We start from the raw sequence: 115,343 nt of genomic DNA, 5'->3' as shown, positions 1-115,343 counted from the left end.
GTCACCCCGTAGACGCCGCCCTTCTTGGCCACGTCCTCGCCGAAGACCATCATCTCCGGGTGGACCGCCATGGCGTCGGCCAGCGTGCGGTTGATCGACTGGGAGAGCGTCATCGGCTTGTCGGCCTCGGGCAGGGACCCGGCGAACGCCTTCTCCCTGACCGCGGCCTCGGCGGCGACGGGGGCGATCTTGGCGATCATGTCGGGTCGCCTGGGCGCCAGCGGCCGCATGACCTCCTCGGCCGAGCCCAGCCGGGGCCGGCGGGTGGACTCCAGGGCCAGGCGCAGCACGTGCTCACGCGCCGACTCGTAGGAGCGCAGCAGCTCCTCCGGCGTGATCAGCCCGGCCGCCACGAGCATGCGGGCGGTGCCCACCAGCGGGTCGCGTTCCAGATCCGCGCGCAGCTCCCGCTGCGTGCGGTAGGCCGACTCGACGTCGGAGCCGGCGTGCCCCATCAGCCGGACGGTCGACAGGTGCAGGAACGCGGGGGAGCGGCGCGTGCGCACGTGCTCCACGGCCCGCACGGCCGCGGCGTAGGAGTCGGCGAGGTCGCAGCCGTCGGCGGAGAAGTACTCGATGCCCGGCCGCCGGGCAGCCGCCTCCACCCAGCCCCTGGGGGTGCGCACGCTGATGCCGATGCCGTTGTCCTCGCACACGAACAGGATCGGCATCGCCTGCCCCTGGTAGGTGGCGTAGGCGGCGGTGTTGAGACCGGTCAGCGCCGTCGCGTGGTTGACCGAGGCGTCGCCGAAGCTGCAGACCACGACCGCGTCGCGGGGCCAGGGCGACCTGAGGTCCAGCGCGCGGGCCCGCTCGATGGCGAAGGCCACGCCCACCGCGCGCGGCAGGTGGCTGGCGATCGTCGAGGTCTGCGGGATGACCGCCAGGTCGGGGTGGCCGAACACCTTGTGCCGGCCGCCCGCGATCGGCTCCTCGGTCGAGGCCGCCAGGCCCATCAGCACGTCGCGCAGCCCCTCGTCGGGCAGCCGCCCGGCCTGCTCCGAGCGCGTCAGGTAGAACGCGCCCGAACGGTAGTGCAGCAGCGCCGGATCGGTGGGCCGCAACGCGGCGGCGACGGCGGCGTTGCCCTCGTGGCCGGCCGAGCCGATCGTGTAGAAACCCTCGCCCTGCCCCCGCAGCCAGCGGGCCGCGATGTCGAGCAGCCGGCTGTCCGTCTGGCGCTGGAACAGCGTGCGGCACAAGTCGCCGGTCAGCGGCCCTCCTTCGCGAAGAGGACGGCCGGGATCACGGGCCGCGCCCGCCTCCAGCGTCGTGACCGCCTGGATGAAGTGAGTCTCAACTGTGTCGCGCGCCACAAGCCCGATTATGTCCTCCTGGAACCGCCCGCGTCTCCCCGTCGGCGCGGACATGTTCTGGACCGGTCCGATTAACCCAGTTCCATGGCAACTTGTCAGAATTCTGAACCTTTAGGGGGATTTTGGCGTCTACTGGGGTGTATTACGTGGCACCCTCACTGCCGCGTTGAACCACTGGGGTCTGCTGAAAGGAACCCGGAATGTTACAACGCACGCACGCGGCCGCCATCGCCATCGCGATGGGCGCCGCGACACTCGTCATGGCGCCGCCCGCGTCGGCGGCCCAGGCGCCGAGCATCTCGAAGGTGAGCGTGAGTCCCGCGTCGCCCGTCGTCTTCGACAAGCCCGTCACGGCGACGTTCACCTTCACCACCAAGGCCGCCGGCAAGGCCGAGCTCCAGCTCAAGGCCCCCGGCCAGATGAGCGTCGGCACCCCCGTCGAGCTCAAGCCGTCCCCCCACGGCCAGTGGACCAAGTGGACCGGCACCAGGACCTTCGACGCCAAGGACGCCGGCAGGTGGAACCTGCTCGCCATCGCCCACGGCGACGGTGAGAAGTCCGCCAACGGCACGTTCGAGGTCAGGAAGGCCCTCGACACCAAGGTCGCCGACTTCGACGCCGACCCCGACAGCGTCGTCCGGGGCGAGCGCCTGCGCCTGTCCGGCCGCCTCCTCGCCGAGGGCAGGGGCTATGACGGCCAGACCGTCACCCTGACCTTCCGCGAGAAGGGCACCGACGCCTACCGGCACGTCGCCAAGGTCGAGACCGGCCGCGGCGGCTGGTTCGGCGCCCGGGTGAAGGCCGAGGCCACCGGCTGGTGGCGGGCCGAGTTCGCCGGCAACGCCGCCGCCCGCGGCTCCGTCAGCGACACCGACCGGGTCGACGTCAGGCGCGGCGACCGCGACAGCCGGATCACCGGCTTCGACGCCCGCCCCGAGCCGATCGACAAGGGCGATCGGCTCCGCCTCTCCGGCACCCTGCAGGTCGACGGCGGGCACGCCCTGCCCGGCCAGCGGGTCGACATCCTCTTCAAGGCCACCGGCTCCAGCCGGTGGGAGCGCGTCACCGGTGACGTGACCGGCCGCGACGGCCGTTTCTGGGCGTCGGCCACCGCCCAGGAGTCGGGCTGGTGGCGCGCGGTGTACCGGGGCACCCGGGGCGTCGACGGCACCAGCAGCGGCTCCGACTGGGTGCGCGTCGTCACGCCCGCCCCGCCGGCCAAGGCCGACACCCGCGTCATCTCCTTCAACGCCTCACCGGAGCCCGTCAAGCGCGGCAAGTACCTGAGGTTCAAGGGCTGGCTGCAGGTGGACGACGAAGGCGCCTGGGAGGGGTACGAGGGCAAGGTCCAGCTCTGGTTCAAGGCCGCCGGGACGCGTACGTGGAAGTACGTGAAGACCACCTGGTCGAACGACGACGGCAAGCTGGGGACCAAGACCAAGGCGTCGAGGTCGGGCACCTGGAAGTTCGTCTTCCGCGGTGACGACGACACCAACGGCGACCACAGCCGCACGGACTACGTCCGCGTCAAGCGGTAACCACCCCGCACAGCACAGAGGCCCGGGACGGCGTCCCGGGCCTCTGTCACGCGTCAGGCCTGCGCGGGCACCTTGGCTCCCAGGCTGATGAGCATGGACTTGATGTCGCTCATCCCGGTCTTGAGATCGGCGACGTCGCTCTTGAGCCCGGCGATGTCACCCTCGACCTTCTCGAACCGCGCGTCGATCCGCTCGAACTGCGCGTCGATCTGCGCGAACCGTGTGTCGATCCGCTCGAACTGCGCGTCGATCTGCTCGAACCGTGTGTCGATCTGTTCGAACCGCGCGTCGATCCGGTCGAGGCGCTGCTCTATCTTCTCGAACCGGGCGTCCATCTGGTCGAGGCGCTGTTCGACCTTCTCGAACCGGGCGTCCATCTGGTCGAGGCGGTGCTCCACCTTCTCGAACCGGCCGTCCATCTGGACGAGCCGGTGCTCCACCTTCTCGAACCGGCCGTCGATCCGCTGGAAGCCGCGTGTCATCTCGGCACGCGTGTCGGTGATCCGGCCGTCCAGCATGGTGAAGCGCCGGTCGAGCCGGTCGGTGATGTTCCTCCCCACGGTGTCGACGCGGTCGTGCAGAGAGGTGAACCGTTCGGCGACGGTGATGCCAGGCATGCCACTCAGGCTATTCGTCTCGAGAGCCGCGACCCGAGTCTTCAGGTCGATGACTTCCGCTTCGAGGTCAAGCATTGGGCGTTCCTTTCAGGGGGGATGTACGCCTGCAGCAAGAGAAAACTACAGCACGTAGTCACCTCGTCGCACACCGAGTTCGAAAATGTGTGCCCCTGTCAGTCCGCCCGCTTGAACTGTGCGATCGCGACCCCCAGCAGCACCGCCCCGAGCGCCGCCACCAGGCCCGCCTCCAGGGCCACCGGCACCTCGAAGGAGCCCCACCGGACCCCCGGGTTGAGCACCGCCTCGGCCTGCGGCGCGACGTCCAGGTGGGCGAACACCGCCTGCCGCATCGGGTCCACGGCGTACGTCATCGGGTTCACCACGGTCAGGAGGTGCAGCCACGACGGCAGCCCGGCCAGCGGGAACATCGCCCCTGACAAGAACATCATCGGCATGATCGCCATCTGCATCAGCCCGAAGAACGTCTGCATGTTCCGCATCCGGGCGGCCAGCGTCACGCCGAAGGCGGTGATCGTGAAGGCGGCCAGGAACATCTCGGCCAGCAGCGTCAGCATCAGCGACGGCGCGTACGGCACGCCCACCAGTCCCGCCATGGCCAGGATGACGACGCCCTGCCCGGTGGCGACCAGCGCGCCGCCGAGGCACTTGCCCACCACGATGGCCCCGCGCGAGACCGGCGCGACCAGCATCTCGCGCAGGAATCCGAACTCGCGGTCCCACACGATCGAGCCGGCCGAGAACATGCCCGTCATGATCACCGTCATGGAGATCATCCCCGGGTACATGAAGGTCCGGAAGTCGACGCCGGGGATCGAGTTCTTCACGAGCGAGCCCAGCCCGGTCCCCATGACGAACAGCCAGAGCACCGGCTGCAGCAGCATGGAGGCCATGCGCGTGCGGTCGTTGACGAAGCGCAGCATCTCCCGGTGCAGCACCACCTTGACCGCCCGGAGGTCGTGCGCCGGGCCGCGCGCCGCCACCCGCACCCCGACCGGCCGCGGCCCAGGGGCCGCACCCATGGCCGCACCCGTGGCCGCTGCCGCGGTCGCCTCCGTGGTGGCCGCGCCCGTGCCGTCGGTCCGTTCCGCCATCGCTACCTCCTCGCCATCGTGCGCATCCACGCCATGCCGTCGCCGGACTCGGCGTCGCGGATCGTGGAACCGGTGTGGGCCATGAACACGTCGTCGAGCGAGGGCCGCGACACGCTCACCGAGGTGATCGGCATGCCCAGCTCGGCGAACAGCCGCGGCACGAACCGCTCGCCGGACGCCACGGCGAACGTCACCGCGCCCTCCCGCACCGCCGCCTCGATCCCGAACCTGTCCCGCAGCGCCTCGATCGCCGCGGTGTCGTCACCGGTGTGGATCTGCACGCGGTCCTCCCCGACGCCGGCCTTCAGCTCCTCCGGCGAGTCGATCACGACGATCTCGCCGTGGTCGATGATCGCGATCCGGTCGCAGTACTCGGCCTCGTCCATGTAGTGGGTCGTCATGAAGATCGTGATGTCCTCGGTGCGCCGCAGCTCGTTGATGTAGCCCCAGATGGCCGCGCGTGTCTGCGGGTCGAGGCCGACGGTCGGCTCGTCGAGGAAGAGCACCCTGGGGGAGTGCAGCAGGCCCCGGGCGATCTCCAGCCGCCGCTTCATGCCGCCGGAGAACGTCATGACCTTGGCGTCCTTGCGGTCCCAGAGCGCGACCATCTCCATCACCCACCTGATGCGCTCGCCCATCACGCTCCTGGGCACGCCATACAGCTCGGCGTGGAAGCGGAGGTTCTGCTCGGCGCTCAGGTAGCCGTCAAGCGTCGGGTCCTGGAACACCAGCCCGATGTTGCGGCGCACCTCGTCGCGCCGGGTCACCACGTCGTGGCCGGCGACCGTCGCGCTGCCACCGGTGGGCTCCACCAGCGTGCACAGCATCCCGATCGTCGTGGTCTTGCCGGCGCCGTTCGGGCCGAGGAAGCCGAACACCTCGCCCGGCGCCACCTCGAAGCTCACGCCCTTGACGGCATCGACCTTGCCGTAGGTCTTGGTCAGGTCGCGGACGGTTACCGCCGCCTGTTCACCCATTCAGTCCTCCGCCAGGATGTGGAAGAACGACCTGCGCGTCTCGCGCAGCAGTCGTTTGGCCTCGGCGACCTGCCGGTCGTTGGCCGTGTGGGTCAGCAGCACGAACGCCTCGCCGAGCTGGCCCCACAGCTGCCGCAACTCGTGCCGGTCCTCGGGGATGGTGCGGGCCACCTCGTCCCACGGGGCGGGGTCGCCGCGGTGCCGGGCGGCGTGCTCCCGGCCCTGTTCGGTGAGCCGGTACGTACGGCTGCCGCCCGACTCGTCACCCGTGACCAGACCCTCGTCCTCGAGCTGCTGGAGCGCGGGGTAGACCGAGCCGGGGCTGGGCCGCCACACGCCGCGGCTGCGGACGTCGACCTCCTGGATCATCCGGTAGCCGTTCGCGGGCCCCTCGGCGAGCAGGCTCAGCAGCGCGGACCGCACGTCGCCCCGCCGCACCCGGGGGGCCTGGCCCTCCGCTCCGGGAGGGGGCGCCGGGGGAGCGCCGTGGCCGTGGGGATCGTGCATCTCGTCGGCCTCCAACTATCGAGATAGTGTGACGATATATCTAGATAATGGAGGCAGCAAGGCCGGGCATCAGTGTTAGTGGACGTTAACCGGGGGGAAGCCGGGCGGTCCGGCGCCCGCCGTCAGCCGGAGGCGGCCGAGGCGGCGATCGCGGCCCGCGCCATGGCGTGCAGCAGCGGGCGCATCGCCTGCGGTGACAGCTCGCCCGCGCTGTGCGGCGTCGAGTTGAGCAGCCCGAACACCGCGTGCGTCGCCGCCCGCAGCCGGGGCGGCGGGCAGGCCGGATGCAGCTCGGCCAGCACGGTCACCCATTCCTCGACGTAGAGCCGCTGCAGCCGCCTGATCTGCCGCCGCTGCGGCTCCGGCACGTTGCCCAGCTCCCGGTCGTGCACGGTGATCAGCGCCGGCTGGTCCAGGGCGAAGGTGATCTGGACGTCGAGCAGCGCGTCCAACGCCTCCTCGGGGCCCGGCTGGGGGGTGACGACGGCCACGGCGGACTCGCGCAGCCGGGAGCTGACGTCGAGCAGCATCTCGGCCAGCAGCGCCTCCTTGCCGCTGAAGTGCCGGTAGAGCGCCGGCCCGGAGACGCCGACGGCGGCCCCGATGTCCTCGATCGAGACACCGTGGAAGCCGCGGGCGGCGAACAGCGTCGCGGCGGCGGCGAGGATCTCCCCGCGCCTGTTGCCGCGGTTGCGGGTAGGGGTCCGGGCAGTCGTCACGGTCTCACATGGTAGACGGTTACGTTAATGATGACTAACATCGTCCGCATGGTGAGAGGGGAGTCATGAGCGACTGGCCCGTGCTGAAGTCGTCCGCCGACCCCGGCGGCGAGACCTTCAAGCGCAACGCCGAGCACAACGAGCGCCTCGTCGCCGAGCTGCTCGACCGGCTCGCCGCGGCCGCCCTCGGCGGCCCCGAGCGGTCGCGCCGCCGCCACGTCGAGCGCGGCAAGCTGCTGCCGCGCGACCGGGTGGACGGCCTGCTCGACCCTGGCTCGCGCTTCCTGGAGCTGTCGCCGCTGGCCGCGAACGGCCTCTACGACGACCAGGCGCCCGCCGCCGGGATCATCACCGGGGTCGGCCGGGTCTCCGGGCGCGAGTGCGTGATCGTGGCCAACGACGCCACCGTCAAGGGCGGCACCTACTACCCGGTCACCGTCAAGAAGCACCTGCGCGCACAGGAGGTGGCGCTGCACAACCACCTGCCGTGCGTCTACCTCGTCGACTCCGGCGGCGCGTTCCTGCCCAGGCAGGACGAGGTGTTCCCGGACCGCGACCACTTCGGCCGCATCTTCTACAACCAGGCCACGATGAGCGCGGCCGGCATCCCGCAGATCGCCGCCGTCCTCGGCTCGTGCACGGCCGGCGGCGCGTACGTGCCCGCCATGAGCGACGAGGCCGTCATCGTGCGCGGCCAGGGCACCATCTTCCTCGGCGGTCCGCCGCTGGTGAAGGCCGCCACCGGCGAGGAGGTCACGGCCGAGGAGCTCGGCGGCGGCGACCTGCACGCCCGGGTCAGCGGCGTCACCGACCACCTGGCCGAGGACGACGCGCACGCGCTGGCCATCGTCCGCGACATCGTCTCCACCCTCGCGCCGCGCCCCCCGCGGCCGTGGGAGACGGCCGCGCCCGAGGAGCCGCGCCACGACCCGCGCGACCTCTACGGCATCGTCCCCGCCGACACCCGCCTGCCGTACGACGTGCGCGAGGTGATCGCCCGGCTCGTGGACGGCTCGCGGTTCCTGGAGTTCAAGGCCGAGTACGGTCCGACGCTCGTCACCGGCTTCGCCCACCTGCACGGCCACCCGGTCGGCGTCGTCGCCAACAACGGCATCCTGTTCAGTGAGTCGGCGATGAAGGGGGCCCACTTCATCGAGCTGTGCGACCAGCGGGGCATCCCGCTGGTGTTCCTGCAGAACATCAGCGGTTTCATGGTCGGCAAGGCGTACGAGGCGGGCGGCATCGCCAAGCACGGCGCCAAGATGGTCACGGCGGTCTCCTGCGCCAGGGTGCCCAAGTTCACCGTGGTCATCGGCGGGTCGTTCGGCGCGGGCAACTACGCCATGGCCGGGCGGGCGTACGCACCCCGGTTCCTGTGGATGTGGCCGAACGCCCGCATCTCGGTCATGGGCGGCGAGCAGGCGGCCAACGTGCTCACCACGGTCGGTGACGCGGACGCCGACGCGATCCGCGCCCAGTACGAGCGCCAGGGCAACCCCTACTACTCCACCGCCCGGCTCTGGGACGACGGCGTCATCGACCCCCTCGACACCCGCACCGTCCTCGGCCTGGCCCTCTCCGCGGCGGCCAACGCCCCGCTCCCGCCTGTCCGCTACGGCGTTTTCCGGATGTGACGCGATCATGGCTCCTTCGATGTTCGACACCGTGCTCGTCGCCAACCGGGGCGAGATCGCCGTCCGGATCATCCGCACCCTGCGCCGGCTCGGCATCACCGCGGTGGCCGTGCACACGGCCGCCGACGCCGACGCGCGGCACGTCCGCGACGCCGACCTGTCCCTCCAGATCCCGAAATATCTGGACATCGAGGCGATCGTGGCGGCAGCCCACGCCGCCGAAGCGCAGGCCGTCCACCCCGGCTACGGGTTCCTCGCCGAGAACGCGGCGTTCGCCCGCCGCTGCGCCGAGGCCGGGCTGGTGTTCGTCGGCCCGCCGCCCGAGGCGATCGAGGCGATGGGCGACAAGATCCGCGCCAAGGCCACCGTGTCGGCCGCCGGCGTCCCGGTCGTGCCCGGCGGCGCCGAGCCCGGCGACTCCCTCGCGTCGTGGACCGACTTCCCCGCCCTGATCAAGCCCTCGGCGGGAGGCGGCGGCAAGGGGATGGTGCTGGTCCGCGCAGCCGCCGAGCTGCCCGCGGCGCTGGAGTCGGCCCGCCGCACGGCCCTGGCCGCGTTCGGCGACGGCACGCTGCTCATCGAGCGCTACGTCGCCGACCCCCGGCACATCGAGATCCAGGTGCTGGCCGACGCCCACGGCAACGCCGTCCACCTCGGCGAACGCGAGTGCAGCCTGCAACGACGGCACCAGAAGATCGTCGAGGAGGCCCCATCGCCGTTCGTGACCGAGGAGACACGCGCCCGGATGGGCGCCGCGGCGGTGGAGGCGGCCCGCGCCGTCGGCTACACGGGGGCGGGCACGGTCGAGTTCATCGTCGACGGCACGACCGGCGCCCACCACTTCATGGAGATGAACACCCGCCTGCAGGTGGAGCATCCGGTCACCGAGCTCGTCACCGGCCTCGACCTGGTGGAGCTGCAGCTCCGGGTCGCGGCGGGCGAGCCGCTGCCGTTCGCCCAGGACGACGTGCGGCTGACCGGGCACGCGGCGGAGGCGCGCGTCTACGCCGAGGACCCGGCCCGCGGATTCCTGCCGACAGGCGGCCGGATCCTCGCGCTGCGCGAGCCGGCCGGCGCGGCCACGGCCGAGCCCGGCGTCCGCGTCGACTCCGGGGTGGCCGAGGGCGGGGTCGTGGGCAGCGAGTTCGACCCCATGCTGGCCAAGGTGATCGCCTGGGCGCCCACCCGGGAGGCGGCGCTGCGCCGCCTCGACCGGGCCCTCGCCGACACCGCCGTGCTCGGCGTCACCACGAACATCCCGTTCCTGCGCGCCCTCCTCGCCCACCCGGCGGTGCGGGCGGGCGAGCTGGACACCGGGCTGGTCGAGCGGATCCTGCCCGACCTCGTCCCGGGCACGCAGGTGCCCCGCGAGGTACTGGCCGCCGCCGCCCTCGTCTTCCACGCGCTGCCCCAGGGCGGCGACCCGTGGGAGGTCACCGACGGCTGGCGGGTCGGGGCGCCGGCATGGACGACGTGGCGGCTGGAGACCCGCGACGGCGTGCACGCCGTCCAGGTACGCGGCCTGCCGCACCGCACGGCCGAGGTACGCGTCCTCGGGGACGCCGCCGCCTCCGGCGTGTCGGCCACGGACCCGGCGCTCAGCGGCCAACCGGCGGATCCGCCCGTTCCCGCCCGGATCCGGCAGGACGGCTCCCTCCTGGCCGTCACCCTCGCCGGCCGCACCACGCAGTACGACCGGGTCCGTCACGGCGACACGCTCTGGCTCGGCAGGGACGGTGCGGCCTGGGCCGTCACCCGCCACCTCATCGGCGACCCGGGCGATCGGCCCGGCGCGGCCGGGGCGGGCGACGGCGTGGTGCGCAGCCCCATGCCCGGCACCGTCCTCGTGGTCAAGGCCCAGGCGGGCGACCGGGTGGACGAGGGACAGCCGCTGCTCATCGTGGAGGCGATGAAGATGGAGCACACCGTCACCGCGCCGGTCGCCGGCGTGGTCGCCGAGCTGCTCGTCCAGGCGGGCCGGCCGGTCGACATGGACGCCGTCCTCGCCGTCGTCACCCCCGCCGCCGTCACCCCCGCCGGCACCATCCCCGCCGGCACCGGAGAGGAGGGCTGAGATGCGCCGCCCGTACCCGATGGAAGGGCTCCCGCAGCACGTCACGGTCTACGAGGTCGGCCCGCGCGACGGCCTGCAGAACGAGCCGGCGACCGTGCCCGCCGAGGTGAAGGCGGAGTTCATCTCCCGCCTGGCCGACGCCGGGCACAAGGTGATCGAGGCGACCAGCTTCGTCCACCCCCGGTGGGTGCCGCAGCTCGCCGACGCCGACGAGCTGCTCGGCCGGCTCGACCGCAGGCCGGGCGTGCGCTACCCGGTCCTCGTGCCGAACGAGCGCGGCCTGGACCGGGCGCTGGCGCACGGCGTGGCCGAGATCGCGGTGTTCGCCAGCGCCACCGAGACGTTCGCCGCCAAGAACCTCAACCGCAGCCTGGAGAGCCAGTTCGACATGTTCGAGCCGGTCGTGGCCCGCGCGCTGGAGGCGGGGGTGCGGGTCCGGGCGTACGTGTCGATGTGCTTCGGCGACCCGTGGGAAGGGCCGACGCCCGTATCCCAGGTGGTCTCCGTCGGGCGGCGCCTGCTCGGGCTCGGCTGCTACGAGCTGTCGCTCGGCGACACCATCGGCGTCGCCACGCCGGGCCACGTGACCGAGCTGATCGAGGCGTTCGACGCCACCGACCGGCTCGCCGTGCACTTCCACGACACCTACGGCCAGGCCCTCGCCAACACGCTGGCCGCGCTCCAGGCGGGCGTCACCACCGTCGACGCCTCCACGGGCGGCATCGGCGGCTGCCCGTACGCCGAGTCGGCCACCGGCAACCTCGCCACCGAAGACCTCGTCTGGATGCTGCACGGCCTGGGCATCGAGACCGGCCTCGACCTCGACAGGCTCGTGGCCACCAGCACCTGGCTGGCCGGCCTGCTCGGCCGCCCCAGCCCGTCCCGCGTCGTCCAGGCCCTGTCGAAAGGCTGACCACCCATGCTCACCTCCGAGTACGAAGAGCTGCGCAAGACCGTCGAGGCGTTCGCCCGCGACGTCGTCGCCCCCGTGATCGGCGACTACTACGAGCGCGAGGAGTTCCCGTACGACATCGTGCGGCAGATGGGCGCGATGGGCCTGTTCGGGCTGCCGCTGCCCGAGGAGTACGGCGGCATGGGCGGCGACTACTTCGCGCTCTGCCTGGCCCTGGAGGAACTGGCCCGCGTCGACTCCAGCGTGGCGATCACGCTGGAGGCCGCCGTGTCGCTCGGCGCGATGCCGATCTACCGCTACGGCACGCCGGCCCAGCGCGAGGAGTGGCTGCCCCGGCTGGCCACGGGCGAACTGCTGGGCGCCTTCGGCCTGACCGAGCCCGGCGGCGGCTCCGACGTGCCCGGCGGCATGCGCACCACGGCCGTGCTGGACGGCGACGAGTGGGTGATCAACGGGACGAAGGCGTTCATCACCAACTCCGGCACCGACATCACCGGCGTGGTCGCCGTGGCCGCGCTCACCGGCGACCGGGAGATCTCCACGATCCTGGTGCCGAGCGGCACCCCGGGCTTCACGGTGTCGAAGAAGTACTCCAAGGTCGGCTGGAACGCCTCCGACACCAGGGAGCTGTCCTTCGCCGACTGCCGCGTGCCCGCCGCCCATCTGCTGGGCGAGCGCGGCCGCGGCTACGCGCAGTTCCTGCGGACCCTCGACGAGGGCCGCGTCGCGATCGCCGCCCTGGGCGTCGGCCTGGCGCAGGGCTGCGTGGACGAGTGCGTGCGCTACGTCAGGGACCGCAAGGCGTTCGGCCACCCGATCGGCCACTACCAGGCCATCCAGTTCAAGATCGCCGACATGGAGGCCCGCGCCCACACCGCCCGCCTGGCCTACTACCACGCGGCCGAGAAGCTGGTGGCCGGGCAGGCGTTCAAGAAGGAGGCGGCCATCGCCAAGCTCGTCTCCTCCAACGCCGCCATGGACAACGCGCGTGACGCGACGCAGATCTTCGGCGGCTACGGGTTCATGAACGAGTTCGCGGTCGGCCGCTTCTACCGCGACGCCAAGATCCTGGAGATCGGCGAGGGCACCAGCGAGGTCCAGCGCATGCTCATCGCCCGCCAGCTCGGCCTCGGCGACCTCTGACCCGTCCCGCTAGGCGGACCACCAGCGGCTCAGCTGGGCCAGCACCGGCTCGGAGAGCCAGTTGACGACGAACCCGAGCACGAACGCCAGGACGAGGAAGACGACCTGCTGGACGAGGCCCGAACGCCGGTGGCCCGCGAACTGGCGGCGCAGCGCGGTGTTGAGGGCCTCGACCTGTTCGGGGGACAGGGAGGCCAGCCGTTCCTGGTGGTCCACCTGCGCGCTGAGCTGCTGCAGCGCGTCCAGCCGCTCCTCGAGATAGCGCTCCAGGTCGCGTGAGACGATCTGCGCCTCGCGGACCATGTTCTGCAGGCCCTTCGCCCGTTCGGTCAGGACGAGCTCACGGCGTCTGACGCGGTTCCTGCGCCGGGCCAGCAGCGACGAGACCCCGCTGGTCACCCCCCACACCGATCCGCCGACGACCACGATGCCTGCCGGGAGTCCGAGAGCGACCCACCAGTAGTAACGGTCCAGCAGCTGGTCCAACGCCGGGCCTTCGGAGGGCGTACCCGTCAGCCCCGCCACGAGGCCGATGAGGCCGGGAGCGACGACGATGAACCATCCGGCGAGGCCGCCCAGGATCCATCCCGCCGAGATGTCGTCGTCGGCGGGCGTCCGGCTCGCCTGCTGCGAGTCCGCGGCGGACGAGGGGCCCTCCGCCGGGCCCTCGTCCACCCCGCCGTCATCCCCGGGGGGCGCTGTCGTCACGCCTTCAGGATGAAACCGGACCGCCCCGCGGACAAGCCCCGGACGGTGACCCCGGCAGGGCGCGGTCGAACCAGAGGACGTGGGCGCCGTCGAAGGGGGTCTCACGGTGCCCGACGGCGGCCAGCAGCCGGCGGGCCGTCTCCTGCGCCCGGGCCACCACGTCGGCCGGGTAGCCGAGGGTGACCTGATGCTCGGCGAACTCGTCCTCGTCGTCGAGCAGCAGCCTGCCGTCGCGCATCAGGATCACGTCGAGGTCCAGGTCGACCATGGTGACCTCGCCGCCACGCCACAGCGGGACCGTCGTGACGTCCACGTACACCTCGAACGGGTGCGGCGGCGTGTGGAACGTGGCCGTCCACCAGCCGTCGCGGGGGAACAGCATGACGATCGCCGTCTCCCAGGGGACCGGCGGCTCCGCGCCCTTGCTGGCGAGCGTGCCGGCGGGGACCGACACCCAGGCGCCGTGGTCGTCCTCGCCGAGGAGCGTGCCGGGATGGTTCCAGTGCAGCGCGCCGCCGTACTTCGTGTACACCACCTTGATCTGGGTCACGCGGGCACGCTACCGAACCCCGCCGCGGCCGGTCGCGCCGATTTCGGGGCGGAGGTATCACGCCCGGACTCCCGCGCGTAACCCGTACGCCATCGGGCGCGGCCGATCCTGTCGGGGCCGGATGGCATCCTTGTGGGCGTGACGACGCACATGGTGAGCCCGGTGTTCGCCGGCCGGGGCGGCGAGCTGGCCGCGCTCGGCGAGGCGCTGGCCCGCGCGCGGGCGGGCGCCGCCGCCACCGTGCTCGTCGGCGGGGAGGCCGGCGTCGGCAAGACTCGGCTGGTCCACGAGTTCGAGCAGCGCGCCGACGGCGTCCTGGTGCTCGTCGGCGGCTGCCTGGAGCTCGGCACCGACGGCCTGCCGTTCGCGCCGTTCAGCGCCGTCCTGCGCGGCCTGGTGCGCGGCCGCGGCCGTGACGGCGTCACCGCGCTCGTGCCGGGCGGCCACACCCGGGGGCTCGCCCGGCTGCTGCCGGAGTTCGGCGAGCCCGACAAGGACGGCCCCGAGGCGCGCGCCCGGCTGTTCGAGCAGATGCTCGGCCTGCTGGAGCGGCTCGCCGAGGACCAGCCGACGGTGCTCGTCATCGAGGACGCCCACTGGGCCGACCGCTCGACCCGCGACCTGCTGTCGTTCCTGGTGCGCTACCAGCGCTCCGACGCGCGGCTGCTGATCCTCGTCACCTACCGGTCCGACGAGCTGCACCGCACCCACCCGCTGCGCCCGCTGCTCGCCGAGCTTGGGCGGGTCGGCTGGGTGAGCAGGCTGGAGCTGCGCCGGCTCACCCGCCGCGAGGTGGTCGCGCAGGCGACCGGCATCCTCGACCGCGAGCCGTCCGCCGCCGACATCGAGCTGATCTACGAGCGCAGCGAGGGCAACCCGCTGTTCGTCGAGGTGCTGCTGGGCGAGACCGGCGGCGACACGCTGCCCGAGTCGCTGCGCGACCTGCTGCTCGCCAAGGTCGAGCGGCTGCCCGAGGAGACCCAGGAGCTGCTGCGCGTGGCCAGCGCGGGAGGCCAGCGCATCGAGCACGCCCTGCTCACCGCCGTCAGCGGCCTCGACGACGGAGCCCTGTCCCAGGCGCTGCGCCCCGCGGTCGCCGGCAACGTCCTCGTGGTCGACGGCGAGGGCTACGCGTTCCGCCACGCGCTCATCCGCGAAGCCCTCCACGACGACCTGCTGCCGGGCGAGCACACCCGCCTGCACACCCGCTTCGCCGAGGCCATCGAACGCCACCCGTCCCTGCTGCCCGAGCCGCGCGGCGCGATCGAGCTGGCCCACCACTGGCACGCCGCCCACGACGCCACCTCGGCGCTCGTCAGCGCCTGGAAGGCCGCCGCCGCCGCGCGCAGGTCAGCCGCCTATGGTGAGCAGCTGCGGATGCTGTCCCGGGTGCTGGAGCTGTGGAGTCAGGTGCCCGACGCGGCGGCGCGCATCGGGTGCGCGCACGTCGACGTGCTGGGGCAGGCCGCCACGGTCGCCCACCTGGCGGGCGAGTTCGAGCGCGGCATCGCCCTGGCCGGTGCCGCGATGGCCGAGGTCGACCCCGACGCCGACCCGATCAGGGCCGCCCGCCTGCTGCGCCGGCGCGGCGCGATCCGCTACTCGCTCGGCAGGTTCGGCTACCTCGACGACCTGCGGCAGGCCGCCGCCCTGATGGCCGACGGCGGGCCGCTCAAGCTGCGCGCCCAGGTGCTGGAGAACCTCGCGCGGGTGCTGCACGACCCCGACGTGTGGCACGAGCGGATCGCCACCGCCCAGCGCGCCATCGAGCTGGCCCGCCAGGCAGGGGAGCCCGCCGTCGAGGCCAACGCCCTCATCGCGCTGACCTGGGGGCTGTGCCAGCGGTTCTCCCGGATCGACGAGGAGCTGGGCGCCTTCGCCGAGGTGCGGCGGCTCGCGCTGGCCGCCGGCGACCCCAACGCCCTCATGGGCAGCGCCATCTCCGAGTCCGACGTGCTGGAGGGCGCCGGCCGGCACGAGAGGGCGGCCGGGGTGGCGCGCGAGGGCATCGCCGAAGCCGAACGGCAGGGCCTGGTGCGCACCTCGGGCACCTTCCTGGCGATCAACCTCGCCGAGCCGCTGGTGTCGCTCGGTCGCTGGGACGAGGCGCTGGAGGTCATCGACCGGGCCCTCGACCACGTCCCGCCGCCGCCCACCCAGGCGAGCCTGCAGGGGTTCGCCACCGACATCGCGCTGGCCCGCGGGCAGCTCGACCGGGCGGAGGAGCTCCACGAGACCGCCCGCCGCATCCTGTCGCGCGGCGCCTTCCGTGCCCAGAACCTCCTGCCGCACGCCTGCCGGGAGGTCGCGCTGCTGGTCGCCCGGGGCCGCGTGGACGAGGCGCGGGAGGCGGCCGAGCGCACGCTGCGCGAGCAGGACTTCATGGTCAGCGCGCGCTACTCGTGGCCGGCGCTGGTGGCGTTCGCCCAACTGGGCGAGCCGCTGCTGCCGGAGCTGTGGCCGCCGGCGCGGCGGCTCGGGGTGGAGGGCGACCTGCAGCGCGCCCAGTGGCTGACCTTCACCGCCCTGACGTGGCCCGCGGCGGCGGCCGGCGCCGGGCCGGGGGCGCCGCTCGCCCTCGCCGCCGGGTCGCTTCAGGCGGTGCCACTTCAGGCGGTGCCGCTTCAGGCGGTGCCGCTCGACGTCGGGGACGGTGTCCACGCGGGGCCGCGGTCCGGGGTCGAGGCTTCGGGGCCGGGGCCTGGGGATGTCGCGGCGGGGCGGCTCATGGCGTGGGACGAGGCGGCGGCGGCCTGGGCGGCGCTCCGGCAGCCCTACTCCGAGGCCCGCGCGCTGGCGGCCGCCGCGCACGCGGCCCTCGCGCTGGGCGACCGGCAGCAGGCGGCCGACCGGCTGGCCCGCTCCCGGGAGCTCGCCGACCGGCTCGGCGCGGCGCCGCTGGTCGCCGAGCTCGACGGCACGGCCAGGCGCGCCAGGATCGTCGCCGGGGGTGGTCCGGGCACCGACGGGGCGCCGGAGGCGGTCCCCGATGCGCCGCCGCTGGGGCTGACGGCGCGGGAGCGGGAGGTGCTGCGGCTGGTGGCCGACGGGCGGAGCAACCGGGAGATCGCCGGCGAGCTGTTCATCGCGGTCAAGACCGTCAGCGTGCACGTCTCCAACATCCTGGCCAAGCTCGGCGCCGCCTCCCGAGGCGAGGCCGCCGCCACCGCCCACCGGCTGCACCTCTTCGACAGCGACGCCTAGCCTCACAAAGATCCCGAACTGACAAAGTACTACTGGGCGGCGGCGTCCTTCCGGCCCGCGGTGTTCTCCCCCTGGGCCATGGGCTGAGGTTGTATCCCGGCAACCCCTCCGTTGCTCAGCTCACCACGCCGGATTCCCACGCCCAAGCTGCGATCCCCACCCGATTCCTGACACCGAGTGTGGCGAAGATGCTGCCCAGGTGCGTCTTGACCGTCGACAGCGACACGAACGTCCTTGAGCAGGAACCCGGTGGCGCCGGAGCGCAGGGCTCCGTAGACGTACTCGTCCAGATCGAACGCCCCCTCAGACGACAGCACCTGGAAACGTGACTGGGAGCAGCTGACCGGGTGGAAACGCTGGCTGGTGGTGAAGGGGGCGCTGCACCCGTCCTTCACCGACTACGACATGCTGCTCCAGCAGCTCGGCGTGGACCTCGGCGGCGGCCTGAAGGAAACCCGCTCGATGGACATCACCCGCGAGTACGTCGCCGCCTTCTTCGACCTGCACCTGCGCGGCAAGCCGCAGCCCCTGCTGGACAAGCCATCCCCGCGCTACCCCGAGGTCCAATTCTGCGCATCGTCGGCCGAGAACTGCTGATGTGAACGCCTGTACTCCAGGCCGATGATGGGAGGCGGCCCAAGTACGCCTGAAAGGGGGCAGGTCGGCTCGTTCAGGAGAAGGAGCTGGTCAGTGGGGGTACGAGGCGGTGGGTCGAGGTGGCTGGTGACCGCCGCGACGGCTTCGGCGCCTGGTTTGCCCCCACAGCTCGGCGGGCGTGGGGCCGATCTCGGCGGCGGTGATCTCGGCCAGCGGCCGTTCGCGACCGAGCAGGGCAATGACGCGATCGAGGGCTGAGGTGTCGGCGCGGTGGATGTTGGGGTTGGCCGTGCGCGGGGGTGGCCGTGCGCGGGGTTGGCCAGAAAGGCGTCTGCGCCGTGGCGAGACCGGCGTGCCCGCCGCGCAGGGCGGCGACCTTTCGCGCGGACGAGGAACCCCGGATGCGGGTGCCGGCCCGGGACCACTGGATCGCCTGCCACCACCCGCGCACCTCGGGAACGTCACTACAGCCGGGCCGCGGCCTCCAGTGGCTCGGACGAACGGAGGAAGCGCAGGTCCTCCATGACCAGGGCGACATCGGTGGCGCCGCCGCGGCGGAGGGCCGCGGCCAGCGCGTCCAGGTCGGACCAGCGGGACGGGCGGAGGTGGACGCGGTAGCCGTCTCCGGCGGGGTCCAGGGTGAGGGCTTCGCCGATGGCGAGCCTGCTCTCCGGGAGGTGGGCCGCGATCGCTCCGGCGGCTCGTTCCAGGGCGGTGACCGAGGTGACCCCGGCGGCGATGGGCAGGGTCGTGTCCGGGCTGGTGACGTGCTCGTGCAGGTTACGCAGGCGGGCGGCGGCGGTCGTACGGGCGGGGTGGTCCTTGGGCAGGCGATCGGCCAGGAGCCTCGCAGCGCGGGCGACGTGACCCAGCGGCGGTACGGACGGACGATCGCCGAGCAGGGCGATCAGTGCCTCCAGGGCGTCCTCGGCGCCGGAGGCGAGAGTGACCCACTGCTCGGTGGTGAGCGGGGTGAGCCTCGGGTGGCGTTCCGTCCAGCACGCGACCGCCCGGTCCAGGTCGGGGCCCGTACACCAGAGGTCGGCGGGGTCGTCGGGCATGAGCAGCTCGACGACTTCGACGGCCTCGTCGGTGGTGGTGAGCGACTCCAGGGAGAGCGCGGCGATGCGCAGTTCGATCTCGGTCAGGTCGAGTTCGCGGGCGCGGGCGGCGTCGTCCTTGCGGAAGGCGGCGACGCGGCCCCGCGCCCAGCCGTCCGGCCAGGAGAGCGTGCGGGCCGAGGTGGACAGCAGGATCAGGCACTGGGCCGGTGACAGGCCGGTGGCCTCGGCGAACGCCCGTACGGTCGCCTCCCGGTCCACGGGCGGCGGGCCGTTCTCGGAGATCAGGTCGAGCGCCCGTCGGAGCCGGTCCGGGTCGCCCCAGCCTCGGCAGGTCCGCAGCTCGACGGCGCGGTTGCGGGTGAACAGGAGCGGGTCGGGGCCGTCCGGGGTGTAGAGGAGCGCCGTGACCGCGTACCCGTGCCCCACCTGCTCGTAGTCGGCGACGGCGGCGGCCGCGATGGGGCCGTGGCCCGAGCGGATCTGCCCGAGGTCGTACTCCGGGCGCAGCCGGGCGACGTGCCAGGTGCCGTCGGTACGGAGGAGTTCGGGGACGGCGGCCAGTTCCAGAAGCTGCGCGCGCCCGCCGCCGTTGCTCCATGCGGCCTCCAGGACGGCGGCGCCGAGGCGGCCCAGCGTGTTCTCGACCCCCTTGACGGCGGGGGCGTGGAAGATCGCGATCTTCTTATCATACGGGATGTCGACGGCGGCACGGGTGAAGTGGACGATCCTCTCGTACGCGGACTCGGGCCCCGGATCGTCCGGCTCGGGGGACTTCTCGGACGGGACGGTGGGTGCCGCGGAGGCGGGCGCCGGGCGCCGCAGGTGGGGCGGCGGGGTCAGCGCCAGACGTTCCAGCAGGGCGAACGCGCGCTCGCGGCACTCGACGGCCGTCCACACCAGGAACGTGACGCCCTTCCAGAGCGACTCGTCGGCGATCTCCGGCAGGAGCGGGCGGAGCCGTCCCGCCAGCTCGTCGCGGGCGGCGTCCTTCTCCGAGTAACCGCTCTCGGGGTCCAGCACCCGCATGAGGCCGGCGGCGAGCGCGGCGTCCGCGACGTCGATCAGGGCCTGCGCCTTCTTCTCGTCGACGGCGCGCAGCGCCCTGGATCCTTCGAGGTCGCGCGGCCGCATCGCCGACCACCGGCCGGGAGGCGCGACCAGGTGGGTCCCGGACGCGTAGCGGTGGTGCTCGACCGTGCTGATGTTCTCGGCGCCGTTGTGCTCGGGCACCCTGCCCCAGCCGCGGACGTAGCGGCCGATGGTCCGCCCGGCCGGGTCCCGCAGCTCGATGATCCGCCCCTGGCCGCGCCACACGGTGGCCTCGGCGCCACCGGGGAAGGCGACCCGTTCGCCGTCGGCCGGTACGACGCGGCGGGCGGCGGGGTGCGCGCTGCCGTGCGGGCAGTGCGGGCCGCCGTGGTCCAGTACGGTCACCCGGCCGTTCACGGCGATCAGGCAGCGGTCGTAGAGGTCGCGCGCCTCGGTCCGTTCGTGGGACCGGCTGGAGACGGACTCGTACGTGCCGAAGCCGTGGGACGGGCCGACTCCATCCGGTGTGACGACGGAGGCGCGGAACTTGTGCTCCCAGAGCCGGCCGGACTCGATCAGGAGCAGGTCGGTGCCACTCTCTTCCAGGTAGTCGGTGATGGTGTTGACGTGGCCGGGGACGAAGGCGGGCAACTCCAGCTCGTCGAGGACACCGCCGCTCAGCGTAGTGGCGAGGGCGCGGGCCGGGTCCGTCCCGGTCGCGATCGTCCGGACGCTGTCGAGGAGGAGGCCGGGGACTCCGGCGATGGTGAACCGCTCGGCGTCGCACAGGGCGGCGTGCGCGTCCGGGAGCCCTTGGATGGGGACCCGCTCGGCATGCTCGGCCAGGATGGCGGCGACAATCTGCGCCGTTCCCGGTGTCGCGGTCAGGGCCCGTACGGTCTCGGGGGCGGTCTGCTTCGGGACGGCGGGCTCGGTGACGTTGAGCTGGTTGGTCACGTTGCCCACGATCGCGTCGCGCAGCAGCGGAGCCCAGTCCGGGTCGGCGGCAACGGCGGCCAGGTCGGTGCCCGCTCCGGACGCGAGCCGGTCGTACAGCTTGAACGTGTGCAGCAGCCGGGGCCGCGCGAGCGGGACGCCGCGGTCCAGGAGGAGATCGAGGAGCGGGAGGTCGGCGGCGGTCTCCTCCCAGCGGTTGACCTCGTCCTCGTCCACTCCCAGCACCGCCTCGTGGTCGTCGCAGGTGAGGCCCTCCGCGCGCAGCCGCGTACCGGCGTCGTGCAGGAGGTCGCCGAGACCGGCGACGGGGAGTGCGAGCCCCGCGTACAGTTTCAGGAAGCGGCCGAGCCAGTTCTTCGCCACCGCCCCAGCCAGCCCGGGGGACGTGGTGAACGGGGCGGTCAGGCCCGCGCCCGCGAGGTTGCCGAGGAGGAGCGACACTGCCGCGCTCTTCGCCTTGGGGGTGTCCTTGGCGGGCAGCGGCAGGATGTCGAGGAGCGCGCGGCCGATGCCCGCGTCCGCCCGTGCCATCGGGCCGAGCAACGGAAGGACGAACTTCCAGAGGGCCTGCGGTGCCGACTCCATGCAGCCGCTCTTCAGCAGGGCCCGTACGGCGCGTTCGTCCTCGGGCCCGCCGAGCGCGTGCCCGGCGGCCTTCGCCAGCGCCGCCCAGCCGTCGGCCAGGGCCAGCGCGCCGTCCGCGCCGTCCGGGGCTTCCTCGCACCACTCGGTGAGCAGGCTGCGGTGCCAGCGGTACGCGCCGGGGGCGGGATGGCGGGCGGCGAGCCGCTTGCCGTGCATTTTGAGCGTGGCCGTTCCGGCGGCGTCCGGTCCCGCGGTGAGGTGCGCCGCGACGAGCGCGGCCTCGTCGACCGGCAGCGCGTGCGCGTCCTCGGCGGCGCGGGCCCTCTCGAAGAAGGCGGCGGCGAAGCGGGCGCTGCCCGCGGCGGCCAGGATCCGCGCGCACTCCTCGTAGAACGGCGGCAGCAGCTCGGGTGCGTACGTCTCCAGGTCGTCGCCGGTACGGGTGAGCGCGGTGCGCGCGAGGCCGGGCTTGCGGGCGGCCAGGGCGCGGGCGGCCCGCAGGTCGGTGTGCGCGGCCAGGATGCGGGCACGGTGCGCCGGGTACCGGCGCAGGGCGGAGGCGAGGAAGCCGAGCGGGCCCGCGTGCACGGTGCCGACGCCGGTCTCCGCCACCGGGTCCAGGTCGTACAGCGACTTCTCGGCCTTGTCCCCGTCGACGGCCGCGCGCCGGACGAGTTCGACGACCGGCTCGTCCAGGACGGAGTGCTCGTAGCGGACGGCGACGCACGTGTCCTCGTCGGAGCCGGCGGGCGTGCCCGGTAGCACCGCCCCGGCGCGCAGCAGCACGTCGCGCGTCGGGCCGGTGATGCAGGAGGGCACCACGGTGCCGGGCTCGCCTTGGTGGGTGTCGCAGTAGTGGGAGTACGCCTTGGCTGCCTCCACCACCGGCTCCGTCTCGTCCACGGTGCGGTCCGCGTACAGAGCCATGAGAATGCGGACGCCCTCGGACCAGGCGATGTCGCCGATCTCCCGGCCGCCCGCGGTGAAGCTCAGCCACGCCAGGTAGGCCGGGCTCATCGGCCCGCTCCAGTGCAGGTCGATCTCGATGCCGAGCGGCTCGGGCGCGTGCACGGTGAACCGCGCCCTGTCCCCTTTGATGCGCCCGCCCAGCTCGTGCACGCGGCGCTCGAACGCGGCGCCGCTCTCGTACCGGGCGTCCATGTATCCGAAGGTGTCGACCACGCCGAACGTACGGTCCATGCTCGCGGGACGCGTCCACACCTCGCGGCGTACCTGCTCAACAACCTGCGTGAGGTTCCGTCCCCGCCAGATGGGCAGCTCGTCGCCGAGCAGCAGCGGGTGCGGGATCGCGAAGGCGTCCGCGCCCGTCCACGCGCCCTCGCGCAGGAGCGCGCAGCGGCCGAGGTCGGGCGCGCCGTCGACGATCGGGGCGATGACCAGGTCGGCGAGCGTCTCGCGCCACACCGGGTCGTCCCACACGGCCGCGAACACCACGGCCGGGATGGGCAGCGACCGCACCATCCAGGACTCGACCTGGTCGTGCACCGCCCGCGCGTGCTCGCCGAGCCGGTCACGGAGGGCGGTGAGCCGTACCGCGGTCGGATCCTTCCTGACGTTGGCGGGCACCTTGGCCAGCACGCGGCCCGCGGCCGTCCGGCAGGCGAGCACCGGCCGCCGCGTCCCTTCGACGGTGAGCTCGTGGCCCGTCGCGATCCCGATCCATCCCATGGCACGCCATTCTTGATCATCCCTAGGACATTCGGCGGGAAACGGATGATTTGCCCGCAGTGACGGGGGCAGCCGGTAGGGCGTGGGAAATCTTTGTCATCGCGGGCGCCGGCGCGCTGCTCGCGGCGGCCCTCCCCGGCGTTCGGCCGGAGTACAGCGGACATGCACCGCGTGATGGCGCGGTCTGGTCCTCAGGCGGTTCAGATCATCCTGTCCGATCGCGAGCGTGATCAGCTCACGCAGTCGGCGGCGGCTCCTCGAAACTGGCCTGGCGGGCGCGGTTGGTACTGTGAAGATCGGGCCGTTGTGCAAGCTGGATGTCAGCACATGCAGCCAGAACTTGGCGCCCTCGCCACCGTCGCCGGCCCGCAACCCGAGGATGTCGCGTTCGCCGTCGGCGGTGACCGCCAGGGCGATGTGGCTGGGCCCGTTGGCGACCTGGCCCACAACCCGTGCCTGTCGAGGGTGACCGATCAGCCCGCCATCGCGCATCGCCCGGCCGATGCCTCAGCGGACCCGGTGAACGTTCGTGGCCACCCCATCAGGTGGTCTCGTGCCGGTGGCTGGTGATGGGCAGGCGGCGGTCCCGGCCGAAGTGCTTCGAGGTGATCTTGGGGCCGGGCGGGTACTGGCGCCGCTTGTGCTCGGCCGGGTCCACCAGGCTGACGACGTGCGCCACCAGGTCGGGGTCGTGGCCGGCGGCGACCAGCTCGGCCGAGCCCAGGTCCTTCTCGACGTGGTCGTCCAGCAGCCGGTCCAGCACCTCGTACGGTGGCAGCGAGTCGGTGTCGCACTGGCCGGGGCGGAGCTCGGCGCTGGGCTCCTTGGTGATGGAGTTCGCCGGGATGGGCCGGGCGACGTCCATGCGGAACCAGCCGTCGGTGTGGGCGTTGCGCCAGCGCGACAGCTCCCGGACCATGGTCTTGGGCACGTCCTTGATCGGCGCGAAGCCGCCCGCCGAGTCGCCGTAGAGGGTGGAGTAGCCGGTGGCCAGCTCGCTCTTGTTCCCGGTGGTGAGCACCAGGTGCCCGTGCGCGTTGGAGAGCCCCATCAGCACCGTGCCGCGCACCCGGGCCTGGATGTTCTCCGCCGCCGTCCCGGTGAGCTCGATCTCCTTCTCGAAGGCGGTGACGATGCCGTCGATCGGCACCAGGAGCGAGTTGACGCCCTGGCGGCGCACCAGTTCCTCGGCGTCGGTGACGGAGTGCTCGGAGGAGTGGCGGGAGGGCATCATCACGACGTGGACCCGCTCGGGGCCGATGGCGTCGGAGGCGATGGTGGCGGTCAGGGCCGAGTCGATGCCTCCCGAAAGGGCCAGGATGACCGACTCGAAGCCGTTCTTGGCCACGTAGTCGCGCACGCCCAGCACCAGCGCCGCATAGACCTCGGCCATATCGTCCAGCCGCGGCGCGATCGAGGGCGTGACGGGCGCGTCGATCGTCACGGGCTCGCCGGAGAGCACGAACCGGTCCACGGTGATCGTCGAGCCGTCGCCCGCGTCGTGGGCCGTCCTGCCCGGCTCCCGGTCGGCGACCGGCAGGTCGAGGTCCACCAGCAGCAACTCCTCGCGGAACTGCCCGGCCCGCGCGACGAGCTCGCCGTCGGCGCCGACCACGATCGAGCCGCCGTCGAAGACCAGCTCGTCCTGCCCGCCCACCTGGTTGACGTAGGCCAGCGCGCAGCCCGCCTCCCGCGCCCGCCGGGCCACGAGCTCCAGCCGGACGTCGGCCTTCTCCCGCTCGTACGGCGAGGCGTTCGGCACGACCAGCAGCCCGGCGCCCGCCTTGCCGACCACCGCCACGGGCCCGCCGTCCTGCCACAGGTCCTCGCAGACCGCGATGGCCACGTCGACGCCGTGCAGCCTGAAGACGGGCAGCCGGTCGCCGGGGACGAAGTAGCGGAACTCGTCGAAGACCCCGTAGTTCTGCAGGTGGTGCTTGGCCGTACGGGTGACGACCCTGCCCCGGTGGAGCAGGGCCACGGCGTCGAGCGGCGCGCCCTCGGGCCGGCCGGCGCGCGGTGCGAGGCCGGCCCGGTCCATGGAGCCGACGACCACGGGGAGCTCGCCGAGCCCCTCCCCGGCCAGCCGGGCGGCCACCTGCTCCAGCGTGGCGATCGAGGCGTCCACGAAGGAGGAGCGCAGTGCCAGGTCTTCCACGGGATAGCCGGTGAGGAACATCTCGGTGAACAGAACCAGGTGCGCGCCGCCGGCGGCGGCCTGGCGCGTCCAGTCCAGCAGCTTGGCGGAGTTGGCCGCCAGGTCGCCGACGACCGGGTTGGTCTGTGCCAAGGCAATGCGCAGGTGTGCCACGTGAATCAGCGTAGTACGGCCCGATCGTCGTCGCCCTGACGATAGTGACCCGCCCCGGCGGCGCCGGAGGGCTCCGGCCCCCGCCGCCGGCCGGGCCGCCCGGACGTGGTCTGTGTGGGGTGTGGGGCTGTGATGATCGGGTTCGGTTAGGGTCAGGGGTATGGTTTGACGCCTGCCCGCGAGCCGGGCACCTCCCTGGCTCCTTCGTCCGCCCATCACCTGAAGGCCCTGACGAAGGAGATCTCTCGCATGAACACGTCGACTCCCTTCGACGTCCCCGACGCGTTCGCCGCGTCCTACGGCGCGAACGGCGCCGAGGCGCGCGCCTGGCTCGCCGGGCTGCCCCGGCTCGGCGCCGGATTCCTGGAGCGCTGGGAGTTGCGGCCCGACGGCCCCGTCGCGCACGGCATGGCCTCGCTCGTCCTGCCCGTACGCCGGGCCGACGGCACGCCCGCCGTGCTCAAGCTCCAGCAGCCCCGCGAGGAGACCGCAGGCGTCGTGACCGGCCTGCTGGCGTGGCGGGGCGAGGGCATCGTGCGCCTGCTCGACCACGACGAGGAGAGCGGCACCCAGTTGCTGGAACGGCTCGACGCCTCCCGGCCCCTGTCCTCGGTGGCGGACGACCACGCCGCCGTGCTGATCCTGGCCGAGCTGATGGCGCGGTTGACCTCGGTTGCCGCGCCCGAGGGCGTGCGGCCGCTGTCCGGCGTCGCCGCCGCCATGCTCGACCAGGCCCCGTCGGCGGTGCCGGCGCTGCGCGATCCCGCCGAGCGGCGGCTGGTGCTCACCTGCGCGTCCGCCGTCGCCGAGCTGGTGGGCGAGCCAGGCGACCGCCTGCTGCACTGGGACCTGCACGACGACAACGTCCTCGCCGGTGAACGGGAACCGTGGCTGGCCATCGACCCCGAGCCGCTGGCCGGCGACCCCGGGTTCGAGCTGCTGCCGGCACTGGACGACCGGTGGGACGCGGTGACGGCGTCGGGCGACGTCTCGGGCACGGTGCTCCGCCGGTTCGACGTGCTGACCGAGGTCGTCGGCCTGGACCGGCAGCGGGCGACGGGCTGGACGCTCGGCCGCGTCCTGCAGAACGCGCTGTGGGACATCGAGGACGGCAGGACCGCCCTCGAACCGGCCCAGGTCACCATCGCCACGACCCTGCTGAGCCGTTCGGCCCGGCACCCGTAGCCGCGGGCGATCTCGGGACCTGGTCCGCCCGGCGATCCCTTCGCGCGGTGACGGGTGTCCCGGTGACGGCGTGGCCGTCGCCGGGACGGACGGGCGGGTCAGCCGGTGAGCTGGGCCTCCAGGCGGTAGCCGTCGACCGTGACGTACACCTGGTCGCCCGGGCGGGCGTTGAGGCGCATCAGGACCGGCTGGAGCGAGTCGAAGACCGGCTGGTGCCCCTGCCAGACCAGCACGATGGCGTTGTCGCCGGGGCCCGTCACCGACAGGAGGGTGCCGGGACGCATGCCGAGCTGCGCGGCGTACCCCTCGGGCACGGGGACCGGGCCGCCGCGCAGGTGCTCGGGCGTCACCTCGATGCGCTGCCAGCGGCGCGGGTCCGACGACGGGCCGGGGATCGGCGGGCGCGGCGTGGCCGGGGCGCCGGCCAGCGCCGGTGAACGCCCGCCCGACAGCGCCGAGAGTGTGGCGAGCGCCGCCGACGGGTCGATGGAGCCGGCCGCCGCGGCGGGGATCGGCTGGCCGCCGCGGTGGTGGTGGCCGTTGGCTCCGGGGGTGCGCCGGGGGAGCGGCTGCGCCGGGGACGGCGCGGAGGGCGCCGGGGCGTTGGCCGGGGCCTCCGCCGGCAGGGCGTCGAGCCACGCCTGGGCGGAGTGGGCCCGGATGCCCAGCTCGGTCATGAGCTCCACCACGTCCGTGTCGCCCGCGCGGGAGGCCAGGAGCTGCCGCGTACGGGCCTGCAGGCGCTGGATGTCGCCGACGACCAGCCAGCCGTCCTGCAGACGGCGGTCGGGCATGAGCGTGACGAGGACCCGCCACAGTGGGGTGCGCAGCGAGGGCACCATCACCGGGTGGGCCGGGTCGGCGCCGATCAGCTGCTCCTGGGTGGCGGCGGCGCCGAGCCATTCGGTCAGCCGGAACATGTGGCCGGTCACCGGTGCCGACTCCGACGAGCGCAGCCACTGCAGGACGCGTTCCTCCGCCGTGCGCTGCGCCTGGGAGAGCGCGTCGCGGTCGACGAGCATCTTGTGCGCGAGGGTGCGCAGGCTGACCGGGTCCTCGGCGAACAGCCGGTGCACGGCGACGGCGAGTTCGAGCTTGTCCAGGGCGCGGAAGAGGCCGTCCACCACCCGGACCATCGCGTGGTCGGTGTCGGAGGGCGCGGAGCCCCCCGAGCCGGGGACAGGGGCGGGGTGCTCGCCCCCGGGAAGGGAGGCGGGCTGGGGGGCCGAGCCGGGGACGGCAGGGATCCCCCCGGGAGCCGCCCCCGCAGGGCGACCGGGAAGCGGTTGACCGGGGGCCGCGCCGTTGGCGCCGGGGCCGCCCACGCCGGGCTGCGGGCCCGTCTGGGGGCCGCCCGGGAAGGGGCCGGGGTGGGCCGCGCCGCCGGGCGCGGTCAGAGGGCTCGGCGGGGGGCCGCTCGGCCGCTGCGGCAGGCCGCCGGGCTGCGCCGGGAACGAGCCGGTCTGGCGCTGCCCGCCGCCGCTCTCGTCCGGGGCCGGAAAGGAACCCGTGTTGCCCGGCTGCGAGGCAGGGCCTCCGGGCTGGACGGCCGGGAAGGAACCTGTGCCGCCCGGCTGCACGGCCGGGCCTCCCGGTTGCGGGGCCGGGAAGGGGCCTGTGCCTCCCGGTTGCACGGCGGGGAAGGAACCTGTGCCCCCCGGCTGTGCCGGGGGGAACGAGCCGGTCTGTCGTTGCTCCGGGCCCGCGGGGGCCGCCGGAAAGGGGCCGCTCTGCTGGGAGGCGGGCGAGGGGCCGTCCTGCGCGGCGGTGGGAAAGGTGCCGCCGGGGTGCGGGCCGGTGCTCTGAGGGGTCTGCGGGGACGCGCCGGGCGGGACGGCCGGGAAGCCGCCGGTCTGCCGCTGGGACTCGCCCTCGGCCTCCCGCTGCCCGGGTACGGTGCCGCGCTGCAAGGGGCGGGTGACCTCCGGATGCGCGGCCTGCGCGGTCGTCCGGGGCCCCGTACGGGACGCCTCCAACCGGCCCAGCACCTCGCGGAAGACCGCGCCCATCACCACGTCGGGTGTCGCCGACGGCGTGGCCAGGTCGGCGGGGGTCAGGCGGCGCAGCCGGCGCCAGCCGCCCAGCCCGGCGACCGCCGTGCGGGTGGCGTCGGGCCAGCCGGGCAGCGCCGGATCGACGTGGTGGACGGTCAGCGCCGGAAGCAGGTCGGCCAGCGGGATGTGGTCCCAGCGGGCGGCGGCCAGCCGGGCGAGCCGTTCGCAGATCCAGTCGAGCCCGATCGTGCCGAGCGCTCGCTGGAGGGCCACCGACGACCACCAGGCGGCCGGCAGCCGCGGGTCGCCCAGGGACTCCGCGATCTGCTGGGGTCTACTCCAGCGCAGGGCAGGGACCAGGTCGCTCAGGCAGATCGATGACTCGACGTCCATCGGCGGACCTTATCCTCCCCAGAGTGAGCCGCGTTACTAGGCGATACGCATGTGGTCAATGGTGCGGCCTATGCGGCAAGCTATCAATCGGCGTGAATAGGGTAAAGACGGTTCACTTCCAAACCGTACCGTGGCCGACCGCCCACGAGGGCCACACACGCGGCTCCCGCCCGGCAACCGGCCCGCAGGGCGGCCTCCTCGCCGGCGCCGTCGAGAGACGCGGTGAGGTATCCCGCCGCGAAGGCGTCACCCGCTCCCGTGGTGTCCACGACCTCGGTGCGGACCCCCTCCACGGTAGCCACGACCCGGCCTCCGGTGGCCGCCAGCGCGCCCTGGGGTCCCAGCTTGACCACCGCCGCGCCGTACCTGTCGCCGAGGATCTCGGCGGCGCGCTCGGGCGTCGGCGCGCCGGTGAGCAGGAGTGCCTCGTCGAGGTTGGGGATGATCAGGTCGGCGGCGGCCGTCTCGGCCAGGAAGCGCTCGACGCCGAACTCCCGCAGTGGTCCGGTGGAGGCCGGATCGACGCTGACCCGCACCCCCGCGGCGACCGCCTGCGCGATGGCGAGCCGGGCCAGGCGCAGCCCTGGCTCGGCGAACATCGTGTACGCCGACAGGTGCAGCCGCCCGACGCCGCCGAGCAGGGAGGCGTCCCAGTCGTCAGGGGAGATCCGGCCGCCGGCGCCGCGGTTGGTGAGCATGGTGCGCTCGCCCGTCGCGTCCACCATGGCGATGACCACGGCCGTCGGGCGGTCGGGGTCCACGGTGAGGTGGGGGCGCACCCCGGTGCCGGCCAGCTCGCCGAGGTGCCACTCGCCGGTGTCGCGCCCGACCCGGGCCAGCAGGCGGACGTCGCCGCCCAGATGGGCGGCCCAGGCGGCGGTGTTCGCGCCGGAGCCGCCGGGACGCAGGACGATCTCGGCCGCCGTGTCGGTGCCGGGCGCGAGCGGGGTCCCGTGCAGGGCCACCACGTCGGTGACGACGTCGCCGACGACCAGCAGTCCGGATGCGGCGGGCGGGCCCGCGTGGGTCACGGGCGCGACCAGGCGAGCGCGATCCGGGCGGCGAGCGCGGTGTTGCCGCGCACGGCCGCCAAATTGGCCTCCAGGGAGGCGCCGCCGGTGCCGCGCACGAGGTAGCCCAGCAGGAACGGCGTGATCGCCTGGCCCGTGACGCCGTCGCGGTCGGCCGCGGCCAGCGCCTCCGCCAGCACCCGGTCGTGCAGGGCCGGGTCGAGCTGCAGCTCGGCCGGAACCGGGTTGGCGACGATCAGCGCGGTCTCCTGGCCACCGAGCGCGTCCTGGCCGCGCATGATCGCCGCGGCCTGCTCGGGCGTCTCGATCCGCCAGTCGACCGGCTCGCCGGAGGAGTGCAGGTAGAAGCCGGGGAAGGTGTCGGTGCGGTAGCCCGCCACGGTGACGCCGCGGGTCTCCAGGCGCTGCAGCGTCGCCCGGACGTCGAGGATCGACTTCACGCCCGCGCACACCACGGTGATCCGCGTCCGGGCCAGCGTGTCGAGGTCGGCCGACTCGTCCTGCTCCTCGGTCCAGCCGCGGTGCACGCCGCCGAGCCCGCCCGTGGCGAAGATCCGGATGCCCGCCCGAGCGGCCAGGAACGACGTGGCCGACACGGTCGTCGCGCCGCTCGCCTTCAGCGCGGCGGCCACGGGCAGGTCGCGCTGCCCGAGCTTGCGCAGGCCGGGCTCGGTCGCGATGCGCTCCAGCTCGGCCTCGTCCAGGCCGACGCGGGCCACGCCGTCGAGCACCGCGATCGTGGCCGGCACGGCGCCCGCCTCCCGGACGATCCCCTCCAGCTCCCGGGCGACCTCCAGGTTGCGCGGCTGCGGCAGCCCGTGGGAGATGATCGTGGACTCCAGCGCCACGACGGGCGCGCCGGCGGCGAGCGCCTCGGCCACCTCGTCGGACGGCTGGAGCAGGGGCGTGGTGGTGCTGTGCATGTGGTTCTGATGCTCCTCGTACGTCTCTGGGTCCGGCGGTGAAGCGCACGTCAGTGTATTTCACCTGGTTCGCTCGGCTGCCGGGGCGTACGTCCTGGATCAGGGCAGGAGCGCGACGCCGGCCAGCGAGACGACGGCGAGCAGGCCCGTCGAGATGCCGCCCAGCAGCAGCACGCGCCCGCCCCGGGCCAGCTTGCGGGCGTCGATGCCGGTGCCCAGGGCGAACAGCGCGGCGGCCATGAGCACGGTGGTGACGTCCGGGAGGAACGCCGTCACCGGGGACGGCACGAGGCCGAGGCTGCGCAGGGCGACCGCCACCAGGAAGCCCGCCACGAACAGCGGCAGCACCGGCGGGCGCCCCCGGGAACCACCGGCGGGGGAGGACGGGACGCCCCCGGGTGCGCCGGCGCCGCCCCCGGAGACCGGCGACGGCGTGGACGCCGGTGCGGGTGCTGCCGTGGTGAGGGCGACGATGGGCGCGAGCAGCAGGACGCGGCCGAGCTTCACGGTGATCGCGGTGGCCAGCACGCCCGAGGCCGACCCGATCGCCGCCACCTGGGCCACCTCGTGCACCGCCGCCCCCGCCCACACCCCGAGCTGGGCCGGGGACAGCCCCAGCCAGGACGCCACCAGTGGCACGGCCACGATGGCGGCGCTCCCGTACAGGACCACCACGCCGAGCGCCGCCGCGGCGTCGTCGTCCGTGGTGACGGGCCGCCCGCCGGGACCGGGGGAGGGGGTGGCGTCGTCCGTGGCGACGGGACGTCCGGGGGCGCGGGTGGCGTCGTGCATGGCGGCGATGGCGGCGGCGCCGCAGATGGACACCCCGGTGGCGACGAGCAGCGACGTGCCGGGCGGTAACCCGAGGCGCCGGCCGATCAGCGGCGTCAGCGCGAACGTCAGCCCGGTGGCCGTCACCACGACCGCCACCGTCGGCCAGCCCAGCGCCAGCACCTGCGGCACCGCGATCTGCAGGCCGAGCAGCACGATCGCGGTCCGCAGCACCCGGCGGGCCACGAACGCCAGCCCGGGACGCAGCCGGGGACCGGCGCCGCCCAGGTTCGCCAGGAGCGCCCCCGCCGCCACCGCCACCACGGCAGGGCTGAGCGCGGGGACGAGACGGTTGACGACCAGGGCGAACGCCACCGCGAGCGCGGTCGTGGCCAGGCCGGGCAGGAGCATGCCCCCAGTCTTCGCGGCGCCGGGAGGGGCCGGTAGCCACCGGTTGCCTGTGAGGTCATAGCCTGGGGCTATGAGCCCGCTGCCCGACCTCGTCTCCCTCCAGCTCCTGGTCGACGTGGGCGAGCTGGGCAGCCTCGGCCAGGCCGCCCGGGCGGCCGGCATCGCGCAGCCCTCCGCCAGCAAGCGCATCGCGCTGCTGGAGCGCCGCCTCGGACTGCCGCTGCTGGAACGCACGCCGCGCGGCTCCACCCTCACCGCCGAGGGCAAGATGGTGGCGGGCTGGGCGGCGCAGGTCCTCGCCGCCGCCCACGAGCTGACGCGCGCCGCCGAGGCCGTCCGGCACCGCGGCGCCGCGCACCTGCGGGTGGCGGCCAGCATGACGGTGGCGGAGTACCTGGTGCCGCGCTGGCTGGGCGAACTGCAGCACCGCGAGCCCGGCGTCCAGGTGGGACTGGACGTGGTCAACTCCGCGGACGTGGCAGCCCGGGTGCTGGCGGGGGAGGTGGAGCTGGGGTTCGTGGAGGGGCCGAGCGTGCCCGACGGGCTGGCCCGCCGCGTCGTGGGCACGGACCGGCTGGTGGTGGTCGTGGCGCCCGGCCACGCGTGGGCGCGCCGCCGTACGGCGCTGCGGGGCGCCGAGCTGGCCGCCACCCCGCTGGTCGTCCGCGAGCCCGGCTCGGGCACCAGGGTGACCTTGGACGTGGCGTTCGCGGGGCTGCGGCAGGCCCGCCCGCGACTGGAGCTCGGGTCCAACTCGGCCGTCAAGGGGGCGGCCCAGGCGGGCGTGGCGCCCGCGGTGCTCAGCGGGTACGCCGTCGAGGCCGAGCTGGCCACCGGGCGGCTGGTGGAGGTGCCGCTGGCCGGGGTGGACCTGGCCAGGAGCCTGCGCGCGGTGTGGCGGCGCGGCCGCCCCCTCACCGGCCCGGCCGCCACCCTGCTCGCCATCGCCACCCCGGCCTGACCGCCCCCCGCTCCCGCTGACCGGCCCCGCCCTCGCTGACCGGCCCGCTGACCGGCCCGGTCGCCGGGTCCCCTCGCGTGCCCGTAAGGTGCCGCTATGAGCGGGTATGACGTCGTCGTCGCCGGGGGCGGGCACAACGGGCTCGTCGCCGCCGCCTACCTGGCGCGCGCCGGCCGGAAGGTCCTCGTCCTGGAACGGCTCGGCCACGCCGGTGGCCTGGCCATCTCCACCCGCGCCTTCCCGGGCGTGGACGTACGGCTGTCGCGCTACTCCTACCTCGTCAGCCTCCTCCCGACGAAGATCGCCCAGGACCTGGGCCTCGGCCTGGAGCTGCGCCGCCGCCGCTACGCCTCCTACACGCCCAAGGGCCGCACCGGCCTGCTCGTCGACAACGGCGACGCGACGCGGACGGCGGCCTCGTTCCGCGAGGTCACCGGGGCGGAGACCGACCACCAGGCGTGGCAGGACTTCTACGACCTGGTCGGGCGGGTGGCCCGGGCGCTGGCGCCGACGCTGCTGGAGCCGCTGCGCCCCGCCCGCGACATCGAGCGCCTGGTCGGGCCGGAGGCGTGGCGCGACCTGTTCCGGCGGCCCATCGGCGAGGTGGTGGACGAGCGGTTCGGCGACGACACGGTGCGCGGGGTGGTGCTGACCGACGCGCTGATCGGCACGTTCGCCGACCCGGCCACCGACCTGCTGGCCAACCGGTGCTTCCTCTACCACGTCATCGGCGACGGCACCGGCGAGTGGAACGTCCCCGTGGGCGGCATGGGCGCCGTCTCCGGCGCGATCGAGGCGGCGGCCAGGCGGGCCGGGGCGGAGATCGTGACCGGCGCCGAGATCGTCGGCATCGCTCCGTCCGGCGAGGTGACCTTCCGCACGTCGGGGCGGCCCGGCGCAGGGGAGCACACCGTCACGGGCGGGCACGTGCTGGCCAACCTGCCGCCCGCCGTACTCGACCGGCTGCTCGGCCGTCCCGCAACGGCGCCGGAGGGCGCGCAGCTCAAGGTCAACATGGTGCTGTCGCGGCTGCCCCGCCTGAAGGACCCGGCCGTGGACCCGAGAGCGGCCTTCAGCGGCACGTTCCACATCAACGAGGGCCGCGACCAGCTCGCCCGCGCCTACGAGCAGGCGGCCCGCGGCCTGATCCCCGACCTGCCGCCCGCGGAGGTCTACTGCCACTCACTGACCGACCCGTCCATCCTGGGCCCCGACCTGCGCGGCCGGGCGGAGACGATGACGCTGTTCGGCCTGCACATGCCCGCCCGGCTGTTCCGCGCCGATCCGGAGCGGGCGCGGGCCGAGGCGCTGCGCGCCACGTTCGCCTCGATCGACCAGGTGCTGGCCGAACCCCTCGAGGACTGCGTGCTGCGCGCCCCCGACGGCACGCCCTGCGTCGAGGCCAAGACCCCGGTCGACCTGGAGACGGAGGCCGGCCTGCCCGGCGGCCACATCTTCCACCGCGACCTCGCCTGGCCGTACGCCGACGAGGGCGGCTGGGGCGTCGAGACCGAGCACGAGCGGATCCTGCTGTGCGGCGCCGGCGCCCGCAGAGGCGGCGGCGTCAGCGGCATCCCCGGCCACAACGCCGCCATGGCGCTGCTGTCGCGCAGCCGACGGCCGTGACGACTCATCGGGCTCTCATCTTGAGGGCCTACCTTGTGCAGCATGAGTGAAGTGGCACGCCTGCTGGTGGTGGACGACGAGCCCGCGCTGCGCGAGGCGCTGCAGTCGAGCCTGGAGTTCGAGGGCTACCGGGTCGTCACCGCCAACGACGGGCAGGCCGCGCTCGACGAGCTGGCCCGCGAGCCGTACGACGTCGTGCTGCTCGACGTGATGATGCCCCGGCTCGACGGGCTGACCGCCTGCCGTCGGCTGCGCGCCTCGGCCAACCACGTGCCCGTCCTCATGCTGACGGCCCGCGACGCGGTGGGCGACCGGGTCTCCGGTCTCGACGCGGGCGCCGACGACTACCTGGTCAAGCCGTTCGAGCTGGACGAGCTGCTGGCCCGGGTGCGCGCCCTGCTGCGGCGCAGCGCCCTGCGGGACACGCCCGCGGACGACGCCCTGACCTACGGCGAGCTGCGCATGGACCCGGCCACCCGCGAGGTCACGCGCGGCGAGCGGGTGCTCGACCTGACCCGCACCGAGTACCTGCTGATGGAGCTGTTCCTGACGCACCCGCGCCAGGTGCTGACGCGCGAGCAGATCCTCGGCGAGGTGTGGGGGTTCGACTTCGAGCCGGCGTCCAATTCGCTGGACGTGTACGTGATGTACCTGCGGCGCAAGACCGAGGCCGGCGGGGAGCCCCGGGTGATCCACACCGTGCGCGGGGTCGGATACGTGCTGCGGGCGGCGCCGTGAGACGGGGCAGCCTGCGCTCGCGGCTGACGCTGCTGGTGTCGGTGGCCGTGGCACTGGCCGTGGCGATCAGCTCCGGCGCCTGCTACATGATCGTCCGCCAGCAGATGTACGACCAGATGAGCCGCGACCTGCGGCCCGACCCGGGTGACTCGCCGTACCAGCGGAAGAAGGACCTCGAGTACGTCGGCTCCCACTGCACGACCGACGAGCGGATCGCCGGCGACTTCCAGCCACCGGAGATCAACCAGCTCGTCTTCAGCGACGGCCGCCCCACCTGCCACCTGGGCCCGCCCATCGTCGTCAGGGGCGAGGACCGGCGCATCGCGGCGTACGGCGGCGACCACGTCTACACCGGCGCGACCACCGACGGCACCCCGGTGCTCGTCTACGTCGAAGGGGTCGGGCCCGGCATGGCCCGGATGAAGGCGCGACGGCTCGACAAGCTCCAGGACACCCTCAACATGGTCGCCCTGCTGCTGGGCGCGGTCGCCGCCCTCGGCGTGCTCGGCGCGGCCCTGGCCGGGCGGGCCGTCTCACACACCGCGCTGGCGCCGGTCGGCCGGCTCACCCGGGCCGTCGAGCACATCGCGCAGACCGAGGACCTCACCATCCGCATCCCGCTCGCCGGCACGGACGAGATCGCCCGCCTCAGCTCGTCGTTCAACGCCATGACCGCCGCCCTGGCCGGCTCGCGCGAACGCCAGCAGCAGCTCGTCGCCGACGCCGGCCACGAGCTGCGCACCCCCCTGACCACCCTGCGCACCAACATCGACCTGCTGCTGCGCAGCGAGCAGACCGGCCGCAGCCTCGACCCGGCCGCCAAGCAGCGCCTGCTGGTCAACGTGAAGGCGCAGTTCGCCGAGCTGTCCACGCTGGTCGGCGACCTGCTGCAGCTCGCCCGCGGCGACACCGACCACGAGCCGCACGTCGAGCTGGCGCTGCACGACGTCGTCCGGGCCGCCGTCGACCGGGCCCGGCTGCGCGGCGCCGAGGTCGCCACCGACCTCGACCCCTGGTACGTCGTCGGCGGCGCCGCCTCCCTGGAACGCGCCGTGCTCAACCTCATCGACAACGCCGCCAAGTTCGGCCCCGGCCAGGTCGACGTGGCCCTGCACGGCGGCGTGCTGACCGTGCGCGACCAGGGGCCCGGCATCCCCGAGGAGGAGCTGCCGCACGTCTTCGACCGCTTCTGGCGCTCCTCGACGGCGCGCGGCCTGCCCGGCTCGGGGCTCGGGCTGGCGATCGTGGCGCAGGCCGTGACCGAGTCCGGGGGAGAGGTGCGCCTGGCCAACGCGCAGGGCGGCGGTATCGTCGCTACGATCACATTGCCGGGCAAATCTCATCCTGCCCTCAGAAACGAGTAAGTCCACTTAAATCCTGAACCCCTGAACTATGGGGCATGGAGACAACAGTGAAGACGCGCCTGGTCGAGGTGGTCGTCCCCGTCCACAACGAGCAGCAGGCGCTGCGGGAGAGCGTCACCCGGCTGCACGACTACCTCGCCGGCACGTTCCCGTACGGCTTCCGCATCACGATCGCGGACAACGCCAGCTCCGACGGCACCTGGCCCCTGGCCAGAGGGCTCGCCGCGGAGCTGCCGCACGTACGGGCCGTCCACCTCGACGCCAAGGGCCGGGGCAGGGCGTTGCGGCACGTCTGGGCGGCCAGCGAGGCGGACGTCGTCAGCTACATGGACGTCGACCTGTCCACCGACCTCGACGCGTTCCTGCCGCTGGTCGCGCCCCTGCTGTCGGGTCACAGCGACCTGGCGATCGGCACCCGGCTGGCCAGGACGTCGCGGGTGGTGCGCGGGCCCAAGCGGGAGTTCATCTCCCGCTCCTACAACCTGTTGCTCCGCTCGCTGATGGGGGCGCGCTTCTCCGACGCCCAGTGCGGGTTCAAGGCCGTGCGCACAGAGGTCGCCCAGGCCCTGCTGCCCGCGGTGGAGGACGAGCAGTGGTTCTTCGACACCGAGCTGCTGCTGCTCGCCGAAGGCGCCGGGCTGCGCATCCACGAGGTGCCCGTCGACTGGGTGGACGACCCCGACAGCCGCGTCGACATCGTCCAGACCGCCCTGGACGACCTGCGCGGCATGGCCAGGGTCGCCCGCAGGACGCTGTGGGGAGCGGTCCGCCTGCCCGTGCCCTCCCGGGTGCGGGAGGCGCGGCTGCCGCGCGGCATGGCCAGGCAGCTCCCCAGGTTCGCCGTCGTGGGGGTGGTCAGCACCGTGGCCTACCTGGCGCTGTTCTCGCTGCTGCGGCAGGCGCTGCCCGCCCTGACGGCCAACGCGGTGGCGCTGCTCGTCACGGCCGTGGCCAACACCGCCGCCAACCGCCGCTTCACCTTCGGCGTGACCGGCTCGGCCCGGGCCCTGCGGCACCAGTTCGAGGGGCTGATCGCCTTCCTCGTCGGGCTGGCTCTCACCACCGGCGTGCTGGCCGTGCTGCCCACCGGCGTCTCCCACGGGGTGGAGCTCGTCGCGGTCGTCGCCGCCAACGCCCTGGCCACCCTGGTGCGCTTCCTGCTGCTGCGCGTGTGGGTCTTCAACCCCAACCGGAGGCAGGGCCGATGACCGCCACGCTCACCACGCCGGCGCACCGCCGCGCCCCGCTGGCCGGCCGGGTCCTGCTCGGCTCCGGCGACGCCCCCCGCTGGTCGCGTCCCGCACTGTGGGGCGTGCTCGCCGCCGCGTTCGCCCTGTACGCCTGGGCGCTCAGCGGCGACGCCAACGCCTACTACGCCGCCGCCGTCCGGTCCGGCACCACGAGCTGGAAGGCGTTCTTCTTCGGCGCGCTCGACGCGGGCTCGTTCATCACGGTCGACAAGCCGCCGCTGGCGCTGTGGGTGATGGGCCTGTCGGCGCGGATCTTCGGCTACGGCACGTACAGCATGCTGCTCCCGCAGGCGGTCGCGGGCGCGGCCACCGTCGCGCTGGTCCACTCGGCGGTCCGGCGCGGTCTCGGCACCGGCCGGCACGCGCACGTCGCGGCGCTGGTGGCGGCCGTCGTCATGACCCTGACGCCCATCACCGTGGCGATCAACCGGGACAACAACCCCGACACGCTCCTCGTCCTGCTGCTCGTGGCGGCCGGTTGGTGCTGCCTGGAGGCGCTGCGCGCCGGCCGGCCCCGCCTGCTGCTGCTGTGCGCGCTCCTCGTCGGGCTGGCGTTCAACACCAAGATGCTCCAGGCGTACCTGGCGGTGCCCGCCCTCGCGTCGGCGTACCTGGTGTGCGCGCGGACGACGCTCGCCAGGCGGCTGGGCCACCTGCTGGCCGCCGGGGCGGTGCTGGTCGCGGCCAGTGCCTGGTGGATGGCGATCGTGGACCTGTGGCCGGCGGACTCCCGGCCGTACATCGGCGGCTCCACGGACAACTCCGTATGGGACCTGGTCATCGGCTACAACGGCCTCGGGCGGATCTTCGGCCAGGGCGGCGGGTCCGGCGGCTTCGGCGGCGGCGCCTCCTTCGGCGGCGCCTCGGGGGCCGGGCGGCTGTTCAACGACACCATGGCGGGCCAGATCTCCTGGCTGCTGCCGTTCTGCGCGCTGGCGTCGGCCCTCGCGGCGGTGGCGGCCTGGTCGCGGTGGCGCGCCCGCCGGGAGCCCGCGACGCCCGTCTCGTCCGTCCTGCGCCAACCGGGCGCGCCGTGGCTGCTGTGGGGGGTCTGGCTGGCCGTCCACTTCGCGGTCTTCAGCTTCTCCAGCGGCACGTTCCACCCCTACTACACGACGGCGATGGCCCCGGCCGTCGCGGCGCTCACCGGGATGGGCGCGGTCCTCATGTGGCGGGCCCACCGGCACTCCCGCGCCTGGTGGTGGGTGCTGCCGCTGGCGGTCGCGGTCACCGGCGGCTGGTCGTTCACGGTGCTGCGCCGTACCCCCGACTGGGTGCCGTGGCTGGCCTGGACGGTCCTCGCGGCGACCGTGCTGGCCTCGGCGGGGCTCGTCCTGGCCCGGCTGGGCAGGGGCACCATGACCAGGCTGGCCGTGAGCGTGCTGCCGGCGGTGCTGGTCGCGGGACTCGCCGGGCCGGCCGCGTACGCGGTGACGCCGCTGCAGTCGCCGGTCAACGGCACGAACCCGATCGCGGGCCCGGCCGTGAACTCGGCCCCGGGCGGCGGCTTCGGCCCCGGCGGCTCCGGCATGCGGGGCACGCCTCCCCGCGAGGCGCCCCCCGGAACGAGGCAGCCTGACCAGCCGGGACAGGGCGAGGCGGGCCGGCCGGGCCGGATGGCCGGCGGGTTCGGCGGCGAGACCGACAGCGCGCTGGTCGCGTACCTGGAGGCGAACCAGGGGACGGCCGAATGGCTCGCCGCCGTCGCCAGCGCCCAGCAGGCGGCCGGCATCATCCTGGCCACCGGCAAGCCGGTCATCGCCATGGGCGGCTTCACCGGCCGCGACCCCGCCATGACCGTTGCCCGCCTGCAGAGCCTGGTCGCCTCCGGACGCCTGCGTCACGTGCTGACGGGCGGCGGCGGTCCCGGCCGGGGCGACAGCGAGGTCACCACCTGGGTCCAGCGGAACTGCGCGGCCGTGACCGGTCAGGACGGCCTCTACGACTGCTCGGCCGCCGGGTGACGTCCTTCGCCCCGAACGTCCCCCCGTGGGCGGATAAGCTTGGCCGGTGCGGAGTACGACCCGAGCCGAGCAGGCCGACCAGCGCCGGGCAGAGCTGCTCGAGGCCACGCGCAAGGTGGTGCTCGAACGCGGCCTGGCCAACACCCGGATCGCCGACATCGCCAAGTCCATCAACGTCAGCGGCGGGCTGATCCACTACCACTTCGCCACCAAGGACGAGCTGATCACCGCGATGCTCAGGGCCACGCTCGACATCGAGAGCGCCAGGCTCGACGAGCTGGCCGCCGGCCCCGGCACCGCGGTGGAGCGCCTGGACCGGGTGTTGCAGTACTACATCCCGGATTCCAGGTCCGACCAGAGCTGGCTGCTGTGGATCGACGCCTGGAACACCGCGCTGCGCGAGCCGGCCGTCAACGGCATCATGCTGGAGCTGGAGACTGCCTGGCTGGACGCGCTGGCCAGGGTGCTGGCCGACGGCACGCGGACGGGTGAGTTCGCCTGCGACGACCCGGCGGGGGCGGCCGAGCGCATCGACGCCATGCTCGACGGGCTGGTGATCCGCTACACCCTGCACCCCACGGTGCTCAGCCGCTCCCGCCTCCTCGACCACGCGCGCACCGCGGCGGCCAGGGAGGCGGGCATCTCGCCCGAGGCCCTCGGCTGAACGCCGGTCGGCCCTCGGGCGGTCCGCCGTCAGGCGGGCAGGGCCGCCAGGAGGAAGGCGAGGCGGGCGGCGGCGGCCTCCACGTCGTCGGTCGTGCCGAGCCGGTAGCCCCACGAGGTGACGAAACTGCCGTCCTCGGAGCAGGTGACGCTCTCCGCGAGCGTGGCCGAGAAGCGGTTGCGCACCGACACGTACGCCGGGTCGCTCGCCAGAGCCAGGCTCTGGATCGTCAGGTCGGCGTGACGACCGGCACACCACGCGAACCGCTCCAGGCTGAGCGCGGTATCAAGCATCATGCGTCACCTCCGCAACGTCCTCGCGACAGAATTGCACGATCTTGTGGAGGCGGGCAAGCAATTGCGCGGATTAAGAGGCGGATTGTTTGCGGTAATCGTCAAGAATGCCGAGGATGACGTCCCGGCCGGCCCCGTCGAACACCGCCGCCTTGGCGTAGTCGTCGAAGGCGCGGGTGTAGAAGGCGATGTCGTCGGGATCGCGCAGGACCAGGTCCTTGGTCATGGTGGCGACGCCGACCATGGCCTCGTTGTAGATCCAGAAGCCGTTGATGGGCGCCGACGGCAGCTCGGCGGAGAAGGGGATGACGCCGAACTCGACGTTCGGCAGGGTGCTGACGGCGATCAGCCGGTCGAGCTGGCCGCGCATGACGTCGACCGGGGCGAGCCGGGTGCGCAACGCCGACTCCGGCAGCACGAACCTGAACGTCCGGCTCCGGTCGTAGAGGATCTCCTGCCGCTGCATCCGGACCCGCACGGCCGCGTCGATCTGCTCGGGGGCGCTGTAGAGGCGCCTGACCTTGCGGAAGACGTGGCGGGAGTACTCGGCGGTCTGCAGCAGCCCGACCACGATGTTCGGCTCGAAGACCCGGAACAGCCGGGTGCGCGCCTCCAGGTCGCGGATGTCCTCCTGGAGTGCGGCCAGGCCGCTGCGGTGGCGCTGCTTCCAGTCGTCGTGCCGTTCGAGCAGCGCGATGGCCTGCCGGATCAGCTCGTCCGTCGTCTCGGGCGAGGCCCGCACGGCCTGCGCCCACACGACGACGTCGTCCTCCGTCGCCGTCTGCCTGGCGTTCTCCAGCCGGGAGACCTTGGAGGGCTGCCAGCGCAGCCGCTCGGCCAGGTCCTTGCCCGACAGGTGGGCGGCCTCGCGCAGCGCGCGGAGCTGGGTGCCGAGATCGACGCGCGCCTGCTGAAAGGACGTCACGCGGCAAGAGGCTAGACCCGCTCACGTTGATCATACCAGTGGCAGTCGCGCAATTGTGATCAAGTAGTGGCGGATGGTGTCGAACCCAAGGTCGGGAAAGCGGTTGCCGGGATGTCGGGCAGCACCCGGCGGGCGATCTCGGTGAGCAGCTCGCGGGGCACCTCGACCGCGGCCTCACCGTCGAGGACGTCCCGCAGGTCGGCCAGGGCATCGGGGTCGGTGAGCCGGAGGCCCTGCACGACGATCGTGCCGCGGTCGGTCTCGTAGAGGGTGGGGCAGGCGCCCGCCTCCGACGTGGAGCCGAGGAACCGCATGCGCATGGACAGTCCTTCCCGAATGAGGTCTGCAATTGCGCGCAATTGTACGTCTCTAGGGGACAAAGTCGATCGTTTTGCGAAAAACCGTCATATATGGCGCGCCGGGGGTGTGACGCTGACAGAACCGAAACTCCAGGCATGACGGGACACCGAGCCACCCGGCAGTCGAGGGAGGCTCCCGTGAACGCGGAAGGCTCAGCCGAGCGCCTGCATGAACGGCAGGAACTGCCGGGACCGGTCGCCGGGCGGCAGTCCGTCACGCGCCATGAGCGAGACCGCCCACGGCCGGCCCATGCCGTGCTCCTCGGCCCACCGGACCAGCCCGCCCTGCGCCTCGTCGATGTCCATCCGCACCTCGCCGCCCACGTGCAGGGCCAGATCGCCGATCAGCGCCTGCGCGGTCGCGAGGTCGTGGGCCACCACGGGGCCGATGACGACGTTGCCGTCGTTGCGCCAGCAGTGGCCGAACCCACCCTCGGCGACCAGCACCCGCTCGCCGAAGCCGGACATGCGCCGCAACAGCGCCGAGCGGTCGGTGCCGAACACCTCGGCGTCGAGCGCCAGGATCGTGCCCAGATCGTCCGCGGTGGCCGTCCGCGTCCGGCCGGACGGCTCGCCGCGGAAGACGCCGGTGCGCTTGACGACCCGGCCCAGGGTGCGGAAGCCGAGCTGCTCGTAGAGCGGCCGGCCGCTGTCGGTGGCGTGCAGCGAGACCGTGCGCTCGCCGGCCTCGGCCAGCGCGTGCTCCATCAGCTTGCGGGCCAGCCCCTGGCGAGCGTGGCGGGAGGCGGTGAGGACCATGCTGATCACCGCATGGTCGTGGCCGTAGCGGGTCAGGATGTTGGTCGCCGCGAGCCCGTCGCCGTCGGGGGCGTCGATGCCGTAGCCCTCGCCCACGTCGAGGAGCAGCCGCCACTTGTGCCGCTCGGGGCCCCAGTCGCGGCTCTCGGCCAGGCGGGTGCAGGCGTCGAGATCGTCGAGCGTGAGGCGGCGGATCTTCATGCGGTCATCCTTCCGCACCCGCCGCATCCAGCTCAAACGTATTTAACTCCGCCCACCGGTGAATAAGGACAGCCTGATCGGGTTTCCCGTGCGGCTGAACGGGACAGGATGAGGACAGTGTTGTGGCGGTTGATGTGGGTGGGACAGCCCTGTCCAGGGGTGGCCTCATCAGCCGCGACGGCACCCTCCCCGCCACCTGGACCACCCGTGGCGCGTCGTCAGATCGCCCAGGCCGGTGCCGCCGAGCACGGGAGGTGGCCGCGGTTCGTCAGTGGCTGCCCCTGGCGCACCTCAGAGGAGGCGGCGCGGGCCGGCACCCTCCTGGCCCAGGCGATCGCCGGGGTTGACCAGGGCGCACTGCTCGAACGACAGGCAGCCGCAGCCGACGCAGTCGGTGAAGAGGTCGCGCATCCGTTCCAGCCGGGCGATGCGCGCGTTCAGCTCCTCGCTCCAGCAGTGCGACGCCCGCCGCCAGAACTCCGGAGTCGGGTGCGCCCCCTCCGGCAGGAAGGCGAGCACGTCGCCGATCACCGACAGCGGGACGCCGACCGACTGCGAGGCGCGGATGAAGGCGACCACGCGCAGCGTGGAGCGGTGGTAGCGGCGCTGGTTCCCCACGGTGCGGCGGCTGTGGATGAGGCCCTGGCGCTCGTAGAAGCGCAGCGCCGAGGCCGGCACTCCGCTGCGTTCGGCCAGCTCGCCGATGGTGAGCTCCTTGCCCGGCGGGGACGGGTTCGTCATGCCCGAGAGCCTAGCTTGACTTCAACAAGGGTTTAAGTTCGAGCATGGTCGCATGAACACGACAGACAAGATCTTGGTGATCGGCGCCACGGGGAACATCGGCAGGCATCTGGTGCCCCTGCTGGCCGAGGCAGGCGTCGCGGTGCGGGCGCTGACCCGTGAACCGTCGCGGGCCGGCCTGCCCGGCGGCGTCGAGGTGGTGCGCGGGGACCTGACCGAACCGGAGTCCGTGGAGGCGGCCCTGGAGGGCGTCGGCTCGGTGTTCCTGCTGTGGCCGTCCTTCTCGGCCGCCGGGGCCGAGCCCGTCGTCGAGGCGATCGCCCGGCACGCGCGCCGGGTCGTCTATGTCTCCGCCTTCTCCGTGCAGGACGGGCGCGACGCGGCGCAGAACGGGGTGTGGGGCGAGGTCGAGGAGCTGGTCCGGCGGTCCGGGGTGGAGTGGACGTTCCTGCGGGCGGGCGGGTTCGCCACCAACACCCTCGGCTGGGCCGAGGAGATCCGGTCGAGCGGCGTGGTGCGCGCGCCGTACGCCGGTGCGGCGCGCTCGCTCATCCACGAGGCCGACATCGCCGCCGTGGCCTTCCGGGCGTTGACCGAGGACGGCCACGCCGGCAGCAGCCACGTGCTCACCGGACCGGAGGTCCTCACCCAGGCCGACCAGGTGCGCGTCATCGGCGAGGTCATCGGCCGCCCGCTGCGCTTCGACGAGCAGCCGCGGGAGGAGGCCCGCGCGGAGATGATCGCCGCCTGGGGCGACCCCGCGATGGTCGACGGCGCGCTCGACCACTGGGCCTCCATCGTGGCCGAGCCCGAGCCGGTCACCACGACCGTGGAAGAGGTGACCGGCCGTCCCGCCCGCACGTTCCGCGAGTGGGCGCACGACCACGCGGCGGACTTCCTGTCGCCGCGGGACGTCGCCGACTCCTACTAGGGGCGTTCCGGCGCGGCGTCATGGCGGACGCCCTGGCGCTGGCCGCGGACGACGTCGTGCGGGTGGCGCCGCTGGAGGGGGCCCCGCCGTCCTGGACAACGCCGCGCGGCTGACCGCCGACCACGACATCCACGGCGTCGAGGTCGACGGGCCGTTCGTGTCGGACGATCGCTTCGCGGTGCGGTTCGCCTTCGACGAGACGCACCTGCCCACCGGCAGGCGGGAGTCCACGGTGAAGATGTCGCTCTGCACGGTGGCCGGCGGGCGGATCGTCCGGGAGGAGGTGTACTACCTGGACGGGCCCCAGGCGGTCACCCGGTAGGCGGCGGCAGGAGGTGGGCGGGCAGCTCGACGGGCCGGGCCCGCAGCTCCTCGCCCAGGGCCTTGGCCTGCGGGTCCATCCGGGTGCTGGCCGCCACGCCCCGGCCCAGCAGGCCGTGGACCACGAAGTTCAGGGCCCTGAGGTTGGGCAGCTCGTACCGGTCCACCCGGTGCGGGGCCAGGGCGGGCAGCAACTCCCGCACGCGGTCCACGGTGAGGGTGGCCGCGAGCCAGGAGTATTGCTCGGAGGTGGCCACCCACACGCCCAGGTTCGCGTTGCCGCCCTTGTCGCCGGACCGCGCCCCCGCCACGCGCCCCAGCGGCACCCGCACCGTGGCACCCGCCTGGTGCTCCGTGACCCCCGTCCCGTACACAGGAGCGGCCGCTCGGCTCTCCGTGACCCCCGTCCCGTCCGCGGGAGCGGCCGCTCGGCTCTCCGTGACCGCCGCCTCGCCCGCCGAGGTGTCCGCTCGGTCCGCGAGAACGGCTCGGCGCCGGTCGGGCAGGGGCGACGTGCGGCCGGCCGGGTGCTCGCCGTCCGGGTCGGGGAGCCGGACGCCGTCGAGGAACACCTCCGCGCGCACCTCGTCCGCCGGGACCAGCACCGGCCAGTAGACCCCGTACGGAGAGGCGTCCCCCGGCGGGGTGAGGGTGTGGAAGCCGGGGTAGCTGGCCAACCCCGTCTCCACCACCGCCGCGGAGAAGGCCCGGCCCACCCGGCGCGGGTCGGCGTCCATGACGGTGATCCGCAGCAGCCCGCCGCCGGTCAGCGTCACGTCCACCTCGTCGAACGACTCCCGCGGCACCCGCGCCCAGATCGCCTCCTCCGCCAGCCGGGCCTTCGCCTCGACGTCGAGGCCGGTCAGCACCAGCGTCATCGCGTTGCGGTAGCCGCCCAGGTAGTTGACCGCCACCTTGAGCGTGCCGGGCGGCGGCTCGCCCCGGACACCCGAGACGCGGACCCGGTCGGGGCCGTCGTCGGACAGGACGATGGTGTCGAAGCGCGCCACCACGTCGGGGCCCGGGTAGCGGGGTCCGGCGATCTCGTACACGAGCTGCGCCGTGACCGTGCCGGTCGAGACCAGCCCACCCGTGCCCGGATGCTTGGTGATGACCGACGAGCCGTCGGCGTGCAGCTCGGCGATCGGGAACCCGCAGTGCGCCAGGTCCGGCACGTCCCGGAAGAACGCGTAGTTGCCGCCCGTGGCCTGGCAGCCGCACTCGATGACATGCCCGGCCACCACCGAGCCGGCCAGCGCGTCGAGGTCGCCGGGCCCCCAGCCGTACCGCCACATGCCGGGCCCCGTCACCAGGGCGGCGTCGGTGACCCGGCCGGTCACCACCACGTCGGCGCCCGCCGCGAGGGCGGTGGCGATCGGGCGGCCGCCCAGATAGGCGTTGGCCGTCAGCGGGGTCGCCGACAGGCGCTCGCCGGTGTCGGCGTTCGTCAGGTCGAGGTCGAGGCCGCGGCCGGTCAGGTCGTCGCCGGTCACGTACGCGACCCGGGGCGACAGGCCGAGCCGGGTCGCCAGCTCGTGCACGGCCTCCGCGCAGCCGGCGGGGTCGAGGCCGCCCGCGTTCGCGACGATCCGGATGCCCCGGTCGAGGCACGGGCCGAGGACGTCCTCCAACTGCCGCAGGAACGTCGGAGCGTAGCCGGGACGCCCCTTGAGCCGGTTGCCGGCCAGGATGAGCATGGTCAGCTCCGCCAGCCAGTCGCCGGTCAGCACGTCGATCGGGCCGCCCTCGACCATCTCGCGGGCCGCCGAGAGCCGGTCGCCGTAGAAGCCGCTGCAGTTGGCGACGCGCAGCATCAGGGCGTCCGCTCGCCCGGCGGCACCCACGCGGGCGGCCGCTTGGCCATGAACGCCGCGATGCCCTCCTGGCCCTCCTCCGAGGTGAAGCGCTGCGCGGACAGGGCCGCCATCCGCCGCAGCCCCTCCTCGAACGAGACGCCCGGCAGGTCCCTGACCAGCCGCTTGGTGATGGCCAGCGACTCCGGACCGCCCCTGACGAGCATGCCGGCGTAGCGGGCGACCGTCGCGTCCAGCTCCTCCTCGGGCACGGCCCGCGTGAGCAGGCCGATCTCCACGGCCCGGGAGGCGTCGAACACCTCGCCGGTCAGGAAGTACTCGGCCGCGGCCCGCGAATGCAGCCGGCGCAGCACCGGCACCGCGATCATGGCGGGCACGACGCCGAGCCGGACCTCCGTGAAGGCGAACGAGGCCGTCTCCGGCGCGATCGCGAAGTCGCAGGCGGCGACCAGGCCCAGCCCGCCCGCCCGCGCCGTGCCGTTGAGGCGGCAGATGACCGGCTTCGGGCTCTCCCAGAGCAGCGCGAGGATCTCCGGGAACGACGCGGTCACCGGAGCGTCCGCGGCGCCCGAGGCACGCTCGACCCGCTGCTCCTTGAGGTCGGCGCCCGAGCAGAACACCGGGCCGGTGCCGGTCAGCACGATCACCCGCGCCTCGGGCTCCGCCAGCGCCCAGCCGAGCCGGTCCTCCAGGTCCGCGAGCAGCCGCACGGACAGCGCGTTGCGGTTCGGCGGCGAGTCGAGTGTGATCGTCGCGACGCCGTTCGCGAGCTCCTTGTGGACCAGCCGGGTCATGAGTCCCCCTCCTGAGTGATCTCCTCGGCGATCTCCTGGATGACCGCCAGCACCGCTCCCGCCCGCACCTGCCGCCCCTCCTCGACGTGGACGCCGGAGACGACACCGGCGGCGGGCGCGGCGATCCGATGCTCCATCTTCATGGCCTCCAGCACCAGGACCGGCTGCCCCTTGGCCACCCGTTCGCCCTGCCGCACCTCGACGCGCAGGACGCTCCCGGGCATGGGGGCGAGCAACGACCCGGGGGCCACCCGCTCCGTGGGCTCGGGCAGCGCCGGCACGGGGGTCAACTCCGTGCAGCCGCCGGGTGAGTCGACGTACACCTTGTCGCCGTACAACGCGACGTCGAACGCCTGCCGGAGGCCGTCGCGCTCCAGCACCACCCGGTCGGGCTCGGCGACGACCACCGTCACCCCGGCGGGGAGCGGCTGGTAGACGACCTCCGCCTCGGCGAACCTGGCCCGCAGCGGTTGCGACCGGACGTTGCGCCAGCCGGAGGGCAGGCTGCCCAGCACCGGCGCCGCCCGCCGCCGCTCCGCCGCCATGGCCAGCCCCGCCGCCAGCACCGGCAACGCCACCCCCCCGTCCGTCTCGGCCCCGTTCGTCTCGGGCCCGTTCGCGCCAGGCCCGGAGGGGTCGGTGGGTTCGGCGTCCGGGCTCGGCCCACCGGTCGCCGGGGTGTCCGCGCCCGGCCCGGCCCGTTCCGGGCGGGCGAGGGTGGCGCGGTGGTCGTCCAGGAAGGCGATGTGGGTCTCGCCCGCCTGAAAGTCCGGACTTGTCAGGATGTCGAGAAGCAGGTCGCGGTTGGTGGTGACGCCGTGCAGCCGGGCGCGCCGCAGCGCGGCCGTGAGCTTCCTGACCGCCTCCGCGCGGGTCGTCCCGTGGGCGACCACCTTGGCCAGCATCGCGTCGTAGTGCGGTGAGACCTCCGACCCCGACTCCACCCCGGAGTCCACCCGCACGTCCCCCGTGATCTCGAAGCGCCGCAGCACCCCCGTCCGGGGCAGGTAGTCGCGGTCCTCGGCGTACAGCCGGGCCTCCACCGCGTGCCCGCGCGGCCCGGGCGGCTCGCCCTCCAGGGCGGCCCCCTCGGCGACCGCGAGCTGGAGCCTGACGAGGTCCACCCCGTGCACCAGCTCGGTCACCGGGTGCTCGACCTGCAGGCGGGTGTTCATCTCCAGGAACGCCACCCGCTCGCCCCGCACCAGGAACTCGACCGTCCCCGCGCCCACGTACCCGATCGCGCGGGCGGCCCGGACCGCCGCCTCCCGCAGCAGGGACCGGGTCTCCTCGCCGATCCCCGGCGACGGGCACTCCTCCACGACCTTCTGGTGGCGCCGCTGCACACTGCACTCGCGCTCGCCGAGCGCCCACACCATCCCGTGCCCGTCGGCGAGGAGCTGCACCTCGACGTGCCGGGCCCGGTCGAGCAGCGGCTCGATGAACACGGTGCCGTCGCCGAACGCCGCCTGCGCCTCATGCCGCGCCGAGGCCACCTCCCGCGCCAGGTCCTCGGCGGCCCGCACCACCCGCATGCCCCGCCCGCCGCCACCGGCGGACGCCTTCACCAGCACCGGGTACGCCCAGCCCGCCGGGAGGACCCCGTCGCGGGTCCCGTCCCACGACCCGGCCGGTGTCCCGTCACGCGTCCCGTCCAGCTCCAGCGACGGCAGGACGGGGACGCCCGCCTCGGCCATCAGCCGCTTCGCCGCGACCTTCGACCCCATGGCCGCGATCGCCTCCGGTGGCGGCCCGACCCACACCAGCCCCGCCTCCAGCACGGCCCGCGCGAACCCCGCGTTCTCCGACAGGAACCCGTACCCGGGATGCACCGCGTCGGCCCCCGCCGTCCGGCACGCCGCCACCACGCGGTCCACGTCGAGATACGTCTCCGCCGGGCGCACCCCGCTCAGCCGTACCGCGTGGTCGGCCTCGGCCACGTGCGGCGCACGGGCGTCGGCGTCGGAGAAGACCGCGACCGTCTCGACGCCCAGTTCGCGGCAGGTCCGGAAGATCCGCCGCGCGATCTCCCCCCGGTTGGCCACCAGCAAGCGTGTGATCACGGCCGGAACACCCCGTATCCCGCGGGCTCCGGCACCGGAGCGTTGTTGATCGCCGACAGGCACAGCCCCAGGACGGTGCGGGTGTCGCGCGGGTCGATCACCCCGTCGTCGTACAACCGCCCCGACAGGAAGAACGGCAGCGACTCGGCCTCGATCTGCGCCTCCACCATCGCCCGCATCGCCGCGTCGGCCTCCTCGTCGTACACCTGACCCCGCGCGGCGGCCGAGGCGCGGCCCATGATCGACAGCACACCGGCGAGTTGCGCCGGCCCCATCACCGCCGACTTCGCGCTCGGCCAGCTGAACAGGAATCGCGGGTCGTAGGCCCGCCCGCACATGCCGTAGTTGCCCGCGCCGTAGGAGGCGCCCATCACCACGGTCAGGTGCGGCACCGACGAGTTGGACACCGCGTTGATCATCATCGCGCCGTGCTTGATGATGCCGCCCTGCTCGTACTCCTTGCCGACCATGTAGCCGGTGGTGTTCTGCAGGAACAGCAGCGGCGTGCGCGACTTGTCCGCGAGCTGGATGAACTGCGTCGCCTTCTGCGACTCGGCGCTGAACAGCACGCCCCGGGCGTTGGCCAGGATGCCGACCGGGTAGCCGTGCAGGCGTGCCCAGCCGGTCACCAGCGACTCCCCGAAGAGCGGCTTGAACTCCTCGAACTCGCTGCCGTCCACGATCCGCGCGATCACCTCGCGCGGGTCGAACGGGATCTTCAGGTCCTCGGGCACGATCCCGAGCAACTCGTCGGCAGGGTAGGCCGGCTCCCGCGCGGGGCCCGGCCGGACACCCAGCTTGCGCCAGCCGAGCGAGCGGACGACGCCCCGGCCGATCCGCAGCGCGTCGTGCTCGTCCTGCGCCAGGTGGTCGGCCAGACCGCTGGTGCGGGCGTGCATCTCGGCCCCGCCCAGCGACTCGTCGTCGGACTCCTCGCCGGTCGCCATCTTCACCAGGGGCGGGCCGCCCAGGAACACCTTGGCGCGCTCGCGCACCATCACCACGTGGTCGCTCATCCCCGGCACGTACGCGCCGCCCGCCGTCGAGTTGCCGAACACCAGGGCGATCGTCGGGATGCCCGCCGCCGACAGCCGCGTCAGATCGCGGAACACCCGCCCGCCCGGGATGAAGATCTCCTTCTGCGTCGGCAGGTCCGCACCCCCGCTCTCGACGAGGTTGACGAACGGCAGGCGGTTGGCGAAGGCGATGTCGGCGGCCCGGAGCGTCTTACGCAGGGTCCACGGGTTGGAGGCGCCGCCCCGCACGGTGGGGTCGTTGGCGCAGATCACGCACTCGACGCCCTCGATCACCCCGATCCCCGTCACCACGCTCGCGCCCACCGGGAAGTCGCTGCCCCAGGCGGCGAGCGGCGACAGCTCCAGGAACGGCGAGTCGGGATCGACCAGCAGCTCGATCCGCTCCCTGGCCAGCAGCTTGCCGCGGGCGCGGTGCCGGGACACGTACTTCTCGCCGCCGCCCGCGACGGCCTTGGCGTGCTCGGCCTCCAGGCCGGCCAGCTTGTCCAGCATGGCCGCGCGGCGTTGGAGGTGCACGGGGTCGCGTGGGTCCAGCCTGCTCGTGATCACTCGCCCTCCACGGGGGACGTAGTTGACGCCTGCGTCAATCCGATGGCCCGCGCCCACAGCGTGGTCAGCAGGTCGACGGCCGTCCGCTCGTCGGCCTGCTCGCCCAGGTCGAGCCAGACGTGCGCGAAGTGCTCCACCATGCCGCCGAGCATGACGGCGGTCAGCCGGGGGTCGAGCGCGGGATCGGCCAGTCCTTGCTCCTGCAGCCGCCGCAGCCCCTCCGCGCCCCGCCGTACGAACACCTCGCGCAGCTCCAGCAGCAGGTCGCGGAAGCCCTCCTCGGCGGCGGCCGCCTGCTCCAGCATGCGGATCAGCCGCGAGTTGGCGGCCCAGGCCCGCAGGTAGAGGCGGTTGGCCGCCTCGATGCGGGAGTACGGGTCGTCGGGGACGGCCGGGCCGACGAGGCTCGCGGTGAACATCTCGCCCACCACCGCCGCGGCGACCTCGCGGAACAGCGCCTCCTTGGAGTCGAAGTAGGTGTAGAAGGTGCCGTGCGAGACCCGGGCACGGGCGCAGACGTCGTCCACCCGCACGGCCTCGTACCCGTGCTCGTCGAACGCCTCCCGGCCGGCCTGCACCAGCGCCGCCCTGGTCCGCCGCCCGCGTGCGGTCAACGGATCCGACTTGACGATCACGTCAACCAGCCTAGCCGCGCCGGCCCGAGAACGAAAGGCTTCCCGCGACCGGAAGAGGGCGAGCCGCTCCCGCGACCGGAAGGGGGGCGAGTGGGCTCGCGTGACTGGAAGGGGGCGAGCGGCTCGCGTGACCGGCCGGGGGGCGAAGTGGCTCGCCTGGAGCGGCCCGAGGAGGCCGTCGGTGAGCGGCCGGTAACGAGAAAGCCCTTCGCGACCGGGTGGGTCGCGAAGGGCTTTGCCGGGCGGGAAGGTCAGCCGCAGTGGCTCCAGCCGGACTTCCAGGACAGGGAGCCCCAGCTACCGCCCCAGATGACGCACTTCTGCTTCGCCGGCAACCGGACCGGTCCGGCGTAGGCGGTGAACTTGCCCGGGTTGCTGCCGCTGGATCCACCCTTGACCTGGAGGATGGCGTTCATCTGCACCTTGCCCGGATGCACCAGCTTCGACATCGTGACCACGCAGTTCTTGCCCGCGCCCGTGTTGTAGAGCAGGAAGATGGTCGCGTTGCTGCCGAGCGTGTGGCTCCCGACCACCTTGTAGCCCGCACCGCACACCTGGGTGGCGGTGTAGGGGTTCGGCTTGGGCGCGGGCTTCGTGGTCGGCTTGACCGTGGGCTTGACGGTCGGCTTGACCGTGGGCTTCGGGGACGCGGGAAGCTCCCTGGTCGGGCCCGGGGTCGGCCTGTCGGTGGGCTCGGCCTCGGGGTCCACGCTGTCGTCCGGCTGCTTCGACTCGGTCGGCTTCGGGTCCGGCCGTTTGGTCGCGGGCTTCTTCGTCGCGGGCTTGGCCGTCGGGGCGGTGGTGGGAACGGTGATCTGGTCCGTCTGCTGGTTGCTCTCCGCCGGCATGCTCTGGAGCGGGTCGAGCTCCTTGGGCTTGTCGACCTTGGGCTCCTCGGCGTCCTCCAGCTCCGGCGGGCCCACGGTCTCCAGCGTCGGCAGGATGGTCGGGTCGACCGCCGGCTGCTCGGTGGGCCGGCCGCTGGCCGCGCTGTCGGGGGTGGCCCGCGAGGCGTTGTTCACCTGCCGCACGACCGCGGTCTTGCCGCTGTTGGCGTTGACCACGACCGCGCCGCCGACCACCAGCAGGGCCGCCGCCGCGGCGCCGGACAGGGCGAACGTGAGCGTGCGCCGCTGCTTCGCGGCGGCGCCGTCGGCGGGCGTGGCCGGCCGACCGGGGGCCTGACCGCCCGGCTGACGCTGGCCGGGGACTGCGTGCGGGGGAGCGCCCCGGCCCGGGGCCTGGCCACCGGGCGCCGCCGCGCCCGGTCCCGGTTGGCCGGCGGGCGCTCCGGCCGCCCCGGCAGCCATGGGACCGGCCTGGCCGGGCGCGGGCGCGCCGAAGCGGCGACCGGGCTGCCCGGCCTGCGAACCGTCCTGCTGGGGCCCACCCTGCTGCGGCCCGCTGATCTGCGGGCCGCTCTGCTGGGGCCCACCCTGTTGGGGCCCACCCTGCTGAGGAGCACCAGGGTGCATGCCGCCCTGCTGCGGGCCGCCCGGCTGGGCGCTCCCGGCGTACGGGACGTTCTGCAGGTGGTGTCCGGTCTGCGGGCCGCCCGCGGGCTGGGGGCCGGGCTGCGCCGGGCCGCCCGCGAACCCGGGGGGCGGAGCGGCGGCCTGCGGACCGGCACCGAAAGGCCCCTGAGGACCGGTGCCCTGAGGACCGGTGCCGTGGGGGCCGGACTGGGGTGCGCTCGCCTGCTGGGGACCGGTGGCCCCCTGCTGGGAAGCGGGGAAGGGGACGAGGCGCTGGCCGGTGACCGGCTCGACGGCCACGTTGGGCGCCGGCTGCCCGGTGAGCCGCACGACCAGCTCGTCCGCCGTGGGCCGCACCGCCGGGTCCTTCGACAGGCAGGCCCCCACCAGCTCGCCGATCGCGCCGTCCATCCCGCCGAGCTGCGGCTCCTCGTTCAGGATGCGGTTCATGACCACGGGAATGGAGTCGGCGCCGAACGCCGGCTTGCCCGTGGCGGCGAACACCATGGTGACGCCCCAGGCGAACACGTCGGCCGCCTCGGAGACCACGCCGCCGCTGAGCTGCTCGGGCGCCAGGTACGACGGCGTGCCCATGGCCATACCGGTGGCCGTGGCGCCGGGCGAGTCCAGCGCGCGGGCGATGCCGAAGTCGATCACGACCGGACCCTCGGGGCCCATGAGCACGTTGGCGGGCTTGAGGTCGCGGTGCAGGATTCCGGCCCGGTGGATCGCCGCGAGCGCCGTCGCGGTGCTGATCGCGAGCCGCTCCAGCGCCGCCCCCCGGCGCGGGCCCTCGTTGATGACCAGCTCGCGCAGCGAGGGGCCCGGGACGAACTCGCTCACGATGTACGGCCGGCTGCCCTCCAGGTCCGCGTGGAGCACCGGGGCGGTGCAGAACCGGGCGACCCGCTGCGCCACCGACACCTCGCGCAGGAACCGGGTTCTCGCCTCCGGATCGGCCACGGCGGCGTGGTGGAGCAGTTTGACGGCGACCTGCTCGCCGGAGTCGCTGCGGCCCAGGTATACGACGCCCTGCCCGCCTTCCCCCAGCCGGCCGAGGAGCTCGTAGGCCCCCAGCCGTCGCGGATCGTCCGCCGCCAACGGCTGGTGTTGATTCACGTCGGACCCCCAAGACGCATGCATAAAACTCGACAACTGGGGCAGAACGCTACCAGCGTGATGCTTAGTACGTGGGCCTGACGTGACGTATCTTTCACGTTTTGTTGTCTCGCGTCAGTCGTCCTGTGCGGACCGTGTTCACCGGTCCGCCGGTCGTCACGCCCTGTGAGGTCAGATGGCCTTGCCCGGATTCAGGATGCCGAGCGGGTCGAACACCGCCTTGATGCCCTGCTGCACCTCCTGGGCCACCGGACCCGACTCCAGAGCGAGCCAGCGCCGCTTGAGCACGCCGACGCCGTGCTCCCCGGTCAGCGTGCCGCCGAGCTCCAGGGCGTGCGTGAAGACGTCGTCGGCCGCGGCCCACACGTTCGCGGGCGGCTCGGGCAGGCCGCGTTCGAAGATGAAGACCGGATGCAGGTTGCCGTCACCGGCGTGCGCCACCGTGCAGATCTTCACGTCGTGGCGGGCAGCGGCCGCCTCGATCGCGGTGATCATGTCGGGCAGCACCGAGCGGGGCACGCACACGTCCTCGACCAGGCAGGCGCCGAGACGCTCCTTGGCGTCGTAGGCCATCCGGCGCACGCCGATCAGCTCCTCGGTCTCCTGCGGGCTGGAGGAGACGGCCACGAACGAGGCGCCGTTGTCCACGCACAGCCGCTCCATCCGCTCGGCCACGACCTGGCCGTCGGCGGCGTCGGACTGGCCGATGAGCATGGCGTTGGTGCCCGGCTCCAGGCCGATGTTGCGCCAGTCGTCGATCGCCTCCAGCGTGGCGCGGTCGAGCAGCTCCATCAGCGACGGCTGGCAGCCCGCAGCCATGATCGCGGCCACCGCCGCGCCCGCGTCGCGCAGCGAGCCGAACTCCGCCGCGAACGTGGCAGGCGGCACCGCCGGGGCCCTGCGCAGCCGCACGGTCGCCGAGGTGATCACGCCCAGCGTGCCCTCCGAGCCGACGAACAGGCCGGTCAGGTCGTAGCCGGTGACGCCCTTCATCGTGCGGCGGCCGGTCTGCAGGATCCGGCCGTCGGCCAGCACGACCTCCAGGCCGAGCGCGGAGTCGCGGGTGACGCCGTACTTCACGCAGCGCAGCCCGCCCGCGTTCGTCGCCAGGTTGCCGCCGATCGTGGAGATCTCGTACGACGACGGGTCGGGGGCGTACATGAGCCCGTGCTCCCGTGCGGCCCGGTCGAGGTCCGCGGTGATCACGCCGGGCTCGACCACGGCGATCTCGTCGGCGGGGGAGAGCTCCTTGATCGCGGTCATCCGGTGCAGCGACAGGACGACCGAGCCGTCACCGGCCGTGGACGCGCCCGCCAGGCCGGTGCCCGCGCCGCGCGGCACGACCGGCACCCGGTGCTCGCTCGCCCAGCGCAGCGTGGCCACCACGTCGTCGCGCGAGGCGGCGAGCACCACGCCCAGCGGCTTGCCCGGTTCGACGAACGTGCGGTCGCGGGCGTAGGAGTCGACGACGTCGGGGTCGGTCAGGACGCGGCCCTCGGGAAGGGCCCTCACCAAGGCATCTATGGGTCTCACATGAAGAACCATACGGTTTGCTTGTATCGAGGCTTAAGGCCAGACTGCCCGGGTGAAAGTGACGTGTCCCGTGTGTTCCGAGGCTGACCAGGTGATCTCCGTTCCTGGGGCGGTGGCGGCGGGGACCACGTACCGGATCGGCCGGGTGCGGCTGCCCGGCCAGCGCGAGGTCGCCGACCTGCCGATGGCGGCCACGCTCGGCGCCTCGAAGCACGTGATGAGCCGCACCCAGCTCGCGGTCTGGCTGTCGTTCCCCAGCCGGCACTACACGCCCTGGTCGCGCAACCAGGGCTACGTCCTGCTCGGGGTCGCCGCCCTGGCGCACCTCGTGGTGGCGCTGGTGATCGCGATGGGCAAGGACTCCGGCTGGGGAGAGGTGCTGCTCGCGCCGTTCTGCCTGACCGGGTTGTTCTGGGGGTTCGGGCTGCTGCAGGTCCTCGGCTCGTACGGCGCGCGCAAGCGCGACCTCGCCGAGGCCCCGGCCCGCGAGCAGGCGCTCAAGGTGTGGGAGAAGCTCTGCTACTGCCCGAGGGACAACGTCGCCTTCGAGCCGGGCGTGGACGTCTCGTTCCACCCGAGCGAGACGCGGGAGTACATCTTCGGTTTCAGGGGCGGCCGGGTCGTCTGACAGGGCCTCGGCAGCGGCCGCGCCGACCGGAAAGCGTCGACCGTGAAGCGCCGCGGCGCGGCACGCACGGAGGTGCGTGCCGCGCCGCGGCGTCGGTCGAGGGCGGCCTCAGCCGCGCTCCTCCGCGACCAGCCGGACGCACACGGCGAGGCCGGCGATGGCCTGCTCCAGCTCCTCCAGGTCGGGGAAGGTGGGCGCGATGCGGATCACGCGGTCGTCGGGGTCCTGGCCGTAGGGGTGGGTGGCGCCCGCCGGGGTGAGCGCGATGCCGGCCGCCTTGGCCTTGGCCACCACCTCGGCGGCGTGCGGGACCTCCAGGCTGATGAAGTAGCCGCCCTTCGGGCTGGTCCAGGTGGCCAGGCCGCCCAGCTCCTTGGCCAGCACCCGGTCGACCAGCTCGAACTTCGGCCAGATCAGCTCGGCGTGCCGCCGCATGTGGGCGGCCACGCCGTCGGCGTCGCGCAGGAACTCCACGTGCCGCAACTGGTTGATCTTGTCGGGGCCGATGGACTGCTTGGCGGTGTTGGCCAGGAACCACTCGACGTTGGCCGGCGACGAGCCGAAGAACGCCACACCGGAGCCCGCCAGCGTCACCTTGGAGGTGGAGCCGTAGACGAACACCCGGTCGGGGTTGCCGTGCTCGGCGGCCAGGGCCAGCACGTCGGCGAGCTCGGCCGGGTCACCGGTCAGGTGGTGCACCGCGTAGGCGTTGTCCCAGAAGATGCGGAAGTCGGGCGCGGCGGTCGGCATGGCGGCCAGCCGGCGCACGGTCTCGTCGCTGTAGACGATGCCCGACGGGTTGCTGTACTTCGGCACGCACCAGATGCCCTTGACCGTGGGGTCGGCGGCGACGAGCCGCTCCACCACGTCCATGTCGGGGCCGTCGGCGCCCATCGGGACCGCCACCATCTTGATGCCGAAGCGCTCGCAGATGGTGAAGTGGCGGTCGTAGCCCGGCACCGGGCACAGGAAGGTGACCTCCGGCTCCTCCACCCAGCGGCGCGCGCCCCCGGGCAGCGGGCTGAGCAGGGCGTGCACGATCGTGTCGTGCATCATCGTGAGGCTGGAGTTGCCGCCGACGACGAGCTGCGCCGCGGGCACCTGCAGCAGCGGGCCGAACAGCTCGCGCAGCTCGGGCAGGCCCTGCAGGCCGCCGTAGTTGCGCCCGTCGGTGCCGTCGGCCGTGCGGTAGGACGTCGGCAGTTTGAGCAGGTCGTCGGAGAGATCGAGCTGGCGCGGTGACGGCTTGCCACGGGTCAGGTCGAGCGTGAGCCCACGCTGGACGAGGTCGGCGTAGTCGCGCTGAGCGTTCACGTGATCTTTCTCCTCGGATCGGGTCGCCTACGCAGGATAGAAGACGCGGGCCCCTGAGGAGGAAGCGGTCCGGAATATGGATGGCCGCCTGACCGGAATCGGACATAGATCGCAAATACGTTACGTCTCCACTACGGCCTTTACGCCCGCTTTACTGACCCTCTACCGTCCGGACATCGCACACCCCATGGTCACGGCCCGGCGATCCCGGGCAGAGAGGGTCCCCCTGTGCCCAGCACGAAACGCCTGTTAGCAGTGATACCGGCGGCTGCGCTCCTGGCCGCCGCCCTCACCGTCCCCTCGGCGGCCTCGTCCGCCGCAGAGGAGTCCGTGGCACGGTACGAGCCCAGCGCGTCCGACTACTACATCAACTACGCCCCGCCCCGTGTGGAGCCCGACCCGAAGGAGCCGGCAGTCCCCGGCGCGCGGGCCCGGGCGAAGAACCCGGCGCAGGAGTACGACCGCAAGTTCGCCAGCGGCAACCCGGCCGCCGCCAGGGTCCTGGCCGGCCGCGAGGCCGAGGCCATCAGGACGGGCACCAACCCCGCCGAGTTCATCTTCAAGAAGGCCAAGCAGACCAAGACCGCCAAGCTGCTCACGCTGCTGGTCGAGTTCAACGAGAACGCCAACGACGACTTCTCCGGCTTCAACCGGCCGCGAACCGTCGACAGCGCCCCCGACGACTGTGTCGTCGAGCCGGTCGGCACCAGGCTGAACGGCCCCCTGCACAACAACATCCCGGACCCGGCCACGCTGCCGAAGAAGGACAACAACTCCTTCTGGGTCAAGGACTTCAGCACCGAGCACTTCAACAAGATGCTCTACACCGACACCGGCATCACCGAGCGGGTCCGCCCCGACCTGAAGGACCCCCGCGACGGCAGGCCCGGCATCGACATCTCCGGCCACACGCTGAAGAAGATGTACGAGGAGATGTCCAAGGGCGCCTACTCCGTCACCGGCTCGGCGGCCGGCTGGCTCAAGGTCCCGCACTCCGAGGCCTGGTACGGCGCGGCGGCCTGCGGCGGCGCCCCGCAGGACATGTCCGGCCACCCCGACAACCCGCTCGGCGCCGGCCAGCTCGCCATCGACGCGGTCAACGTCCTCGCCCAGACGCAGCCCGGCTTCCCGTGGGCCGACTACGACCTCGAGGACGTCTCCGACGCCGACGGCGACGGTGACTACGCCGAGCCCGACGGCGTGATCGACCACCTCGTCCTCGTGCACGCCGGCAAGGACAAGTCGGCCGACGGCGGCGCCGAGGGCACCTACGCCATCTGGGCCCACTCCAGCGCGGTCGCCGGCGGCTACAAGGTGCCGGGCGCCGACTTCAAGATCTCCAACTACATCGTGCAGCCCGAGGACTCCGGCGTCGGCGTCTTCGCCCACGAGTACGGCCACGACCTCGGCCTGCCCGACCTGTACGACACCTCCGGCTCGGCCAGCTCCGCCGTGGACTTCTGGGACCTGATGTCCAGCGGCTCCCACTCCGGCCCGATCTTCCAGTCGATGCCCACCCACATGGGCCTGTGGGACAAGTGGGTGCTCGGCTGGGCCAACCCGAAGGTGTTCGACCCGGGCGACGCCGCCAGGCTCGTCACGGTCGGCCAGTCGTCGCGCACGCCGAAGCTCACCCAGGACGGCGTCCGGGTCAACCTGGCCTCCGAGCCGCTGAAGATGATCGACCCGCACAGCGGCACCGGCACCTGGTGGTCCGGCATGGACCAGGAGTGGGCCAACATCACGCTCAGCCGCGACGTACCGGTGCCCGCCGGCACCGACGTCCGCTTCTGGATGTGGAACAACTACGAGATCGAGCAGGACTGGGACTTCGGCTTCGTCGAGGTGTCCACCGACGGCGGCCAGACCTGGGCCCAGCAGAAGGTCCACGACGAGGCGGGCAACGAGGTCACCACGCCCGACGGCTACCCCGACCCGAACAAGAACCTCGCCACGTTCGGCAACAAGAAGTACGGGCTCACCGGCAACACGGACGGCTGGCGGCACGACTACGTGAACCTCACCCCGTTCGCCGGCCAGACCGTCAAGCTGCGCCTGACGTACAACACCGACGCCGCCTTCACCCCGCGCGGCTGGCACGCCGACGACTTCCAGCTCACCAACGGCGCCGACACCGTGTGGAGCGACGACGTCGAGGGCGGCGCCAACGGCTGGAAGGCCACCGGCGGCACCTTCACCAACACCAGCGGCCAGGGCTGGACGATCAACAACGGCTTCCGCGAGATCTCCCGCTTCTACCTGGCCGAGTGGCGCAACTTCGACGGCTTCGACAAGGGCCTGCAGTACGCCTACGACACCACCTACTCGCGTGACGGCGCCTGGAAGGTCGAGAAAGTCAAGTACAACGCCCCCGGCCTGCTCGTCTGGTACCGCGACTCGACCTACACCAACAACTCCCTCGTGCCCAACCTGCAGCTCCCGCCGAGCATCGGCTCCAAGGGCAGCCTCCTGCTGGTCGACTCGCACTACGAGCCGCTGCGCCGCACCGGCACCGCGGCCGAGAGGGACCCGACCCGGCACAAGAACATGGAGGGCCGCTCGCAGACCTCCAACGCGGCGTTCTCGTTCACCAGGACGTACCCGTTCAAGGAGTGCCTGGAGGCGCCCGACGAGCCGTTCAGCGAGTACTGCACGGACGTCAAGGCGCTCAAGGGTGTGCCGAACTTCACCGACGCCAAGACCTGGTACCCCGGCTTCGAGGTGCAGGACGACACGCTGTACTACCGCGACTTCGACGCCTCCGTGGTGGTGCCGTCGAAGGGCGACCAGCCGTACAGCACCCGCGTCGTGCACGTCGACGGCACCCCGGCCACCGAGCTGTACGGCACGGACGTCGGCGGCGGACACAAGCTCGGCACCGGAAACCCCGGCGACGAGGGCAAGGCGCTGGGCGTCCAGTTCAAGCTGATCAGCCCGCTCCCGGGCAACCTGGGCGCCGTCGTCCAGGTCATCCCGCCCAAGAAGTAACCGGCGGCCACGAGCGACCTGAGGCCGGCCGTCGTTCAGCGGTCGGCCTCAGGCCGCGGGTTGTGCACCTAGGGTCGGCCGCGTTCATCGGTCGGCCTCAGGTAGCGGGTTGTGCGCCTACGATTGATGACCATGAGCGCACTACGCACCAAGGCCGAGCACACTGAGGCGATCCGCACGGACCGCCGGGTGGCGTTGGTGATCAACACGCGCTCACGCCGCGGCAGGCGCCACTACTTCGAGGTGATCGAGCAGATCCACGCCCTCGGCTTCGAGCCGCTGGCGGAGATCGGCGTCTACAACCCCAAGCGGCTGCGCGAGCTGCTCGACACCGCCCTCGCCACCGGCCCCGACCTGCTCATCGTGGGGGGCGGCGACGGCACCCTGTCCTCGGCCGTGCGCCACGTCGCCCACCGCGACGTGGCGCTCGGCGTGCTGCCGCTCGGCACCACCAACAACTTCGCGCGCAGCCTCGGCCTGCCGCTCGACCTGCCCGGCGCGATCCGCGTGTTCGCCACCGGCAAGGTCGCCGACATCGACCTCGGCATGGCCGACGACCGGCCGTTCGCCAACCTGGCCAGCTTCGGCGTGTCGGTCGAGGTGGCCGGCACGGTCAAACCGTGGCTCAAGCGGGTGCTCGGCCGCCCCGCCTACCCGCTCACCGCGCTGACGATCCTGCCCGGTCACCGGCCCTTCCGCGCCGTCATCACCGTCGACGGGCAGCGCCACGAGCTGCTCACCCACCAGCTCAACATCGCCAACGGCCGCTTCCACGGCGGCTGGCAGGTCGCCAAAGACATCAGCATCGACAACGGCCTGCTCGTCGCCTACCAGCTCGGCTCCGGCAAGAAGCTGCGGCTGCTCGTCGAGACGCTGGCGCGGGCGACCACGGGCCGGTGGCGCAGCCTGGCGGGCGGGCCGTTCGTGACGGGCCGCGAGATGCTGCTGGAGACCGACCCGCCGATGGCGGCCGACGTCGACGGCGAGGTACGGCTGCGCACGCCGATCCGGCTGCGCGTGGTGCCCAACGGAGTCCGGGTGATGGTGCCGTCCTCGTTCGAGGACCGCTGACCGCCCGGCGCGTACAGTGGAGGCATGAACCCTCCCGGATCGTGGTGCGAGCGACCCAGGCCGCAGGCCCCCTCGTGCGAGCACCCGTCCCCGTGGAGCGCTCCCCGCAAGCCCGACGCCTGGTGCGAGACGGAGAAGTCGCCGGTCCTGTCGGTGCTCGACCTGCTCCTGCGGGCGGCCCGCAAGCGTTGACGGACCGGTGATAGAAGCCCGGCTGGCTGGGTAGTCGCCTTCCTCACCAGAGGGAGGTGACGACGTGAACGACACCCACAGGCTTGTCAACGATCTGGCCGAGCAGGTCTCCCGGCTCGTCAGGGACGAGTTGCGGCTGGCGCGGCTGGAGCTCACGCGCAAGGGCAGACGCGCCGGGTTCGGCGCCGGCCTGTTCGGGACGGCCGGCCTGCTCGCGTTCTTCGGCGGCGCCACGCTCGTGGCGGCCGTCGTCCTGCTGCTGTCGCAGGTCATGCCCGCCTGGGCGGCCGCGGCGATCGTGGCCGTCGTGCTGTTCGTCGTCGCCGCCGTGATCGGCCTCATCGGCCGCAAACAGGTCAGGCAGGCCACGCCGCCGGTGCCCAGCGAGGCGATCGCCAGCGTCAAGGCCGACATCGACGTGGTCAAGGAGAGCGTACGGCGATGAGTGAGACGGATCCCGGGTTCAGCAAGCAGCACGCCGGGCAGGTCGGCGCCCACCGCTCGACGGTGGGGGCGCCGACCGACCACGAGTCCATCAACGTCCCCCAGACCCGGCCCGGCGCTGAGGAGAACGCGCTGCGGGCCGAGGCCGAACGTGACGAGCACGAGGTCTTCGACCCCGAACCCCCGCTGCCGGACGAGCGCACCGCGCTGATCGAGGACCGGGAGGGCGAGGCCCGCTCGCAGACCCACGCGGGCGACACCCACACGGGCGACACCCACACCGGTGACCCGGGCGGCGCCCGCTCCGGGAACCCCCGTCCCGGTCGCGACCGGCGCGCGGCGCCGTCCCGGCACGGGGACACCCACACCGACGAGGAGGAACACGTGCGTAACCGCATCCAGGAGACCCGCGAGGACATGGGCGACACCGTGGCGGCCCTCGCCCACAAGGCCGACGTGAAGGCCAGGGCGAGCGAGGCGGCCGAGACCGTCAAGGGCAGGGCCGCGGAGGTCGCGGGCACCGTCAAGGGCAGGACCGCCGAGGTCGCGGGCACCGCGAAGGGCAGGGCGAGCGAGGTCGCCGGCAAGGTCCGCGAGGCCACCCCCGAGCAGGTGAAGGACGCGGCCGACAAGGTCACCGCCGAGGCCCGCAAGCGCCCCGTCCTGCTGCTGGCGGCGGCGGGGGCGCTCGGCGTCCTCGTCTTCCGCCGGATCAGGGCCCGCCGTACCGTCCGGCCGGCCAGGCGCCTCAGGAGGCGGTAGCCCGTTGGCCTCGCCGGACACCCCCGCCGACCTGCCGCGCCGAGCCTGGTGGAGCGTGCTGAAGCGCACGCTCGCCGAGTTCAGGGACGACCGCGTCCCCGACCTCGCCGCCGCGCTCACCTACTACGCGGTGCTGTCGATCTTCCCGGCGATGATCGTGCTGGTGTCGCTGTTCGGCCTGCTAGGCCACGACGACACCGCCATGCTGATCGGCCACCTGGCCGTACTGGCGCCCGCCGAGGTGCGCGACCTGCTGACGCAGGGCCTCGCGGGCGTCCAGCGCGGCACCGGCTCGGCCGGCCTGCTCGCGATCGCCGGCGTCGCCGTGGCCCTCTGGTCGGCCTCCGGCTACGTCGGCGCGTTCATCCGGGCCGGCAACGAGATCTACGACATCGAGGAAGGCCGCCCGTTCTGGAAGACCACCCCGCTGAAGGTCGGCCTGACGATCCTGGTGACGGTGCTGCTGGCCGTCGGAGCGATCGCGGTCACGCTCACCGGCCGGCTGGCCGACCTCGCGGGCCGCCTCCTCGGCCTGGGCGACACCGTGGTGACCGCCTGGAACGTGCTCAAATGGCCCGTCCTCGCGCTCATCGCCGCCGGGCTGATCATGGTGCTGTACTGGGCGGCGCCCAACGTGCGCCAGCCCGGCATGCGCTGGATCACCCCCGGCGGGCTGCTCGCCGTCGCCCTGTGGGTGATCGTCTCGGCGGGGTTCGCCCTGTACGTCAGCCAGTTCGGCTCGTACAACAAGACCTACGGCACGCTGGCGGCCGTCGTGGTCTTCCTGGTCTGGCTGTGGCTGTCCAATATGGCCCTGCTGCTCGGCGCCGAACTCGACGCCGAACTGGTCAGGGAGCGGGCCATCGCCGAAGGCAAACCCCCGGACAGCGAACCGTACGCCGTTCCCCGGGACGAGCCGGAGCCCGATAACCTGCCCAAATGACACGCGCGACGGCCACCGCGAAGGCCGCGTCGGGGACGCCGGCCGGGCTGCCGACGGTGCCGCCCTCTGCGCCGCCCTCTGCGCCGCCCTCCGCGCTGCCGTCCGTGCTGCCCTCAGTGCTGCTGACCGTGTTGCTGGCCTGTGGCGTGACCTCGTGCGGAGGCGGCTCGGCGGTCAGCGACCTGGGCGCCGTCGTCCGGGGCGCCAAGGGCGCCACCGTCACCGCCGAGCTGCGCTCCGGCCAGCGGTTCTCCCTCGCCGTCCCCGACGACCCGGCGGCCGGCGACCAGTGGACCCTGGTCGCCGTGCCCGACATGAAGGTCGCCTCCTACATCAGCGAGGAGCGGCGCAGCGAGGACGAGGGCACCAGCTACTTCGTCTTCAACGCCAAACATCCCGGCCGGACCCGCATCCGGCTCCACGACTGCTGGCGCTGCGGCACCGCCACGGCTCCGGCCACCGCGGAGAGCAGGCGACTGTCCGGCGAGGCGGTCTTCGAGGTGATCGTGCGCTGAACCCTTGATCGTCGCGCCCCGCTCGGCCAGGCTGCCTCCATGGACTTCATCCGGGTGCGCGCATCCGACGACGGCGCAGAGACGATCTCCTGGTGGACCGGCGACGTGTACGGCTGGCGGCGCGACGACGGCCCGCACCACCTGTTCGGCTTCGAGGGCGTCAACGTGGCCAGGGCCGTACAGGCCGACGACGGCTGGCGGCTCCTCGCCCGCGAGGCCGCCGCCTACCTCGACCCGGTCACCCGGGAGATCATCGACGTCTGGGACAACCCGTTCACCGGCACCGCCGTGGAGGTCCAGCACGTCTTCAACGACCCCGTCAACCAGCGCCTCGGCGGGCATCCGGTGCCGGTCACGGCGGTCGGCGAGCAGGTGGTGTTCAACGTGGACGTCCGCCTGGCCTACCCGTCGCCGCTGAAGGTCGCCGACTACCCCGACCACTCGGCCGGCGACACCTACCGGGCGATGGAACTGTTCCAGTTCTTCGTCAGCGCCCGCGATCTGGAGTCGGGCGCGGCGTCCGTGCCGTGCGCGTTCTCCTGGTGCCGCGTCTCGCCCTGGCTGCCGTGGATGGCGATGGGCCAGCGCGAGGGGGCGCTGGTCTACCACTGCCGGGGCGGCAAGACGGCAGAGGTGCCCGAACGGCTCGCCCGGCACGTCGGCGAGCACTTCCTGCACGCGCCCGACACCTGGTCCGCGCCGAACATGACGAGCTGGACCGCCTTCGCCGCGCGTGCCCGCGGGTAGGGTTCGGCCGGTGAGCACCGACCTGTTCTGCGAGATCGTCGCGGGGGAGCGGCCCGCGTTCGTGGTCCACGCCGACGAGGTGGCCGTCTCCTTCCTCGACAGCCGGCCGCTGTTCAAGGGGCACGTGCTGGTGGTGCCGCGGCGGCACACCGAGACGCTGGCCGACCTGGCCGACGTGGGGCCGTTCTTCGAGCGGGTGCAGGCGATGGCGCGGGCGGTCGAACGGGCCATGGCCGCGGCCGGCACGTTCGTGGCGATGAACAACCGGGTCAGCCAGAGCGTCCCGCACCTGCACGTGCACGTGGTGCCGCGCAACCGCAAGGACGGCCTGCGCGGCTTCTTCTGGCCGCGCACCAGGTACGCCTCCGACGAGGAGGCCCGCGCCTGCGCCGCCGCCGTCGCCGAGGCGCTGGAGGGGGCGTAGGCTCCGGCGGTGTGGAAGTGCAGTACGTCGTCGGCGTGGCCGTGGTCGCGGTGCTCGTCGGCGTTCCCGCGTTCGTCCTGTGGCGTCTCGTGCGGGGCCGCCGCGAGCTCGGCACCAGCCCGGCCGAGCGCGCCACGTTCGAGACCCTGCACACCGCCTCCCTCGCCGGCCCGCCGCTGCGGGCGGGGCTGACCGCCGAAGGCGCGCAGAAGGCGTCCCGGCACCTGCGCACGCTGCTCGGCTCGTCCGCGCTGGCCGTCACCGACAGCGAACGGCTGCTCGTGTACGACGGCGCGGGAGAGCACCACGCCGGCCAGGCGTTCGAGCACGCGCGGGCCACCCTGAAGGACGGCCGCACCCAGGTCCTCGCCCTCGACTGCGACCTGCTCGAATGCCCGGTCCGGCACGTCGTCGTGGTGCCGCTCACCACCGACGACCGGGTCGTCGGCACCCTCGCCGCCTACGGCCAGCACGCCTCCGCCGGGCTGGTCAGGGCCGCCCAGGAGGTGGCCGGATGGGTCGACTCGCAGCTCCGGCTGGCCGAGCTGGACCGCTCACGCACGCTGCTCATGGAGGCCGAGGTGCGGGCGCTGCGCGCGCAGATCTCGCCGCACTTCATCTACAACTCGCTCACCACGATCGCCTCGTTCGTCCGCACCGACCCCGAACGGGCCCGCGAGCTGCTGCTGGAGTTCGCCGACTTCACCCGCTACTCCTTCCGCAGGCACGGCGAGTTCACCACCCTGGCCGAGGAACTACGCTCCATCGACCGCTACCTCACCCTGGAGCGCGCCCGTTTCGGCGACCAGCTCCAGGTCACGCTGCGCATCGCCCCCGAGGTGCTGCCCGTCGCCGTGCCGTTCCTGTGCCTGCAACCGCTGGTCGAGAACGCCGTCCAGCACGGTCTGGAGAGCAAGGACGGCGTCGGCCGCATCACGATCCTCGCCGAGGACACCGGCGCCGAGTGCGGCATCAGCGTCGAGGACGACGGGCTCGGCATGGACCCCGACCGGCTGCGCCGCATCCTCGCCGGTGAGATCACCCCGGCGGGCGGCGTCGGGCTCGCCAACGTGGACGAGCGGCTGCGCCAGGTGTACGGCGACGAGTACGGGCTCGTGGTCGAGACCGCGCCCGGGGCGGGCACGAAAGTCAACGTCAGGTTGCCGAAGTATCACCCCGGCGTCTCGGCCCGTTGACCGTACGCTCTGTTGTCGGTTTTATCACTGTCTATGGCGCAACTTCGTGTGCTGGCGGTCGATGACGAGCTTCCCGCGCTGGAAGACCTGTCGTACCTGCTGCGCGCCGACCCCCGCATCGGCGACGTGGCGACCGCTCGGGACGGTGCCGCGGCACTGCGGCTGCTGGACCGCGCCATCGCCGAGGGACGGCCGATCGACGCCGTCTTCCTCGACATCCGCATGCGCGGCCTGGACGGGGTCGTGCTCGGCCGGTTGCTGTCGCGGTTCGCCAACCCGCCACGCGTCGTGTTCGTCACCGCGTACGAGGAGCACGCCGTCGACGCCTTCGAGATCAAGGCCGAGGACTACCTGCTCAAGCCGGTCCGCCCGGAGCGGCTGGCCGAGGCCATCCGGCGGGTCGCCGCCTCCGCCGACGTGCCCGTGGACGCGGGGGAGTCCGACACGATCCCCGTCGAGCTGGGCGGGGTGACGAGGTTCGTCTCCAGCGCCGACGTCGTCTACGTGGAGGCGCAGGGCGACTACGCCCGCCTGCACACGGCCACGGGCACCCACCTGGTGCGCATCCCGCTCGCCACCCTGGAGGAGCGGTGGGCGTCGGCCGGCTTCGTCCGCGTGCACCGCAGCCACCTGGTGGCCGTCAAGCACATCGAGGAGCTGCACATCGACTCGGGCCGGTGCGTGGTGCGGGTGGGCCGGACGGAGATCCCCGTCAGCCGCCGCCACACGCGCGAGCTGCGCGACCTCCTCGTCCGGCGCGCCCGGAAGGGCCGCCCCGAGTGACCGCGGACCCGCCCCGCCGGGACGACCCGCCCGCGACGCCCACCGGCCCGCGCCGGGGGGAGGGGCCGCGCCGGGTGGATCTGCCCCGCCGGCACGACCAGACGCGGCGGGCCGACCAGGCCCGACGGGTGGCCGTGACCAGCCCCCGCACGGCCGCGGCCCGCCGGCCCCGCTATCCCGCCACCCGCGAGATCGACGAGCAGACGCACCTCGGCGAGGTGTACATGCGCTCCCTGCTGCGCACCCAGTTCCGGCTGGCGATGTTCGTCTGCACGGTGCTGGGCTGCGTGGTCGGCGGGCTGCCGCTGCTGTTCCTGCTCATCCCGCGGCTGCGCGAGGCCGAGCTGCTCGGGATCCCGCTGCCGTGGGCGGTGCTCGGCGGGCTCATCTACCCCGCCTTCGTCGCCGGCGCCTGGCTGTACGTCCGCCAGGCCGAGCGCAACGAACGCCACTTCGCCGACCTGGTCGAGCGCCGGTGACGGGCACCACGACCCTGCGCGGGCGGCCCCGGTGAGCCTCACCGCGGTGCTCATCGTGGTCGTCGCGGCCGTGCTCGTCGGCGCGTTCGGCATCCGCGTCTCCCGCACCACCTCCGACTTCTACGTCGCCTCCCGCACCGTGAGCCCGCTGTGGAACGCCTCCGCCATCGGCGGCGAGTATCTGTCGGCGGCCTCGTTCCTCGGCGTGGCCGGGCTCATCCTGTCCTTCGGCGCCGACATGCTGTGGCTGCCCGTCGGCTGGACCGGCGGCTACCTCGTGCTGCTCGTGCTGGTGTCGGCGCCGTTGCGGCGCTCCGGGGCGTACACGCTGCCCGACTTCGCCGAGGCCCGGCTGGAGTCGATGACCGTGCGCCGCACGGCGAGCGTCCTGGTGGTGCTCATCGGCTGGCTGTACCTCATGCCGCAGTTCCAGAGCGCGGGCCTGGTGCTGCGGGAGATCACCGGAGCCCCGCCGTGGGCCGGCGGGCTGCTGGTGGGCGTGGTGGTCGCGGTGAACGTGCTGTCCGGCGGCATGCGGTCGATCACGTTCGTGCAGGCGTTCCAGTACTGGCTGAAGCTGACCGCGCTGGCGGTGCCCCTGGTGTTCCTGCTGATGGCGTGGCAGGCCGACGGCGCGCCCGCCCTCGGCCCGCAGGACGCGGCCGGCTGGCAGGTGCCGCTGACCGGGCCCAGGGAGTACGGGCTGTACTCGACGTACTCGCTCATCCTCGCGACGTTCCTCGGCACCATGGGACTGCCGCACGTGCTGGTGCGGTTCTACACCAACCCGGACGGCCGGGCCGCCCGCCGCACGACGCTGGTGGTGCTGTCGCTGCTCGGCGCCTTCTACCTGCTGCCCGCCCTGTACGGCTGGCTGGGCCGGCTGTACGTCCCCGACCTGGTCCGCACCGACGCCGTCGTGCTGACCCTGCCGGGCCGGATGGTCGGCGGCACCCTCGGCGAGCTGCTGACGGCGCTGGTCACGGCCGGGGCGTTCGCCGCGTTCCTGTCGACCTCGTCGGGGCTGACCGTGTCGGTGGCCGGGGTGATCGCCCAGGATCTGCTCCGGGGCGGGGTGCGCTCGTTCCGCGTCGCGACGGTGCTGGCCGTGATCGTTCCTCTGGTGCTGGCCCTGTGGGCCCGTGCGCTGCCGGTGGCCGACGTGGTGGGGCTGGCGTTCGCGGTGGCGGCGTCGTCGTTCTGCCCGCTGCTGGTGCTCGGCATCTGGTGGCGGCGGCTCAGCACCACGGGCGCGCTGGCCGGGCTGTTCGTGGGCGGCGGGCTGGCCTGCGCCGCGGTGCTGGTCACGATCGTCGGCGGGCCGTACGAGGGACTGGCGAACGCGCTGCTGGCCCAGCCGGCCGCCTGGACGGTGCCGATCGCGTTCACGGTGATGATCGCGGTGTCGTTCGTCACCCCGCACCGTGTCCCGGCGGGCGTGGCCAGGACCATGGTCCGGCTGCACACCCCCGAGGACCTCACCCTCGACCGCGGCGACTGGCGGCCCCGCTCCTCCTAGCGGGCCGTCCTGGTGGGCCGTCCAAGAGAGCGTGCTAGGCAACTGGAACGTCGGCGAACAGGCCGACGCTGGGGATCTGCACCCCGAGCTGGTCGGCGTCCTCGGGGATCCCGGCGAACACCGAGAAGTAGGGGGCGGTGTCGCCCGGACGCAGTTTCCCCTTGGTGGGGCTGCACGAGCACTTGTCGCCCTCGGTCACCGGCCCGTACGTCCTCCCGGTCGCCGGGTCCACCACCGTCACGCCCGCGGTGCTGTTGTACTGCCACGTGTCAGCGGCCCGGTGCCGAACGCCGTCCACTGGTCCCACTCGCTCGCGCCGTCGTTGCGTACCGACCACTGCAGGACGACGGTCCGGCCCTTGCGGGTCAGCGAGAGGACCTTCACGTGCAGCTTGACGCCGTCGATCTGGAGATCGCGGCCCGCCAGGGCGGCGCCGTCGGGCCGGTCGGGGCGACCCAGCGTCAGCGCCAGCACGGCCACCGAGACGGCGAGCGCCGTGATCGCGGCCAGCACCGGCACCAGCCACCGGCGGGGGCGCGGCTGCGGGGCGGCGGGGGCCGGACCGGCGAGGCCCCAGCCGTCGCTCACCAGCCGCGTCGCGGCCTCGGCGGTCACCCGCTCCCGGCCCAGGAGTCGGTCGAGGAGCTGCTGGGCCGTGGGACGCCGGGCGGGGTCCTTGTCCAGCGCCTGCTCGACGAGGGGACGCAGCCGCTCGTCGAGGCCGTCCAGGCGCGGCACGTGATGGGCGACGCGGTAGAGGATCTCGGCGTCGCCGCCGCCCGGGAAGGGCGGCCGGCCGGTGGCGGCGTAGGTCACCACACAGCCCCACGCGAACACGTCGGCCGCCGTCGTGACCCGCTCGCCGCGGCCCTGCTCCGGCGACATGTACGGCAGCGTGCCGATGACCACCCCGGTGTCGCCGCCCAGCGTGTCGGCGAGCTGCGCGATCCCGAAGTCGATGACCCGCGGGCCGACCGGGGCGAGCAGGATGTTCGACGGTTTGAGGTCCCGGTGCACGACCCCCGCCTCGTGGATGGCGGACAGCGCGGTGGCCACCCCGACGGCCAGCGCCTCCAGCGTCGAGCCCGTCATGGGGCCCTGCGCCTCCACCACGGCCGACAGGTCGGGACCGTCGATGTACTCGGTCGCGATGAACGCCTGGTCGCCGTCCAGGCCCACGTCGAGGACGGCCGCGGTGCAGAACCGGGCCACCTTCCGCGCCGCCTCGGCCTCCTTGCGGAACCGCTGCCGGAACTCCTCGCGCGCGGCGAGCTCCGGCCGCATGACCTTCAGCGCCACCTGCCGCCCCGCGCCGTCGTGCGCGAGGTACACGATGCCCATCCCGCCGGAGCCGAGCCGGCGGTCGAGCATGTACGGGCCGATGACACGCCGCTGCGCGCCGGTCACGTCAGGGGATAAATGACCATTCATCGCGCCCCATCATGCCCTGCCCGACGCCCCGTCGCAGCCCACCCGGCCTGAGCCCGGCTAGGGAGGGGGCAGTTCGCCGGAGCCGCGGGCGACCAGTTCGACCGGGACACGGACCAGGCGGGGCTCCGGCGCGGAGCCGAGCAGGAGGTCCACCGCGCTGCGCGCCAGGCGCCGCACGTCGTAGCGCACCACCGTCACCCCCGGGTTGAACACGTCGGCCAGCGCGAAGTCGTCGAAGCCCACGTACGCTGGCCGCTCGGGGCGCTCGCGCAGCGCCTGCAGGATGCCGATCGCGGCCCGGTTGTTGGTGGCGAAGAACGCGGTGGGCGGGTCGGGCTGGGAGAGCAGCCGGGTGACCTCGTGGCCGGCCCGCCACGGGTCGAAGACGCCGCGCACGACCAGCGACTCGTCCACCGGCACCCCGGCGGCCCGCAGCGCGGACCGGTAGCCGGCGGCGCGGTCGTGCACGGAGCTGAGCTCGTCGTCGTCGGAGATGAGCGCGATGCGGCGGTGGCCCCGGGCGAGCAGGTGCTCGGTCGCCATGAGGCCGCCGCGCACGTCGTCGAGGGCCACCACGTCGGCCCGGTCGAGCCCGGCCGGGACGCGGTCGACGAAGACCGTGGTGAGCCCCGGGTGCTCGGCCAGCCAGCCGTGGTCGGCCGCCGACGGCACGATGATCAGCGAGTCGACGCCCCTGCCGTACATCGACTCGATCAGCATCCGCTCCCGCTCGGGCCGTTCCTCGTACGAGCCGAACACCACCAGCGCCTCGTGCTCGCCGGCCGCCGCCTCCACCGCGGCGGCGAGCCGGGAGTAGAACTCGTTGGAGATGTTCTCCATGATGAGCCCGATCGTCAGCATGGTCGCCCCGCGCGCCAGCCGGCTGGCCGCCTCGTTGCGGCGGAAGCCCAGCGCGCTGATCGCCGCGTGCACCCGCTGCTGCACCGAGGCGCTGACGTGTGGCTCCTGGTTGACCACCCGCGAGACCGTCTTCAGGCTCACTCCGGCGTGACGGGCCACGTCGGCCATGGTCGGCTTGCGCACTGTCATAGTCTGCCCTCATGGACGATGAGTGGATCTGTGGCCGTCTGGGTGAGGACGAGCCCTGGATGCTGGGCGCGGTCAACCCCCCGATCTTCGAGAACTCCCTGTTCGCGTTCGCGACGGCGGAGGAACTGGGCGAGGCCATCAGGAACGAGGACGAACGCTACGTCTACTGGCGGGGCACCAACCCGACGGTGGATCTCGCCCAGCGCAAGCTCGCCGCGCTGGAGCGGGGTGAGCGGGCCAAGTGTTTCGGGTCGGGGATGGGCGCGATCTCCGCGACCATCTCCTCGCTGGTGTCGGCGGGGGACCATGTGCTGGTGCTGGGCGCCGTCTACGGGCCGACGACCCAGTTCCTGCGTTATCTGGAGAAGTACGGGGTCACGCATACGCACGTCGACAGTCTCCAGGCGTGTGACAGCGCTATCAGGGAGAGCACGCGCCTACTCTACTTCGAATCCCCCTCCTACATGCGCTACGAGGTCTTCGACATTCCGGCGGTGACCGCCTGGGCGGCGCGGCACGGGCTGGTGACGGTCATGGACAACACCTGGTCCACGCCGATCTTCCAGAAGCCGCTGACCATGGGCGTCGACCTGGTCGTGCACTCCCTGTCGAAGTACGTGGGCGGCCACAGCGACCTGGTCGGCGGCGTCGTGGTCGGGCCGTCGCGGCTGATCAGGCCGCTGGCGCTGACCGAATACCAGCTCTACGGCGCCGCCATGTCCCCGCACGACGCCGCCAAGGTGATCAAGGGGCTGCGCACGCTGCCCGTCCGGATGGCCGCGCACCAGGAACGCGGGCTGGCCGTCGCCGAGTTCCTGGCCGACCACCCGGCGGTGCGGCGGGTCAACCATCCGGGGCTGGCCTCGCATCCGGGGCACGCCGTGGCGCTGCAGCAGATGTCGGGGTTCTCCAGCCTCTTCAGCGTGGAGCTGGACACGGAGTCGCGGCAGGACGTGGCCGCGTTCCTGGATCTGCTTCGACACTTCCGGATCGGGGTGTCGTGGGGTGGGTTCGAGAGCCTGGTGAACGCGCCCGCCCTGACCACCAAGGAGAGCGTCCGCGCCACCATGGGCATCCCGGTCGGACTCGTCCGGCTGTCGGTCGGACTGGAGGCGGCGGAGACGTTGATCAAGGACCTCGGTCTAGCGCTGGAGGGGGTCGGTCGCCTAGCGTGACTGACAGCGCTGTCTTACCTCGCACGGAGGCACACATGAGATCATCACGCCTGGCGGCACCCACGGCTCTGCTCGCCGCCGCAACGCTGGCCCTCGCGGGCTGCGGCTCCGACTCCGGTTCCTCCGGTGAGGTACGGCTGCGCATGATAGAGAGCCTGACCAGCCCCGAGCGGACCAAGCTGATCAAGACCCTGATCGCCGACTTCGAGAAGGCGAACCCCGGCGTCTCGGTCGAGCTGGTCTCGCCGCCGCTGGACAGCGCCGACCAGAAGATCACGCAGATCCTGCAGACGAAGAAGGACCTGGACGTGCTGGAGGTCCGCGACCACACGGCCAAGTCCTTCTCCAACAACGGCTGGCTGGCCGAACTGCCGACCGACGCCTGGCCCGGCTGGGCCGACCTCACGGACCTGGCCAAGAAGAAGACCGTCGAGGTCGGCGGCAAGCCGTACCTCATCCCCTACGGCTTCTACCAGCGGACGCTGTTCCACCGCACCGACTGGGGGCTGACCCAGCCCCCGAAGACCTGGCAGGAGCTGTACGAGGCCGGCAAGAGGATGACCTCGGGCGACCGCTTCGGCTACTCCTTCCGGGGCGGCAAGGGCGGCGCCGACTACGCGGTCATGATGATCAGCGCGTACAACGGCGAAGCTCTCGACCCGGAGAAGTCGTTCTTCCTCAAGGACAAGCGGACCATCTTCGCCACCCCCGAGGCCGCCCAGGCGCTCGACCTGTACGTGAAGATCTTCAAGGAGGCCTCGCCGCCCGACTCCGTCTCCTGGGGCTACCCCGAGATGGTCCAGGGCTTCACCTCCGGCGTCACCGGCATGCTCATCCAGGACCCGGAGGTGATCAAGACGGTGGAGGAGAGCGGCGTCAAGGCCTGGTCCACCGCCCCCATCCCCAAGGGGCCCACGGGCTACGCCTTCCAGCCGGTCGGGTACGCCGGCTGGGGCGTCACCTCCTTCAGCAAGCACCAGAAGGAGGCGGTCAAGCTGGTGCAGTTCCTGTCGGAGTCCAAGCAGAGCATCGCCTTCGCCAAGGGCAACTCGCTCATCCCGATCTCCAAGCAGGCGCAGAACGACCCGCAGTTCTCCCAGGGCGCCTGGAAGGCCTACCTGGAGGCCCAGCAGGACCCGCAGCAGGTGATCACCATCCGGCCGGTGGACTACCCGGGCTGGAGCCAGTTCAACGTCGACTCCGACCGTGACGTCCAGGCGCTCATCACCGGCAAGAAGACCGTCGCCGAGGTGCTCACGTCATGGGACGCGTTCTGGGCCGACCAGGGCAGGAAGGTGTCATGAGCTCGGTCGCCAGACCGGCGTTCACCGCCCGCAAGGCCAGGTTCATCGCCCTGTGCCTGCTGCCAGGCGTGATCTTCGTGGTGGTGTTCACCTACTACCCGATGATCCGCGGCGCCGTCATCGCCTTCCAGCGCTACAACCTGTTCGACCTGACCTCCACGCCCTTCGTGGGGCTGGAGAACTTCCGGTCGGTGCTGGCCGAGGACCGCTTCTGGACGGCGCTGCGCAACACCGGCACGTGGGTGGTCGTGTCGCTGTTCTTCCAGTTCTTCCTCGGCTTCGGGCTGGCGCTGCTGCTGCGGCGCCAGTTCCGGGGCCGGGGCCTCTACCAGGCGTGGGTGTTCTTCCCGTGGGCCATGTCCGGCTTCCTGATCGGGCTGCTGTGGCGGTGGATGTTCAACGGGCAGTTCGGCGTGGTCAACGACCTGCTGCTGAAGGCCGGGATCATCGACGAGCGGATCGGTTTCCTGGCCTCGCCCGGCTGGGCGATGACCTCGGTCATCGTCGCCAACGTCTGGTACGGCGTCACGTTCTTCGCCATCATGATCATGGCGGCGCTGCAGTCGGTGCCCGGCGAGCTGTACGAGGCGGCGTCGGTGGACGGCGCCTCCCGGCTGCGGCAGTTCTGGCACGTCACGCTGCCGCACATCCGGCCCACGCTGGCGCTCATCGTGCTGCTGCGGATCATCTGGATCCTCAACTTCCCCGATCTGATCTACGCCATGACCGGCGGCGGCCCGGCCGGCGGCACCGACATCGTCACCACGTTCCTCATCCAGCAGGTCATCGGCGGCGACTACGGCCGGGCGGGCGCGGTCGGGCTGCTGGTGCTCGGCCTGCTGCTGTCCTTCAGCGTCTTCTACCTGAACGTCACCCGCTTCGAGAGGTCACGATGAGGCGTCTGGCCAAGGCCGTCGTGCTCGGCGTCTGGCTGCTGATCACGCTCTTCCCGCTCTACTGGATCGTCGTCACCTCGCTCAAGCCCAAGGCGGAGATCTTCTCGATGCCGCTCAGGTACTGGCCGGGCGAGGTCACCTTCGAGCACTACGAGGAGCTGTTCTCCTTCGCCGACTTCGGCACCTACCTGCTCAACAGCCTCGTGGTCTCGCTGGTGGCGGCCGGGGCGGTGACGGTGACCGGCGTGCTCGGCGGCTACGTCCTGGCCCGCTTCTCCTTCCCCGGCCGGGGCGCGCTGATGCTGGCCTACCTGGTCACCCAGATGATCCCGCTGTTCATCGCTCTCGGCCCGCTCTACCTGCTGATGTCCGACTTCGACCTGCTCAACCGGCTCGCCGGGCTCATGCTCGTGTACGTCGCCATGCTCGTGCCGTTCTCCACGATCATCATGCGCGGCTTCTACGAGCGGATTCCCGTGGCGCTGGAGGAGGCCGCGCAGGTGGACGGGGCGTCGCGGCTGGCCGCGATGGTGCGCGTCGTCATCCCGGTCATGCTGCCGGGCATCGCCGCCACCTTCATCTTCGCGTTCGTGCAGTGCTGGAACGAGCTGTTCCTGGCCATCACGTTCATCGACAGCGAGGACGCCAAGACGATCCCCGTCGCGATGAACTCCTTCATCACCCAGTACGACATCGACTGGGGCTCGATGGCGGCCGCGACCGTCGTCTCCGTGATCCCCACCCTGATCCTGTTCGCCGCCATCCGGCGCTACATCGTCGAAGGACTCACGGCGGGTGCGGTCAAGGGCTGACAAAATCTCGGCGACGCGCCGACCTCGGCGAACGGACGCCCGCGACCGTTCGTCGTGTGAATGGCACCATTCATCGCAAGCCGGGCACAACTGGCCGCCGGAGCGCGGCGGCTCACCGAACCACCGCGCTTACACCCTCCCCTGCGGGTAGGTTGCCCTCTTACCGTGTGCGTGATCCGCATCACAGTGGAGGGTCTCGTGACGACTCAAGAACATGACGCGTCCGTTTATGAGGAAGTGCAGCGCAGCAGTGAGTTCCAGGAGCTGAAGCGCCGTTTCCGCCGGTGGACGTTCCCGATGACCGTGGCGTTCCTGGCGTGGTACCTGCTCTACGTGGTGCTGTCCGGCTGGGCGCGTGACTTCATGTCGATCAAGCTGGTCGGCAACATCAACGTGGCACTGGTGTTCGGCCTGCTCCAGTTCGTCTCGACGTTCTGGATCGCCTGGGCGTACGCCAGGCACGCCGAGAAGAAGCTCGACCCCATCGCCGACAAGCTCCGCCACGAGGTCGAGGAGAGGACCCGATGAGCTCGCAAGCCCTTTCCGCCATCCTCTTCCTCGCCTTCGTCGCCCTGACGCTGGTGATCACGTTCTGGGCGAGCCGGCAGACCAAGACGGCGGCCGACTACTACGCCGGAGGACGCTCCTTCAGCGGCGCGCAGAACGGCCTGGCGATCGGCGGCGACTACATGTCGGCCGCGTCCTTCCTCGGCATCGCCGGCATCATCGCCCTGTCGGGCTACGACGGGTTCCTGTACTCCATCGGCTTCCTGGTGGCGTGGCTGGTCGCGCTGCTGCTGGTCGCCGAGCTGATGCGCAACTCCGGCAAGTTCACCATGGCGGACGTGCTGGCGTTCCGGATGAGCCCGCGCCCGGTCCGGACCGCCGCCGGCGTGTCCACGATCACGGTGAGCATCTTCTACCTGCTCGCCCAGATGGTCGGCGCCGGCGCCCTGGTGGGCCTGCTGCTCGGCGTCACCTCCCCGGCGGGCAAGGCGTGGACGATCGTCGGCGTCGGCGCCCTCATGATCGTGTACGTGGTCTTCGGCGGCATGAAGGGCACCACCTGGGTGCAGATCGTCAAGGCCGTGCTGCTCATGGGCGGTGCCGCGCTGATCACCGTCCTCGTGCTGGCCCACTTCGGCTTCAACCTGTCGAGCCTGCTGGGCGAGGCCGCCGCGCAGAGCGCCAAGCCGGAGCAGTTCCTCAGCCCCGGCGGCAAGTACGGCACCGAGGCGCAGGGCCTGGCCGGCAAGATCGACCTGATCAGCCTCGGCATGGCGCTCGTGCTCGGCACGGCCGGCCTGCCGCACATCCTCATCCGTTTCTACACCGTGCCGACCGCCAAGGACGCCCGCAAGTCGGTGCTGTGGGGCATCGGCATCATCGGCACCTTCTACCTGCTCACCCTCGTCCTCGGCTTCGGCGCCGCGGCCCTGGTCGGCAGCAAGACGATCGCCGCCGCGGACAAGGCGGGCAACACGGCAGCGCCGCTGCTCGCCGAGGCCATCGGCAAGACGTTCCTCGGCGACGTCGGCGGCACGGTCCTGCTGGCCCTGATCGGCGCGGTCGCCTTCGCCACGATCCTGGCCGTCGTCGCGGGTCTCACGCTCGCCTCCTCCTCCAGCTTCGCGCACGACCTGTACGCGCACGTCTTCAAGCGCGGCAACGTCACCGAGCGCGAGGAGGTGCTGGTGGCCCGGGTGTCGGCGTTCGTCATCGGCGCCGTCTCGATCGGCCTCGGCATCCTGGCGCAGGGCCAGAACGTCGCCTTCCTGGTGGCGCTGGCGTTCGCCGTGGCAGCCTCGGGCAACCTGCCCGCGATCCTCTACAGCCTGTTCTGGAAGCGGTTCAACACGGCCGGCGCGGTCGCCTCCATCTACGGCGGCCTCGTCTCCGCCCTGGTGCTGGTCATCTTCTCGCCCGTGGTGTCCGGTTCGGCGACGGCCCTGTTCAAGGACGCCGACTTCGCCTGGTTCCCGCTGAGCAACCCCGGCATCATCTCGATCCCGCTCGGCTTCCTGTGCGGCTGGCTCGGCACGATCATGAGCAAGGAGTACAACGCCGCCAAGTACGCCGAGATCGAGGTCCGCTCGCTCACCGGCGTCGGCGCCGAGAAGGCGGTCAAGCACTGATCCGCCGCGACTGAGAGGGGCCCGGCCGTCCGGCCGGGCCCCTCTTCGCGTGCGCTCAGGTGCCGACGGGTTCGGCGCGCAGCCGGGCCGAGTGCTTCACCAGCGTGATGAGCACCTCCCGGCTGGAGTCGCGCTTGCGCGCGTCGCACAGGACGATCGGGATGGACGGATCGAGCTGGAGCGCCAGCCGTACCTCGTCCAGCTCGAACGTCGGCGACCCCTCGAAGCAGTTGACGGCCACCACGAACGGGGTGCCGCGCCGCTCGAAGTAGTCGACCGAGGGGAAGCAGTCGGCCAGGCGGCGGGTGTCGGCCAGGATGACCGCGCCCAGCGCGCCCTCGGCCAGTTCGTCCCAGACGAACCAGAACCGCTCCTGGCCCGGCGTGCCGAACAGGTACAGGACGTAGTCGTTGGTGAGGGTGATGCGGCCGAAGTCCATCGCCACGGTGGTGGTGCGCTTGGCCTCCACCGAGGTGAGGTCGTCGACGCCGATGCCGCGGTCGGTGAGGATCTCCTCGGTCCGCAGCGGCCTGGTCTCGGAGACCGAGGCGACCATCGTGGTCTTCCCGGCCCCGAAACCACCCGCGATCAGGATCTTGATCGCCCTGGGCAGGCGGGGGCGCTCAGAGCGATCGAAGACCATCGAGCACCGCCCTGTACATGTTCATGTCACGCATGTCCACCTCGGATTGCGGCTCCTGAGCCGAGACGAGTTGCTTGTCGAACAGGTCGCCGAGGAGAACCCGGATCGTGCCCGCGGGCAGGTCCAGGTACGCGGCGATCTCCGCGACCGACTTCGGTTCGCGGCAGAGCTGGAGGATCTGCAGATGTTCGGGGTCGAGCCCGGCGTCGGGGCCGGGCGAGGGTCCCACGGCCAGGGCCATGGAGATGAGGTCGAACTTCCCGTGCACCGGCTGGGTGCGCCCCCGCGTCACGACGTAGGGACGGATGATCTCGGGATCGACCCAGTGCTCGTCCGTCGGCTCGTCCGTTCTGGTCACCGGTCGCTCCCGGCGACGGCCTCGCCGGTGCGCGCGGCCGAGGTGAGGTACTGGCCGACGCGCGCGACCAGCATGGCCATCTCGTAGGCGATCAGGCCGATGTCGGCGCCCTGGCCGCACAGCACGGCCAGGCAGGCCCGCTCGCCCGCGAAGGTCACGATGAGGAAGCGTGACTTCCACTCCACGACCGTCTGCCGGATGGCGCCCCCGCCCACACGCTCGGAGACCCCCTTCGCCAGGCTCTGCAGCCCGGAGGCCACCGCCGAAAGGTGCTCGCCGTCGGTTCGCTCCAGCCCCTCGGAGGAGGCCATCAGCAGCCCGTCGGACGACAGCACGATGGCGTGCTCGGCGTCGTTGACCCGGCCGACGAGGTCGTCGAGCAGCCAGTTGAGGTCCGTGCCCGAAGCCGGTGTCACCCGTCGCCTCCCGGTCGCTGGTCATCCATGAGCTTGGCGGCCTCGGACCTGCCCAGGCGGGTGCCCGACTGCAGGGATCCCATCATGGCTCGAATCTCCTCCGGGGATCGCTCGTCATCGTCCTCCTCGTCGACGGTCGACACGTCGGGTGGCTCCGCCCTCAGGGCGGGGTTCAGGTTCGCCTGGGGCACCCGGAAGGGCAGCCCCGACGGCGTGAACTCGGTGGGCGCCTGCCGGCGTTCCGGCGTCGCCCGCTCCTCGGGGGCCGCCTCGGACCCACCCCGTTCGCCGGGCTCACGGGCCTCGGCGGGCTCACGGGCCTCCGTGGGCTGGCGGAGTTCGGCGGGCAGGTGGGGCGCGGTGCGGTCGTGGGCGTCGGCGGGCTCGCGCGGGCCGTCGAGCTCCTCCGACCGCAGGGCCAGCGCGCGGCGGGCCGAGGCGACCCTGAGCGAGCGGACGTTCTCCGCGGCGGCCGGCCGGGCCGCCGTGGCCACCGCGCTCAGCCCGGTGCTCGGGCCGGCGTTCGTGGCACTGCTCTGCCGCTGCGGCAGGCGCGCCGGTGGCCGGTCGTCGGGGTCCGGACGGCTGTCGTCGATCTCCACCAGCTCCTGCGGCAGCAGGACGACGACCGTGGTGCCCCCGTACGGCGACTGCTTGAGCACCACGTGGATGCCGTGCCGCTCGGCCAGCCGGCTCACCACGTACAGGCCGAGCCGCGCGGTGCCGGTGATGCGGAACTCCGGCGGGTCGGCGATGCGCTCGTTGGCGGCGGCCAGGTCCTCGGGCTTCATGCCGAGGCCGCGGTCCTCGACCTCGATGACGTAGCCGTTGGCCACGAGCTGCCCGCTCACCTGCACGGTCGTGTAGGGAGGGGAGAACGACACCGCGTTCTCGATCACCTCGGCCAGCAGGTGGATGACGTCGCCGACGGCCCGGCCGACCAGCACCACGTCGCCCATCGGCATCAGGTCGACCCGGGTGTAGTCCTCGACCTCCGCCAGCGCGCCGCGGACCACGTCCACCATCGGCACCGAGCGGCGCCAGGTGCGGGCGGGGGAGGAGCCGGACAGCACGATGAGGTTCTCGGCGTTGCGCCGCATCCGGATGGCCAGGTGGTCGAGGCGGAAGAGCTCCTTCAGCTCCTCGGGGTCGGTCTCGCGCCGCTCCATCACGTCGAGCACGGTGAGCTGGCGGTGCACCAGCCCCTGGGTGCGCCGGGCCAGGCTGAGCAGGATGTCGCGGATGCTGCGGCGCAGCGCGGCCTGCTCGACGGCGACGCGGATGGCGGTCTCCTGGACCGTGTTGAACGCCTGGCCGACCTGCCCGATCTCGTCGTCGCCGAACTGCAGGGCCGGCGCCTCGACGGCGACGTCCACGGTCTCGCCGCGGCCGATCCGCTCCACGACGCCCGGCAGCCGCTCGTCGGACAGCTCGTGCGCGGCGTCGCGCAGCTTCTGCAACTGGGCGAGCAGCCGGCGGGTCGTGGTGATCGACAGGACGATCGAGGCGATGACGGCCAGCAGACCGAGGCCGCCCATGAGCACCAGCCGGACGACGACGCCCACGGCGACGGGCTCGACGCGTTCCACGACGCGGTCGCCGGCGTCGAAGACGAAGGCGTTGAGCTCGGCCGAGGCGCGTTCCGTGGCCGCCTTCCACTGCTCCGCGCCGAACGGGATCCCCTCGAGGTCGCCCCCGAAGTCCGCGAGCAGCGTCTCGAGGTTGGTCAGCCGGGTGAACGCGCCGCCCTGCATGAGCGAGTTGTAGGCGACCTGGTCCTCGTGCGGCAGCTCGGCCGCGGCGTGCTCGGCGAGGATCCGCCAGGCGCCCACGGTCTCGGCGAACCGCTTGTGCTCCTCGACGGTCAGCCGTCCCTCGGCCAGCGCACCGGCCAGCAGGGAGTCCTCCCGGGAGAGCACCTCCTGTGCCCGGCTGAGCTGCAGCAGCGTGCGCACGTCCTGGGCGACCGTCTTGTCGTCCACGGTCGCCATCGCGCCGTACATGCTGTAGATCGAGTCGATGACGTCCGCGTACGCCTTGCTCGCCTGCAGGCGGGTCATCTGCCCCGCGTCGATGGAGGTGCGGACGGCCCGCAGGCCGTCCAGCCGCTTGAACACCTGGGCGAGCCGCTCGTCCCCTTCGTCGTCGACGGCCCAGTCGACGATCCAGGCCCGTGTCGACTCCTCGAACGCGGCCTTGACCTGGTCGGAGCGCTTGCGCTGGTCCTGCATGAGCTTGCGGGACCGGGGGCTGCTGTCACCCAGGCGGACCATCGTGGTCCTGCGCTCGCGCTGGAGCTCGACCAGCACCGTCTCGCTGGGGCTGATCACGTGTCCGTCGACCTGCTGAACCCAGAGGAGGTTGACGCCGTCGCGTAAGGTCACCCAGGCGGCGAACGCCCACAGCGCCGTCAGGGAGAGAAGCAGAGCTGTGATCTTGGTCCGCAGCCGTGAATTGCGGGGGCGCATCGTACCTACCCTGCGACGTCATTGAAGTGGCGACCACCAGGTCCTGCAGTGGGCATACCGGGCGCTGACAACCTGGGGACCATAGCAAGTGCGCGATCTTCACTCAAGTTGACTCATAGCATTTCTGGCGAGTTATACCTTTTGTCGGTTGTTTTGGGCGAAACGGAGATACGGGCGGAGATAAGGTCGCCGCGTGACCGGTCCGAACCCCCAGAGTTACTTCGCCATCCGCAACGACCTCGCCGACAACCTGCTGAAGGGCTCCCACCAGCTCGCCGGTGTGCCCGAGGCGAGCCGCGGCGCCGTCCTGAGAGCCGCGCTGGACGCCGTGCCGGAAGCCGCCGGGCTGCTGCGCCCCTACCCGGTCCTGTACGCCGACGGCGAGAGCTCGGCCAGCAGGCTCGCGTTCAGCTGCCTGTCGGCCGCGGCGACCTTCCCCGAGGCCGGCCGTGACCAGATCGCGGACCTCGGGGCGCTGACCGCGATCCTGTTCGGCGTCGACGACATCGCCGACGGCATCGCGGGGGAGTGGTCCGCCGACGAGTTCGCGGCGTTCGTGGAGCGGCTGTGCGTGGGCGCCGCGGGCGAGCCGGCCGCGCCGGAGACCGCCGACGGGCCGGTGGGCCAGGTCCTGGCCGCCTGGGCGGGATGGTGCGCCCGGTTCCACACCTATCGGGGCGCGGCGGCCCACGCGGGGGTGCTCGCCCGCCGGTTGGAGCTCGCGGGCGCGGCGATGGCCCGCGAGCGGGCCTGGGCGGCCGGAGCACAGGAGTGGCCGTCGTACGCCGACTACCTGGACTGCGGCCTGCTCACCATCCTCTACCCCACCTGGTGGGCCGCCGCGCTGGCCGTCCGCGGGCCGGAGCCGGCCGACCCGGGGCACTGGGCCGTGATCGAGCCCGCCACCCACCTCGGCGCGTCCTGCATGCGGCTGGCCAACGATCTCAGGACCTTCGAGCGGGAGAAGGCCGAGGGCAAGCCCAACTCCATCGGCATCCTGCAACGCCGCGGCATGAGCGCCGCCGAGGCGGTGGAGCGGGTCACCGGCCACATCGACGAGCTCGACGCGGCCTTCCGGGCGGCGCTGGCCGAGCTCCCCGCCGAACTGGCGGAGATCGCCGACGGGCAGCTCAGGAGCGTGTCGTTCAACGGCCGCTGGTACCTCGCCCGCGACACCCACGCCTACAGCGTGCGCGAGCTGACCGGCGACGCGCAGGCCCACGACGGCCGGTAGCGGCCCCCGCCCGGCGGACGGCTAGGTCCGCCGGGCGAGGTGCGCCGCGGCGATGATCGCGGCCCGGACCACGGCGATCGGCGCGTACAGGTCCTTGTCGTGCCAGAGGGCGGGATGCTCCTCGCCGGCCGAGCGCCGCAGACAGGCCAGACCGCGGCTCACCGCCCGCGTGGCCCGTGGATCGCTCCGCCACCGGGTCAGCAGCAGGACCTGCATCGCGTACGCGGTCTCCTCCGCGGTGGCCGCCCAGCGTCCCCAGGAGCCGTCCGGCCGCTGCGTGGCCAGCACCCAGTCGACGGTCGCGCGCACCGCGCCGGCCGACACCTCGCCGCCGAACTCGTCGAGCGCCAGCGCGCAGCTCGCCGCCGCGTAGTACGGCGAGGCGTGCCACCGGTCGGCCCAGCTCCCGTCCGGCTCCTGCCGATCCCTGATCCAGGCCGCGATGTCGGCGACGGCCTGGCCGTAGCGGGCCCCGGCCTCCGGCCGGCAGGCCACGTACCGGCCGAAGGCGTCGAGCACGTGCGCGTTGACGCTGACCGACCTGCCCTCCTCGCCCGGCCACGTGGAGAAGTGGGTGCCGGTGTGGAAGGCCCACAGGCTGTCCGGCTCGTACGGCACGCCGAGCAGCGCCAGCGCGTACAGCGCCACCGACGTCGTGTCGGCGTCGGCGGGCAGGCCCGGCCCGGCGGCGGCCCCGGTGGGGCCGATCGCGGCCCTGAGGTCCGCCACCATCTCCGGCGGCACGTCGACGCTCACCCCGGCGCGCAGCAGCCAGCTCAGCACCCAGCCCCGCTCGAACACCGTGATGGGCAGGCCGACGGGCACCGGGCCGCCGTGCCTGCTGACGACCGCCTCCAGGTGGGCGCGGGCCGGCTCGTGCGGGTCGCGCGCCGCCGGGTCACCCAGCCAGGCCGCCGTCGCCGCCGGTGAGGCCCCGACGGTGCCGATGGGCGTCGGCACGATCGCGGGCGCGCCCGCGGCGGCCGGGCCGGCGATCTCCAGCGCGTGCAGCAGCTTCTCCGGCACCTCCGCCCCGGACGACACTCTCGCCCTGATCAGGTCGAGAGTGTCGTGTCGCATCCCCTCGGGCAGCGGCAGCGGCTCGACCTCGGGCAGGCCGGCCGCGTGCCGGTTGATGAGGGTGACGAGCGAGGGCACGATGTGCTCGATCGCCGGCATGTCGGGCAGGCCGGCGTCGCCCGCCAGGCAGGGGGCCAGCGCGCGCAGGCCGCGCCCCGCCGCTTCCCGCAGGGCGTCGGGGGCCGTGTCCGGGTCGCCGCGGCGCAGCGCCGCGAGGATGGCCTCGGTGGCGCTCAGCGTGGGCACGAGCCCGTACCCGTCGGGAGCTCCCCACATGCCGTCGGGTCCCTGCGTGGCCAGCAGGTAGCCGAGCCGCTCGGGGTGCCCCGCCAGCCAGGGAGCCAGCGAGACCAGCCGGCCCGTCTCGTAGACCGACACCGAGACGTGCCCCCAGGGCCGGAACATCATGCCGGTCACCAGCTCGTTCGCGGCCGCCACCAGGTCCTCGGCGTCCCGGGCGGCGACCTCCCCGACGGTCATGCGAGCCCCGCCGCGGGCCGCTTCGGCGTCAGCCGGAGCATGAGCTTCTCCTTCGGCCGCACCGACGCCCCGGGGACGGGGGTGAGCCGCTGCGGGTTGGTGAGCACCTGGCGGTACCTGCTCAGGACGTTGGCGATCACCAGCGGGGCCTCCAGGTAGTACAGGTGCCGGCCGAGGCAGACGTGCGGGCCGCCGCCGAAGGGGAGGAAGGCGAACGGGTGGCGGCGCTCCTCGCGTTCGGGTGACCAGCGTTCCGGGTCGAACTCGTGCGGCCGGTCCCAGAACTCCGGCAGCCGGTGCGTCGTGTAGGGGCTGACCAGCACCTGCGAGCCCGCCTTGATCCGGACCCCGCCGATCTCGGTGTCCGCCACGGCCTGCCGGGGGATGATCCAGCCGGGCGGATGGACGCGCAGCACCTCCTGCAGGACCATGCGCAGGAAGGTGAGCCGGGGCACGTGCGCGGGCCGGACCGGGCCGTCGCCCACCACGTCGTCGATCTCCTGGTGCAGCCTGTCGTTGACCTCGGGGTTCTCGTGCAGCACGGCCCACAGCCAGGTCAGCGACATCGCCGTGGTCTCGGTGGCCGCGCCGTAGACGTTGACCAGGTCGTCGCGGATCTGCCCCACGTCCGCCCGGCCGTCCTGCCCGACGCGGGCCCGCATCAGCGCCGAGACGACCTCCTTGGCGCCGGTGTCCGCCTCGGCGCCGGTCCGCTCGATGATCGGCAGGACGATGTCGTCGATCTTCTTCACGGCGGCCAGGAACCTGCGGTCACCGGGCACCCTGACGGAGTACGGGGCGAAGGGCAGCAGCAGCCGGAAGTGGATCGACGTGGCGCAGGTGGCGAACTCCGGGATGAGCCGCTCGGCGGTGTCGCGGGAGATGTGGCCGCCGAAGAGCACCTGGACGACGGCCTGGTTGGTGATCGTCATCATCTGGTAGCCGCCGTCGACCGGCCGGCCGGTCCGCGCGTGCTCGTCGAGCTCGTCCATGCTCTCGGCGATGATGTCGGCCAGGGACTCGCCCAGCGAGGCGGTGTACTTGGCCGTGAACAGCGGCTTGAGGATCTTCCTGCTCGACTCCCAGGGGTCGCCCTCGCTGAAGACGCTGTGGCCGAGCACCCGCCGCAGCGGCCGCCAGAACATGCCCTCCCGCACGAAGTTGGACCATTCGGTCTTCAGGACCTGCTGGACATGGTCGGGATGGGAGACCAGGTAAGGGCGGAAAGGACCGATGTCGAGCCGGACGACCCGGCCGCCGGCTTCGGTGCCCATCCTCGCCAGCTCGGTGACAGGGTCCTTCACGAGACGTGGCAGGGCGCGGTAGAACGGGAAGACATGAGGCTGTGTCACGGTAGCGCCGGTGGCAGGCTGCATGGCGGCGATCCCCAATTCGGACGGGACGTGTGGGTTGACGACTCATGCATCGGACGTCCGAAGAGGCGTTTCCTCGGGACATACGTAACATTGGTGGTCAAGTATCACATGACACTGCATATATGATCAAGAAGGGCTTACGTGCCCTGACCGTAGGTGGGAGGATCGATGGCCGTCCATCCCTCCGCCGTACTTGCTTCCGCCGTCCGGACGTGATGACTTGACACCTCCCCTGACCGAAACCCTCGCCCGGGTGCGGAGGCTGCTCGAGCCCGCTCTGCGTGACGCTGTCGCGAGCCTGCACCCGTGGGGTGGCGACATGGCGGCCTTCTCGCTCGGCTGGACCGAGGCCGACGGCACACCCGCCGGCGAGCGGGGTGGCAAGGCCCTGCGCCCCGCCCTGGCCGTGCTCTGCGCCGAGGCCGTGGGCGGCGCCCCCGAACAGGCCGTGCCCGGCGCGCTGGCCGTCGAGCTGGTGCACGCCTTCTCGCTGGTGCACGACGACATCATCGACCACGACGAGCAGCGCAGACACCGCGACTCGGTGTGGAAGGCGTTCGGCGTCGGCCCGGCGGTGCTCACCGGCGACGCCCTGCTGGCCCTGGCGATCAGTCGGCTCGCGGAAACCGGCAACGGACCCGCGATGGCCCGGCTGTCCGCGGCGCTGGTGGAGCTGGTGAACGGCCAGACGGAGGACATGGCGTTCGAGGACCGCCCGTGGACCGGCCGGGCCGCCGTCACCCTCGACGAATACTGCGCGATGGCCGCCCGCAAGACCGGCGCCCTGCTCGGCTGCGCCGCCGCCGTGGGCGTCACGCTCGGCGGCGGCACCGCCGCGCAGGCCGACCAGGTCTACCAGGTGGGGCTCGACCTGGGGGTGGCCTTCCAGATCGCCGACGACCTGCTCGGCATCTGGGGCGACCCGAACGTCACGGGCAAGCCCGTCCACAGCGACCTGCGCCGCGGCAAGAAGACCCTCCCGGTGCTGGCCGCCCTGGCCGCCGGGGGGCCGGCCGCGGGCGACCTGACCGACCTGCTCGTCTCCGGCGCCACCGGCTCCACCGACGACGAGCCGGCACGCCGGGCCGCCCGCCTCGTCGAGCAGGCGGGCGGCCGGGCGTTCGCGGTGGAGCTGGCGGACCGGCGGGTGGCGACGGCCATGGCCGCCCTCGACGCCTGCCTGCCGTCCGCCACGACCCTGCGCGCCCTCTGCCTCACCCTGGTGAACCGCACCCGCTGACTCCGGCCCGCCGCCGCACCGGGCCCGCGGTGTGCACGCCACGGGGCCCACGGTGCGCGCGTCACGGCGCTCCGCCGGGGAGCCGGAGGAGCGTGCCCCTGGACGGAGACCGGCCACGGTCGGCGGGTGGGCCCTCCCGTGCTCTGCCGTAAAGGAGGGAACGGCGGCGGGACGGTCCGTGGGGGACAGCGGGGACTGGCGTCGGCGGGATGGTCCCTCCGGTGCCTGCGGGCTATGGTGCCGCTGTGGGGAGCGGCGACGCGCGCACGCGCATCCTGGACGCGGCGGAGGAGCTGTTCGCCGGGGGCGGCTACCAGGCCACCCCGACCGCGGTCATCGCCAGGCTGGCCAGGGTGCCCAAGGGCCTGGTGTTCCACTACTTCCCGCGCAAGATCGACGTGCTGGTCGCCCTCGTCGCCGAGCGCACGCTGGTCGAGGAGGGGCGCGAGGTGGAGGCCGTGCCCGGCGACCCCGCCGGCACGCTGTCCCGGCTGTCCCGCCGGCTGCCGTTGCGCGCCTCACCGGCGATGCGGCGCATCCTGTTCCGCGAGGCCGACACGCACGGCTCGGTCAGCGAACGGCTCGGCCGCCTCAACGGCGAGCTGATCCGCCGGGCCAGGTTCGCGCTGGAGCTCGCGCTGCCGGGCACCCGCGGGGACGCCGCCCGGCTGGAGGTCGCTGCGGCCACGTTCGCCGCCGTCCTGCTCTACCAGGAGAACCTCTGCCAGCTCACCGGCCACCAGCTCGACCCCGACGCCGTCGCCGAGCTGATCGCCCACTCGCTCGCCTAGCCGCCCACGTCCTCCTCGTCGGGCAGCTCGTCGAGCGCCCGCTGGAGGTGGCCGAGCAGGCCCCACACGTCGTCCATCCGCTCCGGGCAGGCCACGACGCCGAAGTCGAGCATGCCGTCGTAGGAGAAGCAGGTGATGTTCACGCCGCCGGTCAGGTCGGTCAGCACCGACAGCGGGTAGTACGACAGGACCCGGCCCCCGCACAGGTACAGCGGGAACTGCGGTCCCGGGACGTTGCTGATGATCAGGTTGATGGGCGGGAACGCCACCGACGCCAGCCGGAAGATCGCCGGAGTCGCGAGCGTGGTGACCGGCGCGGGCAACAGCGAGCACAGATCGCCCAGCCAGCCGGCCGGGGCGAGCGCGAAGCGGCGCTTGGCGGCGCGCATCGTCGCGCCCATCCGCCGCAGGCGTTCGACCGGGTCGGCGACGTTCGTGGGCAGCGGAGCGACCATCGCGGAGATCTGGTTGCCGACCGTCTCCCCGGCGGCGCCCTTGCGGACCGCGACCGGGACGGCGACCACGAGCGGCTCGTCCGGCAGCGCGTCCCGCTCCGCCAGCCACGACCGCAGGGCCGTGGTGCACAGCGTCATGACGACGTCGTTGACGCTCACGCCGTGGGCGCGCGCCACCTTCCTGACGTCCTTCAGCGGCACCGAGCCGATCGCCAGGTGCCGCCCGCCGCTGATCGGCCCGTTCAGCGGCGTGCGTGGAGCCGCCAGCCGGGGCAGTTCGGGACGCCGGTGCGGATCCCGCGTCACCGTCCTGGCCGCCTTCGCGATCAGCCCGGCACCGGGGATCGCGCAGGCGAGCGGGATCGCGTCCAGGTCACCGGCCGCGCGCACGGCCGCCGCCGCGGCCCGCACGGGGTACGTCGCCGACCGCACGACGGCCCCCAGCAACATTCCGCCCCACCCAGGAAGCCCCCCACCCCTCTCATCGGTCCCGGCGGCCGGTGCATCGACCAGCTCGCCGGTCCCTGCGGCCGGTGCATCGACCAGCTCATCGGTCCCTGCGGCCGGCCTGTCCGCCGCGATGCCGGTCGTCAGCCGCTCAGCTGCCGGCCGCCCGCCGACCATCCTGGAACACAGTTCGCCCAGCCCGGCCGAAGCCGTGTCGGCGGGCGTCTCCCGCTGGTGGCCGGAGCTCGTGGGCGGAGGAGCGGGGTGGCGGGGTATGGGGGTGAGGTCCAGGAGGGCGGCGAGTGTCTCGGCGCCCGAGACGCCGTCGATCGCCGCGTGGTGCACCTTCGTGTAGACGGCGACCAGGCCGTCGGCCAGCCCGCGGATGAGGTGCATCTCCCACAGGGGGCGCGTCCGGTCCAGGTGGCGGGCGTGGATGCGGGCCACCTCATCGGTGAGTTGCCGCCGGTCTCCCGGAGCCGGCAGGACCGTCTCGAACAGGTGGTCGTCGATGTCGGGCGCCGGCTCGGCGACCCAGTACGGACGGTCGAGGCCCAGCGGCACCGGCGCCAGCCGGTGGGTCAGCGCGGGGGACAGGTGGATGCGTTCCCGCAGCAGATCGGCCAGCGCCTCCCGGCTGACGGAACCGTCCGCGGGGTCGAGGATCGCGAGGCCCGCCACGTGAGCGGCCGTCGTCGCGCACTCGACATCGAGGAACTGGGCGTCGAGCGCGGTCAGCTGGCGCATTCGCTCCCCCTGGGTGGGTGTGCCGTCAGCATCACACGCGACCATTTCAGTAAGGTTTCGGCGGGGGACCTCCAGATGAATTCCACACCTCTGCGGAAACTATTCTTCCGCTGCGTGTCCAAGCCCTGGACCGTGGTGATTCTCTACCATTCGACGACCTGAACGGGATGCCGGACGACCGCGTCGAAGTCGTAGCCGAGTGGATGGCGCGGCGTGACCAGCGGCTGCGTGGCGCCGGTCTCGTCGGTGGCCCGCGCCATGAGCACGTGCGGCCCCGGGCGCCGCGGCACCCAGTTGACGTGCCAGCGCGCCCAGGCCCCGACCAGGTGTCGTCCGCGCTGCTCCGGCTGGTGCCAGGTGACCCCGCCGTCGAAGCTGACCTCCACGTTCACGATATGTCCGCGTCCGGACCATGACCTGCCGCGCAGCACGTACGAGCGCCCGGCGACCAGAGTGGAATCCCAGGCGAGTTCGAAAGCGCTTTTCACCGGCTGCACGGTGATATCGCGGTAGAAGACGGTGTTCCACGGCGTGGCGGCTTCGGACGTGGTCACGTCGAGATCGCCGAGCCATTTGATCGACGCTATTCCCGCCCAGCCCGGCACCACGAGGCGAGCCGGGAATCCGTGGTCGGGCGGCAGCGGCCGGCCGTTCATCTCGTAGGCGACGAGAACGTCGTCCAGGGCCTTGGCCACGGGCAGCGGGCGGCGGACGTGACCGTGGTCCTCGAACGGCGCGTCGAGCCCGCGGGCCACCACGTCCACGGCCTCCGGCCGGATGCCGGCCTGCCTCAGCAGATACGCCAGGGGCACCCCGCGCCAGCGCGCCACCCCGATCGCGCCGAGCCCCCACGGGGTGCCGGGGGTCGGGTCGTGCTGCTGCGTCTCGTAGAAGCGCCGGCCGTTCCCGGTGCACTCGATCGCGGCGTCGATCGTCCGTGTCGGCATGGCCCGCAGGCTGGCGTAGTCGTACACGGCCGGACATCGCACTCCCGGTCCGTGCAGGCGCAGCCGCCAGGTGTGGGCGTCGATCAACGGGGTGGAGGTGTGGTTGCGTACGAAGAAGCGGTCGATCGGCGTGTGGTACCCGAGCCCGGCCATGGCCTCCCAGCGCATCTCCGCGCTGCCGTCGTGCCGGATGAACAGGTGATCCGGCAGCGGCTTGACGATGGCCGCCGTGACCTGCTTCATGGATCCTCCTCTATTTCCTACTTGAAATCCATGTAATCACAGCGGTGCCCGCCGATCCACCTCCCACCACGACCGGTCCGCCCGTCTCGATCTCCCCGGGCCAGACCATCTCCGCCACTCTCCGCACGAACAGGCGGCAGCGCGGCCCGGCTGTCCACCGGAACCGCACTGATCTCCCCGCCAGCGAACACCCCGCCGGGGGTGCCCCAACTGACACCACGGCGTCCAGCCCACGACAGGCGACTCCCACCCATCCGAACCCCCACCACCTGTACGTACCCGCCCGGCCCAGGGTGCAGCCGGATCGCCTGGAGCCTGGGCGGCGGGACTGGTAGATGAGGCCTGCCCGCACGGGAGCCGGCGTGGTTGGCCGGCATCGAGCTCGACGGCCGGCACCCACCCGTCTACCTCCCGGCCCGGAGCACTTCCAGACCGTGCGCTTCGAGATCATCTTGTCGTGGCGGTTCGGTACGCTCGCCGCTGATCAACTTCGCGCGAGAGGCTGCCGATGTTCCGTCTCCTGGCCATCCTGGCGGCCACCGCGCCGACCTTCTTATCCGTCCTGATGCTCCGCAGCTTCGGCTGGTTCGGCCACGAGCCGCCACAGCCGGATCCGCTGGAGCTCGCGATCGGGGTGGCCCACGGCTACGCCACCGACTACCTGCCGGTCCTGCTGGCGTTCCTCGCGCTCTGGAGGCCGCGGTGGCTTCCCAAGGTCGGCGCGATCGCCGCGGCCGTTGTGCTGGTGCTCACCGTGTCGACCCTCGTCGCCTCCGGAACCGGCGGCTTCGGCCCGCAGTTCGGCTCCATACTGGCCTGCCAGGCGATCGCCGTCGCCGCATTCCTGCGGACCCGCCCGGAGCAGCGGGTGCCATGGCCACGGGCGGTCATCTGGAGCGCGGTCGTGCTGCTCGCGCTCGTCCAGACCCTGGCCAGGAACACCCCCACCAGCGACGTCGGCTGCTACGCGGACACGAAGGGGACCTGGGCGCTGGCCTTCTACCACCTCGACACCGCCCACGGCCTCTACTGCTGGGTCTCGGCCGCCGCGATCGGCGCCGTGCTCTCCGGGTATCGGGCCGCGCCGCTCTGCGGCCTGGTGCTGCTGGTGCCCGCACTGTTCGAGCCCGCCGCCTGGCTCCTGTCCGACGCGCCGCACAACTGCTCCAGCACCCTGGAGCTGGTCGACTGGCCGTACCTGATCGCGGGGGTGTCGGCGTTGTCCTCCCGGACTCGCCTGCTCGATCGGTCCTAGCCGATGTTCCGCCTCCTCGCCATCCTGGCTGCCGTCGCCGCGCGGCGGCCGACCGGCCACGGCGGGCATGTGGCCGTTCCTCCTGCTGGTGTCCTTCGCGGCGCCGCGCCCGGCCGATCGGTGCGGATGTGCGCCAGGTAGGCGCCTATCGGTACCTCGGGTTGCTGGGTGGGCGGTTGAGGATGAGGTCGCCGGCGCGGGCGATGACCTGGGCGCGGGTGCGGCCGGGGTGGTCGGCGGCGATCAAGTGGCTGCCGATGGCCGCGCCGAAGGCAAGCAGGCTGCGGGCCTCGACCTCGTCGGGGTCGGGGCAGAACGTGCTGATCGCGTCGCGCAGCAGCTGCATGCGCCGGTTGTCCACGCGGCGTAGGCGCTCGGCGACGGCCTGGTCGCGGCGGGCCCAGTCGCGGATGGCCAGGTCGATGGGGAGCAGGCGGTCGCCGGCGAAGGTGAGCTGCCCGGCCAGCCGGACCTTGTCCAGCACGTCGCCGCCCTCCCGCTCGACCCGGTCGAGGACGTCGTCGACGCTCTCGCGCTCCCAGGTGTCCAGCATCTCCGTCAGCAGCGCGTCGCGGTCGGCGAAGTAGCCGTAGAAGCCGCCCTTGGTCACGCCGAGCGCCTTGGCCAGGGATTCGACGCGCACCGCGTCCACACCACCCTCGGCCAGTGCCCGCAGCCCCTCCTCGACCCAGGTTTCGCGCGGTGTGCGCAACGCGCCCATCGTATGACCCACCTCACCCTTTCCATCCGTTGTACGGAGCCGTATAACCGGTCTAGCCTCAATCTATACGTCACCGTATAACAACAGAGGGGACAGTAGTCGTGTCATTCGGTTTCGTCGCCTTCCCAAACCCGGCTCCCGAGCACGCCGAGGAGTTCGCCGGCCGCGAGCTGGGCGCGGTGCCCGACGGCTGCAACGAGCGGGAGGTCAAGCCCCGCCAGACCCACCGCTTCCCGTCGCGGTGACGGGGAGGCCGACCATGACCAGGAGACTTCCCGGCACCGAGCACACCAGCCGCCCGTGGCGAATCCACGAGATCACGCCCGACTTCCGGGTGGAGGACGTGTGGGCGTTCCGCACACCCGGCGCCGGACCGGACGACTTCCCCGCCATGCTCGCCGCGCTGCGAGCGACCGCCGGACCCGCCGGGCAGTCCTTGCCGACGCGGCTCCTGTTCGCCGTGCGCTGGAAGCTGGGTGCCCTGTTCGGCTGGGATGATCCCCGGCAGGGCGTCGGCGGGCGGGTGCGGTCACTGCGCGAGCGCCTGCCGCCCGACCTGCGTCTGGAGCCGCTCAGCCCGGACTTCGACGGCATCCCGTTCACCAACCTCTACGAGCTCGGCGACGAGTTCGCCATGGAACTGGCGAACGAGACCGTTCACACCGTCTGCCACCTCGGGTGGGTCCCCACCGACAACGGCGACCACGAGCTGCGGATGGCGGCCCTGGTCAAACCCAACGGCCTGTTCGGACGGCTGTACATGGCCGCGATCAGCCCGTTCCGGTACCTGGTCGTCTACCCGGCGATGACCCGGCAATGGGAACGCGCGTGGCGGGACCACGGTCACGCCGACAACCTCGACGGAGCCACGCGGTTCCGCGAAGAGAATGGAGAGTTCAAATGATCAAGTGGGCTGGTTGGCTCATCACGCTGTTCGGAGCCGCGCACACGGTTGGTGCGCTGACGGTGGAGAAGGCCGCGAGCCACGCCGGGACGTGGTTCAGCGGAGGACTGTGGGGGGACGACCTCGCCGCGATGAGCCCCGCGAACAGCGCGTACTGGCTGAGTGTGGCCAGCTTCGGCGTGCCCCTCGTCGTGGTCGGCCTGATCGTGCTGTGGCTGGACCGCCGCCGCATCACGCCACCGCCGTTCGTCGCCTGGACGCTGGGGGTCTGGACCGTGGTCGGCGCCGTGGTCCTCGTGGCCACGCCTTGGCCGATCCTCCTGCTCGCGAACATTCTGCTGCTGGTCGGAGCCCGCCGTACCGCCCGCCACGGCAACCCCGCGCCCCACGCCCGCACAACGCGAACCCCGCAGGAGACCGCGTTGTGACCAGCCCCTCACGGACGACCCGAGCTGACGCCAGACCGCCACAACCCCCCGGCACTACCCCTGAGCAGCACCGACGACCTCTTCCGGATCGCTGTGGCGGATTTCTGGCGTATCTCGGAACCGTCGCGGACGGCATCTGACCGGCGCGGTGGTGCCGGCCCTGCCGCCCCAGGCACGATCAGGGGCGACCGGGCGCTGCCAGTCGGTCATGGTCGTCAGCTCGCCCATCGCGCGCAGGCTGTGGGTCTCCTTGGCGGCCTCCTGCAGCGCGGCCGCTGCCCTGACCGGCGCCTGGCTGACGTCGGCGGCCTCGCCGTCGTCGCGCATCGGGTTGATGGCGGTCTGGGCGGCGGTGGCCATCCCGGACAGCGTGGCGGCCGCCAGGTGCGGTCATGGCTCGTGCCTTCCGTTACGACTTGACCGGCGACTCCAGACGTTGTCCCCAGAGTCACGAAATTTCGGCCTCTGGAAGGTTGCCCGCTGCCCCTCTCCCTCCCGGTATGTCGGCAGTATGTTCGCGCGCCGTCGGGCCCATGATCAGTTGTCCTGCCCCGTCACGTGCCGCCAATCTGATGGCCGATTCCACCCAGAGAAAGGGACGGCTGTGAAAAGGACGAGGGTCATCGCGAGCGGGCTCGTGGGCACCGCGGCGGTGCTAACTCTGATCAGTGCTCCGGCAGTGGCGAACGCGGAGCCGAGTAAGGCGAAGAAGCTGGCCGTGGCAGTCCAGCTCACGTTGCCGACGGAGGACAGCTTCTGGGCGTGGGCAAAATTCCGAGCGAACAGGAACAAGGACTCCGTCAAGCAGTACAACTTCAGCTGGAACAGCGACGGTTGCTCAGTGAAGGACGCCGGGAAAATACCGAGCGTCGAATCCTGGGCGAAGATCTTCGCGATTCCGTGCATGCGGCACGACTTCGGCTACCGCAACCTCAAGGACCTGGTCAGCACCAAGAGGTGGAACGACACTTACCGCAAGGGCGTCGACCAGGCGCTCCTCCAGGACATGCTCAGGACGTGTGGCGGCATGAAGGCACACCTGAAGCCAAGCTGCAGGGCTGCGGCGGCGCAGTTCTACGCGGCTGTCCGGTGGAAGGGGAAGTAACGCCACCACCGCAGCCGGCTCGGCCGCTCAGGCGCCGGCCATACCCGCTCGAGAGCGCTCGCGGGCCTGGTGCGACCGATGCGCCCACGCGTCATCGTCCTCGCGCCCGACCCGCAGGGCGAGCGCGGCCACACTGGCAGGCCGGAAGTGGCGGGCCCGAACCGGCGGGGTCGGGGCCGTTCGGCACGGACTCGCTCAGCACGGACCCCCTTTCGGCGCGGACCCGCTTGGCGCGGAAGCGCTTGGCCCGGAGTGGTGCCAGGCCGCTCCGGTTACTCCTCGCCCACGTCCTCGGTCAGCGGCCGGCCGGGGTGATGGGGGCGACCCGGTCAGCCAGGGTCGCGAGATGCTCCAGCGCGGACTCGGCCGCGGCGTCGGGAACTGCGACGATGACGTGGTCGATACCCTGGGCGGCCAGTTCGGCGCAGCGCCGGACGCTCTCCTCGACGCTCTGACCGGCCGGGATGCGCATGTGGAGAGTCTTCTCTATCGCCTCGTACGGCCGTCCGAGCCGTTCGCAGTGCGCGCGTAGCACGCTGAGCTTGTGCCGCACGTCGGCGCCGTTCAGGAAGTTGCAGGCGTCGGCGTACTCGGCGACGAGCCGGAGCGTCTTCGTCTCCCCGCTCCCGCCGATCAGGATCGGCGGGAGCGCCTGCGGCGCGTTGAGGGTCCGTTCCAGCCGGTAGTGCCGGCCCTCGTACGGCTTGTCCTCGTCGCTCCACATCTGCCGGGCGATCTGGAGGGTCTCCTCCAGCCGCTCGAACCGCTCCGCCGGCGACGGGAAGCGCAGGCCGAGCCCCCGCGATTCCTCCTCGAACCATCCGGCTCCGATGCCGAGCACGGCTCGGCCGCCGGAGAGCGCGTCGAGGGTGCTGACCTGCTTCACCAGCAGGCCGGGTTCGCGATGGACGGCACAGGTCACCAGGGCGCCCAGGGTGACGCGCCGGGTGAGGGCGGCGGCGTACGACAGCGCGCCGTACGCCTCCAGCATCGGATCGGTCACGGAGCCGAAATTGGGGATCTGGAAGAGGTGGTCCATCACCCACAAGCTGTGCAGCCCCGCCTCGTCGGCGCCTCGGGCGACGGTGGCGAACCGCTCGGCGATGGCGGCGTCACCGCCGGGCCAGGTGTAACGAGGGCAGGTCAAACCGAGCTTCATCGAGCACTCCTTGATGGTGAGGATCGCCGGCGCAGGACGCGTCAGTCGCGGTGCGGGCATGAAAAAACCCTCTCGCCTGGGCTGACCGCGCCAGGGCCGAGAGGGCTCCGTACTCATGATTATCCCACACGCCGGCATGCAGCCCGGAACAGCTCGCCCGGACACCCCGCGCTCTTGTCGCGAGCCGGAGTGCCGGCAGCGCGCCGACCCACGAAGGTCAGGCCTCCTGCATGTATGCGGGTCCCACGTCCACGCCGGCGAAGATCACGTCCATCCCGGCGATCCAGTAGTCGGTTGCCCGCGCTTCGAGCCACGTGGTGACAGCCTGACGGAGTCCCTGCTCCTCGCCGGGAGCATAGACGCCATCCGGCAGGGCTCCGAGGTCTTGAGCGAGGAAGCGGTGAACATCGCGGACGGCGTCGGTGTGACGCGCGTGTACGACCGCGGCGGGGTCGACGACGGTGCAGGTGAAGGTCACGGTGACGGGGAAGTCCCACTGGTGGCCGGCTGCCGCCACATCCCGGCCGGCAGAGACAGTCACGAGACGGCGGAGATCGACCACACTCACAGCGGTGGCTCGCCTGGCCAGCCCGGCATCGATGCCGCGGGAAAAAGCAGTTTGACCCTGCCGTGGCGTGAGGTTCTAGCGTCCGCCGCATGACGAACCAGAAGAAGATCGCCCGCGAGGTCACCCTGGAACTGGAGGGCGGCAACGCGGCGATGACCGACATCGGCAAGATGCTGGGCCCGGCCGGCATCAACACGCGGCAGCTCAAGCTCGACTACGACGCGGCCACGGCCGCCCAGCGCGGCGACATCGTGCCCGTCGTGGTGACCGTCTTCGAGGACCGCACGTACGCGCTGCGCCTCAAGACGCCGCCCACGGCATACCTCATCCGCAAGAGCCTCGGGCTGGTGCGCGGCGCGGCCCGGCCGGGGACGGAGAGCGTGGCGAAGCTGTCACGGGAGCAGTTGCGTGAGATCGCCGAGCGCAAGCTGCCCGACCTCAACACCGGTGACGTGGAGGCGGCGATGCGGCAGGTCGCGGGCACGGCCCGGTCGATGGGCGTGCTCGTCGCCGACGAGTGAGCGGCCCGCCTGTGTCCGGCGCCGCGAGCCGTCTCCCGTGCTCGGACGGCACACCTGCGGGTGGCCACGTCGCGCGCGACCGCCGGTGAAGCGAGCCGGCGGCCCTCACCCGCGGAGGCGGGTGAGGGCTCCTGCGGCGCCGGGTCAGGGGCGGAGGAACGCCTGCAGGCGCTCCAGCGGCCAGGTGTTGACGACGTCGTCGGTGGTCAGCCAGGCCCGCTGGGCGATGCCGACGCCGTAGCGCTGGTGGGCCAGGTGGGGGATGGCATGGGAGTCGCTGTCGATCGAGAACTTGACCCCGTGGTGCTTGGCCAGCCGCACCAGGTCGGCGGGCAGGTCGGAGCGGTCGGGGTAGGAGTCGATCTCCATGACCGTGCCGGTGCGCGCGGCGGCGCGGAAGACGGCGTCCCAGTCGGCGTCCACCGGCTCCCGCTTGCCGATCTTGCGGGTGGTGGGGTGGCCGATGACGTCGACGTAGGGGTTGTCGCAGGCCGTGATGAACCGGCGGGTCATCTCGTCGCGGGACATGCCGAAGTGCGAGTGGACCGAGGCGACGCACACGTCGAACCCTCGCAGGACCTCGGCCGGCCAGTCGACCGAGCCGTCGGGCGCGATGTTGAGCTCCGTGCCGTGCAGCAGGCGCATGCCCGGGTAGCCCTGCTGCAGCTTGGCGAGCCGATCGCGCTGCTCCAGCGCCTTGTCGAGGGTCATGCGCTGCATGGTCAGGTCGGGGGCATGATCGGTGACCGCGTAGTAGGAGTAGCCGCGGGCGTGGGCCGCCGCCACCATGTCCTCCAGCGACGCGATGCCGTCGGTGAGGTCGGTGTGCGTGTGCAGGTCGCCGCGCAGGTCCTCCAGCCGGACCAGCTCGGGCAGCTCGCCGCGCAGCGCCGCCCGCACCTCGCCTCCGTCCTCCCGCAGCGGCGGCGGCACGAACTGCATGCCGAGCGCGGCGTAGATGTCCTCCTCGGACTCGGCGGCGATCACCCGCTCACCCTCGAACAGGCCGTACTCCGACAGCTTCCAGCCCTTCTTGACCGCCATCTCGCGGATCGCGACGTTGTGCTCCTTGGAACCCGTGAAGTACTGCATCGCCGCGCCCCACGACTCGGCGGGCACCACGCGCAGGTCGACCTGGACCCCGGACGTGGTGCGCACGGACGTCTTCTTGTCGCCGGCCGCGATGACCTCCGCGACGTACGGCTGCGCCCGGAACTCCTCCATGACGGACACCGGCGCCACGGCCAGGATGTCGATGTCGCCGATCGTGTCCTTCATCCGGCGCAGCGAACCGGCGTGGGCGACGCGCTCGGCCGTCAGCGACGCCATCACCTGCTCGGCCAGCGCCATGGCCACCCCGATGTGCACCCTGCGGCCCGACTGCTCAAGCTGCTCGACGCCCTTGGCGAGGTTGGCCAGGGTCTTGGGGCCGAGCCCCTTGACCCCGGCGAGGCGCCCCGCCGCGATGGCCTCGCCCAGCGCGGCGGGGGAGTCGATGCCGAAGTCCTCGAACAGCATGATGGCCGTCTTCGGGCCGAGCGACGGCACCCGGGTCAGCCGCCGCACCCCGTCGGGCACCCGGCCGCGCAGGTCGTCGAGCTGACGGAAGCTCCCGCGCTGCAGGAACTCCTCCATCTTCTTGGCGATCGCCTCGCCGACGCCGGGGACGGCGCGGACCTCCGTCGTCGAGATGTCCTCCGGGTGGCCGGCGATCGCCTTGGCCGCCTTCTGGTAACTGCGCACCCGGAAGGCGTCGCCCCCGGTCAGCGCGAACAGCTCCGCGTATTCCTGCAGCGCCGCCGCGGCCTGCTCGTTTGCCCGTGCCATGAGGCAAGCTTAGAAGGCCCCACCGACACTTCCCGCCGGACCGGCGCACCGACGGGCGCACGGTCCGGAGCACCGACGGGCGCACGGTCCGGCGGCCGTCAGAAGCGGACCTCGCGCGGCCGGTACGGCTCGGCGAGGAAGGCCAGCTCCTTGTCCGACAGGCTCACCGACACCGCCGCCACCGCGTCGTCCACGTGGCCGTCCCTGGTGGCGCCCACGATCGGGGCCGTCACCGTCGGCTGGTGGAGCAACCAGGCCAGCGCGACCTGCGCCGCCGGCAGCTCGCGCTCGCGCGCCAGCTCGGCGAGCCGGTCCACGATGACCCGGTCGTTCTCCGGCTCGTACAGGGCGTCGATGCGCGGGTCCGAGCCGGTCCGGGTGGTCGAGCCGGACGAGCCGGCGCGGGCCAGCACGCCGCGCGCCAGCGGGCTCCACGGGATCACGCCCACGCCCTGGTCGGCGCAGAGCGGCAGCATCTCCCGCTCCTCCTCCCGGTAGAGCAGGTTGTAGTGCGGCTGCATCGCCGTGAACCGCGTCCAGCCGTTGGCCTGGGCCACGTGCTGGGCCTTGGCGAACTGCCACGCCCACATCGACGAGGCGCCCAGGTAGCGGGCCTTGCCCGCCTTGACCACCTCGTGCAGCGCCTCCATGGTCTCCTCGATGGGCGTGTGGTCGTCCCACCGGTGGATCTGGTAGAGGTCCACGTAGTCGGTGCCGAGCCGCCGCAGCGAGGCGTCGATCGCGGCGTGGATGTGCTTGCGCGACAGGCCGCGGTCGTTGCGGCCCTCGCCCATCGGGAAGTAGACCTTCGTGGCCAGCACGTAGTCCTCGCGCCGGGGGAAGATCGCGCGCAGCACGTCGCCGGTCACGACCTCGCTCTGCCCGGCACTGTAGACGTCGGCGGTGTCGAAGAACGTCACCCCGGCCTCGGCCGCACGACGGACGATCGGCTCCGCCCGCTCCTGCGGCAACGCCCACCGCTGGCGGTCCGGATCGCCGTAGCTCATCATGCCCAGGCAGATGCGGGAGACCTGAAGTCCGGTGGCGCCAAGTCGTGTGTAGTCCATGAATCCACCCTATGACCGACCGCGATCACGACCAGTTCGGACCCGTACGTCTGTTTGGCGGGCGCACCGACGCCGTTCGTCGCCATCGTGACCCGGGCGGCCTCCCGCACACCTGTCTCAGAGCGGGACGTGAGGCGCGATCATGGTGACGCCGGGGACGGACCCGATCGAGGCCAGCGCCTTGCCCGCGTCGCCGAGCCCGATCGTGCGGGTGACGAGCTGCTCGGGATGCAGGATGCCGGCCCGGATCATCTCCATCATCGGCGGGTAGTCGTGGGCCGCCATGCCGTGGCTGCCCAGCAGCCGCAGCTCGTGCCCGATCACCCGGCCCATCGGCACCGGCGTCGCCTCGCCGGGCAGCAGCCCCACCTGCACGTGGCGGCCCCTGCGGCGCAGGCTGTCGACGGAGGCGGCGCACGTCTGCGGGCTGCCCAGCGCGTCGAGCGACACGTGGGCGCCGCCCCTGGTCAGCTCCCTGACCTGGGCCGCCGCGTCGCCCGCCGAGCCGTCGACGAAGTGCGTGGCGCCCATCCGTTCGGCCAGGTGCAGGGCCTCGGCGCTGACGTCCACCGCCACCACCCGCGCCCCCGCCGCCGAAGCGATCATCACCGCCGACAGGCCCACCCCGCCGCAGCCGTGCACGGCCACCCACTCGCCCGGCCGTACCTCGCCGACCTGCGCGACGGCCCGGAACGCCGTCGCGAAGCGGCAGCCCAGCGAGGCGGCGGTGGCGTACGTCATGTCCTCGGGCACGGCGACCAGGTTGACGTCGGCGTGGTCGACGGCCACGAACTCGGCGAACGACCCCCAGTGGGAGAAGCCCGGCTGCGTCTGCCGCTCGCACACCTGCTGCTCACCGGCGGCACAGGCCGCGCACGTCCCGCACGCGCACACGAACGGAACGGTCACGCGCGCGCCCGGCAACCAGCCGCGCACGTCGGGGCCCACCGCCTCCACCACCCCGGCGAACTCGTGGCCGGGAACGTGCGGCAGGGACCGGATGTCGGGGTCGTGGCCCTGCCAGCCGTGCCAGTCGCTGCGGCACAGCCCGGTCGCCTCGACTCTGATCACCGCCCCGTGGGGCGCGGGCGACGGATCGGGCAGCTCGCGCAGGTCGAGCTCCCCACCGAACAGGTCAAAGGCAACGGCTCGCATCTCACGAGCTTAGAGTCAGCTCCCGCAGCTCGCGCAAGGCCCGGTGGGCAGGGGAGCCCGGTTCGGCCGTGTAGAGGACGAGATGCAGGTCCTCGCGGTCGGGCACCGGCAGCATCTGGCACACCAGGTCGATGGTCCCGACCACGGGATGCGTGACCCGCTTGCGCTGCGACCGGCGGACGCCGACCTCGTGCAGATGCCACAGCTCGGCGAACTCCGGGCTGAGCGCCAGCATCTCGGCCACCAGCGCCTGGATCTCGGGATCGTCCGGGTAGCGGCCGGCGGCGGCGCGCAGGTCGGCGACCGACACGCGGGCGAAGGCGCTCCTGTCCTCGTCGCCGAGCAGGTCGGCCATGTCCTGGGCGGCGAACACCCGCCGGATGATGTTGCGCCTGTGGGGCGGCAGGCCGGCCAGGTCGCCGAGGAGGGCCTCGCCCAGCGGGTTCCAGGCGAGGACGTTGTAGGCCGCGTCCAGCACGTAGGCCGGGACCTCCTCCAGGTAGCCGATCAGGTGCCGGATGGGCCCGGGCACGTCGCCCCTGCGGGCCGGCCGGTCGGGCGGCTGCCCGGCCAGGTGGAACAGGTGGGCCCGCTCGTCCTGGCTCAGCATGAGGGCCCTGGCCAGCGCGTTGAGCACCTGGCGTGACGGGTGCGGGCCGCGGCCCTGCTCCAGCCGGATGTAGTAGTCGACCGACATGCCCGCGAGCTGCGCCACCTCCTGCCTGCGCAGGCCGGGGGCGCGCCGCCGCTCCCCGGCCGGCAGCCCCACCTCCAGCGGGGTGATCCGGTCGCGGCGGGATCGCAGGAAGGCGGCGAGCTGGTCGCGGTTCATACCTCCATCTTCGGCGACGTCTCGGCGGCGTGGCCGCGGCGTGGGTGGTATCGCCGGTACCAGACTCGCCGGGTCTCTGTTGCTCCGCCCGCGGCGGGGGCAGCGTGGCAGGCATGACGACGAAGACGGCGCTCATCACGGGCGCCAACAAGGGCATCGGATTCGAGATCGCGCGGCTGCTGGCCGAGCGGGGCGTCACCGCCATCGTGGGAGCGCGTGACGAGGAGCGCGGGCGCGTCGCCGCCGAGCGGCTCGGCCGGCCGTTCGTGCCGATCGACGTGAGGGACGAGGAGAGCGTGCGGTCGGCCGCCAAGTGGATCGAGGACGAGTACGGCAGCCTGGACATCCTGGTCAACAACGCCGGCATCGCGGTGCCCCAGGACGACATCCGGCCGAGCGCCACCCCGGCCGCCACGCTGCGGGAGACGTACGAGACGAACGTCTTCGGCGTGGTCACCGTGACCAACGCGATGCTGCCGCTGCTGCGCAGGTCGCCGGCGGGCCGGATCGTCAACATGTCGAGCGAGCTGGGCTCGATCAGCCTCGCGCTCGACCCGGACACCCCCTTTTACGCGCACAACCTCCTGGCCTACAACTCCTCCAAGACGGCGCTCAACATGGTCACCGTGTGCTACGCCAAGGAGCTCGCGGGCACCCCGATCAAGGTGAACGCCGCCAATCCCGGCTACTGCGCGACCGACCTGAACGGGCACACGGGGCCGCGCACACCCGAGCAGGGGGCGGCCGTCGCCGTCCGGCTCGCCACCCTCGACGCGGACGGTCCGACCGGCGCGTACCTCCAGGACGACGGGTCCGTCGGCTGGTGAGGTGTGGAGGCCGCCCGTCCGGACAGTAAGGGGGGCATGGGACAAGATCTGGACAAGGAGCGGTTCACCGAGGCGGAGTACACCCGCTTCGGGGAGCGGCTCCACGAGCAGCTGGGCACGCTGCGCGCGCTGCTGGCCGAGCCCGGGTTCGGCCAGGGGCCCACGACGATCGGCGCGGAGCTGGAGCTGGTGCTCGTCGACGCGGCGGGCCGGCCGCTGCCGCGCAACGCGGAGGTGCGCGAGGCGCTCGGCGACCCGCGCGTGGTGCTCGAGCTCGGCCGCTACAACCTGGAGGTCAACCTGACCCCGGTGCCGCTGGCCGGCCGGCCGTTCCAGCTCCTCGGAGCGGAGGTCCAGGAGGCGCTGACCCGGGTGGACGCGGCGGTGGCGGGCGGCGGGGCGGTGCCCATCGGGATCCTGCCCTCGCTCGGCACCGGTGACTTCACCAAGGAGGCCATCAGCGACCAGAACCGCTACCGGGCCATGAGCCGGGGTTTCCGGCGGCTGCGGCTCGAACCGTTCCTCGTCAAGATCGAGGATCTGGAGCTGTCCGTCGAGGACGTGATCCTGGAGGCGGCCAACACCTCCTGGCAGGTGCACCTGCGCACCCCGCCCGAGCGGTTCGCCCGGCTGTTCAACGCCGCGCAGCTCGCCACCGGGCCGGTGCTGGCCGTCTGCGGCAACTCGCCGTTCTTCCTGGGCCGGCGGCTGTGGGAGGAGACGCGGATCGCCCTCATGGAGGAGGCGGCCGACGACCGCGACGTCGAGCGCCGCTATCGCAAGGACGGGCGGGTCACGTTCGGGTCGGACTGGGTGCGGGAGGGGGCGTACGAGCTGTTCGAGAGGTACGTGCGCGACTACGACCCGATCATGCCCGACCTGAGGGAGAGCGACGACCCGCGGGACGTGCCGGAGCTGCGGCTGCACCAGGGCACCGTGTGGCAGTGGAACCGGCCCGTCTACGACCCGGCCGGCGGTGGCCACCTGCGGATCGAGATGCGGGCCCTGCCCGCCGGCCCGACCTGCGCCGACATGACGGCCAACACGGCGTTCCTGCTCGGGCTGACGCTGTCGCAGGCCGAGCGTGACCTGACCGGCTACCGCTTCGGCGAGACCTACCAGAACTTCTACCGGGCCGCCATGCACGGCCTGGACGCCAAGCTGTCATGGCCCGGCATGGACGGCGAGCTGCCGGCGACCGACCTGGTGCTCTGGCTGCTGCCCGAGGCGCGGGCGGCTCTGCTGGCGGCCGGGGTGGTGCCCGACGACGTGGACACCGCCCTGGACATCATCCGCGAGCGGACCCGGTTGCGCCGTACCGGGGCGGTCTGGCAGCGCGAGGCGCTCGCCCGCTTCGGCGGCGACTCCGAGCGGCTCGTCCGCGAGTACCGCGAGCATGCCCTTTCCGGGCTTCCCGTACACCTGTGGCCATAGACGCAACAATCGCCGCTCCGGAACCGTCAGACTCTCCACCATGACGGATAGTGAGGGCGAGATGGCAGCGACGGGGATGGTTCCGGCGGACAAGGCCGGCTACGTGTTACAGCGGGCGACGGGGACCCTGCCGGAGGGTGCGGCCAAGCTCGCCTCCGAGATCGGCGCCGTCGGCGTGGCGACCGTGCTGGCCCGGGGCAACCGGACCGCGGTGCGCAGGGGCGCGACGGCCGCACTGGGCACGATGCGGCCCCGGCCGGCCGAGTGGTACGCCTTCGACCCCAAGGACCAGGACACCCCCGACTGGTACCCGCAGGGCCTGACGGGGGACGAGGACTCCGGCTCGGCGGGCGTGCCGGTGTTCGTGGTCAGCTGGTACTTCAAACCGGAGCCGCCGGCGGCCGAGCGCGGCGTCCGGGTGACGTTCCTGAGCCCCCGGACCCTGAAGTACCAGCACGCGCTGCTGGTCGAGGCCAGGCCGGACGGGTCGTACGGGCCGATAGACATCCACGCCGGCGGCGTCGCCTGGTACGGAGACCTGCTGTACGTGGCCGACACCTTCCGGGGCCTGCGCGTCTTCGACACCCGCAACATCCTCGACCTGCGCACCGCGCAGCAGGACCTCGGCGACCCGGCCCGGGTCGGCCGCCACGGCGGGCGGCTGCACGCCTTCGGCTACCGCTACGTCATCCCGCAGACCGACGCCTGGCGGCTCGCCCAGCGGGGGCCGCGCCTCTCCTTCGCCGCGATCGACCGCACCACCACCCCGCACACCCTCATCTCCGGCGAGTACGCCGACACGAGCCGCGACCGCCTGGTGGTCCGGTGGGACCTGGCGGAGGACGGCACCCTCGCCGACGGCACCCCGCGCGACGCCCACGTCCTGGGCCACGCCAAGATCCAGGGCGCGCTGTCGTCGGGCGGCACCTGGTACCTCAGCCAGGCCGCCGACGCCCGCACCAACGGCAAGCTCATCGTCCAGGGCGACGGCGACGCGACCACCCGCCCCTTCCCGATCGGCCCCGAGGACCTGACCGTGCGGGACGGCCGCCTGTGGAGCGTCACCGAGTTCAGGGACAAGCGGGTGGTCTTCGGCGTCGCCCTGTGAGCTGCCCCGCGCCGATCATCAGATACCTTCGAGGAGACCCCGCCTCCGCAGAGCATGGACAAGCGCGCGGCCGCCGCGCAACCGGGTTTCGCCCGGGCACCGGGAGGGTGAGCATGACCGTACGGGTCGAACGGGACGGGCCGGTCACGACCGTCGTGCTGAGCAGGCCGCAGGCGCGCAACGCGGTCGACCGCGCGACGGCCGGCGCGCTGGCCGCGGCCTTCGGGGAGTTCGACGCCTCCGACGCCCGCGTGGCGGTGCTGTGGGGCGAGGGCGGCACGTTCTGCGCGGGCGCCGACCTCAAGGCGCTCGACAACCACGTCGGCGAGGACGGCGACGGACCGATGGGCCCGACCAGGATGCGGCTGTCCAAACCGGTCATCGCCGCCGTCGCCGGGCACGCCGTGGCGGGCGGGCTGGAGCTGGCCCTCTGGTGCGACCTGCGGGTGGTGGAGGAGGACGCGGTGTTCGGCGTGTTCTGCCGCCGCTGGGGCGTGCCGCTGATCGACGGCGGCACCGTACGGCTGCCCCGGCTCGTCGGCGTGTCCCGCGCCATGGACCTCGTCCTCACCGGCAGGCCGGTCGGCGCGGCCGAGGCGTACGACATGGGCCTGGCCAACCGCGTCGTGCCCGCCGGCACGGCGCGGCGGCACGCCGAGCAACTGGCCCGCGAGCTGGCCCGCTTCCCGCAGGAGTGCCTGCGCGGCGACCGGATGTCGGTGCTGGAGCAGGAGGGTCTGGACGAGGAGGCGGCGCTGCGCAACGAGCTGCGCCACGGCCTGCGGTCCCTGCCGGGCGCGGCGGGCGGCGCCGCCCGGTTCGCCGCGGGGGAGGGCCGCCACGGCGCGTTCTGAACCGTGGTCGGGCCGCGGCGCAGGTCCGGAGGATTGTCGGAGGCGCCGCGTAGGGTGGGCGCATGCCCGACATCGAGGTCGCGGGGCGGCTGGTCCGCGTCACCAACCCCGACAAGGTGATCTTCCCCCGGAGTGGTCACACCAAGCTCGACCTGATCCGCTACTACCAGGCCGTGGCCGGCGGGGCGCTGCGCGGGGTGGCGGACCGGCCGATGATCCTCAAGAGGTTCGTCCACGGCATCGAGGAGGAGGCGTTCTTCCAGAAGCGGGCGCCCGCCAAGCGGCCCGACTGGATCGAGGTGGCCGAGCTGCGCTACCGGTCCGGGCTCGGCGCCGAGGAGGTCGTCGTCCGCGACCTGGCGCAGCTCGTGTGGGTGGTCAACCTGGGGTGCGTCGACCTCAACCCGCACCCGGTGCGCGCCGCCGACCTCGCCCATCCCGACGAGCTGCGGATCGACCTCGACCCGGTGCCGGGGGTGGAGTGGCCCGACGTGCTGCGCACCGCGCAGGTCGCGCGGGAGGTCCTCGCCGACCACGGCCTGACCGCCTGGCCCAAGACGTCCGGGTCGCGCGGGTTCCATGTCTACGCCCGGATCGAGCCGCGCTGGCCGTTCGCCCAGGTGCGCAAGGCCGCCGAGGCGGTCGCCCGCGAGGTCGAGCGCCGGGCGCCCGAGCTGGCCACCAGCCGCTGGTGGAAGGAGGAGCGGCACGGCGTGTTCGTCGACTTCAACCAGAACGCCTACGACCGCACCGTCGCCTCCGCCTACTCCGTCCGCGCGGTGCCCGACGCCCGCGTGTCCACCCCGCTGGCCTGGGACGAGGTGCCGGGCTGCCGTCCGGAGTCGTTCACCATCGACACCGTGCCCAAGCGGCTGGCCGAGGCCGGCGACCCGTGGGAGGACGTCGATCTGCACGCCGGCTCCCTCGACGGGCTGCTGGAGCTGGCCGAGGCGCTCGGGCCCGCCCCCAAGCCGCCCAAGGGCACGGGCCGTCGCCGGCAGGCGCTGCCCGTCATCGAGATCGCCCGCGCCCAGCACAAGGACGAGGCGATGGCCGGCCTCGAGCGGTGGAAGGCCCGCCACCCCGAGGTGGCGGCCTGCCTGCAGCCCGCCGACGTGCTGGTCGACGGGATGCGCGGCCGCAGCAGCGTCTGGTATCGGATCCGCGTCAACCTCCAGCATGTGCCCGAGGCGGAGCGCCCGGGGCAGGAGCCGCTGGAGGCCGACTACGACCCATGGCGCGACGGCTGAGCGAGCCCCTCGGGGCCGCGCCCGGCCAACCCTGTCGAGCAGCAGCCGGCCGGCGGGACCCCGCCGGGCGCCGGCCTCGGGGGAGGGGACGTTCGCCACGGCCCGGTCGGAGGCGGGCGGCCGACCGCTTTTGGTCGTTTTCCACAATTGGAGCCGCCCAGCGTGCGCTGACAACGACATCCCGTTGCCGGCCAAGAGACGGAAAGGTGAACACTGCAGGGGGCCGCCGTGTCCCGGGCGCGCACATCGTTGGTCTACAGGAGGGCTCGGTCGGGTGTTCAGACGTGTCGCCATCGTCAATCGTGGTGAGGCCGCCATGCGGCTCATCCACGCCGTACGGGAGCTTGCCGCGGAGACCGGGACCCGGATCGAGACCGTCGCCCTGCACACCGACGTCGACCGCACCGCCGCCTTCGTCCGCGAAGCGGACCTGTCCTACGACCTCGGTCCCGCGTCCGCGCGCCCATACCTCGACCTGAAGGCGCTGGAGCGCGCTCTGGTGGAGACCGGGGCCGACGCCGCGTGGGTCGGCTGGGGCTTCGTCGCGGAGGACCCGGCGTTCGCGGAGCTGTGCGAGGAGGTCGGCGTCACCTTCGTCGGACCGAGCGCGGAGGCCATGCGCAAGCTCGGCGACAAGATCGGCGCGAAGCTGATCGCCGAGGAGGTCGGCGTCCCGGTCGCACCGTGGAGCCGCGGTGCGGTCGAGACCCTGGACGCCGCCCTGGCGGCGGCCGCCCGGATCGGCTACCCGCTGATGCTGAAGGCGACCGCGGGCGGCGGCGGGCGTGGCATCCGCGTGGTCACGAACGAGGCGGAGCTCGCCGACGCCTACGAGCGCACCAGCCAGGAGGCCGCACGGGCGTTCGGCAGCGGCGTCGTGTTCCTGGAGCGCCTGGTCACCGGCGCACGACACGTCGAGGTCCAGGTGATCGCCGACGGCGAGGGCACCGCGTGGGCGCTCGGCGTCCGCGACTGCTCGGTGCAGCGGCGCAACCAGAAGGTCATCGAGGAGTCGGCGTCGCCGGTGCTGAGCCCCGTGCAGACGGCCGAGCTCAAGGCGTCGGCCGAACGGCTGGCCGTCGCGGTCGGCTATCGCGGCGCGGCGACCGTCGAGTTCCTCTATCACCCCGGCGACAGGCTGTTCGCGTTCCTCGAGGTCAACACCCGCCTGCAGGTCGAGCACCCGATCACCGAGGTCACCACCGGGTTCGACCTGGTCAAGGCGCAGCTGTGGGTGGCATCCGGCGGCAGGCTCGAAGGCGGGCCGCCGGTCGAGCGCGGCCACGCCGTCGAGGCCCGGCTGAACGCCGAAGACCCCGACCGCGACTTCGCGCCCGCCCCGGGCCGCATCGCGCGGCTCGACCTGCCCGCCGGGCCGGGCATCCGCGTGGACACCGGCGTCAGCGAGGGCGACACCATCCCCGCCGACTTCGACTCGATGATCGCGAAGATCATCGCCTATGGCCGCGACCGCGACGAGGCGCTGGGCAGGCTGCGCCGGGCGATGGCGGGGACCACGGTGATCATCGAGGGTGGCGCGACGAACAAGAGCTTCGTGCTCGACCTGCTCGACCGGCCCGAGGTGATCGACGCCAGCGCGGACACCGGCTGGATCGACCGCGTCCGCGGCGAGGGCGGGCTCGTCTCGCACCGGCACTCCGCCGTCGCGCTGGCGGCCGCCGCCATCGAGGCGTACGAGGAGGAGGAACGCGTCGAGCGGCAGCGGCTGCTGTCGACGGCGTTCGGCGGACGCCCGCAGGTCCAGCACGAGAGCGGCCGGCCGCTGGACCTCAAGCTGCGGGGCGCCGGCTACCGCGTGCGCGTCGCGCGGGTCGGCGCGCACCGCTTCCGTGTCGGCGTCGAAGCGGGTGACGGCGTCCGCACCGCCGACGTCGAGCTCGACCGCTTCGACCGGCACACCGGCCAGATCGCCGTCAACGGCATCCGCTACCGCCTGCTCACCGACACGCACGGGCCGATCCACCTGGTCGAGGTGGACGGTGTGACACACCGGGTCAGCCGCGACGAGGGCGGGGTCGTCCGCTCACCCGCGCCCGCGCTGGTCGTCGCCACGCCGCTGGAGGTCGGCGCCGAGGTCGAGGCGGGCGCGCCGGTACTGGTGCTGGAGAGCATGAAGATGGAGACGGTGCTGCGGGCGCCGTTCAGGGCGCGGCTCAAGGAATGCGTCGTGTCCGTGGGCAGCCAGGTGGCGACCGGCGCACCGCTGCTGCGGCTGGAGCCGCTCGCCGACGACGCCGGAGCCGACGACGCCTCGGCCGCCGCGTCCGTCGAGCTGGACCTGCCCGCCGCGCCCGACAGGGTCCCGGTGCGCGAGCGCACCACGCGCGGCCAGGAGGACCTGCGCGGCCTGCTGCTGGGCTTCGACGTCGACCCGCACGACGAACGCCGGGTGCTCGACGACTACCTCGCCGCGCGCCGCGCGGCCGCCGAGGACGGCCACCGGCCGCTGGCCGAGGAGCTCGGGCTCGTCGAGGTGTTCGCCGACCTCGCCGAGCTGAGCCGCAACCGGCCGGCGGGCGAGGACGGCGGCGGTGACGGCCATGTGCACAGCGCCCGCGAGTACTTCCACACCTACCTGCAGAGTCTCGACGTCGAGCGGGCCGGGCTGCCGGAGGCGTTCCAGGCCAAGCTCGCCAAGGCGCTCGGCCACTACGGCGTCACCGAGCTGGAGCCCTCCCCGGAGCTCGAAGCCGCAGTGTTCCGGATCTTCCTCGCCCAGCAACGCTCGGCCGCCGACGCCGCGGTCGTCGCGACTCTGCTGCGCGTGTGGCTGCGGGAGCCGCCGCCGGACGAGACGCTGCGCGAGCCCGCCGGCCTCGCGCTGGAGCGGCTGGTGGCCGCGACGCAGGTCCGCTTCCCCGTGGTCTCTGACCTCGCGCGCGGCGTGGTGTTCGCCTGGTTCGGCCAGCCACTGCTGCGCCGCAACCGCGCCCGCGTCTACGCCGACGTCCGCAAGCACCTGCGCCACCTGGACGCGCACCCGGACGCGCCCGACCGGGCCGAGCGCATCGCCGAGATGGTGCGCACCACCGAGCCGCTGGTACGGCTGCTCGGCCAGCGGCTCATCCGCGACGACCTGGACAACGCGGTCATGCTGGAGGTGCTGACCCGGCGCTACTACGGCAACAAGGGCCTGACCGGCGTCCGCACCAGCGAGGTCGCGGGCTGCACGTTCGTGGTCGCCGAGCGCGCCGGCTCGTGGGTGGTCTCCTGTGCCGTGAGCTTCGAGGCGCTGGGCGGCGCGCTGCGCGGGCTGGCCCAACTGGCGGACGGCGAGGACGCCATCGACGCCGACATCTATCTCGCCTGGGAGAACCAACCGCAGGACTCCGACGCGATGGCGGCCGCGCTGCACGAGGTCGTCGGCGCGCAGCCGCTGCCGGACCGGGTCCGCAGGCTCACCGTCACCGCCGCGGGCAGCGGCGGCGCGGTGATGCACCACCACTTCACCTTCCGCCCGTCGGCCACCGGGATGGCCGAGGAACGCCTGATCCGCGGCCTGCACCCGTACATCGCGCAGCGGATGCAGCTGGAGCGGCTGAGCAAGTTCGACCTCACCCGGCTGCCGTCGTCAGACGAGGAGGTCTACCTCTTCCAGTGCGTGGCGCGGGAGAACCCGTCGGACGACCGCCTCGTCGCCTTCGCCCAGGTGCGCGACCTGACCGAGCTGCGTGAGCACGACGGCAGGCTGGTCGCGCTGCCGACGGCCGAGGACACCATCGCCACCTGTCTCGACTCGATCCGGCGCGCGCAGGCGCGGCGACCCTCGAACAAGCGCTTCAACACCAACAGGATCGTGGTCTACGTCTGGCCGCCGAGCGACCTCACCCGCGCGGAGATCGAGATGATCGCCGGGCGCGTACGGCCGACGACCGTGGGCGCCGGGCTGGAGGAGATCCTGTTCATCGCGCGGCAGCGCGACAGGACGACCGGCGAGCTGACCAAGATGGCCGTGCGCATCTCCTTCGACGCCACCGGCGGAGCCGAGCTGACCATCGGCGAGCCGTCGGACGAGCCGGTCGAGCCGCTCGACGACTACCGGCTGAAGGTGCTGCGCGCCAGCAGCCGCAACACGGTGTACCCGTACGAGCTGACCGGCCTGCTCGGCGACTTCGTCGAGCACGACCTCGACGACGGCCACGCGCTGGTGCCGGTCGGCCGGCCCAAGGGGCGCAACACCGCGGCGATCGTCGCGGGCGTGGTCACCACGCCGACCGAGCGGCACCCGCAGGGCGTCACCAGGGTCGTGCTGCTCGGCGACCCGACCAAGTCGCTCGGCGCGCTGTCGGAGCCGGAGTGCCGCCGCGTGATCGCCGCGCTGGACCTGGCCGAGCGCATGCGGGTGCCGCTGGAGTGGTACGCGCTGTCCGCCGGCGCCCGGATCTCCATGGAGTCGGGCACGGAGAACATGGACTGGGTGGCCGCGGCGCTCAAGCGGATCGTCGAGTTCACCCAGGACGGCGGCGAGATCAACATCGTGGTCGCCGGCATCAACGTCGGCGCGCAGCCCTACTGGAACGCCGAGGCGACGATGCTCATGCACACCAAGGGCATCCTGGTGATGACGCCGGACTCGGCGATGGTGCTCACCGGCAAGCAGTCGCTCGACTTCTCCGGCGGCGTGTCGGCCGAGGACAACTTCGGCATCGGCGGCTACGACCGGGTGATGGGCCCGAACGGGCAGGCACAGTACTGGGCGCCGAACCTGACCGCCGCGCGGGACGTGCTGATGTCCCACTACGACCACACCTACATCGCGCCCGGCGAGGAGACACCGCGGCGGGCGACGACCACCGACCCCGTCGACCGCGACATCTCCGACTTCCCGCATGCCGTGGCGGGCAGCGACTTCACCACCGTCGGCGAGATCTTCTCCGCGGTGGCCAACCCGGACCGCAAGAAGCCGTTCGACATCCGGACCGTGATGCGGGCGCTCTCCGACCAGGACCACCCGGTGCTGGAGCGGTGGGCGGGCATGGCCGACGCGGAGACCGCGGTGGTGCAGGACGTGCATCTCGGCGGCATGCCGGTGTGCCTGCTCGGCATCGAGTCACGGGCGGTGCCGCGACGCGGCTTCCCGCCCACCGACGGCCCGGACACCTACACCGCGGGCACGCTGTTCCCGCGGTCGTCGAAGAAGGCCGCGCGGGCGATCAACGCGGCCAGCGGCAACCGGCCGCTGGTGGTCCTGGCGAACCTGTCGGGCTTCGACGGCTCGCCGGAGTCCATGCGGAAGCTGCAACTGGAGTACGGCGCCGAGATCGGCCGTGCGATCGTGAACTTCCGCGGGCCCATCGTGTTCTGCGTGATCTCGCGATACCACGGCGGCGCGTTCGTGGTGTTCTCGAAGGCGCTGAACCCGAACATGACCGTGCTCGCGCTGGAAGGCTCGTTCGCCTCGGTGCTCGGCGGCGCCCCCGCCGCCGCCGTGGTGTTCTCCGGCGACGTCAACGCCCGCACCGCGGCCGACCCGCGCGTGCGGGAGCTGGAGGCCCGCGTCGCGGCCGCCTCCGGCGCCGACCGCGCCGCGTTGACCGCGGAGCTCGACGAGCTCCGCTCGTCGGTCCGCGCGGAGAAGCTCGGCGAGGTGGCCACGGAGTTCGACCGCGTGCACGACATCCGGCGTGCGGTCGAGGTCGGCTCCGTCGACGCCGTCATCCGCGCCGCCGAACTGCGCCCACGGATCATCGAGGCCATCGAGTCCCGCCTGCGCTGACGCCACCTCGGGCGGGTCTGTCAGCGGCGAGTCCGGGAGCGCGTCAGCCGCGCCCCGGACCGTCGGCCCCCTCCCCGCCGTCGGGCGCACCACGGCGGGCTCGACCCCCGCTTCGCTCGTACCAGCCGAACGCGGCGCAGCAGGTGAGCAGCGCCAGGCCGAACATCGGCAGCCAGGCCAGCCGGGCGAGCACCCATCCGCCGTCGTCCGGGACGGTGTGCAGGCCTGGCAGGGGGGCGCCCGCGAACAGGCCGAGCGCGGTGACGGCGATCAGCGCCGTCTGGTGCCAGAGGAACACGGTCATCGCGGAGAGGTTCACCAGCGCCACGACGGCCCAGGCGGCGGGGCGGCGCATCGACCGCCGCAACGGGCCGAGCAGCAGCAGGGCGGCCCCACACTGGGCGAGCCCGAAGGTGACGGCCGCGAGGGTCGGCGGATCCAGGTTCGAGACCACCGCGCCCGGCACGCCGACCATGGCGGCCGGGTACCCGCCCCACGCGACGAGCCCCGCCGTCACGGCGGCGCCACCGGCGAGCAGCCCCCACCCGGTGGCACGCGCCGGGACGCCGCGGGTGGCGCAGGCCGCGCCCAGGCAGTACGGCACCAGCCAGCCGGCCACGACGTTCACCCAGCCGAGCCATTCCGGCCCGCCCAGGCCGAACCGCGCCACATCGACGCACGCCACCACGACCGGCGGCACCGCGGGGTGCAGCCTGCGCGCCAGCGGAGTCACGGCCGTCAGCACCGCGAAGACCACCAGGAACCACAGCGGCGACAGCACCAGCTTGAC

The 115,343-nt window shown here is 72.7% G+C and carries 100 protein-coding genes and 1 pseudogene (2 of these 101 cut by a window edge); 53 read left to right on the top strand and 48 right to left on the bottom strand.

Annotated features, from left to right (window positions below; translation table 11 throughout):
- On the bottom strand, positions 1-1,316 hold the 5' portion of the coding sequence (locus tag FHU36_RS26760) for a thiamine pyrophosphate-dependent enzyme (RefSeq protein ID WP_185086572.1). It extends 904 nt beyond the left edge of the window; only the first 1,316 of its 2,220 coding nucleotides appear in the window; its start codon is at positions 1,314-1,316; its stop codon lies off the left edge, out of view.
- Positions 1,317-1,516: 200 nt separating this feature from the next.
- On the opposite strand from FHU36_RS26760, the gene FHU36_RS26755 reads away from it, so the two are divergent.
- Positions 1,517-2,854 carry a hypothetical protein gene (locus FHU36_RS26755; protein ID WP_185086571.1) on the top strand — a complete coding sequence of 446 codons (1,338 nt, stop codon included), beginning with the start codon at positions 1,517-1,519 and terminating at the stop codon, positions 2,852-2,854.
- A gap of 53 nt (positions 2,855-2,907) precedes the next feature.
- On the opposite strand, the gene FHU36_RS26750 is transcribed toward FHU36_RS26755, so the two are convergent.
- The 5 genes from FHU36_RS26750 to FHU36_RS26730 all read right to left on the bottom strand — a co-directional run bounded on the left by FHU36_RS26750 (position 2,908) and on the right by FHU36_RS26730 (position 6,786).
- Positions 2,908-3,471: an ATP-binding protein gene (locus FHU36_RS26750; RefSeq protein WP_185086570.1), complete on the bottom strand. Its 564-nt coding sequence runs from the start codon at positions 3,469-3,471 to the stop codon at positions 2,908-2,910.
- Positions 3,472-3,644: 173 nt separating this feature from the next.
- A complete protein-coding gene (locus FHU36_RS26745; RefSeq protein WP_246502576.1) occupies positions 3,645-4,583 on the bottom strand; it encodes an ABC transporter permease in 939 nt (312 codons plus the stop codon).
- Between the two features lie 2 nt (positions 4,584-4,585).
- Positions 4,586-5,560: an ABC transporter ATP-binding protein gene (locus FHU36_RS26740; protein ID WP_185086569.1), complete on the bottom strand. Its 975-nt coding sequence runs from the start codon at positions 5,558-5,560 to the stop codon at positions 4,586-4,588.
- Positions 5,561-6,067: a PadR family transcriptional regulator gene (locus FHU36_RS26735; protein ID WP_185086568.1), complete on the bottom strand. Its 507-nt coding sequence runs from the start codon at positions 6,065-6,067 to the stop codon at positions 5,561-5,563.
- 122 nt (positions 6,068-6,189) lie between these two features.
- Positions 6,190-6,786, bottom strand: a complete 597-nt coding sequence (locus FHU36_RS26730) for an SACE_7040 family transcriptional regulator (RefSeq protein WP_185086567.1) — start codon at positions 6,784-6,786, stop codon at positions 6,190-6,192.
- Between the two features lie 65 nt (positions 6,787-6,851).
- Here FHU36_RS26730 and FHU36_RS26725 point away from each other — a divergent pair, with 65 nt between their 5' ends.
- The 4 genes from FHU36_RS26725 to FHU36_RS26710 are packed head-to-tail and all read left to right on the top strand — an operon-like array spanning position 6,852 to position 12,550.
- Positions 6,852-8,420: a carboxyl transferase domain-containing protein gene (locus tag FHU36_RS26725; protein WP_185086566.1), complete on the top strand. Its 1,569-nt coding sequence runs from the start codon at positions 6,852-6,854 to the stop codon at positions 8,418-8,420.
- Between the two features lie 7 nt (positions 8,421-8,427).
- Entirely contained in the window at positions 8,428-10,494 is a 2,067-nt protein-coding gene (locus FHU36_RS26720) for an acetyl/propionyl/methylcrotonyl-CoA carboxylase subunit alpha (RefSeq protein ID WP_246502575.1), read from the top strand.
- Between the two features lies 1 nt (position 10,495).
- Complete coding sequence (locus FHU36_RS26715; RefSeq protein WP_185086565.1) at positions 10,496-11,407, top strand: hydroxymethylglutaryl-CoA lyase; 912 nt, start codon at positions 10,496-10,498, stop codon at positions 11,405-11,407.
- Between the two features lie 6 nt (positions 11,408-11,413).
- Positions 11,414-12,550 carry an acyl-CoA dehydrogenase family protein gene (locus FHU36_RS26710; protein ID WP_185086564.1) on the top strand — a complete coding sequence of 379 codons (1,137 nt, stop codon included), beginning with the start codon at positions 11,414-11,416 and terminating at the stop codon, positions 12,548-12,550.
- A gap of 9 nt (positions 12,551-12,559) precedes the next feature.
- On the opposite strand, the gene FHU36_RS26705 is transcribed toward FHU36_RS26710, so the two are convergent.
- Both FHU36_RS26705 and FHU36_RS26700 read right to left on the bottom strand, forming a co-directional pair.
- Positions 12,560-13,258, bottom strand: a complete 699-nt coding sequence (locus FHU36_RS26705; protein WP_185086563.1) for a hypothetical protein — start codon at positions 13,256-13,258, stop codon at positions 12,560-12,562.
- 4 nt (positions 13,259-13,262) lie between these two features.
- A complete protein-coding gene (locus FHU36_RS26700) occupies positions 13,263-13,808 on the bottom strand; it encodes a DUF402 domain-containing protein (RefSeq protein WP_312891844.1) in 546 nt (181 codons plus the stop codon).
- Positions 13,809-13,946: 138 nt separating this feature from the next.
- Here FHU36_RS26700 and FHU36_RS26695 point away from each other — a divergent pair, with 138 nt between their 5' ends.
- From FHU36_RS26695 to FHU36_RS45865, 3 genes are all read left to right on the top strand, one after another.
- Positions 13,947-17,012, top strand: coding sequence for a helix-turn-helix transcriptional regulator (locus FHU36_RS26695; protein ID WP_312891843.1), 3,066 nt, complete (start codon positions 13,947-13,949; stop codon positions 17,010-17,012).
- A 366-nt stretch (positions 17,013-17,378) separates the two neighbouring features.
- Positions 17,379-17,609: a hypothetical protein gene (locus tag FHU36_RS26690; RefSeq protein WP_185086562.1), complete on the top strand. Its 231-nt coding sequence runs from the start codon at positions 17,379-17,381 to the stop codon at positions 17,607-17,609.
- 126 nt (positions 17,610-17,735) lie between these two features.
- Positions 17,736-17,867, top strand: a complete 132-nt coding sequence (locus FHU36_RS45865) for a hypothetical protein (protein WP_281394341.1) — start codon at positions 17,736-17,738, stop codon at positions 17,865-17,867.
- Between the two features lie 206 nt (positions 17,868-18,073).
- On the opposite strand, the gene FHU36_RS26685 is transcribed toward FHU36_RS45865, so the two are convergent.
- From FHU36_RS26685 to FHU36_RS26675, 3 genes and pseudogenes are all read right to left on the bottom strand, one after another.
- On the bottom strand, positions 18,074-22,933 hold the full coding sequence (locus FHU36_RS26685) for a DUF4132 domain-containing protein (RefSeq protein ID WP_185086561.1): 4,860 nt from the start codon (positions 22,931-22,933) through the stop codon (positions 18,074-18,076).
- A 300-nt stretch (positions 22,934-23,233) separates the two neighbouring features.
- Positions 23,234-23,377 (bottom strand): annotated as a pseudogene (locus FHU36_RS44885) (transposase); the annotation flags it as partial.
- 97 nt (positions 23,378-23,474) lie between these two features.
- Entirely contained in the window at positions 23,475-25,244 is a 1,770-nt protein-coding gene (locus tag FHU36_RS26675; RefSeq protein WP_185086560.1) for an NAD+ synthase, read from the bottom strand.
- A gap of 249 nt (positions 25,245-25,493) precedes the next feature.
- On the opposite strand from FHU36_RS26675, the gene FHU36_RS26670 reads away from it, so the two are divergent.
- Positions 25,494-26,429, top strand: a complete 936-nt coding sequence (locus FHU36_RS26670; RefSeq protein ID WP_185086559.1) for an aminoglycoside phosphotransferase family protein — start codon at positions 25,494-25,496, stop codon at positions 26,427-26,429.
- Between the two features lie 98 nt (positions 26,430-26,527).
- On the opposite strand, the gene FHU36_RS26665 is transcribed toward FHU36_RS26670, so the two are convergent.
- The 4 genes from FHU36_RS26665 to FHU36_RS26650 form a co-directional block, all read right to left on the bottom strand.
- Positions 26,528-28,816, bottom strand: coding sequence for a hypothetical protein (locus tag FHU36_RS26665; protein ID WP_185086558.1), 2,289 nt, complete (start codon positions 28,814-28,816; stop codon positions 26,528-26,530).
- A gap of 83 nt (positions 28,817-28,899) precedes the next feature.
- The gene (locus FHU36_RS26660; protein WP_185086557.1) at positions 28,900-29,847 is read right to left on the bottom strand and encodes a carbohydrate kinase family protein; all 948 of its coding nucleotides are present in this window, start codon (positions 29,845-29,847) and stop codon (positions 28,900-28,902) included.
- Positions 29,844-30,770: a pseudouridine-5'-phosphate glycosidase gene (locus tag FHU36_RS26655; protein WP_185086556.1), complete on the bottom strand. Its 927-nt coding sequence runs from the start codon at positions 30,768-30,770 to the stop codon at positions 29,844-29,846. The genes FHU36_RS26660 and FHU36_RS26655 overlap by 4 nt, the downstream gene beginning before the upstream one ends.
- Before the next feature lie 99 nt (positions 30,771-30,869).
- Positions 30,870-31,952 carry a YeiH family protein gene (locus tag FHU36_RS26650; protein WP_185086555.1) on the bottom strand — a complete coding sequence of 361 codons (1,083 nt, stop codon included), beginning with the start codon at positions 31,950-31,952 and terminating at the stop codon, positions 30,870-30,872.
- Positions 31,953-32,022: 70 nt separating this feature from the next.
- Between FHU36_RS26650 and FHU36_RS26645 the strand changes: the two genes are divergently transcribed.
- The 7 genes from FHU36_RS26645 (at position 32,023) to FHU36_RS26615 (ending at position 40,519) form a co-directional block, all read left to right on the top strand.
- Positions 32,023-32,913: a LysR family transcriptional regulator gene (locus FHU36_RS26645; RefSeq protein WP_185086554.1), complete on the top strand. Its 891-nt coding sequence runs from the start codon at positions 32,023-32,025 to the stop codon at positions 32,911-32,913.
- 96 nt (positions 32,914-33,009) lie between these two features.
- Positions 33,010-34,539, top strand: coding sequence for a phytoene desaturase family protein (locus tag FHU36_RS26640; protein WP_185086553.1), 1,530 nt, complete (start codon positions 33,010-33,012; stop codon positions 34,537-34,539).
- A gap of 42 nt (positions 34,540-34,581) precedes the next feature.
- Positions 34,582-35,277, top strand: a complete 696-nt coding sequence (locus FHU36_RS26635) for a response regulator transcription factor (protein WP_185086552.1) — start codon at positions 34,582-34,584, stop codon at positions 35,275-35,277.
- Complete coding sequence (locus FHU36_RS26630; RefSeq protein ID WP_312891842.1) at positions 35,274-36,641, top strand: HAMP domain-containing sensor histidine kinase; 1,368 nt, start codon at positions 35,274-35,276, stop codon at positions 36,639-36,641. Before FHU36_RS26635 ends, FHU36_RS26630 begins: the two co-directional genes overlap by 4 nt.
- A 35-nt stretch (positions 36,642-36,676) precedes the next feature.
- The gene (locus FHU36_RS26625; RefSeq protein ID WP_185086551.1) at positions 36,677-37,849 is read left to right on the top strand and encodes a glycosyltransferase; all 1,173 of its coding nucleotides are present in this window, start codon (positions 36,677-36,679) and stop codon (positions 37,847-37,849) included.
- Positions 37,846-39,855 carry a mannosyltransferase YkcB-related protein gene (locus FHU36_RS26620; RefSeq protein WP_185086550.1) on the top strand — a complete coding sequence of 670 codons (2,010 nt, stop codon included), beginning with the start codon at positions 37,846-37,848 and terminating at the stop codon, positions 39,853-39,855. Before FHU36_RS26625 ends, FHU36_RS26620 begins: the two co-directional genes overlap by 4 nt.
- 46 nt (positions 39,856-39,901) lie before the next feature.
- Positions 39,902-40,519, top strand: coding sequence for a TetR/AcrR family transcriptional regulator (locus tag FHU36_RS26615; RefSeq protein WP_185086549.1), 618 nt, complete (start codon positions 39,902-39,904; stop codon positions 40,517-40,519).
- A gap of 29 nt (positions 40,520-40,548) precedes the next feature.
- On the opposite strand, the gene FHU36_RS26610 is transcribed toward FHU36_RS26615, so the two are convergent.
- The 5 genes from FHU36_RS26610 to soxR all read right to left on the bottom strand — a co-directional run bounded on the left by FHU36_RS26610 (position 40,549) and on the right by soxR (position 43,797).
- Positions 40,549-40,815: a hypothetical protein gene (locus FHU36_RS26610; RefSeq protein WP_185086548.1), complete on the bottom strand. Its 267-nt coding sequence runs from the start codon at positions 40,813-40,815 to the stop codon at positions 40,549-40,551.
- Positions 40,816-40,885: 70 nt separating this feature from the next.
- Entirely contained in the window at positions 40,886-41,737 is an 852-nt protein-coding gene (locus FHU36_RS26605; protein ID WP_185086547.1) for a helix-turn-helix domain-containing protein, read from the bottom strand.
- 59 nt (positions 41,738-41,796) lie between these two features.
- The gene (locus FHU36_RS26600) at positions 41,797-42,057 is read right to left on the bottom strand and encodes a hypothetical protein (RefSeq protein WP_185086546.1); all 261 of its coding nucleotides are present in this window, start codon (positions 42,055-42,057) and stop codon (positions 41,797-41,799) included.
- A gap of 192 nt (positions 42,058-42,249) precedes the next feature.
- Positions 42,250-43,056: a GNAT family N-acetyltransferase gene (locus tag FHU36_RS26595; protein ID WP_221496584.1), complete on the bottom strand. Its 807-nt coding sequence runs from the start codon at positions 43,054-43,056 to the stop codon at positions 42,250-42,252.
- 291 nt (positions 43,057-43,347) lie between these two features.
- Positions 43,348-43,797, bottom strand: coding sequence for a redox-sensitive transcriptional activator SoxR (gene soxR / locus FHU36_RS26590; protein ID WP_185086544.1), 450 nt, complete (start codon positions 43,795-43,797; stop codon positions 43,348-43,350).
- Between the two features lie 52 nt (positions 43,798-43,849).
- Between soxR and FHU36_RS26585 the strand changes: the two genes are divergently transcribed.
- Both FHU36_RS26585 and FHU36_RS26580 read left to right on the top strand, forming a co-directional pair.
- Positions 43,850-44,728 (top strand): SDR family oxidoreductase, encoded by an 879-nt coding sequence (locus FHU36_RS26585; RefSeq protein ID WP_185086543.1) that lies wholly within the window; start codon positions 43,850-43,852, stop codon positions 44,726-44,728.
- 157 nt (positions 44,729-44,885) lie between these two features.
- Positions 44,886-45,050: a nuclear transport factor 2-like protein gene (locus tag FHU36_RS26580; protein ID WP_185086542.1), complete on the top strand. Its 165-nt coding sequence runs from the start codon at positions 44,886-44,888 to the stop codon at positions 45,048-45,050.
- Here the strand turns inward: FHU36_RS26580 and FHU36_RS26575 are convergent.
- The 7 genes from FHU36_RS26575 to FHU36_RS26545 form a co-directional block, all read right to left on the bottom strand.
- Complete coding sequence (locus tag FHU36_RS26575) at positions 45,040-46,863, bottom strand: acyclic terpene utilization AtuA family protein (protein ID WP_185086541.1); 1,824 nt, start codon at positions 46,861-46,863, stop codon at positions 45,040-45,042. The genes FHU36_RS26580 and FHU36_RS26575 overlap by 11 nt on opposite strands.
- Positions 46,863-47,657 (bottom strand): enoyl-CoA hydratase-related protein, encoded by a 795-nt coding sequence (locus FHU36_RS26570; protein WP_185086540.1) that lies wholly within the window; start codon positions 47,655-47,657, stop codon positions 46,863-46,865. Before FHU36_RS26570 ends, FHU36_RS26575 begins: the two co-directional genes overlap by 1 nt.
- Complete coding sequence (locus FHU36_RS26565; protein WP_185086539.1) at positions 47,654-49,720, bottom strand: ATP-binding protein; 2,067 nt, start codon at positions 49,718-49,720, stop codon at positions 47,654-47,656. Before FHU36_RS26565 ends, FHU36_RS26570 begins: the two co-directional genes overlap by 4 nt.
- The gene (locus FHU36_RS26560) at positions 49,717-51,249 is read right to left on the bottom strand and encodes an acyl-CoA carboxylase subunit beta (protein WP_185087646.1); all 1,533 of its coding nucleotides are present in this window, start codon (positions 51,247-51,249) and stop codon (positions 49,717-49,719) included. The genes FHU36_RS26565 and FHU36_RS26560 overlap by 4 nt, the downstream gene beginning before the upstream one ends.
- Before the next feature lie 53 nt (positions 51,250-51,302).
- Positions 51,303-51,941 carry a TetR/AcrR family transcriptional regulator gene (locus FHU36_RS26555; RefSeq protein WP_185086538.1) on the bottom strand — a complete coding sequence of 213 codons (639 nt, stop codon included), beginning with the start codon at positions 51,939-51,941 and terminating at the stop codon, positions 51,303-51,305.
- A gap of 251 nt (positions 51,942-52,192) precedes the next feature.
- On the bottom strand, positions 52,193-54,535 hold the full coding sequence (locus FHU36_RS43760; protein ID WP_312891841.1) for a protein kinase domain-containing protein: 2,343 nt from the start codon (positions 54,533-54,535) through the stop codon (positions 52,193-52,195).
- Between the two features lie 171 nt (positions 54,536-54,706).
- A complete protein-coding gene (locus FHU36_RS26545) occupies positions 54,707-56,047 on the bottom strand; it encodes an FAD-binding oxidoreductase (protein ID WP_312891840.1) in 1,341 nt (446 codons plus the stop codon).
- A gap of 112 nt (positions 56,048-56,159) precedes the next feature.
- Between FHU36_RS26545 and FHU36_RS26540 the strand changes: the two genes are divergently transcribed.
- A complete protein-coding gene (locus FHU36_RS26540) occupies positions 56,160-56,696 on the top strand; it encodes a hypothetical protein (RefSeq protein ID WP_185086536.1) in 537 nt (178 codons plus the stop codon).
- 108 nt (positions 56,697-56,804) lie between these two features.
- On the opposite strand, the gene FHU36_RS26535 is transcribed toward FHU36_RS26540, so the two are convergent.
- Positions 56,805-58,010: an aspartate aminotransferase type Ic gene (locus tag FHU36_RS26535; protein ID WP_185086535.1), complete on the bottom strand. Its 1,206-nt coding sequence runs from the start codon at positions 58,008-58,010 to the stop codon at positions 56,805-56,807.
- Positions 58,011-58,340: 330 nt separating this feature from the next.
- On the opposite strand from FHU36_RS26535, the gene FHU36_RS26530 reads away from it, so the two are divergent.
- The 13 genes from FHU36_RS26530 to FHU36_RS26470 all read left to right on the top strand — a co-directional run bounded on the left by FHU36_RS26530 (position 58,341) and on the right by FHU36_RS26470 (position 70,073).
- On the top strand, positions 58,341-60,998 hold the full coding sequence (locus tag FHU36_RS26530; RefSeq protein ID WP_312891839.1) for an immune inhibitor A domain-containing protein: 2,658 nt from the start codon (positions 58,341-58,343) through the stop codon (positions 60,996-60,998).
- Between the two features lie 132 nt (positions 60,999-61,130).
- Positions 61,131-62,069 carry a diacylglycerol/lipid kinase family protein gene (locus tag FHU36_RS26525; protein ID WP_185086533.1) on the top strand — a complete coding sequence of 313 codons (939 nt, stop codon included), beginning with the start codon at positions 61,131-61,133 and terminating at the stop codon, positions 62,067-62,069.
- A 24-nt stretch (positions 62,070-62,093) separates the two neighbouring features.
- Positions 62,094-62,261, top strand: coding sequence for a hypothetical protein (locus FHU36_RS26520; RefSeq protein ID WP_185086532.1), 168 nt, complete (start codon positions 62,094-62,096; stop codon positions 62,259-62,261).
- A gap of 64 nt (positions 62,262-62,325) precedes the next feature.
- A complete protein-coding gene (locus tag FHU36_RS26515) occupies positions 62,326-62,706 on the top strand; it encodes a phage holin family protein (protein ID WP_185086531.1) in 381 nt (126 codons plus the stop codon).
- Positions 62,703-63,467, top strand: coding sequence for a DUF3618 domain-containing protein (locus tag FHU36_RS26510; RefSeq protein WP_185086530.1), 765 nt, complete (start codon positions 62,703-62,705; stop codon positions 63,465-63,467). The genes FHU36_RS26515 and FHU36_RS26510 overlap by 4 nt, the downstream gene beginning before the upstream one ends.
- Before the next feature lie 4 nt (positions 63,468-63,471).
- Entirely contained in the window at positions 63,472-64,410 is a 939-nt protein-coding gene (locus FHU36_RS26505) for a YihY/virulence factor BrkB family protein (protein ID WP_185086529.1), read from the top strand.
- A complete protein-coding gene (locus tag FHU36_RS26500) occupies positions 64,407-64,925 on the top strand; it encodes a hypothetical protein (protein WP_246502574.1) in 519 nt (172 codons plus the stop codon). The genes FHU36_RS26505 and FHU36_RS26500 overlap by 4 nt, the downstream gene beginning before the upstream one ends.
- A 39-nt stretch (positions 64,926-64,964) precedes the next feature.
- On the top strand, positions 64,965-65,672 hold the full coding sequence (locus FHU36_RS26495) for a DUF1838 family protein (RefSeq protein WP_185086528.1): 708 nt from the start codon (positions 64,965-64,967) through the stop codon (positions 65,670-65,672).
- A 10-nt stretch (positions 65,673-65,682) separates the two neighbouring features.
- On the top strand, positions 65,683-66,096 hold the full coding sequence (locus FHU36_RS26490; RefSeq protein WP_185086527.1) for an HIT family protein: 414 nt from the start codon (positions 65,683-65,685) through the stop codon (positions 66,094-66,096).
- A gap of 17 nt (positions 66,097-66,113) precedes the next feature.
- On the top strand, positions 66,114-67,292 hold the full coding sequence (locus FHU36_RS26485; protein WP_185087644.1) for a sensor histidine kinase: 1,179 nt from the start codon (positions 66,114-66,116) through the stop codon (positions 67,290-67,292).
- Between the two features lie 33 nt (positions 67,293-67,325).
- The gene (locus FHU36_RS26480; RefSeq protein ID WP_185086526.1) at positions 67,326-68,075 is read left to right on the top strand and encodes a LytR/AlgR family response regulator transcription factor; all 750 of its coding nucleotides are present in this window, start codon (positions 67,326-67,328) and stop codon (positions 68,073-68,075) included.
- Entirely contained in the window at positions 68,072-68,554 is a 483-nt protein-coding gene (locus FHU36_RS26475; protein ID WP_312891838.1) for a hypothetical protein, read from the top strand. The genes FHU36_RS26480 and FHU36_RS26475 overlap by 4 nt, the downstream gene beginning before the upstream one ends.
- A gap of 31 nt (positions 68,555-68,585) precedes the next feature.
- Positions 68,586-70,073 (top strand): sodium/solute symporter, encoded by a 1,488-nt coding sequence (locus FHU36_RS26470; protein ID WP_185086525.1) that lies wholly within the window; start codon positions 68,586-68,588, stop codon positions 70,071-70,073.
- 34 nt (positions 70,074-70,107) lie between these two features.
- Here FHU36_RS26470 and FHU36_RS26465 read toward each other — a convergent pair whose 3' ends face one another.
- From FHU36_RS26465 to FHU36_RS26455, 3 genes are read right to left on the bottom strand one after another with little or no spacing between them, the layout of a single operon-like run.
- Positions 70,108-70,314: a hypothetical protein gene (locus tag FHU36_RS26465; protein ID WP_185086524.1), complete on the bottom strand. Its 207-nt coding sequence runs from the start codon at positions 70,312-70,314 to the stop codon at positions 70,108-70,110.
- Positions 70,311-71,504, bottom strand: coding sequence for a serine/threonine-protein kinase (locus tag FHU36_RS26460; protein ID WP_185086523.1), 1,194 nt, complete (start codon positions 71,502-71,504; stop codon positions 70,311-70,313). Before FHU36_RS26460 ends, FHU36_RS26465 begins: the two co-directional genes overlap by 4 nt.
- Positions 71,505-71,561: 57 nt before the next feature.
- Positions 71,562-72,548 carry a LacI family DNA-binding transcriptional regulator gene (locus tag FHU36_RS26455; RefSeq protein ID WP_185086522.1) on the bottom strand — a complete coding sequence of 329 codons (987 nt, stop codon included), beginning with the start codon at positions 72,546-72,548 and terminating at the stop codon, positions 71,562-71,564.
- Between the two features lie 17 nt (positions 72,549-72,565).
- Between FHU36_RS26455 and FHU36_RS26450 the strand changes: the two genes are divergently transcribed.
- From FHU36_RS26450 to FHU36_RS26425, 6 genes are all read left to right on the top strand, one after another.
- Positions 72,566-73,729 (top strand): trans-sulfuration enzyme family protein, encoded by a 1,164-nt coding sequence (locus FHU36_RS26450; protein ID WP_185086521.1) that lies wholly within the window; start codon positions 72,566-72,568, stop codon positions 73,727-73,729.
- A 35-nt stretch (positions 73,730-73,764) separates the two neighbouring features.
- Entirely contained in the window at positions 73,765-75,033 is a 1,269-nt protein-coding gene (locus tag FHU36_RS26445; protein WP_185086520.1) for an ABC transporter substrate-binding protein, read from the top strand.
- Positions 75,030-75,929, top strand: a complete 900-nt coding sequence (locus tag FHU36_RS26440; protein ID WP_221496582.1) for a carbohydrate ABC transporter permease — start codon at positions 75,030-75,032, stop codon at positions 75,927-75,929. Before FHU36_RS26445 ends, FHU36_RS26440 begins: the two co-directional genes overlap by 4 nt.
- Positions 75,926-76,741: a carbohydrate ABC transporter permease gene (locus FHU36_RS26435; RefSeq protein ID WP_185086518.1), complete on the top strand. Its 816-nt coding sequence runs from the start codon at positions 75,926-75,928 to the stop codon at positions 76,739-76,741. Before FHU36_RS26440 ends, FHU36_RS26435 begins: the two co-directional genes overlap by 4 nt.
- A 237-nt stretch (positions 76,742-76,978) precedes the next feature.
- On the top strand, positions 76,979-77,269 hold the full coding sequence (locus tag FHU36_RS26430; protein ID WP_376774156.1) for a DUF485 domain-containing protein: 291 nt from the start codon (positions 76,979-76,981) through the stop codon (positions 77,267-77,269).
- Entirely contained in the window at positions 77,266-78,876 is a 1,611-nt protein-coding gene (locus FHU36_RS26425) for a monocarboxylic acid transporter (protein WP_185086516.1), read from the top strand. Before FHU36_RS26430 ends, FHU36_RS26425 begins: the two co-directional genes overlap by 4 nt.
- A 55-nt stretch (positions 78,877-78,931) precedes the next feature.
- On the opposite strand, the gene FHU36_RS26420 is transcribed toward FHU36_RS26425, so the two are convergent.
- Genes FHU36_RS26420 through FHU36_RS26405 form a run of 4 tightly spaced genes read right to left on the bottom strand, consistent with a single transcriptional unit; the run spans position 78,932 to position 82,761 of the window.
- Complete coding sequence (locus tag FHU36_RS26420) at positions 78,932-79,519, bottom strand: GTP-binding protein (protein ID WP_185086515.1); 588 nt, start codon at positions 79,517-79,519, stop codon at positions 78,932-78,934.
- On the bottom strand, positions 79,500-79,877 hold the full coding sequence (locus FHU36_RS26415; protein ID WP_185086514.1) for a DUF742 domain-containing protein: 378 nt from the start codon (positions 79,875-79,877) through the stop codon (positions 79,500-79,502). The genes FHU36_RS26420 and FHU36_RS26415 overlap by 20 nt, the downstream gene beginning before the upstream one ends.
- Entirely contained in the window at positions 79,874-80,293 is a 420-nt protein-coding gene (locus FHU36_RS26410) for a roadblock/LC7 domain-containing protein (protein ID WP_185086513.1), read from the bottom strand. Before FHU36_RS26410 ends, FHU36_RS26415 begins: the two co-directional genes overlap by 4 nt.
- The gene (locus FHU36_RS26405) at positions 80,290-82,761 is read right to left on the bottom strand and encodes a sensor histidine kinase (protein WP_185086512.1); all 2,472 of its coding nucleotides are present in this window, start codon (positions 82,759-82,761) and stop codon (positions 80,290-80,292) included. Before FHU36_RS26405 ends, FHU36_RS26410 begins: the two co-directional genes overlap by 4 nt.
- A 193-nt stretch (positions 82,762-82,954) precedes the next feature.
- On the opposite strand from FHU36_RS26405, the gene FHU36_RS26400 reads away from it, so the two are divergent.
- Positions 82,955-83,995, top strand: a complete 1,041-nt coding sequence (locus FHU36_RS26400) for a terpene synthase family protein (protein ID WP_185086511.1) — start codon at positions 82,955-82,957, stop codon at positions 83,993-83,995.
- 21 nt (positions 83,996-84,016) lie between these two features.
- Here the strand turns inward: FHU36_RS26400 and FHU36_RS26395 are convergent, their stop codons facing one another.
- Entirely contained in the window at positions 84,017-85,555 is a 1,539-nt protein-coding gene (locus FHU36_RS26395; protein ID WP_185086510.1) for a prenyltransferase/squalene oxidase repeat-containing protein, read from the bottom strand.
- Complete coding sequence (locus tag FHU36_RS26390) at positions 85,552-86,907, bottom strand: cytochrome P450 (RefSeq protein ID WP_185086509.1); 1,356 nt, start codon at positions 86,905-86,907, stop codon at positions 85,552-85,554. The genes FHU36_RS26395 and FHU36_RS26390 overlap by 4 nt, the downstream gene beginning before the upstream one ends.
- 277 nt (positions 86,908-87,184) lie before the next feature.
- Here FHU36_RS26390 and FHU36_RS26385 point away from each other — a divergent pair, with 277 nt between their 5' ends.
- On the top strand, positions 87,185-88,171 hold the full coding sequence (locus FHU36_RS26385) for a polyprenyl synthetase family protein (protein ID WP_312891835.1): 987 nt from the start codon (positions 87,185-87,187) through the stop codon (positions 88,169-88,171).
- 245 nt (positions 88,172-88,416) lie between these two features.
- Positions 88,417-88,962 carry a TetR/AcrR family transcriptional regulator gene (locus FHU36_RS26380; RefSeq protein WP_312891834.1) on the top strand — a complete coding sequence of 182 codons (546 nt, stop codon included), beginning with the start codon at positions 88,417-88,419 and terminating at the stop codon, positions 88,960-88,962.
- On the opposite strand, the gene FHU36_RS26375 is transcribed toward FHU36_RS26380, so the two are convergent.
- Together FHU36_RS26375 and FHU36_RS26370 are read right to left on the bottom strand one after the other, a co-directional pair.
- Entirely contained in the window at positions 88,959-90,611 is a 1,653-nt protein-coding gene (locus tag FHU36_RS26375; protein ID WP_185086507.1) for a wax ester/triacylglycerol synthase domain-containing protein, read from the bottom strand. The genes FHU36_RS26380 and FHU36_RS26375 overlap by 4 nt on opposite strands.
- Positions 90,612-90,754: 143 nt before the next feature.
- Entirely contained in the window at positions 90,755-91,801 is a 1,047-nt protein-coding gene (locus FHU36_RS26370) for a sulfite oxidase (RefSeq protein WP_185086506.1), read from the bottom strand.
- 508 nt (positions 91,802-92,309) lie between these two features.
- On the opposite strand from FHU36_RS26370, the gene FHU36_RS26365 reads away from it, so the two are divergent.
- The gene (locus tag FHU36_RS26365) at positions 92,310-93,056 is read left to right on the top strand and encodes a hypothetical protein (RefSeq protein WP_185086505.1); all 747 of its coding nucleotides are present in this window, start codon (positions 92,310-92,312) and stop codon (positions 93,054-93,056) included.
- A 145-nt stretch (positions 93,057-93,201) separates the two neighbouring features.
- On the opposite strand, the gene FHU36_RS26360 is transcribed toward FHU36_RS26365, so the two are convergent.
- Positions 93,202-93,777, bottom strand: a complete 576-nt coding sequence (locus FHU36_RS26360) for a TetR/AcrR family transcriptional regulator (protein WP_185086504.1) — start codon at positions 93,775-93,777, stop codon at positions 93,202-93,204.
- A 101-nt stretch (positions 93,778-93,878) separates the two neighbouring features.
- Between FHU36_RS26360 and FHU36_RS26355 the strand changes: the two genes are divergently transcribed.
- Genes FHU36_RS26355 through FHU36_RS26345 form a run of 3 tightly spaced genes read left to right on the top strand, consistent with a single transcriptional unit; the run spans position 93,879 to position 95,109 of the window.
- The gene (locus FHU36_RS26355) at positions 93,879-94,022 is read left to right on the top strand and encodes a hypothetical protein (RefSeq protein WP_185086503.1); all 144 of its coding nucleotides are present in this window, start codon (positions 93,879-93,881) and stop codon (positions 94,020-94,022) included.
- Positions 94,023-94,036: 14 nt separating this feature from the next.
- On the top strand, positions 94,037-94,681 hold the full coding sequence (locus FHU36_RS26350) for a DUF2867 domain-containing protein (protein ID WP_185086502.1): 645 nt from the start codon (positions 94,037-94,039) through the stop codon (positions 94,679-94,681).
- A complete protein-coding gene (locus tag FHU36_RS26345; protein WP_185086501.1) occupies positions 94,678-95,109 on the top strand; it encodes a DUF6463 family protein in 432 nt (143 codons plus the stop codon). The genes FHU36_RS26350 and FHU36_RS26345 overlap by 4 nt, the downstream gene beginning before the upstream one ends.
- Before the next feature lie 54 nt (positions 95,110-95,163).
- Here FHU36_RS26345 and FHU36_RS26340 read toward each other — a convergent pair whose 3' ends face one another.
- Complete coding sequence (locus tag FHU36_RS26340) at positions 95,164-95,469, bottom strand: hypothetical protein (protein WP_185086500.1); 306 nt, start codon at positions 95,467-95,469, stop codon at positions 95,164-95,166.
- 244 nt (positions 95,470-95,713) lie between these two features.
- On the opposite strand from FHU36_RS26340, the gene FHU36_RS26335 reads away from it, so the two are divergent.
- Positions 95,714-96,214: a phospholipase A2 gene (locus tag FHU36_RS26335; protein ID WP_185086499.1), complete on the top strand. Its 501-nt coding sequence runs from the start codon at positions 95,714-95,716 to the stop codon at positions 96,212-96,214.
- A gap of 295 nt (positions 96,215-96,509) precedes the next feature.
- Here the strand turns inward: FHU36_RS26335 and FHU36_RS26330 are convergent, their stop codons facing one another.
- Together FHU36_RS26330 and FHU36_RS26325 are read right to left on the bottom strand one after the other, a co-directional pair.
- A complete protein-coding gene (locus FHU36_RS26330; protein ID WP_185086498.1) occupies positions 96,510-97,373 on the bottom strand; it encodes an LLM class F420-dependent oxidoreductase in 864 nt (287 codons plus the stop codon).
- Positions 97,374-97,590: 217 nt separating this feature from the next.
- The gene (locus tag FHU36_RS26325; RefSeq protein WP_185086497.1) at positions 97,591-97,935 is read right to left on the bottom strand and encodes a hypothetical protein; all 345 of its coding nucleotides are present in this window, start codon (positions 97,933-97,935) and stop codon (positions 97,591-97,593) included.
- 95 nt (positions 97,936-98,030) lie between these two features.
- Here FHU36_RS26325 and FHU36_RS26320 point away from each other — a divergent pair, with 95 nt between their 5' ends.
- A complete protein-coding gene (locus FHU36_RS26320; RefSeq protein WP_185086496.1) occupies positions 98,031-98,462 on the top strand; it encodes an uL11 family ribosomal protein in 432 nt (143 codons plus the stop codon).
- Between the two features lie 144 nt (positions 98,463-98,606).
- Here the strand turns inward: FHU36_RS26320 and polX are convergent, their stop codons facing one another.
- The 4 genes from polX to FHU36_RS26300 all read right to left on the bottom strand — a co-directional run bounded on the left by polX (position 98,607) and on the right by FHU36_RS26300 (position 103,343).
- On the bottom strand, positions 98,607-100,289 hold the full coding sequence (polX, locus tag FHU36_RS26315) for a DNA polymerase/3'-5' exonuclease PolX (RefSeq protein WP_185086495.1): 1,683 nt from the start codon (positions 100,287-100,289) through the stop codon (positions 98,607-98,609).
- Between the two features lie 98 nt (positions 100,290-100,387).
- Complete coding sequence (locus tag FHU36_RS26310) at positions 100,388-101,356, bottom strand: aldo/keto reductase (RefSeq protein WP_185086494.1); 969 nt, start codon at positions 101,354-101,356, stop codon at positions 100,388-100,390.
- A 117-nt stretch (positions 101,357-101,473) separates the two neighbouring features.
- Complete coding sequence (locus tag FHU36_RS26305) at positions 101,474-102,511, bottom strand: zinc-dependent alcohol dehydrogenase family protein (RefSeq protein WP_185086493.1); 1,038 nt, start codon at positions 102,509-102,511, stop codon at positions 101,474-101,476.
- 1 nt (position 102,512) lies between these two features.
- Positions 102,513-103,343: a helix-turn-helix transcriptional regulator gene (locus FHU36_RS26300; protein WP_185086492.1), complete on the bottom strand. Its 831-nt coding sequence runs from the start codon at positions 103,341-103,343 to the stop codon at positions 102,513-102,515.
- Positions 103,344-103,456: 113 nt separating this feature from the next.
- On the opposite strand from FHU36_RS26300, the gene FHU36_RS26295 reads away from it, so the two are divergent.
- From FHU36_RS26295 to FHU36_RS26270, 6 genes are all read left to right on the top strand, one after another.
- Positions 103,457-104,170, top strand: a complete 714-nt coding sequence (locus tag FHU36_RS26295; protein ID WP_185086491.1) for an SDR family oxidoreductase — start codon at positions 103,457-103,459, stop codon at positions 104,168-104,170.
- Between the two features lie 36 nt (positions 104,171-104,206).
- The gene (locus FHU36_RS45855; protein ID WP_185086490.1) at positions 104,207-105,604 is read left to right on the top strand and encodes a glutamate-cysteine ligase family protein; all 1,398 of its coding nucleotides are present in this window, start codon (positions 104,207-104,209) and stop codon (positions 105,602-105,604) included.
- A gap of 40 nt (positions 105,605-105,644) precedes the next feature.
- Complete coding sequence (locus FHU36_RS26285) at positions 105,645-106,712, top strand: hypothetical protein (protein WP_185086489.1); 1,068 nt, start codon at positions 105,645-105,647, stop codon at positions 106,710-106,712.
- Between the two features lie 113 nt (positions 106,713-106,825).
- The gene (locus FHU36_RS26280) at positions 106,826-107,566 is read left to right on the top strand and encodes a crotonase/enoyl-CoA hydratase family protein (protein ID WP_185086488.1); all 741 of its coding nucleotides are present in this window, start codon (positions 106,826-106,828) and stop codon (positions 107,564-107,566) included.
- Between the two features lie 62 nt (positions 107,567-107,628).
- Positions 107,629-108,816 carry a non-homologous end-joining DNA ligase gene (gene ligD / locus FHU36_RS26275; RefSeq protein ID WP_185086487.1) on the top strand — a complete coding sequence of 396 codons (1,188 nt, stop codon included), beginning with the start codon at positions 107,629-107,631 and terminating at the stop codon, positions 108,814-108,816.
- 274 nt (positions 108,817-109,090) lie between these two features.
- Positions 109,091-114,553, top strand: a complete 5,463-nt coding sequence (locus FHU36_RS26270) for an ATP-binding protein (RefSeq protein WP_185086486.1) — start codon at positions 109,091-109,093, stop codon at positions 114,551-114,553.
- Between the two features lie 43 nt (positions 114,554-114,596).
- Here FHU36_RS26270 and FHU36_RS26265 read toward each other — a convergent pair whose 3' ends face one another.
- Positions 114,597-115,343, bottom strand: the 3' portion of a protein-coding gene (locus FHU36_RS26265) for an acyltransferase family protein (protein WP_312891832.1). Its footprint extends 486 nt past the window's final position; the window shows 747 of its 1,233 coding nt (coding positions 487-1,233); its start codon lies beyond the right edge, outside the window; it ends in the stop codon at positions 114,597-114,599.

Origin of the sequence: Nonomuraea muscovyensis, from assembly GCF_014207745.1 — a bacterium.
GTDB classification, from domain to species: domain Bacteria; phylum Actinomycetota; class Actinomycetes; order Streptosporangiales; family Streptosporangiaceae; genus Nonomuraea; species Nonomuraea muscovyensis.
This window is presented reverse-complemented; position numbering and strand designations above follow the sequence as displayed.

Excerpts from the sequence above, each read along its gene's own strand:
- FHU36_RS26755 (WP_185086571.1), top strand. The coding sequence starts at position 1,517 with ATGTTACAACGCACGCACGCGGCCGCCATCGCCATCGCGATGGGCGCC.
- FHU36_RS26750 (WP_185086570.1), bottom strand. The coding sequence starts at position 3,471 with ATGCCTGGCATCACCGTCGCCGAACGGTTCACCTCTCTGCACGACCGC.
- FHU36_RS26745 (WP_246502576.1), bottom strand. The coding sequence starts at position 4,583 with ATGGCGGAACGGACCGACGGCACGGGCGCGGCCACCACGGAGGCGACC.
- FHU36_RS26740 (WP_185086569.1), bottom strand. The coding sequence starts at position 5,560 with ATGGGTGAACAGGCGGCGGTAACCGTCCGCGACCTGACCAAGACCTAC.
- FHU36_RS26735 (WP_185086568.1), bottom strand. The coding sequence starts at position 6,067 with ATGCACGATCCCCACGGCCACGGCGCTCCCCCGGCGCCCCCTCCCGGA.
- FHU36_RS26725 (WP_185086566.1), top strand. The coding sequence starts at position 6,852 with ATGAGCGACTGGCCCGTGCTGAAGTCGTCCGCCGACCCCGGCGGCGAG.
- FHU36_RS26720 (WP_246502575.1), top strand. The coding sequence starts at position 8,428 with ATGGCTCCTTCGATGTTCGACACCGTGCTCGTCGCCAACCGGGGCGAG.
- FHU36_RS26715 (WP_185086565.1), top strand. The coding sequence starts at position 10,496 with ATGCGCCGCCCGTACCCGATGGAAGGGCTCCCGCAGCACGTCACGGTC.
- FHU36_RS26710 (WP_185086564.1), top strand. The coding sequence starts at position 11,414 with ATGCTCACCTCCGAGTACGAAGAGCTGCGCAAGACCGTCGAGGCGTTC.
- FHU36_RS26685 (WP_185086561.1), bottom strand. The coding sequence starts at position 22,933 with ATGGGATGGATCGGGATCGCGACGGGCCACGAGCTCACCGTCGAAGGG.
- FHU36_RS26670 (WP_185086559.1), top strand. The coding sequence starts at position 25,494 with ATGAACACGTCGACTCCCTTCGACGTCCCCGACGCGTTCGCCGCGTCC.
- FHU36_RS26665 (WP_185086558.1), bottom strand. The coding sequence starts at position 28,816 with ATGGACGTCGAGTCATCGATCTGCCTGAGCGACCTGGTCCCTGCCCTG.
- FHU36_RS26655 (WP_185086556.1), bottom strand. The coding sequence starts at position 30,770 with ATGCACAGCACCACCACGCCCCTGCTCCAGCCGTCCGACGAGGTGGCC.
- FHU36_RS26650 (WP_185086555.1), bottom strand. The coding sequence starts at position 31,952 with ATGCTCCTGCCCGGCCTGGCCACGACCGCGCTCGCGGTGGCGTTCGCC.
- FHU36_RS26645 (WP_185086554.1), top strand. The coding sequence starts at position 32,023 with ATGAGCCCGCTGCCCGACCTCGTCTCCCTCCAGCTCCTGGTCGACGTG.
- FHU36_RS26640 (WP_185086553.1), top strand. The coding sequence starts at position 33,010 with ATGAGCGGGTATGACGTCGTCGTCGCCGGGGGCGGGCACAACGGGCTC.
- FHU36_RS26635 (WP_185086552.1), top strand. The coding sequence starts at position 34,582 with ATGAGTGAAGTGGCACGCCTGCTGGTGGTGGACGACGAGCCCGCGCTG.
- FHU36_RS26625 (WP_185086551.1), top strand. The coding sequence starts at position 36,677 with ATGGAGACAACAGTGAAGACGCGCCTGGTCGAGGTGGTCGTCCCCGTC.
- FHU36_RS26620 (WP_185086550.1), top strand. The coding sequence starts at position 37,846 with ATGACCGCCACGCTCACCACGCCGGCGCACCGCCGCGCCCCGCTGGCC.
- FHU36_RS26610 (WP_185086548.1), bottom strand. The coding sequence starts at position 40,815 with ATGATGCTTGATACCGCGCTCAGCCTGGAGCGGTTCGCGTGGTGTGCC.
- FHU36_RS26600 (WP_185086546.1), bottom strand. The coding sequence starts at position 42,057 with ATGCGCATGCGGTTCCTCGGCTCCACGTCGGAGGCGGGCGCCTGCCCC.
- FHU36_RS26595 (WP_221496584.1), bottom strand. The coding sequence starts at position 43,056 with ATGAAGATCCGCCGCCTCACGCTCGACGATCTCGACGCCTGCACCCGC.
- soxR (WP_185086544.1), bottom strand. The coding sequence starts at position 43,797 with ATGACGAACCCGTCCCCGCCGGGCAAGGAGCTCACCATCGGCGAGCTG.
- FHU36_RS26585 (WP_185086543.1), top strand. The coding sequence starts at position 43,850 with ATGAACACGACAGACAAGATCTTGGTGATCGGCGCCACGGGGAACATC.
- FHU36_RS26575 (WP_185086541.1), bottom strand. The coding sequence starts at position 46,863 with ATGCTGCGCGTCGCCAACTGCAGCGGCTTCTACGGCGACCGGCTCTCG.
- FHU36_RS26570 (WP_185086540.1), bottom strand. The coding sequence starts at position 47,657 with ATGACCCGGCTGGTCCACAAGGAGCTCGCGAACGGCGTCGCGACGATC.
- FHU36_RS26560 (WP_185087646.1), bottom strand. The coding sequence starts at position 51,249 with ATGCTGGACAAGCTGGCCGGCCTGGAGGCCGAGCACGCCAAGGCCGTC.
- FHU36_RS26525 (WP_185086533.1), top strand. The coding sequence starts at position 61,131 with ATGAGCGCACTACGCACCAAGGCCGAGCACACTGAGGCGATCCGCACG.
- FHU36_RS26520 (WP_185086532.1), top strand. The coding sequence starts at position 62,094 with ATGAACCCTCCCGGATCGTGGTGCGAGCGACCCAGGCCGCAGGCCCCC.
- FHU36_RS26510 (WP_185086530.1), top strand. The coding sequence starts at position 62,703 with ATGAGTGAGACGGATCCCGGGTTCAGCAAGCAGCACGCCGGGCAGGTC.
- FHU36_RS26500 (WP_246502574.1), top strand. The coding sequence starts at position 64,407 with ATGACACGCGCGACGGCCACCGCGAAGGCCGCGTCGGGGACGCCGGCC.
- FHU36_RS26495 (WP_185086528.1), top strand. The coding sequence starts at position 64,965 with ATGGACTTCATCCGGGTGCGCGCATCCGACGACGGCGCAGAGACGATC.
- FHU36_RS26480 (WP_185086526.1), top strand. The coding sequence starts at position 67,326 with ATGGCGCAACTTCGTGTGCTGGCGGTCGATGACGAGCTTCCCGCGCTG.
- FHU36_RS26460 (WP_185086523.1), bottom strand. The coding sequence starts at position 71,504 with ATGAATGGTCATTTATCCCCTGACGTGACCGGCGCGCAGCGGCGTGTC.
- FHU36_RS26450 (WP_185086521.1), top strand. The coding sequence starts at position 72,566 with ATGGACGATGAGTGGATCTGTGGCCGTCTGGGTGAGGACGAGCCCTGG.
- FHU36_RS26445 (WP_185086520.1), top strand. The coding sequence starts at position 73,765 with ATGAGATCATCACGCCTGGCGGCACCCACGGCTCTGCTCGCCGCCGCA.
- FHU36_RS26440 (WP_221496582.1), top strand. The coding sequence starts at position 75,030 with ATGAGCTCGGTCGCCAGACCGGCGTTCACCGCCCGCAAGGCCAGGTTC.
- FHU36_RS26435 (WP_185086518.1), top strand. The coding sequence starts at position 75,926 with ATGAGGCGTCTGGCCAAGGCCGTCGTGCTCGGCGTCTGGCTGCTGATC.
- FHU36_RS26425 (WP_185086516.1), top strand. The coding sequence starts at position 77,266 with ATGAGCTCGCAAGCCCTTTCCGCCATCCTCTTCCTCGCCTTCGTCGCC.
- FHU36_RS26420 (WP_185086515.1), bottom strand. The coding sequence starts at position 79,519 with ATGGTCTTCGATCGCTCTGAGCGCCCCCGCCTGCCCAGGGCGATCAAG.
- FHU36_RS26405 (WP_185086512.1), bottom strand. The coding sequence starts at position 82,761 with ATGCGCCCCCGCAATTCACGGCTGCGGACCAAGATCACAGCTCTGCTT.
- FHU36_RS26395 (WP_185086510.1), bottom strand. The coding sequence starts at position 85,555 with ATGACCGTCGGGGAGGTCGCCGCCCGGGACGCCGAGGACCTGGTGGCG.
- FHU36_RS26375 (WP_185086507.1), bottom strand. The coding sequence starts at position 90,611 with ATGCGCCAGCTGACCGCGCTCGACGCCCAGTTCCTCGATGTCGAGTGC.
- FHU36_RS26370 (WP_185086506.1), bottom strand. The coding sequence starts at position 91,801 with ATGAAGCAGGTCACGGCGGCCATCGTCAAGCCGCTGCCGGATCACCTG.
- FHU36_RS26365 (WP_185086505.1), top strand. The coding sequence starts at position 92,310 with ATGTTCCGTCTCCTGGCCATCCTGGCGGCCACCGCGCCGACCTTCTTA.
- FHU36_RS26360 (WP_185086504.1), bottom strand. The coding sequence starts at position 93,777 with ATGGGCGCGTTGCGCACACCGCGCGAAACCTGGGTCGAGGAGGGGCTG.
- FHU36_RS26350 (WP_185086502.1), top strand. The coding sequence starts at position 94,037 with ATGACCAGGAGACTTCCCGGCACCGAGCACACCAGCCGCCCGTGGCGA.
- FHU36_RS26345 (WP_185086501.1), top strand. The coding sequence starts at position 94,678 with ATGATCAAGTGGGCTGGTTGGCTCATCACGCTGTTCGGAGCCGCGCAC.
- FHU36_RS26340 (WP_185086500.1), bottom strand. The coding sequence starts at position 95,469 with ATGGCCACCGCCGCCCAGACCGCCATCAACCCGATGCGCGACGACGGC.
- FHU36_RS26330 (WP_185086498.1), bottom strand. The coding sequence starts at position 97,373 with ATGAAGCTCGGTTTGACCTGCCCTCGTTACACCTGGCCCGGCGGTGAC.
- FHU36_RS26320 (WP_185086496.1), top strand. The coding sequence starts at position 98,031 with ATGACGAACCAGAAGAAGATCGCCCGCGAGGTCACCCTGGAACTGGAG.
- polX (WP_185086495.1), bottom strand. The coding sequence starts at position 100,289 with ATGGCACGGGCAAACGAGCAGGCCGCGGCGGCGCTGCAGGAATACGCG.
- FHU36_RS26310 (WP_185086494.1), bottom strand. The coding sequence starts at position 101,356 with ATGGACTACACACGACTTGGCGCCACCGGACTTCAGGTCTCCCGCATC.
- FHU36_RS26305 (WP_185086493.1), bottom strand. The coding sequence starts at position 102,511 with ATGCGAGCCGTTGCCTTTGACCTGTTCGGTGGGGAGCTCGACCTGCGC.
- FHU36_RS26300 (WP_185086492.1), bottom strand. The coding sequence starts at position 103,343 with ATGAACCGCGACCAGCTCGCCGCCTTCCTGCGATCCCGCCGCGACCGG.
- FHU36_RS26295 (WP_185086491.1), top strand. The coding sequence starts at position 103,457 with ATGACGACGAAGACGGCGCTCATCACGGGCGCCAACAAGGGCATCGGA.
- FHU36_RS45855 (WP_185086490.1), top strand. The coding sequence starts at position 104,207 with ATGGGACAAGATCTGGACAAGGAGCGGTTCACCGAGGCGGAGTACACC.
- FHU36_RS26285 (WP_185086489.1), top strand. The coding sequence starts at position 105,645 with ATGACGGATAGTGAGGGCGAGATGGCAGCGACGGGGATGGTTCCGGCG.
- FHU36_RS26280 (WP_185086488.1), top strand. The coding sequence starts at position 106,826 with ATGACCGTACGGGTCGAACGGGACGGGCCGGTCACGACCGTCGTGCTG.
- ligD (WP_185086487.1), top strand. The coding sequence starts at position 107,629 with ATGCCCGACATCGAGGTCGCGGGGCGGCTGGTCCGCGTCACCAACCCC.